The sequence below is a fragment of the Bacillus cereus genome, assembly GCF_007678085.1.
GTDB classification, from domain to species: Bacteria; Bacillota; Bacilli; order Bacillales; family Bacillaceae_G; genus Bacillus_A; species Bacillus_A cereus_BE.
In genome coordinates this window covers 1-115,343 of record NZ_VEDW01000001.1, presented here as the reverse complement: position 1 = coordinate 115,343, position 115,343 = coordinate 1, and the positions used below count along the sequence as shown (strand labels likewise).

The window sequence follows — 115,343 nt, the reverse complement described above, 5'->3', positions numbered from 1 at the left end:
TACATAAATCGCCATTTTCATCATCTTATATCAATTTAACTTGTCGAAATTTTTATATATTTTAAGCTAAGTTTCATATACTTTCACTTACTAACATTCTGTTTTCCAACATAAAAAAGAAGGTGTCACCTAGTCAAAGTTCGACTCATGTAACATCCTTCTTCCAAACTATTTATAGCATATTGATTAATATTTCAGGTCTTCCCCAATTCATTTCTTCACAAACGAATCTAAGTTTTTCTTCATCCATTGTGTGTAATCCTTCTTCTAGTGAACATGAAATTGGAACTTCGCAGTGAATTTGTGCCAATTGTAATGAAATATTTAAGTTATCTAAATCACTTTCAATCTTTGTACGCTGCGCTTTCGTTAATGTAGCTACATTTTCTAGTACAGTTGCTACTGTTCCATGCTCTTGAATAAGCTTATACGCTGTCTTTTCGCCAATACCTTTTACACCTGGATAGTTATCACTCGTATCTCCCATGAACGCTTTCGCATGCACGATTTGCCACGGTTCTACGCCTTTTTCTTCCATGATTTTCTCTGGTGTGTAATATTCGTAATTTCCAATTCCTTTGCGTAAGAGCATAACTGTAACGTTCTTATCAACAAGCTGAAGTAAATCCGTATCACCTGTTAATATATAAACTTCCGCTTCATTACAGTATTGTTTTGCAAGCGTGCCGATACAATCATCTGCTTCATACCCTTTCATACCGATAACTGGAATAGACAATTTTGCAGTCATTTCTTGTACTAAATCAAATTGTGGAATTAATTCTTCAGGCGGCGCTGCACGATTCGCTTTATAATTTGAGAACGATTCTGTTCTAAATGTCGTACTTCCCATATCCCAACATGTTACGATGTGTGTCGGTTCAATTGCTTGCATAGCTGTTAATAAATGTTTCATATAACCATGAATCCCGTTTGTAGGGGTACCATCTTGTCGTTTCATAAATTGTCCGTAGACACTTGTTGCATAAAAAGCACGAAATAATAGTGCCATACCATCAACTAATAATACTTTTTTCATAATTCCTCTCCTACCAAAAAAAATAATAACCCCACGTCATCACGTAAGGTTATATAAATAGATTACCATTCTACGTTTTTTCAACTTTGTCTATTATACATTGTTTTTGTATATTTAGCATCATTTACACATTAAGACGTTCTACTACAACAAGTATGAAGAATTCCTGTATACGTATTTTTCCCAGTTGAAACAACTACAGCCTTTGCATTTCCACCAACAATATACGTACCTTTGAAACATACGTTTTCAAGTTCAAATGGATTATAGTCTTTCATTCGTTTTAAAGGAATAAATCGTTTACGCTCAAGGTGATAGCAACTTTCAAATTTCTCAATACTTGCATCTTTTCCTGTTAACACAGATTCATTTACTAATAAATCATTCGCGTAAATGATACGTACATCTGCTGGTACTGTATCACCTTCTGAAAGAAAAATCATATCACCAGGAACAAGTTCTTGTACTGGCAAATTCATCATTTTCAATTCACCGTTTAATCCTGTTACACTAGAACATTCTACTCGAGACACAGTAATTTTCTCACATTGTAATCCATCACGCACATTTTGTTTTGAAAAACCTGGAATCATTCCACTTAGCTTCATCATTACTTCCGCAATGCGCGCTCTTTTTGAAGTTAATTCATTTCGGCCGTATACTTGAATACGTTTTTGTGCCTCTTTCATAGATAATCCGTCTCTTGTTGTTTTAAAATACGCAAATACAGATTTTACATCTCTCGTTGCGATTTCAATTAATAAATCTTTATTTTTTTGAAGCATTGTTTGTTCTTTCATTGATTTTTTACTTAATTTATATGACGTGTTACCCACAGTTTTGTTTGCATATAACATATTATCGTCTCCTCCTGTACAACATAGGAAGAAACGCTTTGTTTCTCAATTTATCCACTTTATCATAAAAGTGTCTAGCGCTTAAATATGTAAATAAACGCTACATAATGATAAATATAGAGGGAGGAACAAGTCGTTTCCTGCCTACATCATATATTTTTGAATTGAAGTATATGGGTAACGGAACCGAGTCAGAATTTGACATGCTCCTCACCTCCTCATTTAATTTTATAGTTTATACTATGAAATTACTCATAGCTTTGTAACAAAAAGACCCTTACTCCGAAAAGAGTAAAGGCCATGACATACACAAATAAACGATTCCTAATACAATTAGAAATCTACGGACCTCTCCCTCGCCGAGTTTTAGCACTGTATAGCATAGGTACATTACCAGCTACGTTAAGAAAAACCTTAATTCGATCATTCCTGTTGACCCATTGGCGTCTCTCGACATTTTTGGGCAGTAGCATTTCTCTATACAGGAGCCTCACCTAACAGAGACTTATTTTTATTACATAGAAAATGTTACTCTTATTTAAAATAGATGTCAACAGTAGCCTACAATTTTTTCGAAAGGTATAACAAACGAACGTCTATAAAATAAAAAACTTTACGTCTAGACGTAAAGTTTTTAATAAGTTATACAACCAGCAATTACAATCCCAATGGAAAGCGATAAAAACATAAGAAATAGACCAACTGCTTGATTATCTTCCTCGAGACTTTTGTTTATATTAAAGCGTGGTGTAAGCCACTCAGCTAAATAAAAGACGATAATTTGAGCCAAAATTCCAACTGCTCCCCACGAAACCATATCAAGAAGTGAAATGGAATTAGCTGCTGTCGAATATAAAACAATAGCTAACCCAAGCAATCGCCCTCCAAGCACATAGCTTACCGCCTTATTTCCTTGAGCCATTAACTTAAATTCTTTTACTTTCGTTGTCACTTCCATTAGGAAAAGACCAATGCATAAAAGACCCAGTGTTACTGCTAAATATAATAAAAAATTAATCATATACTTTCCTCCTTTTTATCCCTACCGGTAAATAGTACGATTCATTCCCCGTAATTTTTTCCCCGGCGCGAATACCGATACTGCTCGCTTTTCCAGCAATTAAAAACGAACCAAACACATACGACAGTTTTTCCATCCCTTTCTCTGTTTCCAAGGATACGACTGGAAGTTCTGTATACTTTTGAAATATCGGTAGTGACGCTTTATACGTTTGGTGTACATTTTGAATCATAATATTTTCGTCCTTATCGCGAACGGTAATTGTGTCCCCTTCTCTACCAAATGAAGGTTTTTGAACGAAAGAACTTTTTCCTAAAAATAAATCTGGTTCTAAATATGTAGGTAACATATATTCTTTAATCCACTGTTGTTCCTCATTTGTATAAAAAGTATCTTCTTCTGCTAGCCCCCAAATTAGACACTGAATTGATTTTGGCTGAAGTAAAAATGCCGATATAGGATTAACAATAAAAAGCTTCCCTTCTTTTACAAGTTGCAACAGTTCCACACCTACCAAATCTCCTGTTTCAGGATCTTGGTCCTCAATTAAATCTTCTATCGGATATGTTTGACGATATAAAACATCAATCGGTACTCCATCGCTATCCACTAAAGCATCTTTTGTAATTCTAAGTTCTGACATTGGCACTGCTTTATTTTCAACATGGCATAACTGGCTCAAATACATAGTCGTATTCCAATCCTCAATATGTTCATGATGTGCTGTAAAAACAACATTTGGGTTATCTATTCCCTTTATTGCTTCCATAACAGCTTTTGTAACACCAGAAGATAGTAACCGTTCTTGCCCCAAGTTCGGATCATCATAGCCTAGTTTTTCACAAACTTTTCCATTCATTTGAAAGCATTCCATAATAAAAGTTGGTGTATCACTATTAAACTCAAGCATTTTAATTCGGTTATCACCTGATAGAACGAAATCAAAACGCGAAATAACAGATTCAGGATATAATCCTTTCATTCTAATGAACGATAGGCTCCCAGGAGGAAACCCAAGTTCAAGAAGCTGTTCGTCACTTAAATTACGCAAAAGTCTAGCAGTCTTGAAAAATATTTTCCCCATTCGTTCAGTTGCTAATTGCAATTGTTTCATATTTTCATTTGTTATTGAGAAAACATGAAACAAACTATACTCACTTTCATATAAATCCGACCAAAAATTCGGATATTTCGAATAAAACTTTTTTCGATCCCTTATGTATTGCGACATATGTTAGCCCCCAAATCCTCCCTTTGAACCGCTACCAATTCCACCTTTAAATTCCGCAGACGATTGATACGATTTAAACGCCGATGAATTTTTAAAAGCTGATTTATTTTGATAGTATCGCCCACCATAGAAATAATGCCCACGATAACCTGAACTACTATCATCACACTGCCATACCCCAAGTTCATCATCCCAATCCCAATCTGAACAACTATTATCATTCGGTTTTGAGGGAAGATCTTGTGCGCAGCCAAATAACGTGCCAGTCATTAAAGACGTTACGACACCACCTACTAGCCATTTCGTTTTTGTCATCTTCGCACTCCCCTTTTTAAATTCTATTCCTATTATATAGGATTACATGATAAAGTAGAAGAAAAAGGAAGAAGAGGGATAAAATGCGCTTAGAATATCGACTTAATGATGAAACGAAAGGGTATCCTGCTTTATGGAACTACGCAAATATTTCTAATTCTGAAATTATCGCACGCATGACTTGTGAATATTTTATAAAGGATAAAAATACATATGTTGTTACTGCAACTTCAGTAGATCCAGACGGCACAGCAGTTATATATATTCAACAAGAAACTTTTTCTAACGACCCTTCAGATCCTACTTACTTCCACATCGGTTTTGAAATTAGAGAGCTAAAGGATACGAGTTCAAACTTGATTGAAAGTAAAGATGTATGGAACTATGAAGAAATTTTACCGTCTCTTCATTCAGATATTATATATATTCAGCGCGACGGCATGCATATGGAGTTCACTTTAGATTCAAGAGAGATTGATGAAGATAGAAAATGCTATATTTATTATGGAAACTTCACAGGTGAATCGAGATAAAGTGAAACTTTAATCAGTGGGGGTTTTCTTCATCCCCCACTGATTATCAGCCCTCACCAATCGGACTTTTATGGGCAGTTGATCCCCCACCTAACTTCTTTGCTTTCGCTGAATTTTGAGGTGGGGGGTCTTACTGCCCATTAAAGCGGGATAACATGGATATATTTATGCAACAAAAAAACCTTACGTATAAAACGTAAGGTTTTTATTTAGCCCCACATATGCCGTTCTCTCTAGATGTCCATAAACCTGCTCTCACAGGTGGATGCTCTCACAAATGTTTGTAACTTCCTTCTTAAAAAGATGGCATGTTAGCTACATTTAAATATTGAACTTCCATATTAAACTTATTGGTTTAAGACATGCATAAGCTACGTACACCGTAGGAATTTTATATAATGTTAGTTGAAATAAGACCCCCGCACGTGCCGCTCCTCGTAAATGTCCAAAAACCCGCTACTCGCAGGTGGATGCCCTCACAGTTACCGTACATCTTCCTCCACAAGGAAGGCTTGATGATGGTCGCTAAATATTGAGCTTCCGTATAACTAACATCGGTTTTAGACATAAATAAGTTACGTACACCGCAGGATGTATTATTTACTTGTCGTTATATTATCACATTGTTTCCAATGTGTAAAATACAAAGTTTTTCGAGCAATTTCTTGCTTGTGACCTTATTTTAATACAAATTATTTTTGCATGCAAGTGATTAATCTTCTTCTTTTGCAATTTGATTTTCTGGATAAGAAATCCAATCACTCCAGCTACCTGCATACAATTTTACATTTTTGAATCCAGCTAATTTCAATGCAAAAATATTTGGACAGGCTGTAACGCCAGAACCACAATATACAATTATTTCCTTATCTTTCGAAAGATTTTGGAATCGTTCTTGTTGCTGAGCTTCATTCTTAAATTGTCCTGATTGCAGCATTCCATCCTTCCAAAAATAGTTTACTGCTGTTGGAATATGTCCTGCTTTTGGATCAACAAGTTCCTCTACACCAGCATAACGTTTTGGCTCTCTAGAATCAATTAACGTAACATTTGCCCCTGCATGAATATTCTCTTTGACCGTTTCCATCGTTACAAGCATATGATCTTGTACACTTGCTTTGAATGCTTTTCGTTTAGCAACAGGAATTTCCGTTGTTATCGGTAGTCCATTCTCTTTCCAAGCTGGAAATCCGCCATCTAATATATATACTTTCTCATGTCCTACATAGTTTAATAACCACCAGAGACGAGAAGCATTTGCACCCGCTTCACTGTCATATGCAATTACTGTCGTATGTTCATCAATACCAGCTTGCGAAAGCTTGTCTGCAAACTCCTCAATATTTGGCAACGGATGGCGACCACCATGTTCTGTTACAGGACTTGATAAATCTAAATTCAAATCAAAATATAACGCACGAAGAATATGTTCTTCTTCATATTTTTCTCTACCCCAATTAGGATTCGCTAAATCAAAACGACAATCGATTATACGGACGTTCTCATCTTCTATATGCTCACGTAACCATTCGACTGTAACTATCATCTTTAACGACCTTCTTTCTCTTGCAAACGACTTACATACTCCATAACCATTTCTTCTGTAACATATTTACGCTGCAAGGTAACACCATTTTTTGCAAGATCATTAATTTGCTTTGTTACAACATTAATGACATCAACCGAAAATTCTTTCCCATTTGACGCAAGAGATACGGCTGCTTCAATAGCTGCTTCACGCTGCGCATCTAATTGTAAACATGCTTTTACACTTTCATTTTGTTTACGAGAATGTGCTGTAATTGCTTTATGTACTTCCATCTTCTCTTCCCCCTAAATAAGTTATACGTTCTGATTCAATTCCATTGCAAGCCGAATCATATCACGGCATACAATCCCATTTTCAATAATCTCTTCTTCATAATGCTTCGAAAAGTAATCAAAATCAATAGAAAAAATACGAAACCCACATTTTTGATATAAAGCAAGTTGTGAAACACTAGAATTGCCTGTACCAACTTCAAGTTTTGACATACCATATCCTTTAGCAGTTTCTACAGCATGACTTAATAGCTTCTTTCCAATCCCTTTTCCTTGCATATCCTCTACAACCGCAATATTCATAATTTCCATCGTTTTCGGCCTTGTTTCCAAAAGAACATATACACCGATAGCTCTCTCCTCTTGCTTAGCTACATATGTTAACCCTCTTTGTATATATGCATCAATTTGCCTCTCGCTTGGATCAGCAAGCAATAATAAAGGTTTCGGTATAGCTTCTTCTTTCGAAATATACTCTATTACTACACCCATAAAAAATTCCCCTTTCTCTATTGTTCTAAACCCTCCTTGTCTACCATAAGTAATAGAAAGGAGGGATTCACCATGGACAACAATGAGAAAAAATGCAACGTCATCTCTATTGATGGAAAGAAGAAGAAAAGCGACACGTATTCCTATCCAAAATTAGTAGTAGAAAACAAAACATATGAATTTTCTTCATTCGTCTTATGCGGTGAAACACCAGACGGCAGACGCCTTGTTCTTACTCATATGATTTCTACCGATGAATTTGCTGGGTTTGTCAAATCTTTAGATACAGTACTGCAAAAGAAAATTGAGCGGATCTTTTTCTCATAACGACTATATCACATAAATTTCTTTTTCAATCTCTACTAACTGCTTTTGCAATTGTTCTTTACTTTGTTCATATAGTGATACATCAATCGTTTCAGCCAATGCAAATAATATACTTTCATAATAATTCATCACATCTTGCTGCATTACTTTTTGGAATAAGTTCCATTTCAAATCCCACTCTTGCTTATAATGATGAACAAATAAATCTTTTTCATCGGCTACATAGTTTGATACGAAAGGTTCTAATACAACTTTAGCCTCTTCTTGCATGAAAGCTTTATCATTTTTTTCAAAAAAGCTTTTTTCATTTTTAAAATGCGCCAATGCTTTTTTGAAATCTTTTATTTCAACTGAAGGAAACGGTTCTTTATGTGCAATATCTTTATATTCATAATCCACTGTTCCACCCATAGAAATTGATTCATTTTCTACTTTACAGTTCACCACAATTTCATCCTTTGCACGCTTCATCGCTTCATCTATCCATTTTTCAAGTCGTAATGATGTCGCACGCATTTCTTGTAATAAATCATGCTGTATAAATGCTACTAATTCCATAACGCACTGTTGCAACTGCACTTTCACATTTCCATCCGTTCGAAGTGATGCTGGATTAATAAATTCAGTAAACACATCGTTATAGCGTAGGAATAGACGCTGTTGCACGTAATAAAGCAATTCTTTCACTTCATTTTGCATCGCCTGCTCTTCAGCAAGTACACTAAATGATGAAATAATATGAAGTAGTTGATCACGCTCTGCTTCATATTTTTTCGTTTGCTTCTCTTTCTCTTCATTCCCCTGCTTTGCACCATTTATCATATTTACTAAAAGCTGATCTGCTCCTTGCAATGCGCCATATAAAGCATGAACAGATACAAGCATTAAATCTCTCATCATAAAGGATGTAAATGATTCCTCGAACCTAGCAATCCCAGAGTTTTGTAAAATACCGTACTTCTCTTTTTCAACATTCTTTCCTTGCTTCTCTTCAAGCGCACATAAACTTGAAATTGCAAATAAACGCGGATTTCTAATACCATATTGCAGTAGCTGGTCTGCGATATAACCTTTTACCATTTCAAGTTCTTCTTCAGACTCTGCTAAATCGGCCGCATTAATTAGGAAGAACATTTTATCTAGAGCAAAAGTATCCTTTACACGACCAAGCTGGATTAAGAATTCACGGTCAGCACGAGAAAACACATGATTATAATACGTTACAAATAAAATAGCATCTGCGTTTTTAATATACTGGAACGCAACGTCCGTATGGCGGGCGTTAATAGAATCCGCTCCAGGTGTATCTACTAGCGCTACTCCTTGCCTTGTTAATGCACAATCATAATAAAGCTCCATGTACTCAACAAAACATGATTTCTCTTCATTCGCTACATAATCAGAAAACTCTTCTAATGTAACTTGTACTTGCTCCCCTAAATGAGCAGAAACCGTGTCATACCCTTTTTGTACTGCTCGTAAAAAGCTGAATGTTGTTTTTTGCTTCCCGGTTGGTGAAGGATATTTCATAACTTTATCAATTTGTGCTAACGCTTCATCTAACGTAGTAATCTCATAATGAAACAGCTTATAAACAGCTTTCATATCTTCTAATAAAGCTTGCTTTGATTTAAATTGAACCATGACTGTTCCGTGTGGTTTTTCCTCTGTAACCGGCAAAATTTGATTAATCGTTGCTGTCGTCGGATTTGGTGATACCGGAAGTACCTTCTCACCAAGCAATGCATTGGCAAATGATGATTTCCCAGCACTAAACGCTCCGAATAACGCTACTGTAAATTGTTTCGTTTCCACACGACGCCTTTTTTCTATTACCTCTTGCTGTACATGTTTTAGCGCTGGCAATGGCTCTAATATCGTTTCAGCTTTCTTCACTTTCTCTAATATACGCTGAATATTTAAAGCTGCCGTTCCTTTTATCTCTTCCTCACGAGCCATTACGCTACCGTTTACGCTTTCCTGCTCTTGTAGTGTGAATTTCTCACTAACAATTTGTGTTTTACTTTGCAATATCTCCTCTATTTGCAATCCTTCTGGTGTAGCAATACGCTCGTGCCAAACATTTTGCAAATAACTTTCATATGTCTCCAAATTGTTACTATATTGCAATTTCGTTTCTTTTGCCGTTTGCAACATCGTATATTTTTCTATCTCTTCTTCAATACGAGCAATTGCTTCCTTCACCTTTTGCTTTAAAACGACTGCACTTTTATCAAAAATTTGCTGTGCTTTTGTAAAATAACGTTTCTTCAGTTCATTCGCTACATCCGCTGTATAAAGAAGTAAGTAATCACCTGTGAAACCTGCACCTTGTTTAATGACTCCAGCTAACATTTCTGGTCCAAAAGCAATTTCTAAAGCATATATGTCTTTTCCAATTTCCTCTGTGAACAATCCTTCTTCTTTTAAGAAGGCAACAATAAATTCTTTCACATGAAAATCAAGTTGCGTTTCAACAGTCTTTTGCAAAGCAGAATAAAAAGCATCTAAACGTCTCTGTTTTTCTTGCTCCGTCTTTCCTTTCGCAAATAGCAAACCGACCTTAAATTTTGTTAATTTCGTTTCTAAATACGCATTTGCCAATTCTCTCATTTCAAATGGCATTAAATACGCGTTATCTAATATCGCTTGTAAGCCTTTTATAAATTCGTTTCTCACATGAGATTCTTTACTAGCCTCACGACGTTTAGTTTCCGTTAGCTCTTCTTTCTTTTCAACTATTTCTGAAATCGAAAGTGGTGATGCTAACTCTTCCCCATATTTCAAAAGGGCTTTTTCATTTTCAGAAAGAATAAACGAGAAATGTTCCCCCATTAAATATTCTGTTTCGCGCTCCATTCCATCTCTTACATACTGCTCTTTTTCTTTCATAATAGATGTAATTAATGTTTCTAAGCTTCCAATTTCATTATGTGGATGGTTCATCATTCGTAATGAAGTATAATACACTCCGTCTACTTCAATATCCCAGTTAGCGAACGATTGTTTTACACTATCTTTATAATCCTCAAACGATAATTCATTTTCTTTATGTTTATCTATTTGATTTACAACGAGATAAACCGTTTTATTACGTTGTTTCAATTCTTTAACAAATTGCAAATTCACTTCCGATTGGACGTGATTATAATCCATCATATAAAAAATTACGTCTGCTAGATGCAGCGTTGATTCCGTCGCTAGTTGATGGGCATCATCTGTTGAATCAATCCCTGGTGTATCAACTAACATAACACCCTCTGGAATTGGCGCATCATTCCGATAAATATGAACACCAATTACCTCATCACCATCTTTACAAATTTGCTTTAATTCTTCTGCTGAATATGCACCGTCATATTCGTACTGCTCTCCTGATTTAATTGTTACAACAACACGATCAAATCCCTTTTCAATTTTAACGACGTTAGCGCTTGTCGGAATTGGACTTGTTGGTAACAACTGCGCTTTATATAGATGATTCATCATCGTTGATTTCCCTGCTGAGAAGTGACCGCAGAATGCTATCATAAGCTGCTCTCGTTTATATTTTTGAATCACTTCAAACAACTTTAAGCCATTCTCTGCGTCGCCGTGTTTTTGCCACTCTTCATAAAAACAAACAAGTTTTTTCATACCGTTTGTCTGTACTATGTTTGTCATCCCCTTGTTCCCCTTTATCCAAGATGTATATACTTTTTCCCGCCATTTGCGAGCCCATAATCAGTGAGAGATGCACCTACTCATTGATTACAGTTTCACTTTACTATCATACTAAATTTTCAGCATATTCTCATTAAAAATAAAAAATCCCCTTCATTCTTTTTACAAATGAAAGGGATTTTATGTCATATCACTCATTTTGCTGTTCCTACTCCATTTAAAACATACTTTGCAATAACTGCATATACAGCAACTGTACCTGCTACTAATGCATATACCATACTCATGCACCAACCTTTTTTGATAATGATTATCACTTTTGAATACATTTTATCATTAAAGAGAATCATTATCAATACTTTTCATAAAGAAAGCCCCTTATAAGAAGGAGCTTTACTGCCTGTTTTGAAGAAGATTAAAACTTGTTGTGCACTCTTATTATATCTCATCCTACATAACTTAATAGTTAAAAAAAATGGAAATACACCCTATACCCTCCATCTTACATTTTGTATAATAAAAGGGAATTACTTAACAAGGAGGAAAATAATGACACAAAATATTTCACAAGGCGAGAGGATACACTCCATCGATATTATTAGAGGAATAGCTGTACTAGGTATTTTTCTTGTGAACTGGCCTGTTATCGCTGGGATTGACTCACGTGATCTTTCCGGAATTTATGAGGGGCTAGATAGCTATATCCGTCTGTTTTACGATATGTTTATTCAAACAAAATTTTATACTATCTTTTCATTTTTATTTGGCCTAGGCTTTTACATTTTTATGACTCGCGCTGAAGCGAAAACAGATCGACCAAAAACTTTATTTGTTCGTCGCTTACTTATTTTATTATTATTTGGTTTCTTACATTACGTTCTTTTATGGGACGGAGACATTTTACATACGTATGCAATTGCTGGATTTTTCTTATTTTTATTTTATAAGAGAGAACCTCGTACCATTTTAATATGGGCAATCGTTTTATTAAGTATTTTTCAGTTTCTTATGCTAATTGCTAGTATTGGTATTGCCTTCATGCCAAAGGAGGAACTTGGGTTATCCTTACCAATCATGCCACTTGAAGACTGGGTGTCACAAATACAAAATCGTTTCCATTCATTTTATGCTGATGGAATTGAACTAAACGTATTCATGCTCCCAGAAACAGTTGGGCTATTTTTACTTGGTTTATATGCCGGTAAAAAGGATATTTTCCGCCGTACGAAAGAGTTAGATCCAAAGCTTAAAAAATGGCAAATTATTATGTTCATTTTAACATTGCCAATGTGGTTCTTCATGGTCCGTTATTTCTTATCAAAACCATCTTATGAACCAATTTATATGCAGGCCTTTACAATGTTTAGCGGAAAGACATTATTCATCTTCTACATTTTCACGCTCATGCGCTTATTACAAAAAGAAAGATGGCAAACATTATTACGTCCATTCCAATACGTTGGCCGAATGGCGTTAACAAATTACATCTCACATACAATTGTTACGTTACTTGTATTCGGACTATTGTTCAAAAATGATTATCTTGCTCCATTATGGGTAGGACCACTATTCTGCATCGGTTTCTACACGTTACAAATCTTTATTAGCCGCTGGTGGCTGTCACGTTATCAATACGGCCCACTTGAGTACATTTGGCGTCTTGGTACGTACGGGAAAATGATGCCACTTAAAAAGAAAAGCAAGGTCTCATAACGAGACCTTGCTTTTTTACGCTTCTCTTACTGCACTTTGCATCGGAACTGGCTCTTCTTTTACTTTCGCTTTACGCTGCGGCACCATGTTAAATACGATATTTAAAAGTACTGCTGACGCACTCCCAAGTACAATTCCATTATCTGTTAAAATACGAATATTTTCAGGAAGTTGTGAGAATAAAGTAGGAACGACTGTAACTCCAAGTCCGATTCCGACAGAGCATGCAACGATTAATAAGTTTTCTTGTTTCCCAAAATCAACGCTACTTAACATTTTAATACCATATGCCATAACCATACCGAACATCGCTAACATCGCACCGCCAAGTACTGATTTTGGAATGATTGTTGTAATAGCTGCGATTTTAGGAATAAACCCAAGAACGATTAACATACCACCACAAGTATAAATAATAACGCGATTTCTTACTCCAGTTAATTGAACAAGTCCTACGTTTTGAGAATATGTTGTATATGGGAACGCGTTGAAAATACCACCTAACACCATCGCTAATCCTTCTGCACGATAGCCTTTTGTTAATTCTTTTTCACCGATCTTTTTATTGCAAATATCAGATAATGCAAAGTAAACACCTGTTGCTTCCACAATCCCTACGCAAGCAACTAAAATCATCGTAATAATTGGCGTCAATTCAAATGTTGGTGTACCGAAGTAAAATGGCTGAATACCATGGAACCAATCAGCCTCTCCAACTGCTTGCAAGCTTACTTTCCCCATAAATGCTGCAACGATTGTACCAAATAAAAGACCTAGTAAAATAGAGATTGAACGGATAAATCCGTCAAAGAAACGATACATAATGATGATAAATAGTAACACACCAAATGCTAATGCTAAATTTTCAAGACTACCGAAATCCTTGCTTCCTACTCCTCCAGCCATATCATTAATTGCTGCTGGAACAAGTGTAACTCCAATTACGGTAACGACAGATCCTGTTACAACTGGTGGAAACAGTTTTACAAGCTTTCCAAATAATTTCGCAAAAATAACAACGAATAACCCGGCAGCAATAATTGCTCCATAAATAGAAGACACGCCGTATTGTTTTCCGATTGCAATCATCGGCCCAACCGCTGTAAATGTACAACCAAGTACAACTGGGAGTCCAATACCGAAAAAGCGATTTGATAATGCTTGTAAAATTGTCGCAACGCCGCACATTAATAAATCAATTGAGACTAAATATGTTAACTCTTTTTGATTTAAACCAAGTCCACCGCCCACAATAAGCGGAACGATAATTGCGCCAGCATACATAGCAAGCATATGCTGCATACCAAGCGATGCGATTTTAAATGGATGTTGCTTCATCGCTTATTTCACCTCCGCAGTTTCATGCTGTACAAATGTAACTGTGCCGTTATCAAGTGATGCAATTTCTGCTAGTGACTCAACACGAACTCCTTGTTCACGAAGCTTCTTTCCTCCATCTTGAAATGCTTTTTCAATAACAATACCAATACCTGCAATACTTGCTCCTGCTTGCTCTACTAAACTCATTAAACCTAAAGCAGCCTGACCGTTTGCTAAAAAGTCATCGATAATTAAAACGCGATCAGTTTCATCGATATGATTTCGAGATAATGAAATTTCATTCGTTTCTTGTTTCGTAAATGAGTATACGTTTGCAACGTACATATTATCTTGTAACGTTAACGATTTACGTTTTCTTGCAAAGATTACTTTTACACCAAGCTCTAATGCAGCCATAACTGCTGGTGCAATGCCTGAAGATTCAATCGTCACGATTTTTGTAATATTCTCTTCTTTAAAACGTTTAGCAAATTCTTTTCCGATCTCTTGCATAAGTACTGGGTCAATTTGATGATTTAAAAATGCATCTACCTTTAATACGTCACCAGATAAAACCTTTCCTTCGTTCAAAATCTTTTCTTGTAATACTTTCATGTTTGTTCCCCCTCTTATGCAATAAAAAACTCCAAAAGCCGCCACCACTCGTTACAAGTGAGAGACGCGCTTTTGGAGTTTCGCAAAAAAGAATGCTAAACAAGCAATTATATTCGTCCTCACTCATAGTCAAAGTATTTACGGTACTTCGGTAGAAACTTGCAGGCCATATCCCCGCGATTATATGAGTGTAGCTAACTATTTATTTTATAGATGGATTATAACGCACTTTTTACATTTTGGAAAGCATTTATTAAAAAAACACGTACAAATTTTATAAAATCACTATTTTCGTTCGAGTTTTGCAAACTCTTACATTTCATTTTAAAGCGTTGTTAATATGATAGGACCATCTTTTGTAATCGCAATTGTATGCTCATATTGAGCTGATAATTTACCGTCCATCGTTCTTGCAGTCCATCCATTTAAATCTACTTTAGAATAGCGCATACCTACATTTACAATAGGCTCAATTGTAATTACCATTCCTTCTTGTAGCTCAGGCCCTTGTCCTTTCTTCCCAAAATGAAAAATTGCTGGTTCTTCATGAATCTCTTTACCAATCCCATGTCCCGTAAAGTCTCTTGCAACAGAAAAACCCTCATTTGCTACATAACTTTCAATTGCATAACCAACGTCTCCTACATGATTACCGATTATCGCCTGATCAATCCCTTTATACAATGCATTCTCAGCAACTACCATTAACCTTTCTGATTCCTCAGAAACATTTCCAACTCTATACGTCCAAGCAGAATCTGAAAGACCACCATTTAAGTTTACTACCATGTCAATTGTCACTATATCGCCCTCAGTTAAAGGAACATCGGCCGGAAATCCATGACACATTTCATCGTTTACAGATGCACATATCGCATATGGATACCCGTTATAACCTTTCTGCTGAGATATTGCACCATGCTTTTCTAAATACGCTTCAACAAATGTATCAATTTCTTTTGTCGTAATACCTGGTTTCATCATTTTTGCAATTTCCCTATGACATGAAGCAAGTAACTTCCCGGATTCGTGCATCAAATCTATTTCATTTGTCGTTTTAATTGTAACCATGCTTACCTCTACCTTCCTTGCTAAACTTACTATTTGCTACTAATACAAATCCTCTTCCAAAACTTCCAATTATAAAAGCTAACATCATTTCTTTTATTTTCCGAATGTAAATTTTTATTTAATTCGTTTTTACATATTACATCTAGTATTTTTGTTGATGTTTACTTATAAACAAAGTATATTGTAACTATACTATTAAAAGGAGGATTGTTAAAGATGATGCATGCAGGAAGACTACGTCAGCAAACTTTGAACAATAAGTAACTTAATACGTTCAAAGGCTCTGTTTTCATAAAGCAGAGTAAACGGGATTAGTCTGCACATTTTTAATAATCTTCAACGGAAGAGTACACTTTCCACATGAAGAAAGGCAGATATACATCTGTCTTTTTTTCGTATATATTTTCATACAAAGAGAGACGTTTATTCATTATATCCTCGTTTACTCTTAACCACAGACAGAAGCCCGTCTGTGGTTTTTTTATGATTACATTTTCTTATATCTCGTTACTTTAATCATATTGATGTAGTTAGAGACAAAAAGTAACAGAAAACGCATGAAAACATTGAAATCAGAATAAACATTTGGAGGAAATAAAAATGAATACACTTAAAATTAAACAATTAGCAAATAAGGAAGGCCTAAATATCTTAGATGATTCAATAGAAATCAATGAATCTGGCGTTGACTTTCAAGTAGCACACGTTAAGGAACAAAACGAGGATAAATGGATACTAAGAATTCCTCGTAGACCTGAATCTATGAGACATGCTCTACGTGAAAAAGAAGCATTAGAAATCATGAAAAAACATGCAGAATTCCAAATTCCTGATTGGTCTATATTTTCTGAGGAACTAATTGCTTATAAACAACTAAGCGGCTTTCCTGCCGCTACTATTGATATAGAACAACAAGGTTATATATGGACCTTTAACGAAAAGAATGTACCAACTGAATACTATATTTCATTAGGAAAAGTTCTAGCGAATTTACACTCATTACCTCAACAAAAATTTAATAATACAGGTGTTGAAATTCTTACTGCTAATGAATTAAGAACTTCTATGAAACAAAGGATGAATCGAGTGAAGGAACAATACCACATCAATCAAAACTTATGGGATCGTTGGCAAGCATGGCTAGCTGAAGACTCTTTTTGGCCATCTCACGTAGGAGTAAAGCACGGGGATATCCATCCAGGTCATATCCTGATTAATAATAAAAATAAAGTAACTGGCTTAATCGATTGGACAGAAGTAGGGATAGGTGATGTATCTATAGATTTCACATCGCATTATCTACTCTTTGGGAAGGATGGACTAACGAAGTTAATTAACGCTTATGACAACGCTGGCGGTAAAACTTGGTCAAGAATGGATGAACATATTATTGAACTTCTAACAACGAGTAGTATCACTGTTGCTGAATACGCTCAAGTGTCAGGTTTGAAAGACATGCATGAAATAGCTATACACATGCTATCAACTGAAAGTTAATGAAGTTGCAAAAAACAGAAGAGCCCTCTTCTGTTTTTTGTTATTTTCCACATATATAATTCATTTTTAAAAACTCAAAACAACTCCCATTCGTTTTCTGTATAAACGTCCCAACTGCTTCAAATCCTGCTCTTTTATACACTGTAATCGCTCTCTCATTAAATGTCGCTACCGATAACGTTATATAACTGCATCCGTATTTTTCTTTACTAAAAGCTAGTCCAGCGTTTACGAACTGTAAACCAAATCCATTTCCAGTTATATCAGGTCTCATTCCAAGACCTATATCAACCGTTCCATCATTTATTTTACAAACAGTAAAAAAACCAATGAGAGTGCCCTTTTCCTTCACAGAAAATGTATGATTCCCTCTACTCTCATCATGTAAAAACTCAGCTAAATCTTCTTCATCTGCTTCTATATCGTAAAAGGAGTATTCCCCTTCATAATGCCAGTTATATGCAATCTCTTCCGCATCTTCTTGCGTCATTACTGTATATGTATAAAGCATTCTTCTATCCCCCTTTAAAAAAGAGCTGCAATTAAGCAGCTCTTTTTTATAACTCATAAATTTCTTTATACTTCGCTTCTAAATAATCTGCTAAGTAGTTTGCATTTAATCCTTCGCCTGTCACATCTTCTAAAATTTCAAGCGGCTTTTTCGTTTTACCGTATTGGTGAATATTTTCTGTTAACCATTCACGAATTGGCGTTACGTTGCCTTCTTCTAATAATGCATCAAAGTTCGGAATGTCTTTTAACATTCTTTGCTTAAATTGTGCTGCATACATATAACCAAGCGCATAAGATGGGAAGTATCCAAATGAACCGCCAGCCCAGTGAACATCTTGCAATACACCTTGTGCATCACTTTCCGGACGAATTCCTAAATATGCTTCCATCTTATCATTCCAAGCCGCCGGTAAATCCTTCACTTGTAATGTGCCATCAAATAATTCTTTCTCAAGTTCATAACGAACCATGACATGAAGCGGATATGTAAGCTCATCTGCTTCTATACGAATGAATGATGGTTTCGATTCGTTAATCGCATCATAAAACTCATCTACTGATATATCATCGAATTGACCATCGCTATACTCTTTTAATAAATCATAATTTTTCTTCCAAAATGATTTATTACGACCGATAAAGTTCTCAAAGAATAATGATTGTGACTCATGGATACCCATAGATGTTCCACTACATAGTAGTGTACCTTCAAATTTCTCAGCAATATTTTGTTCATATACAGCATGACCACATTCATGAATTGTTCCAAACACAGCCATACGGAAATCTTTTTCGTCATAACGTGTCGTAATACGAACATCCCCTCTATTTAATGTAATCTCGAATGGATGTACCGTTTCATCAAGACGACCTGCTTCAAAGTCATAATTCAATTGCTTTAATAACTCTAATGTAAAGTTCTTTTGTTTTTCTTTTGAAAAATGTTCTGATAAAGCACTTGTCTTTAATCTCTTTTGCGACTCCGATATTTCTTTTACGAGCGGAACGATACGCTCACGAAGTTGACCAAATACGTGATCTAACACTTCTACTGTAATACCAGGCTCATACATGTCTAATAATGTATTATATTTATATGTTTCGTAACCCCAATATGTAATGAATTTCTTTTTGAATTCAACAATTTTTTCTAAATACGGACGAAACATTTCGAAATCAGATTTTTCGCGAGCTTCTTCCCACACACTTTCTGCTTTCGCTTCTAATTTCACATAAGCCTCGTATTCAGCTTGTGGAATCTTCTTATTTCTATCATATTCTTTACGACATTCTTCAACCATTTTCTTCGTCGTTTCAGAAAGTTTATCTTCATGTATTAAAGCTTCAAGTTCTGTTAAATAGTTCCCCATCTCATCTGAAGTCGACATTACAAATACTTCTGATGAAAGCATACCAATTACTTCTGAACGCTGGTCTACACCTTTTTTAGGCGCACCTGTTCTTAAGTCCCAAAACATTAAGCTCAATGCTTCCCCGTAATTCTGTATCTTCTTCACATATGTTAAAAATTGTTTTTCTACTTCATATGTAGCTACTGTCATCGTATAAAAACCTCCCTTTTCTACCTCAAACTTAATTCGACATGGAAATCTAAATTCCTTTTATAATAGAAAAAAAGCTTGGCAAGCGCCAAGCTTTCTCCTTATAATTCTTTACCTTCTACTGGTAGTACGTTTTTCACCGCTTCTATCACTTTCTCATCTTCTGTATCAGATAAGAAGATTGATATAGCACCTTTATCGTCGCTCGTACGAATTAAACGTCCAATCCCTTGACGAAGACGTAAAATCATATACGGTACATCTACATCCCAGAATGGATCATTTACATGTTTACGCTTTGCTTCAAACACAGGATCGTTTGGAGGGAATGGTAATGACCAAATGATAACATGAGATAATGATGAACCAGGAATATCTAAACCTTCCCATAAATGAACGGCACAAAGTACAGTCTCTTCTTCATTTTGGAAACGAGAAACGAGCTGACTAATTTCTTGATCCCCTTCATATAGGAACGGAACTGACATTTGTTCTTTACTTACATATTCTTTAAACGCTGCAAGTTCCTGTGTTGTACGGAATAATACAAGTGTACGTCCATTTGTTTTCTGTATATTTTCAAGTGTATATTGACACTTTCTTTCCCATTCATTTTCTTTCGTATGCGATAGTAAGTTTACTGCCATTTGCTCCTCATAATCAAACGGTGAGGCAACTGAGAATGATAAGTAATCTTTTACCCCTAGGCTATTTGCTGTAAATGCGAATGAATCGTTATTAGATAATGTAGCAGACGAGAAAATATACGGGATTTTCTTCGAGAATACTTTCTCTTGTAATACTTCTTCTACTGCACGTGGCATAATCACTAACGTGAAGGCTCCATCACCTTCTTCACCCCATGTAATTACATTTTTCTCGTGCATGAACAGACGAAGTGAATGTTCTAATACATCTAAATGTTCATCAACGATATTTAAGTCATACGTGTTTACTGTATGCATTTCACTTTCAAATACTAATGCATCACCGACTTCACCAATTTTCGCGTAAAGTCGCTTCGCTTCAGCAGTTACTTTTTCTGTCACAGTAATTTCTAAACGATCAGAACCGGCAATTTCCTTTTTATTTTCTTGTAACACATCAAAGAATCTCTCTGTTTGCCAAATTGTTTCTTCTACTAAATGCGCAAACTCTTCACGAATATCGTTTTGCAACAATCTTGTTAAAAGTTGCTCCATCATCGTTTGCTTTAAACGATACGTTAAAGCTTTTTGAGCTGCATATTCTACAAGATGTCCTTCATCGAATACAACGCAGCTACTTTCTGGTAATAACGGAATTTGCCCTTCACGTTTACGTGCATCGTACGTCCAAATATGATCCATATAGAAATCTTGAGAACAAATAATTAAATCTGCCGCTTTACGATAATGTTCACGAGAAAGGGTTTGACCACAACGATGACGAGAATCACAAGTGAAGCAATCTTGGAAGTAGTCCCAATTTACTTTTGACCATTCCTCATCATTTAAAAGCGGAAATTCTTTTCTGTCACCATAGTGAGTAAAGTTTTGCATCGTACCATGATCAAATACAAACTGAGGTAACTCGTAGTATACATCTTCAATTACTTCTGGAGCTCGTCCACTCATAACATCTTCAAGTTTACGTAAACACAAATAATTATCCATTGATTTCGCAAGTCTTACATCTACTGATAAGCCTAACGCTTCAGATAATTTCGCAATGTCCCCTTCTTCTTTCACAAGCTGCTCAATTAACGTTTCATCAGCACAAGCGATAATAGCTGGTTTTCCAGTATAACGCGCATAACAAATTGCATATAGAAGATATACAATTGTTTTTCCTGTTCCTACACCCGCTTCTGCGAACATTACTTTCTTTTCTTGGAAAGCACGCTCTAATTGAAACGCCATAAAAATTTGTTCATCACGCTCTTCAAAGCCTTTTTCCGGAAGGATATCGTAAAACACATCTCCAATCCATTCATTCAACTTATCATAAAAATTATCTTGTTTTCCTACTTCAAATGGTAATCTCTTCTCAGTAAACATCCTTAGCCTCCAACCAAAAAGTTTTTCTATAAAAAGATATAGCAACTGCTACTCATATGTGTGCAGCCACTTTCCCCTGTTGCCATACATAGAAATACACGAAAAAAAATTTTCCTTTCGAAAAAGGAAAATTTTTTTCTATATTAATGACTTTAAATACCGTTTATCAATCGCTGTTTCGTGTGAAAGAGCTGACAAATATTCTTCTTGTGCTTTTTGTATTTCATCTACAATCGCACCTTGGCTATCCACTGCTTTCCCGATCTCATCATACGTACGATGAATAGCTTTTTGAATCATCGATAATTGGAAACTATCCATATCACGTCCTCCTTTACGCATTACATAATAGCCAGTATATGCGCGCTAGAGGAGTTTTATACTATGAGTTACGCGGTGGACGTTTTCCGAAGTATTGATAGTAATCTGTACGGATAAATCCGTTAAACAGTTTACGTTTCTTTGATGCATCTTTTCCGTAGCACTTCTCAAACGCTTCGTAACTTGTTAATACATACGCTGACCATGTGTCTAATGGACGGAATACTTGTCCCATTTCTTTATACAATTGTTCAACGAGTGCTTTTTCACTTAAACGTTCTCCGTATGGAGGATTCGTTACAACATATCCATAATCCTCTTTTGTCGTGAAATCTTTTACTTGCATTTGTTTAAATGTGATTAAATCACCTAAACCTACTTCTTCAGCGTTATCTTGAGCAACTCGGATCATACGATGATCGATATCTGATCCAATGATTTGTAATCGTTGATCATAATTCGCTAAATCTTCAGCTTCTTGACGAGCTTCACGCCAGTTTTGTTTACCAATCCAGCCCCACTCATCTGATGCGAAGCCACGGTTAAACCCTGGTGCGATATTTTGTCCAATTAATGCTGCTTCAATCGGAATTGTACCTGATCCACAGAAAGGGTCCACGAAAGGACGATCTGGCTTCCAGTTTGTTAACTTAATTAAAGACGCAGCCAATGTTTCTTTTAATGGAGCTTCCCCTTGATCCATACGGTATCCACGTTTATGAAGTCCAACACCACTTGCATCAATCGTTAATGTTGCAATATCCTTGAGCATTGCAATCTCAATACGGAATAACGGACCATCTTCTTCAAACCAAGTTGTACGTTTATATGTTGTTTTTAATTTTTCAACGACAGCTTTTTTAACGATACGTTGGCAATCCGAAACACTGAACAACTCAGATTTTAATGATTTACCGATTACAGGGAACTCTCCGTTCTCTGGGATATAATCTCCCCAGTTTAATGCTTTCGTTTTTTCAAACAGCTCATCAAATGTTGTCGCTTTGAATTCGCCAACTTTAATTTTCACACGGTCCGCAGTACGTAACCATAAGTTCGTGCGACAAATCGCCTTTTCATCTGCTTCAAATGTTACTTTGCTATTTTCCACTTGACATTCATAACCAAGATCACGAACTTCTCGGGCAACTAACGCTTCAATACCCATTGCCGCTGTTGCAATTAAAGTAACTTTTCCCATTTGCATTCACCTCTTATGTATAGTCAAACAATAATTAATAGCAATTTGTCCTATTAATCATTACATTTTACGAAGAATTTTCTCATTAACCATTTTAACTCATAATTTATAACTTCATACAAATAAAAAGCCCTCCTCTAACAAAGGAGAGCTGAGTTATTTCATAGTTGGTTCATAACGTTCTGTAAGCCATGTTCTGTTCCTTTGTACTGCAAACGGCCCACGCCTCGTACTCCGGTGGCAATCATCTATCTACAGGTTATTCAACCTGTCCTTTCCCATCGTTCATTTCCTTGGAAAAGATTCCCCTACCATTATTTGGGTTTCTCGCTCGTGGGGTTTACCTCGTTCCACTCCTATCATTTCTTCAAGGACTTCGTCACTGTGGCACTTTAAAGGTAGTCAAACCATATCCGAAAGGACTTAGGTTTTTTCCCTGCCGTTAAACCAGCCTTACAGCCAGAATACCCTAGCTTATGAATTGGCTAGGCACGAACACTACAGCCATCTCAGGCCGTGCGAGCATGGACTTTCCTCTACAACGTTGGCGTTGCAGCGATTACCCAAACGTTATGACATCCATTATTATAGTGGAAACAAAAAGATTTTGCAATGTTTTTTTCTATGTAAAATGCTTTAACCTTTTTACCACTAGAAATTATTCGTATAACTTACTTCCAAATACAGCTTTTTCTAAATTAGATAGACGTTTTAAAATATCCGTATTCGTGTTGTTATATACAGGTTGTGCAACCGGTGTTTGTACAACTGGTTGTTGTGGCACTTGTGTTGCTGCTAGTTTTTGTTCCTCTAATTCACGCTTTAAACGAGCATTTTGTTGCTTTAATTGCTCAAACTCTTTGTGAAAAGCTTCGTAGTCTTTAATGATCATATCAAGAAACTTGTCTACTTCTTCTTGTTGATAACCTCTCATGCCTGTTTTAAATTCTTTTTCTAAAATATCTTTCGCCGTTAATTTAATTTTATCCGAAATCATTTTCTTCACCTCAAATTTTTGCCAAAACTTTCATTACCTAAATTTTTTCAGAAACAATGCCTTTTGTCAATCATATATACGAGTACTATATTACATATTACTCTGCATTATTCCACTGTTCCTCTTCTATTATATCTTGTAAATCGGAAAAAAGAATGAAATAACTGTGATAATTTTCTATTTCTCCTTTTTTCTTTGCTGCTTCTACAATATATTTAGGACTCCCTGGTTTCTCTTCATCATATACAGCTAAAAGTGCATCACTTTTTTCAATAAAAAATTGATTTTTTAATTTAAATTGCTCTGGGCTTTCGTACTTCCGTTTCGTAATACTATCAATATGGTCTGCTTGAGAGAGAATAAATTCGTAATATTCACGGTTATCTTCCTTCCAGCTTTCTTCTTGTTCTAAAAACGGAGTAAATACTGCTAATTTTAAATCTGGATATTCTACTTGAATTTCAAAAACAACTTCAGCAGCCCATAATTCGACCCCTAACTGCCCACTTATTATCACCCATTCCAAACCTTCTTCTACAAAAGTAGTTAATTTTCGATGCAATGCCTTTTTTATACATTCCACTCCTGGATGATCATTTTTAAATATACCAAGTTCAAATGGCTTATATCCCGTTACAGCAATAACTTTCATATCAACACTCCAATTACAAAAAAAGAACTAGCATTTCGCTAGTTCTAACATATCATTTACTTTTTAAACATTCCACCAACGTTTGGTCCAATATTCGGACCTACTGGTGATACATTGTTCGGTAAAAATGGCGATACATTTGGTCCGAATGGTGATACGTTCGGTCCTGGACCAAATGGAGATACTTGATGTCCATGATGTCCATGATGTCCGTGACCACATGGTCCACATCCGCCGCCAAATCCTGGATCAACCGGGTCTACAACATTTACATTCGAATTTGTTTGCGGGAAGAAGTTTTGGTTTTTAATTTGTTGATGGTGTACATGTGTTGTATGCGTTGGGAAAATGTGTGGCACCACCGTTGTTGAAAAAGAATGTGTTACACACTGTTTCGTCGGATGAATGACAGGAGCAGTTGTACAGATAGGTCCTACAGGCTTATGCCCTCCAAAACAAGGATGACAATGATGCATAGTTTTTTCTCTCCTCTCTCGTTAAAAAAAATCTGATTACACTTTACAGTATGAGAAAAGAGGGAAAGCCGTTTGTTATATATACCCATTTATTCCAAGGAAATTTGTCTAGTCCCTACTTCATATACAATACTTTTTATAGACAGCCATCCAAAATTACTTACCAAAAAAACCTCCAACTTGCTTTACAATACCAGTCACTTGATTCATCGCATTCATCATTTGTCCAGCTGTATTCATCATTTTATTTACATCATAGTTACCATCTGACGTTTTAAATTGGGAAACAAAACTAGAAAACTGACTCGGTTGCTGTTGTTGTTTTTGTTTATTCTGCGTCGGGTACGGTTGTTTTGGTGGATAAAACATCGCTTGTTGATTTCCATAGGGAGATGGTGGTGGCATATAGTATTGTGTATTCGTATAAGGCTGCTGTTGTTGATCCATATAAGGCTGCTGTTGTTGATTCATGTAAGGTTGCTGTTGTTGATTCATGTAAGGTTGCTGCTGTTGATTCATGTAAGGTTGCTGCTGTTGTTGCGGTTGATTCATAAACGACACTTCAAATGGCTGGTAATAATTCTGATTTCCATAATGAGGCTCGAAAGGATACATATTATACCGTAAATATGTATCCGTATTATATTGGTACATATTTTGCTGTGCATATGGATTAGATTGCTGATATACGTTAGATTGTTGAAACATGCATTCTCTCCTCCTTCACATAAGTTTCTACATATATAATATGTACTTGTAAAATAATTTGTGTGACGGAGTATCTGTCTATTTTTGTCGGAAGTTTAAATTTTTAAAAAATTAAAAAAGAAAACCCTTCCATGCTATGATAATAAAGAAGAAGATTCTCATGGGGGAGGAATCAACATGGTATTAGGGGATTTAAAACAAGCGTTTTCTCAAAAAAAGGGGTATTACACAGAGAATGTAAATGAACTGTTAGACTTTGCGAGACATTGGTATCTCGAAGGAAAAATATGTATTTCAGATTACCGAACATTAATAAAAGAATTAGAAATAAACGGTGCAACAAAACCTACAACAATGACTGAAGCATAACAAAAAACAAGAGGGTTTTCCCTCTTGTTACTTACATTGCTCAATTATATTTTGCAAAGTATACGAAATAGCTTGATGTGTTTCAAAGAATCGCTTCCCTTTACCTTTATTTACAAAACATTGCAACACATTTGTCTGTAAATTATCGTACACTTGATCAATTTGCTGTACATGTATATACTTCGGTTTTTCTTCCTTAATCCATTTATAAGCTAATTCTTTCCACACCTTTAATTCCTCATCTACCATATCTACAAATGGTTTCATATCCTTATAAAAATCGTATTCAATCATTTCCCTTTTTTTTACATCCGCTTCATTATTATACTGCATAAGTTTTTCTGAAGACTGTATTAATGCTTCATACTTCATTTCATTCCCACCTTATTATGCACTCACTACGACGTTTTGAAATGCCTTCACCCAATTCCCTTTTTCTTCGTGATGCACTAATTTATTTTCCATATGCTCAATATGCATTTCTGTTATTTCTATCTTATTACATATTTTTTCACTCTTATCCTTCAATGCATGATTCATTCTAATCCCTATATTCATTTCCAGCAAATCGAGAGAACTTAACATTTGATCCATTGTTTTCATTACATCTTCCTTCTGAACCATCGCCATATACAAAACGCCCCCTTCTTTGCTTTTCCTTTGTCATGTAATTTCGCCGAATGATTCCTCACTCCTGCCCACATGACAAAACTAGTTGTTATTCGTCAAAGAAATCATTTTGTATGTCATTCATAGAAATGGTAACAATACAAAAAGGAGGTGTATGAAAATGGCAAAGAACAAAAACGAAAAAAAGAAAAAACAAAACAAACAAAATAAACCCGAGACTGGCAATCCAAAGTTAGATGGTCCAAACTTCCCTGCTACATAAAGTGAAACTTTAATCAGTCGGGGATGTTTATCCTCCATTGATTATTAGTCTTCACCAATCGGGCTTTTACAAAAAGCTAATTTTTGAAGCACCCTTAATCTCTTATGTTCATTACGTTTTGAGATTAAATTTTCCAAACACATGGCAGGATTACTTCACATTAAGAAGTCCCATCTTCATAAAAGACGGGACTTCTTTTTTATTATATCACGAACTCATGCATCCTTTTAACAAAACGATTTACAATAGAAGCAACATAGATTTGCTCCCTCTTTCTTTTATACCATTCTGTAATATCAACTTCCCCCTTATACTCTTCCAGTAAAAACAACTCATGTATTTCCGTATCTCTACAAAACCAATCTCTCATGCTTATTTCCTTATGTGCAACAACAGGATAAACCTCTCTAAGGGCTGGCGTACAAGATTTTCTAGCTTCTCTTACATAACATTCATAGTCTGCTCTTGATCCTGTGTGTATAGTTTGCAATGCAAACCTATGGAATAAACTTTTATAATTCGGATGAAACAGTAAATCCGCTAATTTCTTCCCTAATTCTATACGCTTTTGTAACGTTTCAAATTGATATACTGAAAACCCATACATCCCCCCTTCAACGGTTGGAAAAATAACAGCACTTATATGAAGCATTTCTTGCAATTTAAAAAGTGCAGTATGAAATACATGTTTTTTAAAATATGTATTCTCAATAATTGGTTTTTGAATTTTATTTTGCTCATTTATAATAAGCGCTGTCATGAGCCTATTTCTATCTTTTTTCTCCCAAAAATATATCCATTCTTTTTCCATAAAAATTGATACGTTGAAATATTGTAACAAATGGAATAGCGGTATTTGTCTCTTCTTACTTTCTTCGTATAACAATAGCTGAGGAAATGCATCTAAAAAAATAATCCAATTCGCTTCTTCATAAGTCAGAAACAAATGTTTTTTTACTGTTTGAGGTAAAACAGTAGCATAAAATCTCCCTTTTAGATCAGTCATATTCCATCCCGCATTTCTCGAGACCATACTTGCTAAAAAAGCCCACCTAATTTCACTATTTCTTACATAATATTCTTGATAGGACTGTGTTCGAGAAATGTTGTCCATATTAGCTAGTTCTATTTCCCTCTTAATGTTGTAAACGATTGTTTTTTCTTCTTCTGTGCAGACCATATCTTTACGATATTGTTTAATTTTCTCATAATCTTTCCAAGTAATCATGAATAAGTCATCATACCTTTCTTCAAAAAGGTCACATCTTTTTTCATTTTTTGTTATAATCACCTTTGTAAGTAATTCTTAGCAAGTTGGGAGTGGACACACTATGACCATTCGTTACCCAAATGGAAAACGATACAATCAAGCTTCACAACCTCATAAAACACCAATTAAAAAACATACTTATAGTAATAGAGGTATGTCCCTTGAAGAGGAATTGAATGAAACAAATGAATATTACTTAACCCATGATATTGCATGCGTACATAAAAAACCTACTCCTCTTCAAATTGTAAAAGTAGATTACCCCGCTCGAAGTGCTGCAGTGGTAAAAGAAGCGTATTTTAAACAACCTTCTACAACAGATTACAACGGTGTATATAAAGGGAAATACATCGATTTTGAAGCGAAAGAAACAAAAAATAAAACCAGCTTTCCACTTCAAAACTTCCACCTTCATCAAATTGAACATATGAAGCAAGTAATCGCTCATAATGGCATTGCATTTGTCATTATTAAATTTACACTTTTTGATGAATTTTATTTATTAGATGCAAAACATATTATTGCATTTTGGAATCGTCAAAATACTGGTGGACGGAAATCGATTACGAAAGAAGAAATAGAAGAGCATGGATCTTTATTATCATGCGGTTATCACCCTCGGATTGATTATATCCGTGTACTAGACACGGTTTATTTTTCGTGATAGAGTCATCACTAAGGCTCTTTTTTCGACTTTTGGGGGAGAGAATGAAAGGTAGGAGAAAGTATAATGTCAGATAATTATCGTTCTCGTACAGAACGAAATCATGTAAAAAATCAAAAGCAAGAAACAAATAAAGAGAAAAAACCAAAGAAAAAAGGCTCCTTTTTAAAAAAATTCCTTATAGGTTGTCTACTTCTTGGTATCGTTGGTCTTGTAGCTGGCGTTTCCGCTTTCTTTGTTATGGTGAAGGACGCTCCAAAATTAGACAAATCAAAACTTGTCAATCCTTTATCAACAAAGTTTCTTGATAAGAATGGGAACTTTTTCTATGAATACGGTGCTGAAAAACGAACCCACGTTACGTATGATCAAATTCCAAAGGTAGTTGAAAATGCATTCCTTGCAACTGAGGATTCACGTTTCTATGATCATAATGGAATTGATTTTAAACGAACTACAAAAGCAGTTATGGAAAATGTCACTGGAGGATTCGGATCTCAAGGTGGTAGTACGATTACACAGCAAGTAGTCAAAAACTATTTTCTAACGATGGACAAAACTGCAAAGAGAAAAGTACAAGAATGGTACCTATCTTACAAATTAGAGCAACAATACTCTAAACATGAGATTTTAGAAATGTACTTAAATAAGATTAACTTAGGTAACCGTTCGTACGGTATTGCAACAGCAGCCAAAAAATATTATGACAAAGATTTAAAAGACTTACAGTTACATGAAGCTGCAATGCTCGCTGGTTTACCCCAAGGTCCTAATATTTATGATCCAACAAAAAAAGACAACGTTGAACGAGCTACACAACGTCGTAACGTCGTATTATCATTAATGAATCGACATGGTTATATAACAAAAGATGAAATGAATAACGCGATGAAAATCTCTGTAACTGAGGGTCTTCAACCGTCTTCAGAAGTAACTGAGATGAAGTATCAAGCATTTTTAGATGCTGTTGTAAAAGAAGTTGAAAAAGAATACCCGGATATAAATATCGGTTCAGATGGTTTAACAATCCATACAACACTTGATCAAGATGCTCAAGATTACGCAGAAAAAATTATGGATGGCAATCTTATTAAGTATCCGAACGATCAATTCCAAGGATCATTCGTATTTATGGATACACAGTCTGGAGAAGTTCGCGCAATTGGAGCTGGGCGTAAAGAAAGTAAGTCTACTTTCAAAGGTCATAATATGGCCATTGATTTAAAACGCCAAGTTGGTTCAACAATGAAACCAATTTTCGACTACGGTCCAGCAATTGAGAATTTACAATGGTCTACATACCATCAATTAAATGACTCAGAGTATACGTATTCCAATGGTAAAAAAATACGAAATGCAACAAATAGTTACAAAGGTGACGTTTCACTACGTGAAGCTTTGAAAAAATCATTAAACATCCCGGCTTTAAAGACAGCCCAAGCGGTTGGTCTTCCTAAGTCACAAGCGTTTGCTGAAGGCTTGGGTATGACATTTAAAGACGGCAAAACATATGAATCAACAGCAATTGGTAGTAACGATAGTTCTCCATTAGAACTAGCAGGTGCATATGCCGCATTTGGTAATGACGGTGTATATAATAAGCCTCATTTCGTAAAAGAAGTCATCTTCCCAGATGGGAAAAAGAAAAGCTTTAAGCCGAAAGAACAACGTGCAATGCACGACTATACAGCATATATGGTTACTGACGTACTTCGTGACGTAGTAAAACCTGGGTCTGGTGGTACAGGTCCAACAGCATACGTTTCAGGTATAGACGTAGCAGGTAAAACAGGAACACAAAACTTTGATGAATCAGTTATAAAAAAATATGGCATACCAGCTGATGCAAACAGAGATAGTTGGTTCGCTGGATATTCACCGCAATATACAATGGCGGTGTGGACTGGTTATGAAAAAGATAGCCCAGAAAATTACATTGGTGATCGCTCTACTAGAATTGCACAACAAATGTTCCAAGTAATGATGAGCAAATTCGCTACAGATAAATCTCGTTTCGAACGCCCTTCTTCTGTACAAGAATTAAATGGTGAATTGTACGTAAAAGGTGCTAAGAAAGATGCAGTGAAACAAATTAAAGTAGATGCACCTAGTGGTCTTAATGTCACTTTCGATGGCGCTAGTACAGTTACACTAAACTGGTCTGGACCAGCAGAAGTTGATGCATACGCAGCAAGCTATAAAGCGACTGATGGTTCAAGTGGTAGCCTATCAATTAGTGGTACGACAGCTACTCTTGGGGGGATTAAACCAGGCGTTACTTACAGCTTCTCTGTAGTAGCGAAAAAAGGTACTGGAACAAGCCCTGCAGTTGGTGCATCCTTCACTGCACCTGGCGGAACTCCAGACCCGAAGAAAGCTGAAGAAGAAGCTCAGAAGAAGGCTGAAGAAGAAGCTAAGAAAAAAGCTGATGAGGAAGCTCAGAAAAAAGCGAATGAAGATAAACTAAAACAAGAAGAAGCTCAGAAAAACGCTGCTGAAGAGCAGCGTAAACAACAAGAGCAACAACAGCAACAAGAACAACAACGTAAACAACAAGAAGAAGCTCAGAAAAAGGCTGCTGAAGAAGAAGCCGCTAGAAAGAAAGCCGAAGAAGAAGCTGCTAGAAAGAAAGCTGAAGAAGAGGCTGCTAGAAAAAAAGCTGAAGAAGAACAACAAAAGCAACAAGAGCAACAACAAAATACCGGAGGAGATACACCTCACGCAGACGGAAATGTTGTTATAACAGAGTCTTAATACAAAAAAAGAAGTCCTTTCTCTTAACGAGAAAAGGACTTCTTTTTTGTTATCATTTTCTTTACATATAGCTTTTCTATTTCAATATACAACTGTGCTAACTGAATGTAGGAATGATAATTATTCGGCTTCTTTATAATGAACGAATATCGCTCCATAAAATTAACTGGTTGTACTTCTAAATTACTCGTATAAGTTTCTAGTTCATTCAAATTATGAACAGGTTGCCCATTTAGCCAATATACAATCGATAACAAATGTGCCGCAAAAAGAATCATTGGGCCTTCAGCTTCTTGCTTATTTCTGTTTCGAAATAGTGTAGCAATGTCCTCATGCTTACTTTTCCATACGTTCAACAGTACAGGAACACTATTTTCAATTTCACTCCACGGCTCATCTTTTCTTTCCATATCATATATAAAGTAAGTATTTTGTATGATTTCTTCAAAAGATTGTTCTGTATGATACGCAATCGAATCCATACTTTCTTTAAAAAATGGTAAGCACCGAAATTCTTTCGGTATTTCTATAACTCGCTCCATCCTTTATTTCTCCTTCATTCTCTTCTTTCCTTCACGACATACTTCTAGTAAGCGGCACTCTTCACATTGTGGTCGCTGCGCTTTACAGTGATAACGTCCAAAGAAAATCATACGGTGATGTGTAACACCCCATTCATCCATCGGAATTTTCTTCATTAATGTCTTTTCCACTTCTAACACCGAATCTTTCCATCTACAAATCGCTAACCGTTTACTCACTCTCTCTACATGTGTATCAACAGCGATTGCCGGAATGCCAAACGCTACCGATACAACTACATTTGCTGTTTTTCTCCCTACTCCTGGTAATTTCGTCAGCTCGTCACGATCTTCTGGAACTTTTCCATTATAATCATCCAGCAACATTCTGCACAATTTTTGAATGTTTTTTGCTTTATTTCTATACAATCCAATAGAACGTATATCTTGTTGTAACTCTTCTAAAGAAACACTTAAATAATCTTCTGGTGTTTTATATTTTTGAAATAAATTTTTCGTCACTTTATTTACAAGTACATCTGTACATTGTGCAGATAATGCTACCGCGATTACTAGTTCAAACGGATTATCATGAATTAATTCACAATGTGCTTCTGGATACATATCCGCCATTGTGTCTAAACAATAGCGAATTTGCGTTTTATTTAACATATATTTCCTCCTACATCACTGCTCCAACCAATTATAAAAAGGCACTTTCCCAGTAAATTTCGTCTCTTGTTTTGTCGTTTGCTGCGTTCGTTGTTGATTTGCTCTAAATTTTCGTCCTTGGTTTTGGGCTTGATCTACTGTTTTAATACCATTCTTTTTCCACTCAAATAAAATACGATCAATATATCGGAAATTAAGCTTACCACTCATTACAGCTTCCCTGAGGGCCGCTTGAATTAAATTCGGATGATGTTGATCTTGATCTTCCCACATTCCCAACGTCTCACATTCAAATGGAGAAAGTGGTCTTCCAAATTCTTTTTCAAATACTGTATATAAATTTACTTGCAATTGTTTTATTTCTTTTTGTTCTTCCTCTATCGATTCATTCATTAAGAAATGCAATATTTTTTCCCAAAGCGGCTGTAAAGAATAACTTTCACACATCATCGCTTCTGATTTTTGTCCACCTTCTAATGATAAAAAACCTTTTTGAATCAATGTCTGAATTACTTCCATACATTTCATTTCACTAATCGTCATCCGTTCTGAAATCTCTGACGGAGTCGGAAACGTATTGCCCGATTCTAAAAATGTGTGTACATGAAGTACAACCATAAATTCCGTTTCATTTAACCCTAATTTTTTATAATGCATCATAAGTAATTTTGGAATTGCAATACTTCCCTGCTCAAACCACTGTAACATCATTTTCTTTTTCATCACCAAACACCTCGCTCTCTAGTATAACACACCTTTCGCTATTTCTTTTTGCCACAATTCGTCAAAAAAACCTCCCTATTATGTAGGAAGGTTTTTTGTATTGCGTTAATAAAATATGCAATTAAGCTTGCACTTTACTTTTCATAAACGTATGAATGCGCTCTAACGCTTTCTCTACTTGTTCAAGAGATGTCGCATATGATAAACGAACGTTATTTGGAGCACCAAATCCTGTACCTGGTACAAGAGCCACTTTTTCCTCTTCTAATAGAGCTTTTGCCCAATCATCAACGTTTTCGTATCCTGATAAAGCTACAGCTTCTTTTACATTAGGGAATAAGTAAAATGCACCTTGTGGTTTAATACAAGTAAAGCCAGGGATTTGAATTAACTTATCATAAATAATGTTTAATCTCTCTTCAAATGCTTGACGCATTGTTTCTACAGGTTCTTGTGAGCCTGCATATGCCGCGATTGCGCCGTATTGAGCGATTGAAGTAGGGTTTGACGTACTATGACTCGCTAAGTTCGTCATCGCTTTAATAAGCTGCTTATTTCCTGCTGCATATCCAATACGCCATCCTGTCATAGAATGAGATTTAGATACACCATTAATAATAAGTGTTTGTTCTTTTAATGCATTAGAAAGCTGGGCAACCGAAGTATATTCTGCTCCACCATAAATTAATTTTTCATAAATTTCATCTGAAACGATTAAAATATCATGTTCTAAACATACTTCTCCAAGCTGTTGTAATTCTTCTTTGCTGTAAATCATTCCTGTTGGATTGCTCGGTGAATTAATAATAACTGCTTTCGTTTTCTCTGTAATTGCCTCACGCAGCTGCTTCGCTGTAATCTTGTATTCATTGTCTTCAAGACCTTCTACATAAACTGGCTTACCACCAGCAAGCTTTACTTGTTCCGGATAACTTACCCAGTAAGGCGTAGGGATGATAACTTCATCTCCTTCATCAAGTAATACTTGGAATAATGTATATAATGCATGCTTTGCGCCGTTACATACAATAATTTCAGATGGATCATACGCAATCCCTTGATCACGAGTAAACTTCTTCACAATTTCTTGTTTTAACGCTTGTAATCCACCTGTTGGTGTATACTTCGTATGTCCTTCTAACATCGCTTTATGTGCAGCATCCATAATATGTTCTGGCGTATTAAAGTCAGGTTCTCCTGCCCCTAATCCAATTACATCATGACCTTCTGCTTTTAATGCTTGTGCCTTTGCTGTAATTTCTAAAGTGGCAGATGGTGTTAAAGCAGCTACTCGCTTTGCTAATTTCATTTGTAGTTCCCCCTACATCTATTTTTCAATGCTATATCGTTTTAAAAACTGACCATCTTGAAATGCAAGATTGTAGTAACTATAACGATTGTCATCATCAATATATGTAACTTCCCATAGTGGTATATTGTTTTCAACGCCTAATTTTACTTTTAAAATTTCTTTAGGCTTACTTTTGGGCTCTTTACTGTCATCTCCGACTTGTTCAATCGTTCTTTGTAAAGCATCTTTTTCAGAAATACCTTCGCTCTTTTTCTTTACTATAGTTTCCCCTTTTTTCTCAGGCACCCAAACGATAAGTTGTTCTCCTTTTTCATCTGTACCTTGTACGACTGTATATGAAGATTCTCCGTTATAATAATCAACAGATTTTACCTTTGTAAGCTTTGCCTTTTCTTTCGCAATTTCTACAGATTTTTCCTCTTTAGGGATTTTCTTTTCCATTGCTTTATTATAAACATACGCCCCATATATTCCGCTAGCAACGATTACGATAACGATTGTAAAGATCCACTTTTTCATTGTATCACTACGTTCTGTAAATCGTAAATACAGCTGTTTCTTTATCTTTTTCGTCTAATGCTAATCCGAACATGAGGTCCTGCTCTTTTAACGTACGATTCAAACTATCAACGATTTTATACAAGTCAGACGAATATTTAATACGCGTCGTTGATAGGACTTCGATTTTCTTATCCATGAAAAAACTCCTCCGTTACACAAAAATTTCTAATTATAGAAGAACGCAATGCGGTTACAATAAGAGTACATTCTTTACAACCCCTGCTTCATCACCCATCTATTATAGCAGGACATGTACTGCAAAAAAAGGTTTCAAGTCGAAAACCAATACATTTTGTATACAAGAAGTAAGAAAAATAAAATTCCTCCTACCCACATTTTTTACGCCTGAAGCTTAAATGTACTTCAGGCGTATTTTTCTTCCAATTTTATTTATTTGGCTGTTCTTTTAATTGTTCTAACAATTCTTCTAAAGGGCCTTCATAAAGCGGGACAGTTGGGATTGATTGTAAAAAACGTTTCCCATAAGAAGCGCTTGTCAAACGACGATCTAATACAAATACCGTTCCGGTATCTGTACTTGTTCTAATCAGACGACCAAATCCTTGTTTGAAACGCAGTATTGCTTGCGGAAGTGCTAACTTAGCGAATACGTCTTCTCCTTGATTTTTTAACCACTCTCCTTTTGCTTCCATCATCGGTTGATGAGGAGGCGTAAAGGGAAGCCGAACAATAACAAGGCAACTAAGGGCATCTCCAGGTATATCTATCCCTTCCCAAAAACTACTTGTTCCTAGCAAAATCGATTTGTCGAATTCTTGAAATTTACGGATGAGACGACTTCGGCTCTTATTATTCACACTTTGCGTTAATAATAAATACCCTTCTAATTCCTCATCATTTTTCAAATTCGTATACGCTTCTTTCAACATTTCATACGAAGTGAACAAAACAAGCATTCTACCTTTTGTAGCTTTCGCTATTTTTGCAATATGTGCCGACACAGATTCAATATATTCTTCATTACTTGCTTGCTTAATAAACGGCACATCTGTTGAAACCATTAATTTCATCTGTTCTTCAAAATGAAATGGTGATGGGACCTGTAATGTATTTGGAGCAAAATCATGTAAACCTAGCTCCTCTTTTATATAATCAAATGAATCATTTACTGTTAACGTTGCTGATGTGAAAATAACACTCTTTTTTTGTGTTAAAAACTCATCCGCAAATCTTTCACCAATATGAACAGGCTGTGCATATAAAACCGTTGAATGAATGGTTCCCTTCGTTTCAGTTTCCATCCATGTCACGTATGAATTTTTTTCTAAAATGAGTAATTGTAAAGATTGCTCCATCTTTCTCAACAACTCAATTAAATGCATAAATTCACCTGTAACAACATGCATCTCCCATTCTAATTTACTTTGCAATATATCAACTTGCTTCTCAAGTGTAGTCAACAATTTTCTTACATCGTATACAAAACGATTTGTTAACTCGGTAATGCTATCCCATAACTTACCTTTCTCTACTTCCGTGTTATATCGATAAATGAGTGGCATATTGCTTATCCCTTGTTCCTGCTTTGTTTGCTTAAAGATAAAAGCACGTAGCATTTGGAATAGCTCATCCGCATCAAATTTCAATTCCTTCAAACTATGACTCACCATACGGAAAGTGGAACGAGAGGCTTGCTCTGATTTTTTCATCATTTTATATACTTTAGAAAGTACATCATCTGTTTCTAGCGTACCAAGACGAGATAAAACTAGTTGGAAATACATACAGGAGAACTGTTGACCTAATGTTCTACTCGCCGCTTCCTCGATATGATGAGCTTCATCAAAAATAATATGTTCACATGAAGCAAATAGTGGTTCTTCACTTGAAAAATCTTGAAATAATAAAGCATGATTTGTTATGACGATATCTGCAAATAATGCTTTATTCTTTGCTCGTTGATAAAAACAACGGCTATACCAGTTGCTTTGCATCCCGCCTGGACTATGTACATCGCTACAAATACGGTTCCAAAGTAACTTTCCGCCCTCAGGAATATTTAATTCATCCCGATCGCCAGTTTCCGTTTGCAATAACCACACTAAAATTTTTGCCTTTGTGAGCGCCATATCATAATTTTTCTCTTCCTCTTGCAAAGCATATTCAAATTTATGTAGACAAAGATAATGCTTTCTTCCTTTCAAAAGAGCTACTTCAAATGAAAATGGCATTATTTTCTGTAATAATGGAATTTCTTTTTCTAATATTTGTTGTTGCAGTTGTACTGTTTGGGTACTTATGATGACAGGTTCCTCTTTTTTCGTTGCAAAATAAATACTTGGAAGTAAATATGCAAGAGTCTTTCCTGTTCCTGTTCCTGCTTCAATTAGCGAAAACCTAGAATCTCTTAGTGCTGTATATATTTCCTTCATCATAATTTGTTGGCTTTCTCTTTTTTCAAACTTTGGCATATTCAATTCAAGTTTATCAATTGTCTTATGCAAGAAAGCATCAAATTTAGATGAACATGTTTCACTGAGATTTAAAGAATAATTCCGTTTTCGAAGTGCAATATTTCTATACACTTCATACCCCTCAGCCGCTTTTTTACCATGCATCATTTTCTTTAAAATATTTTCAGAAAGTACATCCGCTATATCACTTTGAAAAACATCACTTAATTCATAGAGCGATTGCAAGGTGACAAGTGGTAACTTTTCAATTTCATTTAAAAATTGTAAAAACAATTCCGCTGTTGCAAGAGCATCACTATCCGCACGATGTGGTTGATCGTGCTCTAGTTCGTGTTGTTTAGCTAAATCACGTAATTTATAACTATCAGCTGTCGGCAAAAGAATTTGTGCCAACTCAACTGTATCAACTTTTGGACAATGTATTTCTGTATATCCAGCCTGCCTTAATTCTTCCGTTAAAAAATTCCAATCAAAGTGAACGTTATGTGCAACAAAAGCTGCACCTTGTAATAGCTCAACAACCATCGGGGCTACATCTTGAAATAACGGGGCTTGCTTAACCATACTCTCATCAATCCCTGTTAACTCTGTAATAAATGGCGGAATCTCTCTCTTCGGATTAATAAAAGATGAAAAAATCTCTAATATCTCTCCATCTTCCACTACAACAGCTGCAATTTGGGTAATTTTATCTTTCCCATCCTTCCAGGAGTTCCCTGTCGTCTCTAAATCCACAACGACATAACGCTTACTCATATATGTAACACCTCAATTTCTTACCTATCAAACACAAAATTATATAATGTTACTATACCACGTTTTATCTCATCTTAATGAAAAGATGCACAAAAAAGCTATCTCCGTAATAGAGATAGCCTGCTTACTTATAATATCGTACCCGCTTTTTCAGCACCTAACATTTCAATAATTTGATTATTATCGTCTAATACTGCAATTTTCGGCTCTTGTTTATGAATATTTTCTTCTGTCACTAGACCGTAGCAAATAATAATAACTTTATCCCCTGGTTGCACAAGCCTTGCAGCTGCACCATTTAAACAAACAACACCGCTACCGCGTTCTCCCTTAATAACATATGTCTCTAAGCGAGCACCATTATTGTTATTTACAATTTGTACTTTTTCATTTTCTACAATATTTACTGCATCCATTAAATCTTCATCAATTGTAATACTACCTACATAATTTAAATTTGCTTCTGTTACTGTTGCGCGGTGTAACTTCGCTCTCATCATTGTGCGAAACATAGATGCTCCCCCTTATTCAACCGTTAATGTTATATTGTCAATTAATCGTACATTCTCAAATTTAACTGCGATTGCTAAAATAATTCTTCCTTCAATTTCATCCATTTCTTGTAGTGAAGGATAAGCATATAAATCAGCATAATCTACAGTGCCTTTCGTATACGTCTCAATATACTCTTTCACAAAAGTTGTAATGATTTCTGCATTACGTTCGCCTGCCTCAATCCTCTCCTTCGCTACACATAAACTGCGGTATAATTGAGGGACCTCTTCACGCTCTTCTTGTGATAAATATACGTTACGAGAACTCTTCGCTAATCCGTCTTCTTCCCGTACAATATCCACTGGTACGATCGTAACCGGAATATTAAAATCAGCGACAAATCCTTCAATAACAGCAACTTGCTGCGCATCTTTCATACCGAAATAAGCACGCGTTGGCAATGTAATATTAAATAGTTTCATTAGTACAGTCGCAACACCAGCGAAATGACCAGGTCTTTGTTTGCCACATAATACATCGGTACGCTTTACAACTTCTACTGTTGTCGTTTGTTCTGCTGGATACATTTCGTCTACGCTTGGATAAAATAAATAATCTACACCGTTTTCTTTTGCTACATTTTCATCTCTATCAATATCACGAGGGTATCGATCTAAATCTTCATTCGGGCCAAATTGTAGCGGATTGACAAACACACTTAAAACTACAATTTCATTTTCTTCTCTTGCCTCACGTAATAAAGTCGCATGACCTTCATGTAAATAACCCATCGTTGGAACAAAACCAATACTTTTTCCACTTGCATGCAGTTCTTTTGTAATTTGCTGCATCTCTTGCACTGTAGTTACGATTTTCATTATTGCTTTCCTCCGTATAACGCTAAGCATTCTTCCTCTTTCATTGTGAATGAATGTTTTTCTTCTGGAAATTGCCCTGTCTTTACTTCAGTAACATATTGTGAAATCCCACGTACAATCTCCTCTTGAACAGACGTATATTGCTTCACAAATTTCGGAACACGATTTACGCCGTATGAGATAAGATCATGATAAACAAGTACTTGCCCATCTACTTTTTTCCCTGCTCCAATTCCAATCGTCGGAATTGTTAGTTGCTTCGAAATTAATTCCGCTAACTGCATTGGCACACATTCTAACACAAGCGCTATCGCACCAGCTTCCTCACACCTCTTCGCATCTTCTATTAATTTTTTTGCACTTTCAGCATCTTTTCCTTGTACTTTATACCCACCTAGTACTCCTACAGATTGAGGAGTTAAGCCCAAGTGTGCCACGACAGGAATCCCCGCATTCGTCAAGTAATGAATAGTTGATACCACTTCCCCTGCACCTTCTACCTTCAGTGCATGAGCACCACTCTCTTGAACAATGCGGCGTGCATTCACCATCGTATCTTGAGGCGACACATGATACGACATAAATGGCATATCAGTTACAATAAACGTCTCTTTCGCTCCTCGGCGTACAGCTTTCGTATGATGAATCATATCCTCTACTGTTACAGGTACTGTTGAATCGTATCCGAGCACAACCATTCCAAGGGAATCTCCAACTAGAATCATATCAACTTTAGCTTCTTCCGCTAACTTAGCAGATGGATAATCATACGCCGTTAGCATTGTAATCGGCTCACCTTGCTCTTTCATCTTCAAAAAATCTGTTTTTGTTTTCAAAAACTACTCCTCCTTTATGCAGGAGAGAGGAGATGGCCGAAATCATATAAAAAACCCCTCTGGCCATAAAAGGGCAGAAGGGTTGTGTGTTCGTCGGCATTATTCATCCCTCTGTCCCAGTCCGTTATTGGATCAAGGCAGAATCCAAGTTATTATTTTTTCGTATTGCTTCGAATCACGGTGCAGTTCGCTCTGATACTGCCCATATTCGAACTAATTATAACAAACTCCAAAAAGGAATTACTACATTTTTTTGAAAAAATAATTTTTATCTCCATTACGGTATGTGAAATTTTTTTCACATCACTCAATTATAGAAAGAAAAATAGCTGAATTTACATGCATAGTATAACCCTTCAAATAATGATGCAGGTTAATGGAGGACACATACTTACAAAAGGAGAATTGCGAATGTCTATGAACAAATGGTTATTTCGATTCACCGGTTTGCTTGTGATGATTGTATGGATGATAACGTTTAGCTCCTTCCATGCATTTGCCTCCGTTAACGTCGTAACACAATCTATCGATTCAACAAAAGTAATTGAGGTCGAACTAAACGATGATTACTTTCAACCAAACGTCATCACGATTCCAATTGAAGAGTCCACAACATTGTTATTAAAAAACAAAGGTAAGCATGAACACACCTTTACAGTAAAAAAACTCGATATTGATGTCGTAGTCAAGTCAGGAAAAGAAAAAAATATTACCGTGAAACCTACAAGTACTGGTACATATGAATTAATATGCCGGTACCATCTTCTGAAAGGAATGGAAGGCAAAGTAATAGTCAAATAAAAAGAAGTTCCAAAAAGGAACTTCTTTTACTTAATTTCGATATCCGCAGAATGAATGTGATGTACTTTCCCTTCATGGTCCTCCAGAAGCAATACACCATCCTCTGTAATTCCTTTTGCTACCCCTGTAATTGTCTCTCTCATCGTTCGAGCATTAATTTCTTTCCCGATGCTCACAGCGTAACTTTCCCAAAGAATTTTAATGACAGAGAAACCATTTTGTAAATACTCTTCATATAATTTTTCTAGTTGTAAAAAGATTTGTTGCATAAGCTCTGCACGAACAATCGGCCTACCAGATTCAATCGCTAAAGAAGTAGCAATATGCTGAATTTCCTCATCAAAATGTTCTTGCTTTTGATTCGCATTAATACCAATACCCATAATGACAGCATTAATTTTATCAGGATCCGCCTGCATTTCTGTTAATATACCTACAGCCTTTTTACCTTGAATCAAAATATCATTTGGCCATTTTATTCCTACGTTTACACCCGTACACTTTTCAATTGCTTGTGCAACGCTAACAGCCGCTAACAAAGTAAGTTGTGGTGCATGATGAACCGGGATGGATGGACGTAAAATAATACTCATCCAAATTCCAGTTCCTTTTGGCGAGTACCATTTCCTGCTTAAACGACCTCTGCCCGATGTTTGTTCTTCTGCCACAACAATTGTTCCTTCTTCTGCACCTTCATAAGCAAGTTTTGCTGCAATATGCTGCGTAGATTCAACAGATTCTTCAAAATATACCGTTCTACCAATATGTTTCGTTTGTAGTCCTAATTGAATTTCATTAGCAGTTACTTTGTCTGGCTTACCCGCAATTCGATAACCTAATCGACGCACAGCTTCAAGTTCATATCCCTCATTCCGAAGGTCCTCCATATGTTTCCACACAGCGGTTCTTGAACAACCAAGTTTATCACTAATCGTTTGGCCAGATACAAACTCACCATCCGCTTCTGAAAAAACTTGTAATAACTGCTTTCTTATAGTAGATTGCATTCTTGCAGCCACTCCCTTATACACTCTTTCTCATTAACTACGTTTCCTTGTACGATTGCTTCCTCAATGTTTTGAATCATTTCAGCAACCCATGGACCTGGCTTTTTATTTGCCCAGTTTAATAAATCATTCCCAGTCACATTCATTTCTTGTCGACTCTTGATTGGCAATGCTTCAAACAACGTTTGCACTCGTTTCACAGATGTATTCTCATAGCTTTCAATCATCGCTTCATATACTCTTTCTGCCATTTCAGCGATATGAATTCCCGTTTTATAAAGAAGGACTGTATCCCAATCCTTCTCCTTTCTCGTACGGATTGTTAATAAAACTGCGACGATATCTTTTATTTTTTTATTCGAAAACTTCCATTGACGTAAAAAGACTGATGGATGTTCTTCCCCGATACAATATAAGAAAAATGCCCATGCCTCAACGTCTGTTTCAAAAGAATCCCATTTATACTGCGTAGCTTTTGCCAATCTCTCTTCTGACATTTGTAAATATGGCAGATGAGAGAACAGCTTCGTTTCTACTAATTCTTGCAAACCCTTCACGCAATATGTGCCAGTTAACAGTTTCTCAAACTCCACTGTAATTCTCTCAATTGCTATATGTTCCAGCAAATGCCCATATGTTTCAATTGCTTGTTTCGTGTTATTTTCTAAAGAAAATCCTAGCGTACTTACGAAACGAATACCACGCATCATTCGCAGGGCATCTTCTTGAAAACGATCCGCAGCATTTCCAACTGTCACAATTTCTCTCTTTTTAATTGCTTCCTGTCCAGCAAATAAATCAACCATTTCGCCTTCTTCTGTCATAGCAATTGCATTCATTGTGAAATCACGACGTTTTAAATCCTCTTCTAACGAACGAACAAATTGAACACTGCTAGGTCTTCGAAAATCTTCATATTCGCTCTCTGTTCGAAAAGTGGTTACCTCATAAGGTTCACCATTTTCTACCACAATTACAGTTCCATGCTCAAGACCAACAGGAACATGTCTTGGAAATATAGCCATCACTTCTTCTGGTAAAGCAGATGTCGCAATATCAATATCTCCAATCGGCCTATCGATAATAAGATCTCGTACGCTTCCACCGACAAAGTAGGCCTCATGTCCTTGTTGCTTTAAAGTCTCAATAATAGAACTAGCTTTTTTAAATCTTTCCATTTTTGTCATCCCTTAATACATCATAGTAAATCGTTTCATATTGTGAAACGATTTTTTCAGAGCGGAACTGCTCGTAAACACTTGCTCTTGCTCGCTCTCCCATATTACGGTGAAGTTCTTCATCCTTTAATAACTGAATGGCTTGATTTGCCACTCCCGTTGGATTTCCAACTTCACATAAATATCCTGTTTCACCATGTTGAATGACTTCTGGAATACCTCCAACCCTTGTGCCAATACAAGGTACACCACACGCCATCGCTTCTAATAAAACAAGACCAAAACTCTCCTTCTCTGATAGAAGCAACATTAAATCACTCATCGCAAGTAGCTCTGCAACATTATCTTGCTTCCCTAAGAATAAGACGCGATCTTCAATATGTAGATTTTTCACCAACTGTAAAATCGTGCAAAATTCTGGTCCATCTCCTACAAGAAGCAACTTCGCATCTACTTCTGTAACAATTTTAGCAAATGCCTGAACAACATCTTGCACGCGTTTCACTTTACGGAAATTTGAAATGTGAATTAGTATCTTTTCACTCTCACTTATACCGTATTCTTTCTTTAATTGAGACATATCACGCTTGAAATATACACGTTCGTCTATAAAGTTATATACCGTTTGAATGTCTTTATTTGGTTTTACTAGCTCATGCGTTTCGTTAATTAATGAATGCGAGACAGCCGTCACAACATCAGATTGCTCAATACCAAAACGAATTAAATTATTTAACGAAGGGTCGGAACCTAACACAGTAATATCTGTTCCATGCAAGGTTGTAACAATTTTAATACGCTCTCCAATCATTTGTTTTGCTAAATAAGCACAAATGGCATGTGGTATTGCGTAATGCACATGTAAAATGTCTAGGTTTTCTCTTTGTGCAACCTCAGCCATTTTACTCGCTAGCGCTAAATCGTATGGTGGATATTGAAATACAGAGTATTGATTTACCGTCACTTCATGAAAATAAATGTTTGGATACACTTTATTTAACCGAAATGGTAAACCCGATGTAATAAAATGAATTTCATGCCCGCGTTCCGCTAATTGCTTTCCTAATTCTGTTCCAACAACTCCAGAACCACCTACAGAAGGATAACATGTAATACCTATTTTTAATTTCATTTACATCCCCCTATTAAATCAGCATGTAATAAAACCGGTTTCTTACTCATAAATCCCTCGGCATATAAAACTCCAACTTCTTTTCCAAACATTTTCTCACGAGCAACCACAGTTTCAACATAACCTTCTGTTAACGGCGTTTTCACACCATCACTCCCTGTTGAAAACTGACTTTCATACGCTTCTAACGCTTCCACTTTTATAGAAAGGCACTCACTTATATCTATACAAAAATTCGGTTTATGAAAACCATTAATCATATAATGATAAAAAGACTCCACACGATGTGGTGGAACCTCTGGCATATATTTACGAATTCCCGCTGAAAAAATAGCTTCTTCCACAAGTTTCGCACAATTTGCATGATCTGGATGACGATCTTCATAATACGGTGCAAAAACTAGTTTTGGTTTATACGTACGAATCACCTTTACAATTTCACGTATATACTCTTCTTTCATATACAAACCACGGTCTGGCATCGCTAAATTCAGTCTCGTTTTTACTCCCATTATACGAGCTGCCGCCTTTGCTTCTTCTTTTCTCAACTCTATCGTTCCATTAGAAGAAAGATCAGCTTCTGTTAAATCACAAATACCTACTTCATACCCTTGCTTCGTATATTTAGCAATGGTACCAGCCATGCCGATTTCAACATCATCGGCATGAGCACCAAACGCTAATATATGTAATCCACTCATAATTGTTCCCCTCATTTTCTAAACTTGCGGTAATCTAAATCTCCTCGCTCTAATGCGTGCATTAACATTTCAGCACTTGCCATATTCGTTGCAAGTGGAATCGCATATACATCACATAAACGAAGTAATGCATTTACATCTGGTTCATGCGGCTGAGCAGTTAGTGGATCTCGGAAAAAAATCACCATATCCATATCGTTTTTTGCAATCATGGCACCAATTTCTTGATCGCCACCAAGAGGACCCGATTGATATCTTGTTACAACTAAACCAGTTGCCTCCATAATACGAAGTCCTGTCGTTCCTGTTGCAAATAATTCATGTTGTTCAAAAATTGGTTTATATGCGTATGCAAACGAAACCATGTCATTTTTCTTTTTGTCATGTGCGATTAAGGCAATTTTCATCCGTTGTCTCCCCTTTAGTCGATAATGTTTTCTAAACCGTACACAAGATGATCTAGATTCATTACTGTCTCAATTGATAGTTTTACACCAGACATAAATGATGCACGATTGAATGAATCATGGCGAACCGTTAACATTTGTCCATCTCCACCAAACATTACTTCTTGATGTGCAATAAGTCCTGGTAAACGTACACTATGAATGTGAATGCCGTCTACATTTGCACCACGAGCACCTTCTAGTTGTTCTACTTCATTCGGATGACCTTGCTGCTTTGATTCACGATTTTGACGAATTAATTCTACTGTTTTTACCGCTGTACCAGATGGTGCATCTAACTTTTGATCATGATGCAATTCAATTACTTCAACATCTTGGAAATACTTCGCTGCCATTTGTGAGAATTTCATCATAAGAACTGCACCAATTGCAAAGTTTGGAGCGATAATTGTTCCTACTGCTTTTTCTTTTGCAGTGTCTGTTAATTGTTTTAGTTCTTCTTCTGTAAATCCAGTTGTACCAATAACAGAACGAAGTCCACGCTCAACTGCTAGTGTAACGTGTTGTTTCCCAACTTCTGGCGTTGTTAAATCTAACAACACATCAGCTTCTACTTCTTCTAAACAAGTATGTAAATCTGCGTAAACAGGTGTATTTAGTGCTGGCATGCCTGGTAAATCAGAAATTTTCTCTCCGCCATGCTTATAATCTACTGCTGCTACTAAATTAAAATGTTCCGTTCTTTCCATAAGAAGGACTGCTTCATGTCCCATACGTCCTCTTGGTCCAGCGATAATTACTTTAATTTCTTTCATTACTCTTTCTCTCCCTCATCAATACGTGTCCAGCGATCTTTATCGCGAGTATTAAATTTATTCATTACAATGTTATGTGCTGTTTCTAAATCAATATTTAAACTATTTGCCATACAAATCATAACAAATAATACATCTCCAAGCTCTTCTTCAATACTACGTTCTGTTTCAGTTGTTTTCTTCGGTTTCTCACCATAATAATGATTAACCTCTCTTGCAAGCTCCCCCATTTCTTCCGTTAAACGAGCCATCATTGCAAGTGGACTGAAATAACCTTCTTTAAACTGACCAATATATGCATCTACTTCTTTCTGCATATCCTTCATCGTTTTTGCTTCCATACAATTCACCTCTAATCCTTCCTCTTTCATGTTAGCCAATTCATCGCGATTTGACAAATATTATTCCCCGCCAAACACCTATTTGCTACCCTTTTTTGGATAGACTATAATGAAGTGAAACTTTCTTTTGCGATTTTTGCAAAAGATCAGCCCGAACCAATCGGGTTCCTACGTCTTGTTTGTCCAGCTTCAGAGCTTTATCCCCCTATCAGTCGTTAGGCAGGGTAAAGGGAAACTTCTTTTGTGATTTTTTATAGCCTGCACTATTTTTACTAACAACTAGAAATTACTTATCATTATGTTTTACCGTATCAGCGGAGCAATGCAATCTACATAATTAGGAGGATTTCTATATGATATCAAATTTGAAGATTCGAAATATCATTTTCATTTTAATCGGTTCCGCTATTTTTTCTTTCGGTATTGTGAATATCAATATTGAAAATCACCTTGCAGAAGGTGGATTTACCGGTATTACACTATTATTGTATTTTCTTTTTAAGTTTGATCCTTCTTATTCAAACTTAATTTTAAATATCCCTATATTTTTTATTGGTTGGAAGTTACTTGGAAGAACGACATTTATCTATACACTAATCGGCACATTCAGCGTATCTTTATTTCTATGGATTTTTCAACGTTACGAAGTTCTCAACTTACATTTAAACTTACAAAATGATATGACACTCGCGGCTCTATTCGCCGGGGCATTTATCGGTATCGGTCTTGGCATAATATTTAAATACGGCGGGACTACTGGCGGTGTAGATATTATCGCGAGACTCGCTCATAAATATGTTGGCTGGAGTATGGGGAAAACGATGTTTATGTTTGATGCTATCGTCATCATCGTCTCGATTCTTACCTATTTATCATACCGCGAGGGCATGTATACGTTAGTTGCTGTTTTTATAGGTGCGAAAGTCATTGATTTTATGCAAGAAGGAGCCTATGCGGCGAAAGGGGCAACAATTATCTCAGATAAAAACGATGAAATTGCTGCCAAAATTTTATCTGAGATGGAACGCGGAGCCACTTTTTTAAAAGCTGTTGGATCGTATACAAAAATAGAACGGAACGTATTATATTGCGTTGTTGCTAAAAATGAAATCGTGAAATTAAAAAATATTATTACTTCTGTAGACCCTCATGCCTTTGTTGCTGTAAGTGACGTACATGATGTAGTTGGTGAAGGTTTTACATTAGATGAAAATAAAAATCCGTTACATACATAAACGCAACTAGAAAAGCTCTCTAGCTTTTCTAGTTTTTTATTACATATTTTTTAAGTTTCTCTAAATCCTCATAAATAAGCTCCAATAAACTCCTATTATAAAAAATGGAAGCAGGATGAAAAGTCGGGAAAATATAATATTCTTTCTCTGACCATGTAAACTCTGCGCTTTGCATATCCTTTAATTTTTGAATGGGCTGTTTTAATAATTGTCCGTGAACATCAGTTATTTTTTTATTTTTTCCTGTTAAACGTTGAAGGCCGATATTTCCAAGTGTGACGATAAGCTTCGGGTTTATTTTCTCCAGTTCATAATCTAACAAAGGGGCATGGGCGAGTATTTCTCCTTGATTTGGTGTTCTATTATACTTTTTCTGTATGATTTCACCATTTCTTTCTTTTTTCTCTCGCCACTTATAAGGTCTACTCCGGACAGCGCTCGTAATATATACTTCTTCCCTAGTAACGTGAATATGTTCTAAAAAAACCATTAATTGTTTTCCTGCTCTCCCGCTAAACGGAATTCCATTATGAATTTCCGTTTCACCAGGTGCTTCTCCTAGCAACATAAATTTTGGATTTTCAGGACCTTGCCCACTTAAAAAGCCTTCTAACTGATAAGGAGCACTACGTTCTTTCACTTGTTTTACTAAATGGCTTGGATATTTCATTTCCCCCACCGCCTTTCCGCATTGCTTCTATTATTTCTATTTGTAATACATTATATAATTCAATTCACAAAACAAAAAAAGACTATCAAAATTGATAGTCTTTAGTCGTCGCTACGCTGCATACCTGTATACATTAATACGAGACGTAATAATTCAAATACCGCTACAGCTGCAGCCGCTACATATGTTAATGCTGCCGCATTTAATACTTTACGAGCTTGGCCATACTCATCTGTTGATACGATACCTAACGCTTCAATTTGTTGCATTGCACGCTTGGATGCATCAAACTCAACTGGTAATGTAACGAGTTGGAACACAACACCTGCTGCCATTAAAATAATTCCTAATAACAATAGTTTTGACATTGTCGCAAATATACCAATCATAATAAATACCCATGATATATTCGATCCAAAATTCGCCACAGGAACTAACGAATGACGAATACGCATAAAGTTATAATCTGTTGCGTCTTGAATTGCGTGTCCTACTTCATGTGCCGCTACTGCTGTACCAGCAACTGAATGACCGTAATAGTTATCGGTTGATAATCGAACTGTTTTCGCAGTTGGATCATAATGATCTGATAAATGACCTGGTGTTTCTTCTACAGCTACGTTGTATAATCCATTCTCATCTAAAATTTTCCGAGCCACTTCCGCTCCTGTCATACCTGATGTTGAATAAACTTGTGAATACTTGCTATAGGCACTACGTACTTTTGACTGTGCATACAACGGTATGATCATTATGATCGCGAAGTAAATTAAATAAAACATCATGAACCTCTGAACCTCCATTGAAGTTTTAATTATAGTACTTCTCATTCTATTTTCTTCTGTCATCATTGTCAATGAATAAACCTTACAATCCGTATCTTTATTTATTACATTATCTATTCTTAGAGTGAACATTACTTTTTCTTTTTTCTCTCTCTCCTTTATACTTTCTCCATCCAACATAAGTTAATGTGAATAAAATAAGACCTCCAGTAATTGTCATAAACCAAATGAGAGAGGGTGCAATTTCATCTTTTTTTACTGTGTGAAATATTTTTTGCAAATCCCCTTTAATGATTCCTAATTGCATTTGCCCACCTTTCGTTTTTAACATAACGTTACGAAATTCATCCAAATAAGATAAATGGGCGTTTACACGTTGCACTTCGTTTTCTGGCAGGGCAATCATTAAGCTTGGATAAATAATGTTAAATTCATGTAAAAATGTGTTTAACGTTTGTTGAAACTGTCCCGTATCTTCTTTTTTCATCGCTTTTTCCATTTGAGAAAAGGCACCCATTACTTTTCTTTCTCTTTCCATCCAAAGTGGTTGATATTTCGACACTTGAGCATCAACAGCGAGCTGCAGGGCTAACACATTATCAATTTTAACTTGTTTACCTAAATCTGTTTCCGAGAGAGATTGCTTCGCCGTGTCGTAAGCTAAAGAAATAACTCTAAATTGATCTGGCGTTACTTCTTGCTTCTTTTCATTCCCCTTTATGACAAACTGCTCCGAGAAATGTTGTAATACTTGTACTGCTTTTTCATCTTCATTACGCTTCACTAATTGTAATGAGTCGTCTAACAAACCCGTTAGTTCACTCCACTCTTCAGCATATATACGTAACGGAAACATTATAATTAGAAATGCTATCAATCCAATTAATGTTCTCTTCATCACGGTCCCCCCTATAACTACTAGTACAAAATATGTGAATTGGGACAAGAATAGAACAGAACTGGACCAAAAAATATATTATCGTTTTACAAACAAAAAAATTCTCTTTAAACAGAGAATTTTTCCTTTGTAATCCTTTTCTTTTTTACGAAATATCTATACAAGCTGTAACAAAGTATGCTGCCGCATAAAATAAATAATAAAATTGCACACGCAGCATGCATAAAGAATTCTTCTGGTAACATTAATATAATTGGATCCGTTTCAATATCAAACATCCAATAATCATTACTGAATAAAAGCTTATGGAATAATACAAAACTCTTTTCAAAATTAATAGCGATTGGTAGCATCAGCGCTATCGGAAAGATAATTGTTAAAATCGATCCGTGCAGTAAAAACTTTTCATTTTTCTTTTTTAATAAATAAATCCCCCCTATTATTGCAATCATAATTGTCGCATACATCACATATTGAATCTTTACTAAAATATTTTTAACATCTACAAAATGAATACTGCCATTTGTAGACATATCTAATGTTGGCAACTGCAATGCTCCATCATAAAACGGCGATAAATATGTGATCAGCACATCGTAATTTCTTTTAATATCAGCCTTCGTCATATCCGCTAAGTCTGGAATGTTTAAAAAATCAATTTCAAAATAATATAGCCATTTTCCGTATACAACCGCCGTTGTTGCGAGTGCAAATATAGAAAATGCTATGCTATATGAAACAACTATCGTAATCAATCGATCCCATATTTTTGTACCACTCTTATTCTTCTTCATTTTCTCCCCCTAAATGTTCATAAAGAAAACTGTTTTCGGTTCTCACGTAAGCAATAATAGTATGTAATACAAAGCACTGCAATACTTAGCCAGAACGTAAAATAACCAATTTCTTCTACAAACAAATGCATAATTCCATATCTCGGCATTTGCCAAAATAAATAATCAATCGCATCATTATGTAATGTCCATATAGCCGCTAGCGCAAAATGCCATTTTTTTATACGGTAAAACGGTGCATATAACAATCCTTGTACTGCCATCGCAAAATGCGAAAGCATTAACATATACCCCATAAGACCAATAGGACCTTTTACATAGATCATAACCCCATTTACAACAACAGCCCATATACCATATTTCATTAAAGTAACAATCGCTAGCGCCTCTATTAATCCCCAATTTCTCTTTATTAAAAAAGCAATTAACACAAAGACAAAAAAGAGACTCGCCATCGGGCTATCGGGTACAAACGGCCAAAATATAGGTGAAGTTTCTTTTAATTGATTGCCATACCATATAAATCCGTATATTGTACCTAATATGTTAACAACTAATAAAAATAATAATACAGAGCGTTGTCTTAACATTGCATACAAGTAAACCAAGTTGTATGTCCAACACCTTTCAAACAAAGTCATTCTTTCCTCAAACTCTACTCTATTATATAGTAAACTTTCTTTCATCAAAATAAAAAGCTGACTACAATTTTTTGTAGTCAGCTTTTTATTATTTTTTATTATACTTGGCAATGAATTCCGAAAGCTTCTTCAATTCCTCATCCGTACCTTTAAATACGCCTTTAGGCATTGAACCTTTTCCATCTTTCGCAATTTTAGCAATTTCTTCTGGTTTTAAAGTTAAATTTTGCAGTGCTGGTGCCGCTGCCCCGCCCTGTAAATTGTCACCGTGACACGTTAAACAAGTATTTTTTTGCATTAATTTATAGCCGTCATCATTTTTATCAACTGGTGCTGTTTTTACAATTGCTCCTTGTTTTTTTGCAGCTTCCCAGTCGTGGTGTGCTACAGATTCCCAAGTTAAAAAGATAATTGATGCAATTGCTAAAAGCATAAACCCAGTTGCTACAGGACGCTTCAATGGGCGTCTTTCTGGTCCTCGATCAAGAAATGGAGCTAACAGTAATGCGCCAAACGCAATCCCTGGCATAATAAACGCCCCAATTACAGTAAATGAGCCAGAAGCATAAGAATACTTTAATAACTGATACAAGAATAAGAAATACCAATCTGGAAGTGGTATATATCCCGCATCAGTTGGATCCGCCATTCTCTCAAGCGGTGACGGATGCGCCACTGTTAAACATAAATAACCGATTAAAAAAACTGCACCAACCATCCATTCTTTTAACAAGAAGTTCGGCCAAAACGCTTCTGTTTTTCCTGGGTATTCAGAATAGTCTTTTGGAATATTTGGTTTCCGAGCTACTGGTACCCGAGAATCTCCTACAAACTTCATCCCTTTGCCGCGATGCATAATCTCCCTCCTTTAGTTCTTTCCCCTTTAATTTAGCAATCTCTTATAGCGGACCGGAAATACCTTGTTTGCGAATCATGATGAAGTGGAAGGCCATTAAACCTAGAAGTGCTGCTGGTAAGAAGAAGACGTGAATAGCAAAGAAGCGAGTTAATGTTTGAGCGCCAACAATTTCGGAATGACCAGCGAGTAATGTTTTAATATAAGGACCAATGAGCGGTGTTTGCTCTGCAATTTGAATCCCTACTTTCGTAGCAAATAATGCTTTCATATCCCACGGTAATAAATATCCGGTAAAACCAAGACCTAACATAACAAAGAAAATAAGAACACCAACAATCCAGTTTAACTCACGAGGCTTTTTATATGCACCCTGGAAGAAAACTCTAAGTGTATGTAAAAACATCATTACAATGACGAGACTAGCACCCCAGTGGTGCATACCACGAACAATTTGTCCGTATGCAACTTCATTTTGTAAATAATAAACCGATTCCCAAGCATTTTTAATATCAGGCACATAATACATCGTCAAAAACATTCCAGACAAAATTTGAATTACAGTAACGAAAAAGGTAAGTCCTCCAAAGCAATAAACGAATGCAGAAAAGTGATGTGCCGGGTTTACATGTTCAGGTACCTCATGATCAGCGATATCACGCCATATTGGTGTAATATCTAACCTTTCATCTACCCAATCATAAATTTTATTTAGCATCTACTTTGCACCCCCTTTTGGCTTCGCTTTGCCTAAATACAGCGTTCCATCTTTTACTTTGGACTCGTATACATCAAGCGGAGCAAGGGGCGGCGTGCCTTTAATGTTCATCCCGTCTTTTGTGTAACGGCCCCCGTGACATGGACAAAAGAATTGATTTGGATGTGCTTTGTCCGAATTCCAGTTAACTGTACATCCTAAATGTTTACATACTGGAGAGAATGCAACAATGTCTCCGCTTTCATCTTTATGAACCCAAGCTGATTTTGGCTCTTCGGACTTGTACCAACCATCAACCTGCTTCACCTTAAAGTCGAAACGTTTCGGCTCTGTTGTAATATCCTTCACTTGTGCAACAGCAACCATATCCGTTCCAGCTTCTTTTCTTAACACCGGATCAAGTGCAAATCGCGTCATCGGCATTAAAATACCCGCTGCCATAAAGCCTCCTACCCCTGTAAGGGTATAATTTAAAAACTGTCTTCTTGACACACGATGTTCTTTCTCGCTCACGAAAATTTCCCCCCTCTATCAGAAATTGTCCCCTCGTGATAAATTATATAAAAAATAAATACTAGGACACTATCATGATATAATACGCTCATGCACAGGTCAATATCATACTACTCATAATAATAAGAACTTTCTGTTTATTATTTCCCCCATTTTTCTTCTAACATCACCATTATATTTTTTATATGTGCATGAATAACTTCTCTTTTCGCTTGATCACTAAATTGGTCTAACGCTAATGAAGGGAACCAAAATAAATCTCCCTGTAATTCTTGCATATCTTCTTTCCATGAAAAATCACTTGTAACATAAGTAATATGCTTAAAACCTTGCTTTTGTAAATGATTTGTCCATTCTTGCAAACGATCTTTTTCATTTTTTTGACTTTCTACTAAATACGTAAATGCAGGTAATAACAGCACTCTTCCTTTATATTCTCTTTCCAACTCCATGCTCAACAATTCGATAAATTCACCTTGTTCTACTACTGTTTTCATTTCTTTTGCTGCCGAAATTGATAAAAGTGGTATTACACCTGTATCTACATACTCTCTTGCTTGCTCAAACTGTTCCACATCTTTTACAATCCATTTCAAATTTCTCCCCTCCCCTCACCTATAAATGACAGAACTTTCACTTTATATATATTAAACCATACTAAAAGAGGTAAAAAAAGAAAAACTACCTATATTAAGGTAGTTTTTCTTAAAAAAGTCTGAAATTTGTAAAATTTTATGAATCCAAATGAATTTTATAACATCTTTAACTCCGCTGTTAACCTATGAAACGCTTCCTTATCTTGCTTATCCAACGCTTCATCAATTTGTTTTAAAATACGTTCTCTTCTAAAAGAAAATACACTTTCTTCTAAAAATCTTTCTGCAAGTAAACGATCTTTTTCATTTACTTCAATATGCTTTGGTAAATACGGGTTTTCTTCTAATACAGCTACATAATTGGCATTTTGAAACGATGATTTAAAATTGAGTTGAATATAAATATCCTCATCTCGATTTAAACGAATATCATGAAACGATTTTTCAGCATCTGTTGTCATAACATTTTGTTTAAAAAAGTGAAATGGTGTGTCTTTCACACAATTCGCGGACATCACTAAACCACGCGGACAATATTTTGCATGCTCTACGAAGTGGACTTTATGCATTAATTGGTCGTGACTCATTAAATAATTCAAAATCCATACACATTCACGCTGTTTCAGTTGGTAATTATTCAAAAACCATTTTACAAAATCCTTCTTCTCGTTTACAGAAACAGGGGTATTCATAGCAATTAAGTCCCTCCTCTGTCTTGCTCTTTTCTTTTTAGATTCAAGAAGCGGCATTCAGTTTCCTTCCAACTTATGAAAAATCCTCTAAATTATATAACAATTCTTCAATATGAATTTGTGTCGGGTCTAGTTGTATTAACTGAGTAAATACTTCTTTCGCCTCTTTTCGCATACCTTCTTCCAATAAGAAATAACCGTACTCTTCCAAGAAGTCTGGATGATTCTTAAAAGAAGTATATGCACTTTCATAGTGTTTTAATGCATCCGAATACATTTCTAATTGTTTTTTTGCAAACGCAAGGTCCCAAAGTAGTTGTGTATCTGGTTCTCCGCTGTCAATCGCACGCTCTACAACAGCAATTAGCTCTTCATATTTTTCTTGTTCCTTTAAAATATACGCATATTTTAATGTTGCACCTAAATGTCCTGGATCTAACTCAAGCGCTTTTTGAAGCACTTCCTCTGCTTCCTCTATTTTTCCTAATTTCGCTGCAATGTTCGCTAGTTCTACATAAAATGGTACAGAAAGCTCATCTACTTTAATTCCTTCATGAAGTGTTTCATAGCTTTCTTGAAGCATTCCCTCTTTTTCATAGCTTTTCGCTAAATACATGTAAAGCGATGCATACTCAGGATCTAATTCTTTTAGTTCTTGCCAAGCACCAATTGCTCTTTGGAATTCTTCACCTTGGTATAATGTGAAGGCATATCCAAATAATGAGTGGATATCTTTTTGTTCCTCAAAACCTGCTTCGTAGTAAGAAATCGCTTCTTCCCAATTTCCAATCGCACTTAACGTTTCTGCAAGGCGAAGTGCAATGACTACACCACCCATTACTTTATGTTCCGCTAATAGCGACTCATAATAAGTGATTGCTTTTTGTTCTTCCCCTTTACTACTATATAACTCTGCTAATCCAAACGTAATAACAGGCTCGTCAGGCATCATTTCTTTCGCCTTTAATAGTTTTTGTTCTGCTACATCATCGAAACCTTGCATTTGGAATAAATCCGCAACAAGTAATAACGATTGAACATATAAATCATCATTTTCCGGAATATCATGAAGCACTTCAATCGCTTCATCTTCTTTATCTAGATCAATATATAATTCTGCTAAAAATACAGTGAATTCACTTTCTTCCGGATACAATAAACGCAAGTCTTCTGTAATAGCTAACGCTTCATCCGTAAATCCAAGTGTATGATAATAGCGAGCGATATCATACTTTTCTTCATCATTCGCAATTTTTAATTGTTCTTTTAATAATTGTAATCCTTTTTCCGCTTCACCATTTTCAATATATGAAACCGCTTGTTCAAACTTTTGCATAAACGTCTCCTTTAATTCTAAAAAATATTCTTTTCTGTTCATTTACCCCGATTGGTTCGAGCTAATAATCAGTGAGGGGATGAGCACCCCCTTACTGATTAAAGTTTCACTTTATCATAAGCAACTAGGTGTAACAACGCAACCTTTAGAAAGGGCATACTTCTTCTTATACTTTCACTAATAACGATTCGAATATGACACCGATACCGCATTACTACTTTCTATTGTACCGTTTTATTTCATTACCGTGCAAATAACTTCCCTTATTAATTATTGGCCCGCACGAACTCTTTACAGTCCTTCTTCTTTATTTAAATAAAAAAGACTCCTATATTAGGAGCCTTCACAAACTCTTAAGAGTATGTTTCTTCTTTCTTTACTTGCTCGTTTACAATCTCTTTCAATAGTTCAATAATCTCATCATTTTCTTCTTTCAAACCGACAGTAATACGAATACCATCATGTATACCAAACGCAGCACCAGAACGAACAATATAGCCTTTCTTCATTAATCGTTCGAAAGCCTCATTACCAGGAATACCGAGCTTTAAGAAAATGAAATTTGTTTGAGATGGATAATAGAATACGTTATATTCCTTACAAAATGCGTAATATTGATTTAATCCTTCTTCATTCTTTTTTACACATTCTTGTAAAAATGCTTGATCTTCTAATGCAGCGAGTGCTACAGATTGCGCTACAGTCGATGTATTAAATGGTAACCTTGCTACTTCTAGCTGCCCAATTAACTTCTCATTACCAACCGCATATCCAATACGGAAAGCAGCTAAACCATATGCTTTTGAAAACGTGCGTAAAACCATAAGATTTTCATACTTTTCAAGAAGTGGTAATGTTTGCGGATAGTCTTCAGCCCCCGCATATTCATAATATGCTTCGTCCATAATAACGAGCGCTGACTTAGGAACTGATTCTAAAAATGAAAGTACATTTTGTTTCTCTACATATGTACCTGTTGGATTATTCGGATTACAAATCCATACAATCTTCGTTTTATCATCTACTTGCTGTAACATCGCATCTAAATCGTGAATGCCATCTTTCAGTAGTACTTCACGAACTTCTGCCCCTTCAATAACAGCATGGTGATGGTATTGCGAGAATGTTGGATTCGCCATTACAACATTTGTTCCTTCGTGTAGTAATGCACGGCTAATCATTTGAATGACTTCATCTAACCCACTACCAAATAACAGTTGTTCTGCTTTAACACCTAAATGTTTTGCTACTTGTGTCCGAAGTTCAAAGGCATATCCATCTGGATAAAGAGCGTATTGACTCGCTAAAGAAGTTAATGCTTCTGTTACGCGTGCTGAGCAACCGAATGGATTTTCGTTCGATGCTAATTTCACAATTTTTGATAATCCATATTCCCTTTGTACTTCTTCAATGTTTTTCCCAGGTACATATGCTCTCAAAGTTAACAATTGCTCTTTCACTCTCATTTTTCTTCCCCCAGTCATTTTATTCAATTCGATTACAATACGGTTGTAATCCGCACTTTAATCGTTTATCTTAACCGCCACTATTACGAGAATACCTCTAAACAAGCACTTCGCACTTCTTAAGCCATATCCTTTTGAAATGCCTCTAACGCAATATGAACAGTCTCATCTGGAATAGATACGACATTCACTACCCCATATTCCTGCATTAGCACCATATGAATTGCTCCAGCATTCGCTTTCTTATCCTGTTTCATCAATTGAACGAGACGCTCTACATTCAAATCACTTGGCATTTTTGGATAGCCGTACTTTAAGAACCACTGCTTCATCTCTTCATAGGAAAGATCAATCTTGTACACTTGCTCACTTAAAAACAAGGCAAATAACATTCCAACCGCTACTCCGTCACCGTGAGTAATATTTCCATATCCTAGCTCTTTTTCAAGAGCATGGCCTAACGTATGTCCAAAGTTCAAATGAGCACGTACACCTTTTTCTGTTTCATCTTGCGCTACAATATTCGCCTTTACCGGAATCGCCTTCGTTAATATATGGATTAACTTTTCATCACGAAGGTCTGCTAATGTTTGCACTTCTTCTTTTAGCCAATGATACAGCTTTACATCACCAATAAGAGCATGCTTTATCACTTCTGCATAACCTGAACGCCATTCTTTTTCAGGAAGAGACTGTAAAAACGGCGTATGATATACAACTGCTTCTGGTTGATGGAATGCCCCTATCATATTTTTACCTAACGGATGATTAATTGCTACTTTCCCACCTACTGCGCTATCGTGAGCTAATAAAGTTGTTGGAACTTGAATGAAGCGGATTCCACGCATAAACGACGCAGCAACAAAGCCAGCTAAATCTCCAATCATCCCGCCTCCAAGTGCAATAATTAAAGAATTTCTATCTAATTTATTTTCAAGAGCTGACGTATGAGCCGCATAGAAATTTTCAAAAGACTTCTCTTTTTCACCACTCGGTACAACGAATGAAAATACTTTTTGCTCTATTTGCAATGCATCTACAACTGTCTGTAAATGGAAAGACGCCACAGCTTCATCTGAAATGATCATAATGTTTGATACAGATGGCTGCATGTTTTGAACGATTGTTGTCAAATGTGACAACGATTCTTTCCCTACATGTACATCATATTCTTTTGATTTCGTTTGAATATGTATGTTTCCCATTAAAATCCCCTCGCATATTCATTATGTTTCTCAATATTTTCACGAATAAGATCCATACGATCTAATCCGAATTGTTCTATTAAAGCTGTCGCTAATTCCCAAGCCACAACCGCTTCTGCAACGACACTAGCTGCTGGAACAGCGCAACTGTCTGAACGTTCAATGCTCGCTGTAAAAGGCTCTTTCGTATCAATATCTACACTTTGAAGAGGTTTATATAGTGTAGGTATCGGTTTCATCACACCGCGCACAACAATTGGCATTCCAGTTGTCATACCGCCTTCTAATCCACCTGCATTATTTGTTCTTCGTGTATATCCATGCTCTTCATTCCACAGAATTTCATCATGAACTTCACTTCCAGGTCTATGCGCTGCTTCAAAACCAATTCCAATCTCGACACCTTTGAAGGCATTAATGCTCATAATTGCGGCTGCTAATTTTGCATCCAGTTTTCTGTCATAATGCACATAGCTACCAACCCCAATTGGCATTCCTTCCACAATTACTTCAACGATACCACCGATTGAATCACCATTTGCTTTCGCATCATCAATTGCTTTTATCATTTGGTTACCAGCTTCTTCATCTAAGCAACGTACAGGTGATGCTTCTGTAATACTTTTTAGTTCTTCAATTGAACTATACGAAATTTCCTTAGCTGCAACACCACCAATTTCAATTACATGGCCTGCCACTGTAATACCAAGTTCCGCTAACACTTTTTTAGCAACCGCACCAGCAGCAACACGTACTGTCGTTTCGCGTGCTGAAGAACGTTCCAGTACATTCCTCATATCTCTATGTCCATATTTAATCGCACCATTTAAATCAGCATGTCCAGGTCTTGGCTTTGTTACTTTCCTTTTCATTTCTTTTTCTTCTTGTTCCGTTAAAGGCTCTGCGCCCATAATTTTTGTCCAATGTGTAAAATCACGATTTTCAACAACAAGTGCAATTGGAGAGCCTAATGTCACTCCATGTCTAACACCACTTACAATTTGCGCTTGATCTGTTTCGATTTGCATGCGTCTACCACGCCCATATCCCTTTTGCCTTCTAGCTAACTCTTCATTTATATCAGCCGCAACTATTGGTAAACCTGCTGGTACACCTTCTATAATCGTCGTAAGTTGTGGACCATGAGATTCACCAGCTGTAATATATCGCATACGTTATTCCTCTTTTCGTATATGTATTTATCTCGCTATATTAAGCAATAATATTATCCTTCCTTACTCTAAAAATATGAAAGAAATTATATAATACATCAGCCATTCGCTTATTCTCCGATAGGCCTTTTACTTTACATATCAATATATCATAACAGCTCTAACTTCGTAACTAATTGAAATAAAAAAAGTGCAAGAAGAATACCCCTATTCTCCTTGCACTTTCTACTATTATCACAGTTATTAAAGCGTTTACAAATTATTTCAAAATAATTAGTAAATCCATTCATTCATTAATTTTGAGTAGTCAACTAATTCTTCTTCTTTAAAGAAAATAGCAATCTCGCGCTCTGCACTTTCTAACGAATCCGAACCATGGATAATGTTTTTCGCAACAGTTACACCGAAATCTCCACGAATTGTTCCAGGAGCTGCTTCATGTGGTCTTGTTTTACCCATCATGTTACGAGCTGTATCTACTACACCTTCACCTTGCCATACCATTGCGAATACAGGGCCAGATGTAATAAAGTCAACTAATTCACCAAAGAAAGGTTTTTCTGTGTGCTCAGCATAGTGTTGTCCAGCAATTTCCGGAGTGACTTGCATTAATTTTGCACCAACTAATTGAAAGCCTTTCTTCTCAAAACGAGCTACGATTTCCCCAATGAAGGCACGTTGTACACCGTCTGGTTTTACCATTAGAAATGTTTTTTCCATAAAAAATCTCTCCACTTCTGAATTATGTATGTAATTGTATATCCCCACACACATATTAACACCCTTATCACAATTGTGCAATAGTTTTGAAATAGAGAGATTATTTTATTTTTTAGAAAAAACACTAAAATTTTCGTTTTCCAATATACTTTGCTACATTTTGTAATGCATACTTTGCTTGTCCACGTGGGAGTGGTTTTATAATTTCTAATGCTTTATGTAAATAACGTTCACTAAATGCAAATGCTTTATCAATAGCGGCACTATTCTTTACAGCCTCAATAATTTCTTTCATTTCATCCGCTGTTGTATTTTCATGTACAGATGTGATTTTTTTGCGAAGCATCGGATCTTCCATAGCGTATAGAGCAGGAAGCGTAATATTTCCTTGTAACAAATCACCACCAGCAGGTTTGCCCAGTTTCTCTTCTGTGGAAACGAAATCTAAAATGTCATCAATAATTTGATACGACATCCCTACGAAATATCCGTACCAAAATAGACGACTTACCGTATCACGATTAGCACCAGCAGCAATCGCTCCTAGTTGGCAACTCGCAGCAATTAATAACGCTGTTTTTCGCTTTATTCTTCTTAAATACGTTCTTAAATTTTGATCATAGTTATATTTATCTTTAATTTGTTCTATTTCACCTTTACACACTTCTAAAATGGTATGCGATAGCGCCTGATGCGCCTCCGGAATTTCGATATTTGTTATACATTCAAGAGACTTAGCAAATAAATAGTCCCCTGTATACATTGCAATACGATCTCCCCATTTCGCATTCACAGTCGCACTACCACGTCGTAAAAAAGCAGCATCAATAACATCATCATGAACAAGAGAAGCCATATGAATAAGTTCTAATGCAACAGCTACATGCTTAATTGCATCTAACTTATAATCTCCAAATTTCCCCGCAAGTAACACAAATACAGGACGAATTCGCTTCCCACCAGCTTCAATAAGTTGCAATGCCGCCTCTTCTACCAATGGCTGTTCAGAAGCAACTGTCTTTTTTAATTCTTTTTCTATCACATTAATATCCGATCGTAAAAAAGAGTACATAAGTTGTAACTTCATATTGTTCACCTTAACCTAAAACTTCTTTTTTCTATTTTGATTCTGGTTTAATACCTAAATGCATCGCTGCTACCCCAAAAGTAAACGGCTTCACTTGTACACGTTCAAGTCCAGCTTTTTCAAACATATTAGCCAATTCTTTCATACCTGGGAATGTACTAGCAGATTCTTGCAGCCATGAATATTCTTTATAACTTTTCGCAAATAACTTTCCAAATAACGGCATGATATATTTAAAGTATAAAGTATACCCTTGTCGAAAACCAATCATTGTTGGTTGAGATGTTTCTAAACAAATTACTTTGCCACCTGGTTTTACTACACGCGTCATTTCTTTTAATACGTGCATATAATCCGGTACGTTACGTAAACCAAATCCAATCGTTACATAATCAAATGTGTTATCTTCAAATGGAAGTTCCATTGCATTCCCATGTAGAAGTTCTACTTGTTTTAATTGTAACGCCTCTACCTTTTGCTTACCGACAGATAACATATTTTCACTGAAGTCTAAACCAACAACCTTGCCTTGTTCACCTACCGCACCAGCTAGTGCAATTGTCCAGTCCGCTGTCCCACAGCATACATCAAGTGCTTTACTACCTGGTTTTACATCCATAATGCGCATCGTCTCTTTACGCCACGCTTTATGTCTTTGAAAACTAATTACAGAATTCATCACATCGTATTTATCAGAGATTTTCTCAAATACATCATGTACTCTTTCTTCTTTTGATTGTTGCATGCTCGTACCTTCTTCCAATGTAAAATTGCTTATGTCTTCGATTTATCTCTTAACACAGAATTTATTTCGCTTATATCTGTGTGATTTTCTAAAAATTGATTTTCTTTCTTTTCGAGTTCCATCATCCATCCATTAATAACAGCTTCTGCATCCGCTTTATCGTTCAAAATCTCTTGAACAGCTTGAAAAACAGGTGAATGTTGTTTATCAGCGTATCGTTCACATTCTTTTTGAAGACGATTTTTCCCTAGTACATACGTTATAAATGGCTTCCAATGCGATAAATGAAAATGATCACATGTTTTTTGTAAGAGTGCAGACTCAATCGTTACTACACTTTCCATTATGTCATCCATCGTTTTATGCGCTTTTTGATATAACATTATTTTGTGTTCATTAATTTCTTTAATTCCTTCAGCAAGCGCACGAATTAAAATAATATCACGATTCATAGACAATAAGTAATAATATAACCCACTATAGTAATCACCAGCAAGTACCGTTAACTGACGACGTTTATGCGATTCAACCGCTTCTTCCCCTGCCTTATTTGATACTCTTTCATGTGTATCAAGCGCAATTTGAACAAGCATAATCGTTACTACATAATGCTCAATTTGTTCTATATGTAATTTTGCACTTTTTAAAGCACCATATAACAATGCTATTTTCTCTTCATCAATATATGGTTCTTCAATATAGTTTATAAAATAAGGATGGCGCAATTTCTCCATCAATTTCTCTCTTATACCCGCATACCCTCCGTAGATGTCACACACAAAAATCACCCTTGTTTTCTAATTCATAAAACTTATTATAACACATACATTCTATTTTCTATAACCAAAACTTGGCTACTCTTTCCAAACTTTCACCAAATGAAATAACATCTTTCATTCTTGTAAGTAGTCTTACTATTCTCACTCTGTCTTGCTAAAACTATATCATTTATTTACATAAAAAAAAAAGAAAAGCAGTTTCCTACTTTTCTTTACTTCGATTTAATAAAAGATAAAATTTCACTACGTGCCGCTGCATCGTTTTCTAACACACCACGCACTGCTGTTGTTACTGTTTTCGCGCCTGGCTTTTTCACACCACGCATCGTCATGCACATATGTTCCGCTTCTACTACTACCATTACACCATGTGGCTCTAGTACTTCCATAATAGAGTTCGCTACTGTTGATGTAATACGTTCTTGCAGTTGTGGACGACGTGCAATTGTATCTACAGTACGAGCTAATTTACTTAACCCTGTCACTTTTCCGCCTTGCGGAATATATGCAACGTGAGCAACTCCATAGAATGGAACTAAATGATGCTCACACATCGAATAAAACGGTATATCTTTTACTAGTACAAGCTCCTCGTGATCTTCTCCGAACACTTTATGCAAATGTTCTTTCGGATCTTCATGCATACCTGAGAACACTTCTGCGTACATTTTTGCAACACGCTTTGGTGTATCAAGTACTCCCTCACGATTTGGGTCATCTCCGATTGCCTCTAAAATAAGGCGTACTGCATGCTCAATTTGTTCTAAATTAACTTTTGCCATCCGCTAGCCCTCCCGAAAACCTAAAAGTGATACGAACACATTCTAGCATATTTATGTTTTTAAAAGCAAAAAGAAGAGTTTCCAAAAAGGAAACTCTTCTTCCCTGTTAATATGTAAGGATTATTTAACCGCATCTTTTAACGCTTTACCAGGTTTGAATGCAGGTACTTTACTTGCAGCGATTTCAATCTCCTCACCTGTTTGTGGGTTACGACCTTTACGAGCCGCACGCTCACGAACTTCGAAGTTACCGAATCCGATCAGTTGTACTTTATCACCTTGTTTTAAAGCTTCTAAGATAGAATCAAAAACAGCGTCTACTGCTTTTGTTGCGTCCTTTTTAGAAAGGGAACTTGCTTCTGCAACAGCATTGATTAAATCTGTCTTGTTCATGCCATTCACCTCCTCCCAAAGATAAGACTGTATAATGATCATAAAATGAGTCTTACTTTCATTTGTAGGCAATTTTTGCAAATTCTATACTACAAAGATGTAGATAAATCATTATCAACGCCTATATTATACGATTCTCCTTTATAATTCAATATTTTTAAGGAAATTGTTACTCTTAAAATGTGAAAATCTGATGAAACTTGACAATTTACAACAATATATTAGATAATGACTGTTTATTTTTATATTTTATATGCAAAAATTAAAAAAATCCCTCTACGATGAGAGGGATTTTTTTCTTATAATATAATCGCAATTAATCCGCCAGATCCTTCATTAATAATTCTTTCTAGCGTTTCTTTTAATTTATATCTCGCATTTTCTGGCATTAAAGATAGTTTCGCTTGAATGCCTTCTCGAACAATAGAACTTAGCGAACGTCCAAATATGTCAGAATTCCAAATCGATAATGGATCATCTTCAAAATCCTGCATTAAATAACGAACTAATTCTTCACTTTGCTTTTCAGTACCAATGATTGGTTCAAACGTAGATTCCACATCTACTTTAATCATATGAATAGATGGAGCTACAGCTTTTAATTTCACACCAAACCTTGAACCGTGTCGGATAATTTCTGGCTCATCTAAGCTCATATCAGCTAACGCAGGCGCCGCTACACCATATCCTGTTTGCTTTACCATACGCAGGGCATCCGCCACTTGATCGTATTCTATCTTCGCATGAGATAAATCGAGCATAAGCTTCAATAAATGATCTTTCCCTCGAATTTCTACCCCTACTACTTCTTTTAAAATTTGATCGTACAATTCATCAGGTGCATATAAATCAATCTCTGCTACACCTTGCCCCATGTCAATGCCAGCTAGGCTCGCTCGATCAATAAATTCATACTGACTAAACTGCCACACGACACGGTCCACATCACGAAGACGTTTTATATCCTTAACAGTCTCTTGAACAGCTTCTTGATAACTTTGGCGTAACCAATGCCCTTCATTTAACACCATTACCCAGCTCGGAAGGTTCACATTCACTTCTAATACCGGGAACTCAAATAACGCCTCTCGAAGCACATTGTACACATCTGTTTCTCTTAAACTTTCAACACTCATCGCAATGACTGGAATATCATATTCTTCAGATAAACTTTGACGCAATTGCTCTGTATCTGGATGATACGGCTGTACAGTGTTGATGATCATAATGAAAGGTTTTCCGACTTCTTTTAACTCATTTACTACCCGTTCTTCTGCCTCTATATAATCTCTTCTTGGAATTTCACCAATCGTTCCATCTGTTGTAATTACAACACCAATTGTTGAATGCTCTTGAATTACTTTACGTGTGCCGATTTCTGCAGCTTCATGGAATGGAATAGGCTCTTCATACCAAGGAGTATTAATCATGCGCGGGCCATTCTCATCTTCATAGCCTTTCGCTCCTGGAACTGTATATCCGACGCAATCTACCAATCGAATATTCACTTCAAGACCTTCATCTACTTCGATAGAAACCGCTTGGTTTGGAACAAACTTCGGTTCCGTCGTCATGATTGTACGACCAGCAGCACTTTGAGGCAGTTCATCCTGCGCCCTTTGACGGTCAGACTCATTCTCAATATTAGGAATAACTACAAGTTCCATAAATTTTTTAATGAATGTTGATTTCCCTGTTCGAACAGCTCCTACAACTCCAAAATAAATATCACCGCCTGTGCGTTCCGCAATATCTTTAAAAATATCTACCTTTTCCAAGTGATTCCCTCCCTCAATATTTTTGGGAATAATTCCACGTTTATAGTCAACTAATACCTTCTCTAACGTTGTCTATAATATCTGATATAATATAATGGTATTCTAGAAGTTCGGACAATATATCATATAATTTTGTCCAATTTCATATGACTATTAAAAAATACCTTTTGTTTGCATCACAAGTTGTGTAACATAAAAAACCTTTCTTCTAGAACTTATTCACTAAAAGAAAGGTTCATGACTTATGATTTTAAAAAAATTGGTTCTCCATTCTTTACCGTGTACGGTAAAGAATAAGCAGGTACAAATGGAGAATCTTTCGAAAGTATATTCCGAATATCTTCCCCCTCCTTAAATTGCCCTTCATTTTTTTTCAACGCTTCATATAAGTCGATTCGATAATCAACATAAACTTCTCCCTTTTCATTGATTACAAAAGGAAGTCCTTTACCAGAATACGGACTTGTCACTTGCGGTACATCTTTATATCCTAGTTTTTTGAAATCTAATTCATACACACCATCTGAAATTACCTTTTTAAAAGGTGGGTATTGATGTTCATCCCGATACATCCTAAGCTTTAATGATAATTCCTGAATTTGTTCAGCCATCCTAACATCAATTAACTTTACTGTCGGATTTGTTTCAACGTCTATTAATACGTATTGATATACCCCTCCACTTTCATACGCATTCCCTGGCGCTTCTTGAATGTAACGCGGAGCAATCTTTTGAAAATCGATTGGATACTTTTGATAAATAGGCGTATTCATATCCCTCGTCTTAATTGGCAATATCCCATCATTTTGCTCCTTAAATGTCACTACAGCTTTTTGAACAACCTGTAGCTGATCTTCATAAGGAACAGCATTTTGTTTCATATTTTCTTTCGGATACAGACATCCTGTTAAAAGGCTCATACAACAAAATATTAAAATAATATGTAATTTTTTCACTAACAATCACCTTTTCATACTAAATATGACTTGCTCCGTATGCTGCATTTTCGAGACTATTCCCTTTACTGCTGTACAGGTCCACTAAATACTACAAGAAAAATAACAATTCCTGACACAATCATAAGGGTGTAGGCTACTAATGCTGTAATCCCTTTCAAAAATTTATTCTTTATTTTATATCTACTTAGTAAAATAAAACTTACTGCAAAAAACATAAATCCAATTGCCCCTAAAGCAAACCACATTTTTATAAGCCCTTCTGACATATACACACCCCTTTTCATTAATCTATTTTTATACTATTTTAACAAATTAAAATCTTTAAACAAATACAAAAAGAACATTTTACTACAAATTACGAATATATAACTTTAATCAACAGGTTTTTTCGCACCTTTCACTACTCTAGACAAAAATAAAACCGAAGCGAGTGTATTTCTCGCTTCGGTTGACCAAATATGCCCAAAACAGCTCTATTCCCATACTTTCATAGCTATCATATGCAATCTACAAACTCTTTGTTTCTCATATTTTATTTTTTAAACATTTTGCTTAACGAACCAAAATCTGCCGGCATATTATTGTTAATAATCGCTTTTACAATTTGATCCTCTTGTTCTTTCGGCACTTCACGTCCTGCCATAAGAGCCACTTGATGAATCAATTGACGAAGCACAGTCTCATCACGTAAATTCGCATTTTGTACAGATGATGCTAATTTAAAAATATCTTCTTTATTCACTTTTGCTTCTTTTTCAATGTTATTAAAAATGTTATTATCCATCCTTTTCACCCTCTCCTCAAGTTACTCTTCATCCTATGCAAAAATAAAAAAATGGTGAAAAGACCCAAAAAATAAAAAGCGACAGAAGTACGAATGTACTTCTGTCGCTTTTCTTTAAAGTAAGTCAGGTATAGCTTCTACTTCGTGTTTTCGAACACGTCCCATTAATGAGCCTACTGCATCTTTTACATCATTCCCATTAAATAGCACGTCATATAAAGCAGCTGTAATCGGCATTTCCACTTCCATTTTCTCTGCCAATTCATGAGCCGCTTTCGTTGTTCTTACACCTTCCACAACCATACCCATGCTTTCTAACACTTCTTCTAAAGAGTGTCCTTTTCCGAGCATATTACCAGCGCGCCAATTTCGGCTATGAACGCTTGTACAAGTTACAATTAAGTCTCCCATACCAGTTAGACCAGCAAACGTCAACGGATTTCCGCCCATTTTTCTTCCTAAACGAGCAATCTCTGTTAAACCACGTGTCATTAGTGCCGCTTTCGCATTATCACCTAATCCAAGACCATCAGTTATCCCAGCAGCTAACGCGATAATATTTTTTAACGCACCACCAAGTTCAACTCCAACGATATCTGGATTTGTGTATACACGGAAGTAACTATTCATAAACAAATCTTGTACTTCCTCAGCCGCCTCCATACGCTTTGCTGCAGACGTCACAGTTGTCTCTTGACGTAAACCAACTTCTTCAGCATGACTCGGTCCAGACAGTACAACAACATCTTTTATTAAATCCTCTGGAATTTCTTCCTCAATCACTTCCGAAATACGTTTTGACGTACCAGGTTCTATCCCTTTACTTGCATGAATCCAAGTAGTCGGACCCGCTACATATTTCTTCATGTCTTGCAGTACTTCTCTATACGCTTTCGTTGGTACTACAAGAAGTACTACATTTACATCTACTAATGCTTCTTCTAAAGAAGAGTAGGCTACGATTGTGCTTGGCAATGTAATTCCCGGAAGGTATCGACTATTCTCATGTTTTGTATTAATCTCATCCATAAGTTCAGAACGATTTCCCCAAATACGTACATCATGCCCATTGTCAGCTAATACCATCGCTAACGCTGTTCCCCAGCTACCTGCTCCAACTACTGTGATTTTTGTCATAAAATCACATCCTCTCCATTAGTCTCTTGCTCTAGCGATAATGTGAATCGGCGTTCCTACAAAGCCAAATGATTCACGTAAACGATTCTTTAAGAAGCGCTCATATGAGAAGTGCAATAATTCTGGATCGTTTACAAACACAACAAATGTCGGTGGTTTTACCGCGACTTGTGTTGCATAGAAAATCTTCAGACGACTACCGTTATGCGTTGGCGTTGGATTCATCGCTACCGCATCCATAATTACATCATTTAATACGTTCGTTTGAATACGGATGCTATGGCTCTCATTTACCTCATCGATAACCGGAATTAACGTTTGTGTACGTTTTCTCGTTTTCGCAGATAAGAACACAATCGGTGCGTACTCTAAAAATTGGAAATGAGCACGGATGTTTTCTTCAAATGCTTTCATTGTTTTCTCGTCTTTTTTCACTGCGTCCCATTTGTTTACAACGATAACGACAGCTCGCCCTGAATCATGAGCATATCCAGCGATTTTTTTATCTTGTTCAATAATTCCTTCTTCACCGTCTAAAACGACTAAAACAACGTCAGAACGTTCAATCGCTCTTAATGCACGAAGTACACTATACTTTTCTGTACTTTCATACACTTTTCCTTTTTTACGCATACCAGCTGTATCGATAATTACATAATCTTTTCCGTCTTTACTATATGGTGTATCGACAGCATCACGAGTTGTTCCTGCTACATTACTAACAATTACACGCTCTTGACCAAGAAGAGCATTTACAAGTGATGATTTCCCTACGTTTGGACGTCCAATTAAAGAGAAACGAATTGTATCTTCATCATATCCGTCTTCTTCAATCTTTGGAAAATGCTGTGCAGCTTCGTCTAATAAATCACCTAATCCTAATCCGTGTGTACCTGAAATTGGGAATGGCTCCCCAAATCCTAATGCATAAAAGTCATATATATCACTGCGCATTTCAGGATTGTCCACTTTATTTACCGCAAGAACAATTGGTTTTTTAGAACGATATAAAATTTTTGCAACTTCTTCATCCGCTGCTGTTACACCGTCACGACCATTTGTCATAAAAATGATAACATCTGCTTCATCAATCGCTACTTCAGCTTGTTGACGAATTTGTGTCAAAAACGGCTCGTCTCCAATATCAATTCCACCTGTATCAATAATGTTAAATTCATGATTTAACCATTCTCCAGCGCTATAAATACGATCGCGCGTTACACCTGGAATATCTTCTACGATTGAAACTCTCTCTCCAACAATTCTATTGAAAATAGTAGATTTCCCTACGTTCGGGCGGCCTACTATTGCTATTACTGGTTTCGGCATATACTTTCATCCTTTCAACTTGCTTCTGTTTATTATGTAAAAAACCCTTCTTTGTGCAAGAAGGGATTTGCATTCCAGAATATTTCTCAACGTATCAAAACACCTCACATTATAACACACGTTGCTAATGTTTCACAATAATATATACATTCTCTTGTAAGCGATGCGCAATACCATCTAAAATTGCCTCTAAATTATTTGCAACAAATTCTAATTCCTCTGTCGATTCACAAGTAAACAAGGGGGCACCACCAGCAAATTTCTCCGGCGCTGTTGTAATAACTGCGAGAATTACACTTTCTAACATCATCCCTTATCTCCCCTTCCTTTCGGGGCTTCCGATGACATATGAACAGCACTTTCTAACGTCGGCACATTCCCTATGACACCTATCGCTTTCTCTGCATCTTGATCTTGTGGCAAGACGAAGATTCCAACCCTACCATCTTCTAAATCACGCTTTGCTAACGGCACAAGCGCCGGCGTACCAGAATCTCTATAAATCCCTAAAGCGACAGAAACATCATGTAAAATAGCCTGTCGTTGTCCTAAGTTTGAGATTGTCACCATCGCATCAATTGTTTTCGGCCTTAAAATAAAGCCCATTCCATATTTCATAATTTCCTCTTGCCTTGCCGGCAATCCAATATTCATAATGTAAATATTATCAATATACAGCCCCGCTCTTTCAAAGCGAAGTGGAACATGCTCGATATCAACAAGGTCATGTAACCTTCTGCCCGACATTAACTTTTTCGCGATAAAAAATGCGATGATAGCCATAATTACTCCAGCAATCCATGAACGGAACCCTATATACGCAAACGTCGTTGCAAACGACGTTAACATCGCCAAATAGTTGCGACTTTCAAAAACTAATGCAATTCCTTCAATGTATGTATTTCCACGCGGTACGAGCTCATATCCATCTAATTGTTGAAGTGTATTTCTTTCCATATTACGCACATCACGAAACTGTGTTGCTGCTAACGTAAGAAACGTAATGGCAGAAAAATCTTTTTTCAAAATTGACGGAATCGCAATCGCTCCTAAAGCCGCTGCAATTAATCCCATCGCAATGTGAATAATTTTCCCGTGGAGCCTCGTCGGATATTGCCGCGTATCTGTCCTAAGCATTAGCACTCTCGTTACTGTCCCCGCTATTACGCCACATAAAATGGCCGGTGTATATTCAGTCATGTATTACCCTCGCCTTTCTTTTACGTGTTTTCCTCTTGAACTGTTCCATATATACTGATGCTTTCGCAATCCAAAACAAAATTGCCATGAAAAATGTAGAAACGGCGACGATGTCAAAAAACGCTAAACTACCGTAATCATAAGGGAAATGTAGTTTCCGAAAAATAAGCGTCACTAACAATTCTCCCTGTAACATCCCTATATAAAGAGAACATAATCGTAATATGCGATCTTCGTGTAATAAAACCGATGCATACACAAGAGCACTACTTAATAAAAACAACCTGTCCACTACAATCCAAATTGGATCATATACTTCTAACAGATGAAAACTTGTATATAACATTGCAATAATAAGTGCCGAAAGTAAGCTATATAATTTTTTCCAAATAGAATAGAGCGTGATTCCTATAAAAGCTACAATACAAAGCAAAAGTGCATTTACTGATACCGTGAATGAAGCAATCGTTACATGTAACGGAGAGCAAATAATAAAAACCAATATACAGGCGCTTATCTTCCACCGAATAGAGTCCTTTTTCATAAGAAAAGTTACGACAATCCACCCTATCCAAGCTACAAAATAAAAAGTACTCCCTTCCATCATTTCACCTCCTATGTTTTCCATTATGGGAACTTTTTATGAAAGTTAATCCACTTTCTTCACGCATAGTTTTTTCATATAACAGCAACACTTTTAATAAGGAGGTGCTATTCATTATGGGTAAAGATCGTCAAGAACGAAAACTAAGAGAATCACGCCGCGTTGAATCTGACCGTGACCAATCACTACAATATCCGGGTGCAACTGGACTGGATACACCAGAGCAAGCTCGCAAACAGAATCAGCACTAATGAATACAAAAAGACGGTTTCGATATTGTACGAAACCGTCTTTTACATTTTTATTTATATCAAAATAATATTTCATGTATAAATCTTTCTAGGATTTATTTTTACCTCCACCTATTTTCTTTGACAAAATTAAACCCTTTCCAATAATTCACCATTACAATATCTATATTTTTCAACCTCTATTTCAGTCGCACTTTTCACAAGCTAATGTTTATATACATAATAATAATTTTATTTTTTACTTTGATAGAATATTAATTTATTCCTCACTTTATATTACTAAAAAAGAACAGAAAACAAAAAATCAACCCAACGGTTGATTTTTTATCTTCTACTATAATGCATCGTATCAATACCACGCTGCGTTAACCAATGATATGTTTCGCCCTTTACAACAAGAGGTACAGCCTGTAATTCTTCTATCGTCTTCGCACCAAGAGCTGTCATAATAAATTTCAAATCTGTATGTAAAAGATCAATTTCATCCACTAACTTCTCAATACCATCTTGCATTAAAATACGTAAAAAGTAACCAGCAAACGCAGTTGTATTCGCCCCTAATGCGATTGCTTTCGCTACGTCAAGCGCTGTTTGTATACCCCCAGATGCAATAAAAGAGAGGTTATTATTTGTAGAGGTTGCTTCAATAATCGAGGTAGCTGTTTGTATGCCCCAGTTATTAAAATAAGAAAGCATTCGCTCTCTTCTTTCATTTTCAACAGCAGCAAAATTCGTACCACCTTGTCCACCAATATCAATTGCCGTTACACCTATATTCGCTAACTGCTTTACAGTTTCCTTGCTCATTCCAAATCCAACTTCTTTTACAATGACAGGAACTTTACTATTTAAAACAATTTTCTCAATGCGCTGAAGTACACCAGTAAAGTCACGGTCTCCTTCTGGCATTGTTAACTCTTGTATGACATTTAAATGAATTTGCAATGCATTCGCTTCAATCATATCAACGGCACGCTCTGCCTGTTCGATAGTTGCCTCACTACCTAAATTAGCAAAGAAAATACCATTTGGATTTACCTTTCTGATAATCTTATAAGAAGCAGCCTCACTTTCATCTTTTAACGCCGCCATTTGCGAACCTACAGCCATAGCAAGACTGTGATGTTTCGCTACATATGCTAATTGTTCATTAACATGTAACGTTTTTTCTCCTCCACCACCAGTCATCGCATTGATAAAAATCGGCGAACTTAGTGAAAGTTCGCCGATTTTTGTTTCACATGTTATTGTGTCATAACTTGAATTTGGCAAACCTTGATGCACAAAATCAATATCATGAAAGCCATGCGTACGAGACTGACCAGTAGAAAGAGCGTATTCAATATGATCTAATTTACGTTTTGCCCTTACCACTTGTACCCCTCTTTATTTCTTTAATTTTTTCAGTTGTTCACCAATAATATCACTTAATTGGAAAGTAGCAGAATCAGCATTTGGTTCATACTGACTATAATCTTCAATTACATTATTTTCCTCAAGCGCTTCTTTTATACTTAAAGAAATACGTTTCTCTGCTACATGGACTTCAAGCACTTTCACTTTTACTTCTTGTCCCATTTCCAATACTTCATTTGGATTTTTCACGTGACGATTTGCAATTTGAGATACATGCACAAGACCTTCAACGCCAGGTAAAATTTCAACGAATGCACCGAATGTAACAAGACGTTTTACTACTCCCTCACGAATATCGCCAGCTTTTATTTCTCCAGCAACATTTTCCCAAGGTCCCGGTTGAGCTGCTTTAATCGATAAAGAAATACGTTGTGTATCAGCATCAACAGATAATACCTTTACCTTTACCTTTTGACCTTGCTCTAATACTTCAGAAGGTTGCTCTACACGTTCGTGCGAAATTTGTGAAATATGAACTAAACCGTCCACACCACCAACGTTAACGAAAGCACCAAAATCCGTTAATCGTTGCACAGTTCCTTCAACAACGTCTCCTTCTTTTAATGAAGAAATTGCTTCTTTTTTCTTAGAATCTAGTTCTAATTCTACTACTGCTTTATGCGAAAGGATTACACGATTTTTTTCGCGGTCTAATTCAACAATTTTCACGGCTAATGTTTTGCCTTTATAGTCAGTAAAATCTTCTACATAATGTACTTCTACAAGTGAAGCTGGGATAAAACCACGAACACCAAGGTCCACAACTAATCCACCATTCACGATATCTTTTACAGTCACATCAAATACATGACCAGTAGCAAATTTCTCTTGTAATTCTACCCATGCTTTTTCTGCATCAACAGCACGCTTAGATAAGACAAGATCATTTTCTTCTAATTTAATAACCTTTAATTCTAGTGTTTGATCTAATTCTACAACATCGCTTGCTTTTTCAATATGAACGTTAGCTAATTCACTAATTGGAATTACGCCATCTGTTTTGTATCCAACATTTACAAGCACTTGTTTCTCTTCAACTTTCGTTACAGAACCTGTAACAACGTCACCAACTTGTAATTCTTTTGAATCCATAACTTCTTCATTCATTTTCTCTACCATGGAAATACCTCCCTACAGAATTGACAAAGCATTTTTTATGTATATACGAAATGAAAACATATGTTTTCATTTGCATGTTTAAGAATTTATCATCACATACTCAGTTTTCATACATTTCACTAGAAAATATATTAAACCTATATAAATAGTATACAGCAAAATCATCTTGAAGAAAGTATGTTTTGAAATATAATAGCGAATATATTCTGAAAGTTTTATCCTTCTTTTACTAACTTCTTACAAATCCGATCATTTGTCAAGGAAAGAGACTCATAATTCACGTATCCTTTACATTTCTATATAAACAAAAAAAGAAAGAGGCTATCCCCTTTCTTTATTTCGCAAACACTCCTGAAACAATACTCATAATTTTTTGGACAACTTCTTCAATTGATAAAGAAGTTGTATCTAATTCCAATGCATCATCAGCTTTCTTTAGAGGAGAAACCTCGCGTTCTGAATCTAATTTATCACGCTGAGCAATTTCTTTTTTTAACTGCTCTAAATTAGAATCGAAACCTTTATTCATATTTTCTAAATGTCTTCTTTCTGCTCTTTCTTCAACAGAAGCAAGCATAAAGATTTTCACTTCAGCATCTGGTAACACATGTGTACCAATATCACGACCATCCATTACAACGCCGCCTTTTTCCGCTAACTCTTGTTGACGACGTACCATTTCTTCACGAACAAGACGATGTTTCGCCACAATAGATACTCGATTCGTCACCTCAGGTGTACGAATTACTTCAGAAACATCTTGTCCATTTAAAAATACAAGTTGTGTATTTTCTCCTTGTTGAAACTCAATATTTACATTCTTTACAACTTCCATTAACTTCTCTTCATTTTCTATGTCCACTTTTTGTTCAAGGGCTGCATATGTAATCGTGCGGTACATTGCGCCTGTATCAATATAAACGTAAGAAAGTTTCTTTGCCACAACTTTTGCAACCGTACTTTTTCCAGCAGCTGCTGGACCATCTATAGCAATTGAAATTCGTTTATCCATTGTAACACCTCATTTTTTCACTTATAAAACAAAACGAAAAGCAGGTATTCTCCTGCTTCTTCTCATTTGCTTCACGTCATTAAATCCTCAATTATTGTAGCATAATCCTTCATAGAAGAAAATGAAAACTACCTATTCACCTGTAAGATTTCTGCTTTGTTTTTTACCATGACACCTTCATAATAAACAATTTTAGATAAATATTTCACTGATGACTTATGTATAAATAACAATTGCACAACAAAAAGACAAATGAATTGTATTACTAATATACGAATAAAAATTTTCTCCATCTTTTTCAACGTAATTGCTCCCTCCTATCTTATATTTACACATTTCGTTTCGTGATTTTACACATCGTACATATATCAGCTAACTTTATTGTCATTTTCGAGGCATACTTTTATACATTTCCATTGTCGAATTTACTTAAAACATGTTATGTTCTAAATGTATTTTTCAACTTGAAAGGGGTATAAGCATTGAAAAGAATCCTAGTTTTACACACAGGTGGAACAATTGCAATGGAGGAAGATAAAGAAACTGGGGTCGTACAACCAGGTGAAAAAAATCCTCTTTTAAAATTTATTCCTGATTTAGAAGGCGATGTTGATTTAATCGTTGAAGATGTGTTCCATCTACCATCTCCTCATATGACACCGAGCGAAATGTTACAATTACAAGTCATCATTGATGAAAGAGTAAAACAAGACAACATTCATGGCGTAGTCATTACGCATGGTACGGATACATTAGAAGAAACAGCCTATTTCTTAGATTTAACAGTGCAAGCAACTATTCCAATCGTTGTGACTGGCGCAATGCGTTCTAGTAATGAATTGGGTGCTGATGGTCTATATAACTTCTTATCGGCTGTAAAAGTCGCTAGCAGTAATGAAGCTGCAGAAAAAGGTGTGCTAGTCGTATTAAATGACGAAATTCATTGCGCTACAAATGTAACGAAAACACATACAAGTAATGTAGCAACATTCCAAAGTCCACAGTATGGACCAATTGGCATGGTAACAAAGCGCGGCGTTGTATTCCACCATGCTTTAGTACATCACGAAACATATTCAGTAAATAAAGTTTCTAAAAACGTAGTCGTTCTAAAAGCATATGCTGGTATGGACGATACATTGTTAGCAGCAATTGAAAATCTTCCAGTAGACGGGATTGTTATTGAGGCACTTGGACAAGGTAATTTACCACCAAGAACACTTCCTAGTTTAGAACGATTAATAAACAAAGGAATTCCTGTCGTATTAGTTTCTCGTTGTTTCAATGGCATCGTTCAAGATGTATATTCATATGAAGGTGGCGGCAAACAATTAAAAGATATGGGCATTGTATTCACATACGGTTTAAATGCTCAAAAAGCACGTATTAAATTATTAGTTGCATTAGAGAATACAACTTCTCATGAAACAATCCAAAATATGTTTATGCACAATTAAAAAAGAAGCTGTCGAAATAAACTTCGACAGCTTCTTTTTACATTTCTCTCGTTGCAATGGTTTGCGCAATCGCATCTCCATGAAATCGACCGTTCTCAATAAATATTTCATTCGCATTATTTCCAGCAGCGATTACACCTGCAATGAAAATATTTTCAGCATTCGTTTCCATTGTATCCTCTGTATAAATCGGACGTCCTGTTTCTTCATCAATCCGAACACCCATCTTCGTTAAGAAACTATGATCAGGATGGTAACCCGTCATCGCAAATACAAAATCATTTTGGATTGTATATGCCTCATCATCAACTGTAAACGTTAATGTATGTTCAGTAATTCCCTTCACGTGAGCCCCGAAATGCATTTGAATTGTGCCACTTCGTACTAATGCCTCAAACTCCGGCAAAATCCATGGCTTAATGCTTGGAGAATACTCACTCCCGCGATATAAAACTGTTACACGTGCACCGGCTTTAACAAGTTCTAACGCGGCATCTACACTAGAGTTTTTCCCACCTATAACTACTACATCTCGATCAAAATAAGGATGTCCCTCTTTAAAATAGTGAGCTACTTTCTTCAATTCCTCACCTGGAACATTCATATAATTTGGATTGTCATAATATCCAGTTGCTACAACAATATATTTCGCTATATATATTTCTTTACTTCCGTCACGCTTTGTCGTCTCAACATTAAAAACTTCTCCATCTTTTTGAACTTTCTCCACTCGTTCAAAAGCATTTACACGTACAGATTTACGCTTTACTACTTCACGATAATACGCAAGCGCTTGATTTCGAACAGGCTTACGATTTTCTGTAATAAAAGCTACATCACCAATTTCTAATTTTTCACTAGAAGAGAAAAATGTTTGATGAGTTGGATAATTATAAATTGCATTTACAATGTTTCCTTTTTCAATTACTAACGGATTTATCCCTGCCTTTTGCAACGAAATTGCTGCTGCTAATCCGCACGGACCGCCTCCAATTATGATAGCTGTTTCTTTCTGCATACTCAGCTCACTCCTAGTCTTCTACCAATACGCTAATTATTAAAACAAGAAAAAACCTACTTACAGCAGTAGGCACCTATCTTTATTGTATTCATTTTTCATATATTTGTCATCTAAACGAAACGTACATCCGATAGACATCTGCTAAAAACTGCTGAAATTTAATACCTTGTTTCCCTAATACATTTTCAGGATCAATCTTTCTAGCTGGGTCAAGTGTTTTATGTGATACGATATCTTTTTTCGGATTCAAGCCGAAGTTTTGGCATAAATACGCATGATACCACGTAAAACGGGTATATGCTTCCCAAAAGTTAACATCACCGCCATAACAAAGTTCCACTCCAATGGCTGCTTTATTGGCATCATAACCATATAAGTCATTATCTGTCGGCACACCATACCGAACATGATAGGCAACTTCATTTATAGGAACAATTTCCAATATTGTTTTATCATCTATAAATGTATGTGCCGAAGCTTTCGGTTGTATTTCATTAAAATAATCCCGATTCCCTATCGCATTGCTACCAGGGTTCCCCGTATCATGACTTACAATAAATCTTACTTTAGAGAGAGGAATTCCCGGTCGTGAACTTCCATACCCAATATAGTTACGCTCTATAGGAAACATCGCCATTACTACCAACTCCCGCTTCAGAAGATTGCCTTACTTCTTTATATATGTATTCGGTAGCAATGTCTTTATCGCATATTTCTTACGCGAAGAGAAAATTGAAAATATTTGATGTGAACACCATAAATAATAAAATACTTACAGCAACTCCATAAAAACCGTAAAACCAAACACAATCTTCTTTCGTATCTAAACCGAAAAATTTATTTACTGATTGTAATAATGTGCCACGCTTACTTTGTTTGTTTCTTAATACTTCCACTCGTTCTACAACATCTGCTGGCATCATAAATCTTTGGTCTACTGTCATTTTCATCATTTATCTCTCCTTAAAATCATTTCCGTTTTGTTTATCTAAGGAAAGTATAGCACGTTTGTTCGTATAGAACAAGCGTTCTTTTTATTTTTATTTTATTTTTCAGCAAACCAAGTAAGAATCGAGATTATAAAGGCAATAATAGGCCCTACTACAACTGCACCAAACATTAAAAACAGTAGTCCTTCCCCGAACATCCGAACGATACTTGTTTTTTTCGGGTTCGTAGTTCTCGCTAGTTCTCCCTCTAACCTCTTAACCTTTTCTTCTAATTGTTCTACTCGTTCCATCATTTCATTTTCCATATACAACACCTCGCTCTAATACTTCAACAAAAAAACGTGATTCCCTCGAAAGGAATCACGTTTTCTCACGTTATAATATTATACCCAACCTCTGAAGCGACTTGCTTCAGCCATTTTACGAACACCGACCATATACGCTGCTAAGCGCATGTTCACTTTACGAACTTGTGCTGTTTCATAAATAGAATCAAATGATCTTACCATTACTTTTTCTAAACGTTGTTCTACTTCTTCTTCAGTCCAGTAGTAACCTTGGTTATTTTGTACCCACTCAAAGTAAGATACTGTTACACCACCAGCACTTGCTAATACGTCTGGAACAAGTAAAATGCCGCGATCTGTTAAAATTTTAGTTGCTTCTAATGTTGTTGGACCATTTGCAGCTTCAACAACGATTTTCGCTTTAATATTATTAGCATTTTCTTCTGTAATTTGGTTCTCAATTGCAGCTGGAACTAAAATGTCGCAATCAAGTTCTAACAACTCTTTGTTTGAAATTGTATTATTAAATAGTTTTGTTACTGTACCGAAGCTATCACGACGGTCTAATAAATAATCAATATCTAATCCGTTTGGATCATGCAATGCACCGTAAGCATCCGAGATTGCAATAACTTTCGCGCCTGCATCATGCATAAATTTAGCTAAGAAGCTTCCAGCATTACCGAATCCTTGAACAACAACGCGTGCACCTTTAATATCAATGTCGCGTTTTTTGGCAGCTTCACGAATACAAATTGTTACACCTTTCGCCGTTGCTGTTTCACGTCCATGTGATCCACCTAATACAAGTGGCTTACCTGTAATAAATCCTGGTGAATTAAATTCATCGATACGGCTATACTCATCCATCATCCATGCCATAATTTGAGAGTTTGTGAATACATCTGGAGCTGGAATATCTTTCGTCGGTCCTACGATTTGACTAATTGCTCGTACATAACCGCGGCTTAATCTTTCTAACTCACGGAATGACATTTCACGTGGGTCACAGATAATTCCACCTTTACCTCCGCCGTATGGTAAATCAACAATACCACATTTTAAACTCATCCAGATTGAAAGTGCTTTCACTTCATTTTCTGTTACATTCGGATGGAAGCGAATTCCACCTTTCGTTGGACCAACAGCATCATTATGTTGTGCACGATATCCTGTAAATATTTTAACAGTCCCGTCATCCATACGAACTGGTATTTTCACTGTCATCATACGAATTGGTTCTTTTAATAATTCATATACTTCGTTTGGATAACCCAATTTTTCTAATGCTTCACTAATAACAATTTGTGTCGAATTCAATAGTTCAAAATGTTGTTCCCTTTGTTGTTGTGTTTTTGTTTGAGTTCCCTTTTCGGCTACCATAGTAAGTAAACCCCCTGTAATTTCACTTGTTTAGTAAACCTTCATTGCCTAGTATACACCGTTAAATTTGGAATGCAATAGAAAACGCTAACAAATATATACAAACTATTTTCTGTTGCAAGCGTTTTCACTATCATTATAGTCCTTTTATTGCTTTTAGAAAAGTAAAATACTTAAATATTTAAATATTTTTTATTTTACTTATATATAACACCTTAAGAAGGTACTTTTAAGTAAAGTAAAGAACGCCCAAGTATTTATGATTCCCGCTATACCATTGATCATTTTGACATTTTCAGACCAGTATTTTAGGTTTTTCCAAATAAAAAAACAAAACCTTAGCTTTGTTATATTAGCTAAGGTTTTGTTTTTTCACAAAGTAATTGTGTATTTGTTCAATTGCTTGAGAAGCCATTAATTCTTTACCATACTCCATTAGACGATAAATAGTTGCTGTAGACGGATTACCATATTCCGCTAAAATAGCTATAAAATCTGCCTTCAGTAATTGAACTTGCTCCTCTTCTTCCATCCAAAGATAGAAACGACCATCCCACGTATATAGTTTTCCGCCAGTTACATCAAGGTTATATAAACGATTCGACAGGTTAATTACGTCGTCTAGTGTAGCAAACTCATAAAGTATATGCTCGCTTTCATCTAGAGTCACTTGCATTTCAATAAACTCGTCACGGAACTCATCATCTGTATCCACATCTTGATGTTCTTTCGTTACAATTACGACCATCCCTTGCGCTTGTAGAGAAAATACTTCAACTGCAATCGGACCATCCGCTTCAAAACCTAATTCCTTATTTGCTTCTTGCATCATATCACGAAACAATTGCTGTACTTTCGGTGCATTTCTCCACAAATCTTCTTTCGTTAATCCTCGTTCAGATAAATCATCAAATGTTAAGAAAATTTTTATCTTATTGTAATTTAATCGTTCCAGCCTCATCCCATACCCTCCCTACGTAACCAATGAATATAATTTTTATTATATGAAATAGAAAATAGATGGTTCTTTTCGAACAACTATTCTAACATTTTTAACCAATCATCCCATTCTTCTTTCGTATCACCAATTAGGTTTGTTTGAATGTTCAACTGATCTCGAGTACCTATTTCTCCTATAAACCCAACTGAAAGGTTCTCACTTTTTTCTTGCAACAAATTCATGTAGTTCATCGCGTTCTTAAGTTCTCGTCCGTCATCAAATGAGACTACTACATATGTAGGTTGTATTTGCTCAACAGCTTGCAAAATGCTATCTTCTGCTAAGCTTGACCTAATATATATCACCTCATATCCTTTTAAGCGTAAATACGTTGAGAAAACAAATCCTTTCAACATATTATTTTCTAACAAAACAACTTTGTGTATAGAAGAAAATGATGATGCATTATGATACACCATTCCCAGACGAGTTTGTAAAAATGATACGCCATATTGGAATTGCACCATTGTAACTTCATTATTATTTTTTAACGTTAACAATTTATTTGACACTTGAAGAACAATACTTGCTATAACTTTTTCTGTTGCATAAATACTAAAAGCCTCGTTTAACAATGCAGAAGTTGTAATTTCATCAAATTTTAACAAAGCTTGTAGTAAATCGTCCACTAAAACAACTTCTCTATCGTAATGTATTTCTTTTTGAACATTACTCTGCAAACGATTCCCTTCTAATAATTGAACCGCTTGTCCAATCATCATGCCGGAAGAAACCTTGTCCATTAACCATTTCAAAATTTGAATTTGCTCTTCTGTATATAATCGATGCCCCGCATGATTCCGCTTCGGGGCAATAATTTGATATCGTCTTTCCCATGCACGAAGCGTACTTGGCTGAATTCCAATTATATTCGAAACAGCTTTTATGTTATATTTCCCGTTTAGAGTTGGCATCATTTCCCTCCGCATAACGTAATAATATGTGTTTGAGCAGGTGCTCGGAAGCGAAGTGGAATCAACGTTGTTCCATACCCATTACTAACAAAAAGAGTCATATTTGAACGCTTATATACGCCACCTTTTAAATATTTTTTAGATGGGAATAATCGAATCTGTCCTCCATGTGTATGTCCACTTAACACAAGTGAAATTTGTTCTTTTCCAGACATTTTATTTATTATATCAGGGTTGTGGCTAATTAATATGCGAAAACCATCTTCTCTGCAATCAGCCAACGCTAAATCTAAACGATCACGTTTCAAACCAACATCATCTACACCGAGTAAACAAATTTTTTCTCCTAATTCAGACTCAAATACAACTCTTGTATTATCTAAAACTTTCACATTATTTTCTAATAACAAAGCATCTAATTCATGATATTCAATCTCATAATCATTATTTCCCCACACAAAATATACAGGAGCTATCGCTCTTAACTTTTGTATATTTGCAGAGATTTTCGATAAAGGGACGCCTCTTTCCGCTAAATCACCGCCAATAATTACAAGGTCTACTTTTCCTTTTACTTGTTCAATTACTGAATTTGAAATGACTCTTCTATGAATATCAGAAATAAAAAACACCTTTACTTTTTGAAAACTTTCTGGAAATTCTTCAAATATTAAAGTATGTTCTAACACAGTATTACGCATCGCTTCTGTATACATTACAAGAAGAAATATAATACCAATACATATGAGAGTACTTAATAAGATAATCCATATCATATATTTTTTACTCCCTTCCTCATAAAGATAATCCTCAGTTTTTATATCAAGTATGTTACTAACTCTCCTGCTTTGCGGACTTATCTTTTATCGGAATTTTTATTTCTTGACCTACATTCACTTCATCTTCTTGTAAATCATTATACTTTTTAATCACTTCAATCCCAGTTTCATCTGAAAAATATTGCTTCGCTATACTTTCTAAAGTTTCTCCCTCTTTTACCGTATGCGTTACTACTTTCTCAGATGGTGCCTCAGACTCAGATTTAGCTGAATCAAAGAAAATAACCTCAAATGCACTCTTCCCAGCGTTATTACCATCACTTTTCACCTGAATATATTTATCTGTATACCATAAGATACTAATTGGTAGTAATATGAATAGAAATGTTAAAACTCGGACGAAAATATGATTCATTTTAAACTTTTGTTTTTTCTCTTTATTTCTATGAATTTCACTACGCGGCGGTAAACTTTCTTTTTCTTCCACTCGCTCAACTTCTAATTCCTCTTCAAAATCAGGAATTCGTTTTCTCATGTTGTTCACCACCACCTTCCATTTATTTTCTTAATTGGAGTCCCATTATAAAATCAACAAGAAAGTGTGCAAAGATTGTTATAAACAAATTTCCTGTCCATTCAAACACATAACCAAAGACAAAACTAATGAAACAGACGAAACAAAACAAAAATGGCTTTTTTATATACCGAATATGTAACACTGCAAATACTAAACTCGCTATTACAATTCCAAAGTGCGTCTGCACTACACCTCTAAATAAAAATTCTTCTGCAAAACCGATAATGAACGTAATAACGAGTAGATGCATAACTGACATTCCTTGAAACATCCTATCGTTAATACCACCATCATCAAACCAAGACTCAGGAAATACTCGCATTGCAACATAATCTAATAACACAATACCAATTGCTAATAAGCCACCTATTATAAGTATAGACACCGGTTCCCATTTCCACAGACTATACACCGATTTTATATCTCGGAATAATATATATGCTAGTAAACAACCGATACCGATAATAATGAACTGTGTGATATACAGATTCAGCCTTATTTCTTTCGGACTCATATCTTCAATATTATGCCTTTGAATATTCATCATTCCCCCATCTTTTCTAGACCGAAAAGCTTTTGTAACTCTGTTTCCCAATTATAGTCGAAATCCGATTGTTGCGCTTGTCTTTTTTTATAATCTGTTTTTGTAATACTACAATAGTCACAGCAATTTTTTAACTCGTTCTCTTTTCTATAACCGAACTGTTGCAGCAAATATTCACGTCTACATCCTTTCACTTGTATCCATGATTTCATGTTTTCTAGCTCACTATATTTATTACGTAGCCTTATTTCTACTTCAGCTATTAATCTGGTCATAATTTCATCTGACAAGCTCTCTAATTTTAATTTCCGCTGTTGTATGATTCCAAGTTGTTCGAGATGATAGCGGATGAACCGCCAATATTGCTCATTAAATCTTGCTGCATTATAACAAATTTCTTCTACCTCTTCTATTGGTAATTCTTTCGTTTGAAACATTCTTTCTTGTAGTAAAGAAAATAAAAATTGTATTTGCGACTGACTTGGCAATTCGTCTTCAATTATTGAAATTGGTAAATCGTGATCTAACGGACTACATAGTAAGATAGCTATACTCGGTTCACCATCTCTTCCAGCTCTTCCGATTTCTTGTAAATAGGAAGCTATATTAGTCGGATAATGGAAATGAATAATATATCTTGTATTCGACTTATTTACTCCCATACCAAAAGCACTGGTACATATTACAAGCTGCAACTGATCATTCATAAACTGCTGTTGAATTAACATACGCTCTTCATGTTCCATACCACCATGATAAAAAGCGACACCAGTCACGCCTTTTCCTCTTAAATATTCCGTTAAACGTTCTGTCCACGCTCTGCTTGAACAATATACAATACCTGGCCCTTGTAAATACATTACCTGGTCCAAAAGCGCTTCTTTCTTCTCTTCTATCGTATCCACAAATTGTACTTCCATTGCAATATTTGGACGATCAATAGAGTATACATGCTGCGTCACATTCTTCAAATCTAAACTCTCTGCTATATCTCGGAGTACATCTTTCGTCGCTGTCGCCGTTAATGCTAGCACCGTAGGAGACCCGATATTCTCAATGACTACATTTAGTTTTTTATAGTCTGGTCTAAAATCATAACCCCATTGTGAAATACAATGGGCCTCATCCACAACAAATAATGAAATATGAACTTTCTTCAATTCTCTTATTAACACTTCCGACTGCAACATCTCTGGTGATACAAAAATAAATTTATATGAAGCTAATTTTTTCATCGCTTCTCTTTTTTCATGTAATGTCCGAAAACTATTAAATGCAATTACTCGGTTTTTCACAACATATTTTAATTGCGTAACCTGATCTTCCATCAAAGATAATAATGGCGATACAACAAGTACTGTTCCTTCTTGCATTAGCCCTGGAAGTTGATAGCACATAGACTTCCCTCTTCCGGTCGGAAGCATCGCTATAACATCTTTTCCTTCCAATAAATCTGTAATTACCCCTTTTTGACCTGGACGAAATTCAGAATATCCAAACCACCTATATAAATATTCCTCAAGTTTCATTTATACCCTCCATCCGTGCCAATACAAGACGAACTTCAAAATAAGAGATATCCTCTCCAACCGCTTGTTTCAACTCACGCAACTTACGTGTTTGTAATGCATCAATTACTTTTGTTACTTTATCTATTTTGTCTTTTTCCATAAACATCTCGATAGAAAAATCTCTTTCTCGCAAAGCAATTTCAACAAAATGATCTTCTATCGTTGCGACCTTTAAATTTCTAATTGTCGCTATTTCATCTAAAGATCGTCCTTGTCTCCAAAAATTATATGTTTTTTTCGTTGATAAACTAAATAATTCAGCTCTCTCATTTGGATAAGAGATAATCTCAGCTAATAGTGGAAATTCATTTTCTTTATCACGAACTTCTTGTATAAGGAAGTGAATTGTACCCCAAAATAAAAAGTACACCCGTAATATATCTTGTTTCGTAATTTCAGCTAATTGCTGCAATGTACAACCGATACGTTCATATCCTGTTAATCGATATGTTACAATCGTCGCTTCTACCACATCACCTTTTCCTAAAAGATGTTGTATTTCTTTCCATAATCTTTTAGCCAATTCACTTCGCCTATATGGTATACCTGTTAAAAAGCGTTTTACCCACATCATTATTTCTGTATCTTGTTGAATGGGAATAAACTTCGTATTATTCTGTTGTAAATTAGATATCGTTTGAATAATTAATGATAATCTTTTCCAAAATGTTTCACCTAATTCACCATAGTGTAAACCATGTAAATGGGCCGGAAAAGCATACACTTTCTCCCATGTATGTAACTGCATTTTACCTTTAGATGTTAACAAATATGTATTTTCATGTATTTCTTGAATCAAATCTGCTCGCAACAACTTTGCAACTTCACGATCATAGTCTGTTCTATTTAACGATTTATATATTCCAAACAAAAAAGAAATTCGGAACATATTTCCATCTTGTAACGTTTGCGAAGATCGTTTTCCTTTTAATAAATAATAAATAGAAGAAACGGTCCTTTCACCATTCAATTGTTTTAAACAATACAATAAAGTATATTGTAGTTGCATTACCGCTTCCACCTTTCAGTCTAATTTAATTGCTTTTAGTATGATTGCACCACCGTTACTCATCAAACTTATCATATCGGCACCATATACTTGTATATAGTCTATTGTACCAAACGAAATAACATTTACGTATTTTGAAAATCTTATGACATAATACAAAAATTAGTTGACACCCTAATTGATAAGCATTATCATTATAATTTTATGTTGAAAAGTTTTAAAAACCGTTTTACAATAAGGTTATAATTTTTATGGCGAGCTTTTCACATACATATTATTAGGAGGGAAAAAAGATGGCAAAATATACAATCGTTGATAAAGATACTTGTATCGCATGTGGTGCTTGTGGCGCTGCTGCACCAGACATTTATGACTATGATGATGAAGGTATTGCATTTGTAACGTTAGACGATAACCAAGGTATCGTTGAAATTCCAGATGTATTACTTGAAGATATGATGGATGCATTCGAAGGTTGTCCAACTGACTCAATTAAAGTTGCTGACGAATCATTCGAAGGCGATGCTTTAAAATTCGAATAGTCTTTTATTAACTTCAAAAAATATCCCTCATTAATATGAGGGATATTTTTTGTTTTCTATTTTCATTCCACTTAATAAAAAACCATTAGTAGCTCCATACTACTAATGGTTTTTTATCCCGCTATTTGCCGGACAATAAGACCCCACCTCAAAATTCAGCGAAAGCCAAGAAGTTAGGTGAGGGACCAACTGCCCGTAAAAGCCCGATTGGTGAAGGCTGATAATCAGTGAGTGGATGAACAAAACCTTTACTGATTAAAGTTTCAATTTATTTTTTTATGCATTTTTCATTTTTGCAAACACCCATACTTTCAGGCGTGAGAATAACGCTACAAAAACAATTGTCACAACAATTCCTTTAATCAAATTAAATGGTAAGATTGCCGTTACAACCGTTGTTCTTATAGCCTCGCTAGACATAGCTGGTGAATTTAAAAACCAAGTGTAAGCCGGGAATATAATGATGTAATTTAATACACTCATAATGAGCGCCATTGTAATTGTCCCTAGCATTAATCCTGTCGTTAAACTCTTAACAGTACGATACTTTCTAAATAAGAAAGCTGCCGGTCCAATAAATAAACATCCTGCAATAAAGTTAGCAATTTCTCCAACTGGTACTCCCGTTAAACTCCCTTGAATCCCGTAATGTAAAATATTCTTTATGGCCTCTACAATTATCCCTGCAACTGGCCCAAAAATAATCGCAGCAATTAAAGCTGGCACATCACTAAAATCAATTTTTAAAAATGGCGGAAGCCCTGGGAACGGGAAATCCAACATCATCAGTAAATATGCAATACTACTTAGCATCGCTACACTCACCATCTGCACTACACTGTTTTTTTGTTTCATCTTTCTCTCTCCTTTTCCATCGATCATCTCATGGAAAGTGGAAAGGTTCTGCTATGCCTACTTTTTCATAGAACGAAAAAACCCTTTGTGTTTTTACACAAAGGGAGAATTTAAGGCACATCAAACAGACGTTCAAATCCATATCTTTTTTGAACGCTTGAACCTCCATCTTCTCCCATCCAGACTATACTGTCGGCTTTGGAATCACACCAAATCCTGCCTTAACGGCTCGCGGGCTTAGAACAAAATCATATATAGTTCATCACCGCCGGTCGGGATTTTCACCCTGCCCCGAAGATAGACCGATATTCTATTTTCCCCTTCATTATACAACAACATGATCGTGTTGTGAACAAAAAAATTGTAACTTATTATAAATAAGTTATTAATTTTATGTAATCGAAACCAATCACTATATTTTACAATACACCCCAGATTTTTTAGTATTAGGCATTTCTCCTATGAATCCACTAGTCATATATAGTTAAAAGTGATAAGATGTTGAATTGTTAAGATAAGAACATTTTCTGGATTATGGAGGAAATGTCATGAAGAAAGAAAAGAGACACTCTATTCGAGAAGCAATGAAAAAAAACTTAAGAAAAGAATACTTTTACTTAAAAAAAGAATTACTTTTCTACTGTCCAATTGATTTAGGCACATTCTCAAGTGAGACATACTATGCTACTTTCGATGAAGATGGCATCAGTATTTATCAGTATGATAAAAAAACAGAGAGTAAATTAAAATTGTGTGAGCGTCATCCGTGGAAGAGTTGGAATAAAGTGAAGGTTGATCATTATTTAACAACTTCTCAATTTATTTTTCAAGGGGAGCGAAACTGGATATTATCCCTTTTCCAAAAAGGAAAAGAAGCTCAAAAAATAATTGAAGAGCATACATCTTTACAAACTGAAGTTGTTTCCCGCTCTTTCTTAAAAAAGCTTCCAGGTTTCCGTTCTAATGCACCATTGAATAAATACATCGGCAGCATTTGCTACACTGCACTTATTGCGTTCTTATTAAAATGGATGATTCCATTTCAAGCACCACAAATCGCCCTGTATTCCATTTCAATCGGTTGTATGCTTCTTGGCTTACTTTGTTTGACAATCGGTTTAATTGAACCGACTATTGTACTGTTTCGAACAAACGAAAAAACAAGAACAAAAGTATTTTACTTATATAGCTACTTAGCTATTTCTGGATTTATATGTGTCTTTATTTTTTGGTAAAAGAAGAGCTAGTTTAACTAGCTCTTCTTTTGCTTTACGTATAATTGTTGATTTGGATAAATCAGCTCTTGCTGCAGCCCATTTTTTTCTTTAATTTCCTTAACTGACATACTAAATTTCCGTGCAATACTAACTAAAGTGTCCCCTTTTTGCACGACATATAACGATGAAGAAACGACTTCATTTCTTTGTTCATGTAAAACAAGCAATGGATTCATCGCATTCTGTTTTGCCATCGTCCATCTTCCTTGATGAACTTCCAAATGTAAATGTGCACCTCGTGATTCTCCTGTATTTCCTACTTCTCCAATTATTTCCCCTTTTGAAATATAATCCCCTTGAACTACATATCTCTTATTTAAATGTGCATACACAGCCTCATATTCTCCATGTTTAATAAATACGACGTTTCCATAACTACTTGAATAATAAGACTTTGTTACCTTACCTTCTTGAATAGCTACCACAGGCGCGCCGATCGGTGCCGCTATATCTATACCGTAGTGTTTTCCGTGCCTTGTCCCAAAATAATCACTTATCTGCCCTTCAACAGGCCATGTCCATCGATTTCCCTCTGCGTACACATGTAATTGAGATAAAAACAATACCGTCAATAACATGACGCCACATTTTAACACTTTCATATACATCCTCCGTTTTCTAATTAACACCATACCTCCTCTATTTTGGTATATTACAGAAAAAAGTATACAAAAAAAAAAAGAAAGTGAATCACTCCACTTACTCCTCTTTTTTGTCACGAAAAACTATTGCACTGCGATTATACTCCACATCTTGTACTTGTAATCGAGCGTTTATTACTCTAGCTACCGCAAACAAATAATCAGATAATCTATTTACATACTTTAGAACAACTTCATTTATTTCCCCTTCTTTTTGCAAGGACACTACACATCGTTCTGCTCGCCTTACAACTGTACGTGCAATATGAATAGCAGCTGCCGACTCGCTACCACCTGGTAAAATAAAACGCTCTAACGGCGGTGCTTCTTCTATATACGAATCAATCCTTATTTCCAAGCTTTCGACCATTTCAATCGTTACTTTATAAGGAATTTTCCCCTCTACTATCGCCAAGTCGCTCCCGCAATCAAATAGTTCATGTTGAATATTTTCAAGTTCATTGTAAATATCTCCAAAAGACCCGCCTTGTAGTTTAGTCATTGCGTATCCAATATGAGAATTCGCCTCATCTATCGTGCCATATGCTTCAACTCGGATATTATCTTTATCCACTCTGCCGCCTATTACACTTGTTGTCCCTTTATCTCCTGTTTTCGTGTATAATTTCATCGTTTCACGACACCCCTCTTATTTTTCTTCATTCGACTAAGATAGAAAAAAAGTTCTACTATTATTTATTTAATTGATTTTACAAAAAAATAAAAAACAGTAGAACTTTATTCATTATCACCTTAAAAAATACATATCTAAATTATACGATTTGGTAAATATACAGAGAATGTAGTTCCCTCTCCAACAACACTTGAAACAGCAATTTTACCATCATGGCCTTGCACAATATTTTTTGCAATCGCCAGCCCGAGCCCTGTTCCACCTTTTTTTCCACGTGTTCTTGCTTTATCAGCTTTGTAGAAACGATCAAATAAAAATGGAATATCTTCTTCGGGAATGCCAGCGCCCGAATCTTGCACTTCAAAAGTAAGACCATTATTTTTCGTATCAATTACAAGTGTTACATGTCCGCCTGCATTCGTATGACGAATTGCGTTATCAATTAAATTCGTCAATACTTGTTCCATACGATCTGCATCAAATGGGTATTGCTCAATTGGATTTTGGAAATCAACCGTTAATGCGACTTCTTTATCCTTTGCAATTCCTTGGAATTTACGACCTATTTTTTCAACGAAAGGATGAATATCTACTTCACCTATATGTAACTCTACATTACCACTTTCCATACGTGCTAAATCTAATAATTCATTTACAAGTTTGCCTAAACGAACGGATTCATCATAAATGATTTGAACAAATTCATTAATTTCTTCTTTCGTTTGCACAATATCATCTAAAATCGCTTCACTATACCCTTGAAGCATTACCATCGGTGTACGCAGTTCATGTGATACGTTCGCAATAAAGTCTTGACGCATCTTCTCGAGACGGCGTTCTTCCGTCATATCACGTAATACAGCTACAGCACCACGAATTTTCGTTTGGTTGTAAAGTGGCGTCATAAGAACTACATAGTTCCCTTTTTGCAAATTAATTTCAACCACTTGTTGTTGTTCGCTTTCTACAACGAGATGGAATAGTTCAACAAGTTCAGAAGGTAGTTTTTTACTGAGCTCTACTTCCTTTTCCTCTTGCCAAACTTGTAAGAAATGCTCAGCCGGCGGATTAATTACAACGACTTCACCTTCTTGATTTAACGTAATAACCCCATCTGCCATACTACTTAAAATACTAGCTAACTGTTCTTTTTCTTGCTGCAGTGCATTCATATTAAACTTCAACTGTTTCCCCATTTGATTTAAGGCCGTTGCAAGCTCACCAATCTCGTCCTGAGACACCATAGGAGCTTTCGCATCAAACTTCCCACGCGCCACCTCAAAAGCAACTTCACGCATTTTACGGAGTGGTGCTGTAATTCGAGTAGACAAGAAGAATGCAAAGAACGTTGTTAATATAATCGCAATCCCTGCTGATAAGAATATAAAATCAGTCGTTCTCTCCATGCCTTGTATCGGTACTTGTAAAGATTCGTATACGAACACTGCACTTTGATTTTTTGACTGCACTGGTTTTCCGACAATCATAATATCATTTTCAGTATTTTTATTCTTTCTACTATTAGAGGCTTTTCTAATGTTATTCTTAATTTCTTTTTTGTCTGTGAAAACAGCCGCTAATTCTTTATCTTCTTTCAAATCATCCATTGTAAGAGTGACTAATCCTTCTTGTTTCGGCGAAGATGATATTTCTTTACCATCTTCTACAATAATGATCCTTGAAAGTGGATCAGAGAATTTGTACGCGATATTCTCAATCGTTTTTACATCGGCACCTTCTTCAATTAACTCTGAAACACTTGTTGCAACTTTTTGCAGCCTAGCTTCACTCATATCAACATAATATGTTCTAAAAAACTGTGAAAGTAAAATCGCAACAAATCCAAGCACAAACGAAACGAGAAGTAATATAGTCATCCATAACTTTCCTACTACACTTCTCCAAAGCATCAGTCGTTCACAACCTCAAATTTGTAACCTACGCCCCAAACGGTAACAATCATCTTCGCCGCATCTGGTGATTTTTTACTTAACTTCTCACGTAAACGCTTTACATGCGTATCAACTGTACGTAAATCTCCGAAGAATTCATATTGCCATACTTCTTTTAACAATTGCTCACGATCAAATACCTTATCAGGCGCTTTCGCTAAGAATAATAGTAATTCGTACTCTTTAGGTGTTAAGTTCACTTCATTCCCATCTGCTGTAACACGGTGTGCATCATTATCAATTGTTAAATGAGGGAACACAGTAACATCTTTTGTCGTTGTATCCTGTGTAAAGAATGTCGTCGGTACAGAACGGCGTAAGACCGCTTTCACACGAAGCACTACTTCACGTGGGCTAAATGGTTTCACAATATAATCATCAGTTCCTACCTCAAACCCTTGTACTCGATTTACCTCTTCACCCTTTGCTGTCAACATAATAATTGGCGTCGCTTTCTTCTCACGAACCCCTTTACACACTTCAATACCATCTTTACCAGGCATCATAAGATCTAATAAGATCAAGTCGTAATCATTTTGCAGTGCCATTTCTAAAGCTGTATCACCATTGTCCGCTTCTTCAATCGTGTATTGTTCTCTTTCTAAATACATTTTCAACAAACGACGAATACGATCCTCATCGTCTACAATTAAAATTCTTGATTCATTTTCCATTTCTACCCGTTGCGTACTTTTACCACAACGGTTTACACCTACCCTTCTACACTAGTATGTTGCGCTATTCTCGTTTATTTAAGCAATCTTCTAAATGTTTCACTTCCCATATTATGCTTCACAAGAATAATAAACTTTGTTCAATTTTTTTCCAAAACTATGTATTTTTTTTGAACAGTATATAATGTCCTCGACATCATTTTACAAAATCAACCGCTACTTTGTCATGTTTTTCTCAAAAAAGAAGAAAAGTTGACAAAAATAAAATAGGAAAGTGACATACACTCTCCTATTTTATTTCTCTATGCATATGAATGTAAACCCGCGATAATTAAGTTTACTACAATAAAGTTAAACATAATGATTGCAAAACCAATTACCGCTAACCATGCCGACTTCTCTCCATGCCACCCTTTCGATAAGCGTAAATGTAATACCGCCGCATAAAAGAGCCAAGTAATAAGCGCCCAAACCTCTTTTGGATCCCAGCCCCAAAAACGTGTCCACGCTATTTGAGCCCAAATCATCGCAAAAATCAATGCACCTAATGTGAAAACAGGGAATCCAATTGCAATAGATCGATATCCGATTTCATCTAGTAAATCACTATTCGTATTCCTTACTAACGGCTGGAGCGCCGCTGATACTCGTTTACGTAAAGTAAGCCTTAATACGATATAAAGCAATGTTCCGACTAACACAGACCAAATTACAGTATTTAATTTCTTTGCATTTACAATCGCTGGAACTTCAACTGTCGGCTCTAATTTATTTTCCGTCAATAACTTCCCTTCGTGCGGTCCCACTAAAGCCGGAAGATTGTACTTCATTTCCACTTGTTGTTCATTTTTATCAATCCATTGAAACTTTGCTTCATATTTCATACTAGAAAATACCGTTGTCACTCCAATAAACCCAACTGTACAAACAAGTGTGAATACGACCGTTTCTAGCCAAAATGTACGTTTGCTTCTCGTTGATTGATCTACATTCTTCAATAGATACATAACGCCCGTAATAAAACTAATTGCTAAAATTGCTTGTCCTGCTGCTGCAGTTGTCACATGAATATGTAACCAATTACTTTTTAAAGATGGAATAAGCGGAGATATTTCCCTCGGAAACATACTTGCATAGGCAATTAATAAAAGCGCAACCGGTAATGCAAAGAGTCCGATTATACTTACGCGATACATAAAATACATGACAATAAATGCTCCGACAAGCATCATGCCGAAAAATGTACCGAATTCAAAAAAGTTACTAACTGGTGCATGTCCTGATGCAATCCATCTTGTAACAAAATATACTGTTTGTGCAATAAACCCTAAAATTGTAATCGTTATTCCTATATTTGCCCATTTATGACCTTTTTCTTTAATTGCTCCCCCGAAAAATAGAGTTGCAATTAAATATAAAATAAATGCGGTAAAGAGAAAGTTACTACTTATTTGCACCATATCGTTTCCCCACCTTAACTGATTTTTTTATCCACTACTTTATCGCTTGGCTGCGGAATTACTGTACCTTCTAGTACTCTTTCAATATCTTTCTTTAAACCGAACCAATTTTTATTCGTATGTCCTGCAATCCACCATTCATCATTAACGCGTTGTATCCAAATACGGCGATGATTCCAATACATCCCTTGAATGACACCAACCATAAATATAAATCCTCCAATACCGAGAATCCAAAGCGTTAAATCTTTCCTTACAGTAAGTGCTGTTGCATTTTGCATTTCCACACCTGCAAACGACATTTTATATTTATTATTTCCATCAGGTTCTATATTTTGCTGAATACCAACAAAACTCACTTCACCATCTGGTATTTCAGGCGTAAACATTTTAAATACAAATGCAGGGTTGTTTGGTAATTTCGTTTTTGTGTTCGGTCTTCCATTCTCGTCAAAATAAAAATCAGGAAAATAGCTTAATAGTTCTAAAGAATAACCATTTCCTAAATCAAATTTTTCTGTAGGATTCGTTAAATCAACTTTGATTGGTCCCCACTTTTGATTATTTTCTTTGTTTTGCAAATGGAATGACATACTTTTAAATTCACTTTCTTTGTAATCCACTTGATATACAGCAAATTGATCAAATTTCAGTGGTTCATTCACTCGAATTTCCGCTTCTTTTACCTTTTCCAATTTAGGTTTTTCTCCTGCTATATTTTCGCCGACCACTTTATACAATACAGCATTCGTTTGGAAATTTTTCGCAATCATTTTATCACCTACACGGTCAATTGCTTCATCAAAAACTTCCTTGTCCTTACTTTTATCATAAACTTCCTTTATAAATTTCTCGTTTTTTAAATAGTATTGACCATCCGTTCCTGGTATTTCTTTCATTTCACCATCACGTAACCAAAGCGCTTCGTCTACATACATACTCGGTAAAAAACGGAGCATTGCACCGAATAAAAAGATAATGAGACCAATATGATTCACATATGGACCCCAACGTGAAAACCGTCCCTTTTCAGCTAAAATGTTCCCATCTTCCAATTTCACATTATAGTTCGTTTTCTTTAAATTCATTTGCACTCTTTCCAAATCACCATCTTGCGGTGTACCAGTGCCGTATAATCTTTGTCTCTTTAAAAAGCTAGGGTGTCTTTTCACCCCTTGCTTCTTTAATGCTTTATAAAGCGGAATGACACGGTCTAAGCTACATATCACAAGTGAAATACCAATTGAAGCAATTAAAATCATATACCACCATGAACCGTATAAATTATTAAACCCTAATTGATAGTATAATTGCCCTAAAAATCCGTATTCTTGCTTATAATATTCAGCTGGTGCAATCCCTGGAGTTATGTACATTTCTTGCGGAAAAATAGTTCCTATCGCTGATGCAGCTAAAGTGATTACAATGAGCCATACACCCACTTTTACAGAAGAGAAAAAGCTCCAAATTTTATCGACTATCGTTTTTGTTTGCGTGAGAGATCTTCGAGCACTCCCCTCATAGCGCATATCCAATAGTTTTATATTTTCATTGCTTTCAAATGGTTTCCCACAAGCTTCACAAAAAACAGTTCCTATTGGATTAACATGTCCACATTCACACTTAATTTCTTTCAACACTCTCACCGCCTCTGTATCTATATGTACTATTGTATATTCTAACCTCAAGTTACCGCAATACTCAGAATCTTTAAACTAGAGGCACTATAAGGATGCACCTCTTATGTAAAGGCTTTCTTTATTACGGAGTAATTTTCTTTAAATATCCCTCTAACTGTTCTTTCGTTTGTTCACCTATAATTTGTTCAACTACTTTTCCATCTTTATCAATGAGAAAGCTTGTCGGTAATGGTCCTACCCCATATGTACCTATAATTTTTTGACCTTTATCAATGGCAACTGGGAATTTCAAATCATATTGTTTCACAAAGTTCTTAACAGCAATATCTGTTTCATCTGCATCTAACGCAATGATTTCTACGCCTTTTTCTTTATACTTTGGATATAATTCATTCATATAAGGCATTTCTTTCTCACAAGGTTTACACCAAGTGCCCCAAAAGTTTAAAAATACACCTTTTCCCTTTAGATCTTTTAGTTCAATTTTCTTTCCTTCTAAATCTGTCACAACAAAGTTAGGCGCTTCTTTTCCAATTTGCATTTTCTCTTTATCAGCAAAGAATCCTTGATAAAGGGTAAACCCTACAGCACCGCTTAAAATGAGCAGAATAATAACGCGAAATAATAAGCGATTTTTTTTCATACTGTCTCCCCTCTCTTCGACGAGTGATGAATATATGTATTTTTTAATAAATCACCAGCGGAGTATTCCACTGGTGAAAGTTTCACAATATTGATTAGCGAGGCTTTGTAGAAGCCAATGCACGTAATTGTTTCACCTCATGTGGTGTCAATTCTCTCGCATCACCAGGTCGCAGACTTCCTACTTCTAAAAAGGCATAGCGTTCACGCTTTAGTTTTACTACTTTACAATCTAAAGCTTCAAACATACGACGTACTTGGCGGTTACGTCCTTCATGAATTGTTAATTGTACAATCGCCATTTCTTTACGCTTGTCCCAAGAAATAATTTTCACACGCGCTGGTGCTGTTTTTCCATCTTCTAGTGCAACACCACGTTCCAACATGCGAATTTTCTCACCTGTTAGTGGACCTTTTATTTTTGCAACATATGTTTTTTCAACTTTATATCTAGGGTGCATTAATACGTTTGCGAAGTCCCCATCATTTGTCATTAATAATACGCCAGACGTATCATAATCTAAGCGTCCGATTGGGAATAAACGTTGTGTAATTTCAGGGAAAAAGTCTGTTACAACATTTCTTCCTTTATCATCTGATACACTTGAAATTACGCCAGTTGGTTTATATAGTAAAAAATAAACAGGTTCTTCTTTTTCAAGAGGGATGTTATTTACTTCTACTTTATCTTGAGGAGTTACTTTCGTTCCTAACTCCTTCACTATTTTTCCGTTAACTTTCACTTTTCCTTGCTGAATTAATTCCTCAGCCTTTCTTCTCGATGCAATACCTGCTTGCGCAATCACTTTTTGTAATCGTTCCATTTCTTTTTTTCACCTCGAATTTATCTTACCTTACATTAGAAAGACTTGGCAACCGCATACACTTGACGGCTTTTCGCTTCATCTCCCTTAAACAACATAGCGATGATAATAAACATATAAAGGTCAAATCATGTTTTTACCTTTTATTATTGTCCATCTTTTTCATATTTCTCACAATAAAAGTTCATCATTTTGTCAAAATTACCGCATAAAAAAACCACTATTAAGCAACAACTTAATAGTGGTCTTATACGTATTATAAGCGAAATAGCATAAAAAATGAATAGTATTACTTAAACATTAAAGAAACAAATACAATCGAACAAATAATTCCGATCAAATCGGCAAAAAGTCCTACTTTTAATGCATCTCCCATTTTTCTAATTCCAACAGCTCCGAAGTATACTGTTAAAATATAAAAAGTCGTATCTGTACTTCCTTGCATCGTAGAAGCTAACCTTCCAATAAACGAGTCTGGTCCATATGTGGCAATTAAATCGGTCGTAATACTTAAACCAGCAGAACCTGAAATAGGGCGTATAAGTGCTAGCGGAACAATTTCTGCTGGGACATGAATTAAATCTAACATCGGCTTCATTACTGATATCATTGCATCTAATGCACCTGAAGCTCGAAATATAGAAATAGATACGAGCATTCCAACCATAAACGGTAAAATAGAAATCGCAATTTGAATTCCTTCTTTTCCTCCCTCAACGAATGATTCATAGGTTGGCACTTTCTTAATCGTGCCATATAAAAGGATAAAACCAATTACACAAGGGATTACCCATAATGAAATTGTATTTACAATGCTCATTTTTTCCGCCCCTTCCTACTCCTTCTTCGGTAAAAATAGCGGTCAATCCAAATCGCTCCGATCATAGAGAGTACTTGTGCAATAAATGTTACCCCAACAATTTCAGTTGGATTCGCTGATTCATACGTCATTCGAATTGAAATTACAGTAGTAGGAATTAAAGTAATTGCTGATGTATTTAACGCGAGAAACGTCACCATAGAGCGGCTCGCCGAATCCTTCCCTCCATTTAACTCTTTCAATTGTTCCATCGCTTTAATACCAAGAGGAGTCGCAGCATTACCTAACCCAAAAAAGTTTGCCATCATATTTGATAAAATAAACCCCATTGACGGATGATCCTTTGGTATTTCTGGAAACAATCTTTTTACTATTGGCATAAAAAGTGACACTAACTTTTTTAACAACCCTGCTTCCTCTGCAATTTTCATTAAACCGAGCCAAAATACTAAAACACTAATGAGTCCTATACAAATTGTTACTGCATCTTTTGCCCCGTCAAATACAGCTTTATTTATTGCTTCCATCGTTCCATTTATCATGGCATATACAATCCCTATGACTGCCATCGCTACCCATACGAGATTAACCATCGCTCCCAACACCTATCATATGAGAAAAGATTTCTTTCACATTATTCCAATACATTCCCGTTGTAGCTACTAACTTTCGTTTACTATAAAACAAATTTCGTTCTCCAACTTTCTCATTGCCAACATAAATTTCTGTCTTCCCAACCTTTACGCCATCCTTAAGTTTTGCACTTTTATCAAGTTCAACTTTTAATACGACATTCTTTCTTTCCTGCTCAGTTAATGGCACCGCAAAACTATTTTTCGTATAAACATGATTGGCATATTTCTTTTCAGTTATTTCAGCAAGAGCGCCTTGTCCTACAACGTTCGTTTGCTTGAAACGTTCAAAACCTTTATCAAATAAATTCATATGATCATCCCAATCGCTAGAAGCACTCAAAGTTACGACAATTAGATCTAGTCCATCTTTTGATGCTGTTGTAACAAGCGTCCGTCCTGCTTTCTTCGTAAAACCTGTTTTTCCCCCTGTTGCAAATTCATAATAAGACGTCACAAGTTTATGTTTGTTTTTCCACGGATAATCCCACGAATCTGATTTATACGTTTTTGTCCCAAAAATCTTCTTAAAGGTTTCGTTTCCCATTGCATACTTCGTTAAAAGTGCCATATCATAAGCCGAAGAATAATGGGATCCGTCTCCATCCAAACCATGTGGGTTTGAAAAATGCGTATCTTTCATTCCAATTTGTTTCGCCTTTTCATTCATTAAATATACGAACCCTTCTATACTCCCTCCTACATTTTCAGCAATCACTTGTGCTGCATCATTACCAGATCTAAGCATGAGTCCGTATACTAAATCCTCTAACTTCACTTTCTGTCCAGGCTTTAAATAAATTGCTGAACCTTCTACTCTCACTGCTTCATTACTAACCGATACCATTTCTTTCATTTTGCCTGATTCAGCAGCTAACAAGGCCGTCATAATTTTTGTTATACTAGCAATCTTTTGTGGCTCATGTTCTGCTTTTCCGTATAATACACGACCTGACTCTTGCTCCATTAATACAGCATTTCGAGCACTAACATTACTGTTCATCTTTGCATATGTAGGAATTGGCATAACGCTTGCGTACATAATAAGAAGCGTGATTATTACACAAATTCGTCTCATATTTCCCCCCACGTCCTTTTGGCACTTTTTGTACAAGTGTATGCTTGGCCTTTTAAAATATGAACGAAATATCCCTCCCCTTCCAATAAAAAAGACGCAGAGAGCCTGCGTCTAATACGGTGTCCATTCAATTTGTTTTGCACTTTCAAATCTTTTTTCCACATCAGGCCAATTTACAACATTCCACCAGTTTTTAATATATTCATCTTTTCGATTTTGGTATTGTAAATAATACGCATGTTCCCACACGTCTAGTACAAGGAGCGGTATCGTATCCCATTGTGTAAATAATTGATGAAGTGTACTCTGCAAAATTTCTAATCTTCCAGATCGTGGCACCCAAACGAGAATCGCCCATCCTGATCCTTCCACTTTAGAAGCTGCTTCTGTGAAATGTTTTTGAAAACGTAAAAAACTCCCAAAATCTTGTTCAATCTGTTGTGAAAGAGCTCCTCTTGGACTTCCGCCACCATCTTTTTTCATGTTATTCCAAAATATCGTGTGTAAGTAATGACCTGATCCATGAAAAGCAGCTTCTCTTTCCCAATGTTTAATTAAATCAAATTGATTTGTTTTTCTCGCTTCTTCCATCATCTTCTCTGCCTTATTTAATCCTTCCACGTAACTGCGATGATGTTTATCATGGTGTAACATCATAATTTCTCTAGAAATATAAGGCTCTAACGCATTATATGGATAAGGTAATGGCGGAAGTGTGTGCCCTCCAATTGGAACAGCTCGTTCACTATCCCCTCTTTCATATAATTCATATTCCTCTTCTCCCTGCACGAATACTTCCTGCAAATGATGCTGAATATGTTCTACATCATCACTTATTTCATACATAAACTCTGCATCTGTATCATACTCATGCTCTTTCATACGGTCTAATAACGTTTGAATTTTATAAGCAAGCATATGGACATCATACACTTCCATTGCACGGCTATCTAATACGTGAAGAACACTTTCACACCAGCTTTCTACTTCATGAAAGTAATCTGTAAATACACCTTGCTGACTCATGTTACACCTCCTTAATGCTATCCCCTTAAATATATTCAAAGGAAATCCCTTATATAACTTTACAAAAGGAAAAGAAGCTAAGTTCCCTTAGCTTCTTTTCCAATTAATATTTGTGTAACATCTTTGTTTGGTAATCCGTTTCATAATATTCTAGTTCTTCACGCATCAATTGAAATTTACCTTCTAAACTCTTCATCACTTGCTCTACAGACGCTGGTGGCGTTTGTTGAAAAACGATGGAGTTTTTCCCTGTATAGGCAGACCGACTATTTTCATACCAATGATCACTCTTTGGTGAGAAAAATTCTGCAATTACTTGGTGATAAATTTTATATAAAATTTTTTCAGCTGCTGTTTTTCGAAATGGCTGGCTATTTAACAAAACAAAACATGCATCATGTCCTTCTTCACAAAAAACGAGAAGGCGTCTCATTGATGCTAATAACCCTTTATAATATTGCTCGTTCCCTGCTGGTGTCTCTTCTAATAAAGAAGGCAACGTATGATAATTTACATAATTGGTTATCAGTGTAATAACATCATCTAAAAACATAGAAACCTGTTCTGTTTGATTTTCAACCATCAGATTAGACATTTTTTCTCTCTCCTTTGCCATTTCACGCTATTTCTACTCTTTTATTTTTATGTAATTCAGCCAATATTTCTTGTACTTTCACCACTGTTCCCTCATCAAAATATTGTTGGAATTCTTCTATAGTATTTAAATATAAACGTTTTCGCATGCGATGCTCATTCTCTTTCACTAAACAACATATGGCTACAATATCCCGTAAATATATGTCTTGTTCTTCTACTTTACATACTGGATTTCCTTCAAAAGGAGTTATTTCTTGTAAAACTTCTTCAAAATATCGAACGTATAAAACGGAAAAAGTTCTCTCTTTATTATTTAATATATATGTCACTTCAGATCTATTAAAGAAATCTTCTGATGTATTAGGTTTTGCTTTCTCTAACTCATATCCCGCATAACCTATTATAATCATCTACTTCCCCTCACTTCCTTCTTTCAATTTATTTTAACTTAATTTTCTGACAAACGAAATACTCTTTTAAATATAAACCTTATAAAAAATAGCTTCCCTATACAGGAATTTACCTTTTTATTTTTCTTGAAGTTTGTCATAATAATATTATTGTCTCAGTTTTCTTATACAAGGAGAGTTGTATTTATGTCGTTTTCATGGAAACGTTTCTTACAAATCGGGAAAATTATCTTCCCATTTGTTGTATTAACAATTGTATTCTTTCAAGCAAAAAAAGAATTAGCAGGCATTTCTTTTTTAGAAGCAATCGATACAATTAAAAACATTCCAACCGGAGGAGTCTTTTTAGCAATTACACTTGGCGCATTTGCCGTATCAACCATGTTCTTTTATGACTATGTTATGCTTCGTTATTTAAAAGCTGATATACCCGTCCAAAAGATTTTCCGCATCTCATGGATTGCTAATACTTTAAATGGATTTATTGGATTTGGTGGTCTCGTTGGAGCTGGTGTACGTACAATGCTTTATCGTCCATACATAAAAGAAAATGGCAAACTTATTAAAAGTATCGCTTGGATGACAACTGCTTTTATTAACGGATTAGCCATCCTTTCATTCCTCGGCCTTATCGGAATATTAGACACAAGTTTTATTTTGCATGAAAAACCGTGGCTATGGCCTGTTCTTATCTTTTTCGCTCTTTTCGTCCCTATATATATCGGCTTTTCTAAACTAAAAAATAGAAAAACAAAGCAAACCGAAGGACAAGAAGAAGGAGAAGAAGGGAAAAAACCAACTGTATTATACTCATTAGTTTCATTAGTCGAGTGGATATCTGCTGGTATTGTTATGTACGTCATATTAATATTATTTGGCATCGATATCGAATTTCAAAAGTTTTTAGGTGTATATGTAATTGCTGCTTTAGCTGGCGTTGTTAGCCTTGTACCTGGTGGACTTGGGTCATTTGACCTTGTCTTTTTAACTGGACTCGGACAATACGGCATTGATACAGGCGTATTACTACCTGCTATGTTATTATATCGCCTCGTCTATTACATTTTACCTTTCTGCCTTGGCCTTATTTTTGCAGCTTTTGAAATGACAGGCGTGGCCATTAAAAAGTTTGAAGATAAACCTTTTATTGCGCCTGCATTAGAAACAACTGGTGTTATATGGACTTTGCAGCGTGACTTTTTAGGAAAGCTTGGTTCATGGGCATCTGCTGCTTTAACAGTATTTGCTGGCTTAATGGTTATTTTATCGACCATTCTACCTACAAGTGTAAACCGAGCACACGCCTTACATATTCTAGCTCCAAAACATCTTATTCAATTTTCTTTTAGCTTATCACTAACATTTGGTATTCTCCTGTTAATCCTTTCGCGAGGGATATATTATGGAACAAAACGTTCTTATTATATGACGATTATTTCTTTAATCGGAGCAGCCATCTTTAATACGCTAAAAGGAATTGATATTGAAGAGACGTTTATTTTATTAATCGTACTCGCTGTATTATATATGCTTCGTAAAAGATTTGTACGCGAGAAAATGGAAGTCTCACTTTCTGATATGGTAAAAGTTTTTATATTCCTACTTATAACTTTATATTTATATAAAAACTTAGGTATTTTATTTGCAGGTGCAAAAGAAGCTTTTAAACCTGATTTTGTCGTTCGTAATATTACACAAGTGAAACGAAGTGCATTAGCAGCTGCCTTTTTCGTTCCTACTTTTTTACTAATTGGCTCACTCATTGCCAATCGTTATCGAAATGAATTTCCCGGGCAACCAGCTAATGATAAAAGATTACAAAATTTTTTAGATGAACATGATGGAAATGTACTTAGTCATTTAGGATTTTTAGGAGATAAACAATTCTTCTTCAGTAGTGATGGAAAAGCGCTCCTTCTCTTCTCTATAACCGGAAAACGTCTTGTTGTGCTAGGTGATCCAATTGGTGACCCTTCCTCCTACCGTACTGTGTTACAAGAGTTTTTAGCTGAAGCTGATCGATTTGGATACATTTGTGTATTCTACCAAATAGAAAGTAAATGGATGAGTTTATATCATGATTTTGGTTACAACTTCTTTAAGCTTGGTGAAGAAGCTGTCGTTGATTTAAATACATTTACAATAACAGGAAAAAAACGCGCCGGCATGCGAGCGACTTTCAACCGTTTTGAAAGAGAAGGCTATACATTCTCTATTCACCAGCCACCATTCTCAGACGAACTATATGAAGAGTTAAAAAAAGTTTCAGATGCATGGCTTGGCGGTAAAAAAGAGAAAGGTTTTTCACTCGGATACTTTGATCGTGAATACATTAGCCGAGCACCTATCGCTACATTATCTGATGTGGATGGAAAAATCATCGCATTTACAACCTTTATGCCCGTATATCAAGACGGATCATTGTCTGTTGATTTAATGCGATATTATCCAGATGCACCTAGCGGCATTATGGATGCAATTTTTATTCACCTATTCCAGTGGGCAAAAGAAAATGAATACCATTCCTTTAATATTGGTATGGCACCACTTTCAAATGTAGGTTTATCGACACAGTCTTTCTGGTCTGAACGGGTTGCTGCTGCCATCTTTAATAATGTTCGTTATACGTATAGTTTCAGCGGGTTACGACATTTTAAAGAAAAATATAAACCAGCATGGAGTGGTAAATATTTAGCATTTAGAAAGAATCATTCTTTACCCATTACCATGCTCTCTGTAACAAAATTAATAGGAAAAAGAAAAAACAGCTAAACATTTAGCTGTTTTTTCTTTTTTGAACTTGTACAATAAATTCTTTTTCATATTTCTTACCATTTATATAGAAATCTCCCCATATTTTATACGTTCCTTCAGCAGGAAATGTAATGCGATATTGTAATTGCTCATCTGTATCAACAGGTATTGCATATAAAAAGTTTTCTCTCGTTTCGTCCACAATATAGAGCGCCTCCACTTCTCCTCTCTCTGAATGTAATTTCAATTTCTCACCTTTTTTTGCTTGGAATTGAAATGTCAACTTCGCTGGTTCATTCGGATGCAATGCACCAAATAATAAAGAAACTTCATACTCCCCTATTTTTTTTGTAAGCACACTATCGATTGAAAATTTTACTTTTTTCTTATTTTTCTCCTCTATTTCTCTTCCAAAATCTTTCTTTGCAAATGATTTCACAGACTTGTTTTTGTCTTCATATAAAAATATTGTATATCTTTCATCTTTCGCTATTTTGGAAGATACTTTATATGATCCATTCCCTGCAAATGTGGGTTTCATTTGTTGTACATGTTTTAATTGTCTGTCTACAATAACCGCCCGAATTTGATCATTCACACCACGAACTTCGTTATTTTTATTATTTAGCAATTGAAACGAAATATCTACTTTCTCATTTCCTTTTCCATTTGACACATCCCATTTTACTTCCTGAATATCACCTATAGTCTCTGTAGTTTCTTGATACTTTTTTATGTGAAATCCGCCTACTACAATAAATAACAAAGCAACAAGTCCAATGACAAGATTTTTCAAAACATCACCTACCATTTTTATTGTCTCTGTTCATACAAAACTTCTTACTTATATATTCTAGATTGTGATTTATGAAATCCTCCTGTTTTGCACATATTACAAATAATAAAAAGATTTTAATTGAAAGGATTCGTAGTGTATAATGCAAATGATATTGATTTCTATCAATACATTATAAGGAGGACTTTTCATGAGTGTACATATTGAAGCAAAACAAGGCGAAATTGCTGAATCTATTCTATTACCTGGTGATCCATTACGTGCAAAATATATCGCTGAAACATTTCTAGAGGACGTTACATGCTATAATAACGTACGTGGTATGTTAGGTTTCACTGGAACTTATAAAGGAAAGCGTGTATCTGTTCAAGGTACAGGTATGGGTGTTCCTTCTATTTCTATTTATGTAAACGAATTAATCCAAAGCTACGGAGTTAAAAATTTAATTCGCGTTGGAACTTGCGGTGCGATTCAAAAAGACGTAAAAGTACGTGACGTTATTATTGCAATGACAGCTTGTACAGATTCTAATATGAATCGTTTAACATTCCCAGGTTTTGATTTTGCACCAGCTGCAAACTTTGACCTTTTAAAGAAAGCTTACGATGCAGGAACTGAAAAAGGCTTACATGTTCGTGTTGGTAATGTTTTAACAGCAGATGTATTTTACCGTGAAAGCATGGACATGGTTAAAAAACTTGGAGAGTACGGTGTACTAGCAGTAGAAATGGAAACAACTGCTCTTTACACATTAGCAGCGAAATATGGTGTAAATGCGTTATCTGTATTAACAGTAAGCGATCACATCTTCACTGGTGAAGAAACAACATCTGAAGAGCGTCAAACTACATTTAACGAAATGATTGAAATCGCTTTAGATGCAGCAATTCAACAATAATACATTAAAGAACTCGTCATACGTCTGTCGAGTTCTTTTTATGTGACTTTTTATTAAAAACTACTTTCGGAAGAGACAGATTTTCTCCTCTACTTTTTTGTACCGTTTGTTATAATAAAGAAATCATTTACAGTATTTCTCACAAGAGGTGACGCAGTGAAAAACAGAAGTATCGTCTTTAAACTATTTTTATTAACATCGACATTATTTACAATCATATTCCTCCTATTTTTCCTAGGACAATCTCTATTTTTAGAAAAATTTTATATTAATAAAAAAGTAAAAACTGTTCAAACTGCTTTTGAAAAGTTCGTAGATACTTACGAAAAAAGTGGTAAAACTTATGAGGAAATTCGAAAACTAAAACAAGAATTTCATGATAAAACAAATGCTGAAATGCAGTTTTTAAATACGAACGGCATTATTAAAAGCGACAATAATTTCTACATTGATGTAATTAACCCTAAAAATAATAAACCATATTCCATTCCACTCAATAATGTTTTAACGCCCGAGGAATATAATAAATTTGAAAACTTAGGATTGAAAAAAGATGGGATGATAAACGTCGTCGGTTTTTTACAAGATTCCACCATAACACCAATAGAATTGACAACAAACTATAATCGATGGCAAAACGAAAATATCAACTCAGATTTTCAATCCATTAATGGAAACCCTGCTAAAAATAGACTTACAAGCCGTTCCAAAACTGTGACTCAAATTGAGTTTACTGGTATCGTATCTAAGTTACAGCTTCCATCCAAAGCGGATGTTCGTCTTGCAAATGATTTTGAAACATTACAAGCCGTTCAATATTTTGCAGAGATTATTAGAAATGGCACTGCTAACTCACACCAATTAGACACTTATATAATAGATGGTGGAGAGAATATAAAAAATAGTATCTTTGTAAAGCCTATTGTGGAAAATGGAAAAATTACAGAATACGCTTTTGCGATAGCATCTTTACAACCTGTTAATGAAGCGATGCTCGTTTTAAAAGATTATTATGTCTATGCCTTAATCATCGTATTTCTCGTAATTATTTTATTATCCTTCTATTACTCAAAAATCATTGTGAAACCATTAATTAAAATTAATCGTGTTACAAAGAAAATGGCTAATTTTGATTTTAGCGAGAAATTACCTGTAACAGCAGACGATGAAATTGGCGGGCTTTCCGGCAGTATTAATACGTTATCTGTAAACTTAAAAGACCGAATCGATCGATTAAATGTTGCCAATACAAAATTACAACAAGATATTGAACGTGAACGTCAATTGGAAAAAACGCGAAAAGAATTCATTTCTGGTGTATCACATGAATTAAAAACACCACTTAGTGTAATTAGAAGTTTCGCAGAAGGAATTAAAGATGGCGTTAGTAAAGATACGACGTATTATACAGATGTTATTTTAGAAGAAACAGAAAACATGAATAGACTTATTATTGAAATGTTAGAATTAGCAAAACTAGAATCTGGTACGTACAAACTAGATATGACGACATTCTCAATCGGTGAATTAATTCAACAAGTCTATACAAAGTTATTATTTAGCATGGAGGAAAAGCATTTACAAGTGAACATAGATGTAGACTCTTCTATATTCGTTAAAGCGAATCGTAGTCGTATTGAACAAGTCGTTGTGAACTTACTTAGCAATGCAATTCGCTATACGCCAGATGGAGAAAAAATACAAGTCTCCGTTATAGCACTGGAAGATACAGTAAAGGTCGAAATCGAAAACACAGGAAACCCTATCCCAGAAGAAAGTCTTGAAAAAATTTGGGATCGTTTCTACCGTTTAGATGCATCTCGTAGCCGCCATACTGGAGGTACCGGTCTCGGGTTATCTATTGTAAAAAACATTTTAGACCTCCACCATGCCGAGTACGGTGTATATAACACGACTAATAGTGTTGTATTCTACTTTAATTTACAAAAAGTAAAAGAAGTCAAATAATTTGTCTTAATTTCACTAGGAGTTCACATGAAATTCACACTCTCCCTTTATAGTAAGAAACAAGTTAATCCTTTCCTTTACACACATAAAAGAGGAGAGTGCGTGAAATGAAACAAGCAGGACAACCTATTCAAAATGAAAAACAATTAGAAACTATCAAAAATATACTTTTACAATCTTCGAAACGTGATGGCTTATTATTCGTATTAGCTGTAAATTCTGGCTTAAAAGTAAGTGAAATCTTACAATTAAAAGTTAGTGATGTAATCGATGAAAATGAAAATGTTCGCCATTCCATTTTATTTTACAATGAAAAAGTAAAGAAACATAAATGGTTTGCTGTAAATGAAGACTTACAGCACGCGATCGAAGACTACATGAAAGAACGTAAAACTTGGAAACGTAATGAACCATTATTAAAGTCTCAAAAAGGAACAAAATCTATTACGAGACAACATGCATGGTACATTTTAAACAAAGCTGCAAAAGAAGTTGGATTAGAAGGGATTAGCTCACATACACTTCGAAAAACTTGGGGATATTGTGCATACAAATCAGGTGTTGATATCGCATTTTTACAACACTTCTTTGATCATAGTACCCCATCAAAAACTTTAAAGTATATCGGTATTGCTTAATAACTCTTATACATAAAAAAGGTTACCATTAATAAATGGTAACCTTTTTTATGTTTCACATTCTCTTTTCTTGTCTCTCCTATATTGTAGTGGTACTCTAATAGTAAGGGGGAGAAATTATGAACACATTAACAATTGAATTACCGAAAGAAACGGCTGAAAAACTTGATTTATTAAAACAAGCTTATGAAAAGAAAACCGGTGCTTCCATTTCTGAGAGTACTCTTGTTCAAACACTTATCTCAAAAGAGTTTATCCAAGCGATAACTCCTTTTGATTTACAACAATTCGTTACTGGAAAAGAACAGCATTAATAGCTGTTCTTTTTTTATACTTTATCAGGAGTTCACTAGAATTCTCCCCCGAAAAACTTCTTTGCTTCAGCCGAACTTTTTTATCAGGAACCTTCCTACCTGTTACTGTCGCATAAAAAGTTTTTTATTTATTTTTCGGAAAACCATTGACAATGATAATGATAACCATTATCATTTATTACGAAGCCAACAATTGATGAATCAACCAAACGCTCAGTAACATTGTTACCCCTCTTTTTCATATAGAAAGGCACTGTACATTCCCCCTGTTTGTACAGTGCCTTTCTTGTTTATTATCATTCAAACAAATTTAATTGCTCAGGCTTCGGCTCGCCATATGTAATGTTCATCATTTTCATAAGCTGTTTCGCATTATCCGCTGCATCTCCGCCCGAATTATTGTTAAATAGTACATATATGTCCTTTGTCTTCTGTTTCAATTGCTCTAGTCTTTCTACCCATTCTTCTAATTCTTTATTGTTGTAGCGATATAAACAACGAACCGCTCTCCAATTTTCCCCTTTATCAAGCCAGCCATGAACATTTCGACCATGAAAACGTATTAACACCATCTCTGCATTCGTTACTTCTAATACGAGCGGTACCGAACCTATCCCGGCCTGTGGCTCATCACAAATGGTATGAATCCATTTCTCTTGTTCCAAAAACTGTAGCGTCTTATCTCTCATTTCCGGATAAAACCATGTTTGATTCCGAAATTCTATAGCACATGGCAGACCTTCCATTTTTTCTTTCGTATATCGAAGAAAATCTACATTTTTCTTTTTACAATCAAACCAAGGTGGATATTGAAATAAAATCGTTTTTAATTTACCAGCTTCTATTAAAGGAAGAATGGATTGTTTATATACATCAAACATTTCGTCAAACGTAGAAAAAGGAATTTCACCTTTCATATGTCCCGTCATCCCTTGATATGCTTTTACGACAAAAGAAAAATCTTGCGGTGTCTCCATTGCCCATTTTGTATAGTTTCGTGCAGGTTGCATCGCATAAAATGAGCTATCCACTTCTACAATAGGAAAATGCTCACTATATGTTCGTAATTTATTTCTATTTTCATAGGGGTCTATATATAAAGAATCATGATCTCCCCATCCTGTTACTCCAATGAAAAGCAAATATATCCCTCCCTTTTTCACTTCATCTTCTATTCATTCTACTCACTTCCTGAACACTTCGACTAATCAATTTCATTAAGTAGTCCCTTCTTTCAGAGTATCCGTATAAAAATATGATATACTAGATGGAAGAATTTTTAAATTGAGGGGTTATTTATTTATGCTTCCAAACGACGATATTGTATCTCATGAAAAACGAATAGAAGAACTAGAAAATAAAGTACGTTTTTATGAAGAACTTGTGAATCAATTACCACATCATTTCACATACAAAAATCCACATATGGGTTTACAAATAAAGAAAACGAGAACAACTCATTCCATTCAAAACATACGAAAAGAAAATATAGCGGCTGAATTTCAACTTACTTGCGATTCATTATTTTTATTTAAACAACTTGAAAAACACTTTGTTCATATTTTTGATGCTTTTTCACATCATGTAACCTTTGTTGATAGTAAAGGCAATATAACTTTATGTAATCAAGCTGCAGCAGATGATTTTGGTGTAGTACGAAATGATATAATCGGAAAGCCAATTCAACAATTGCTACAATTACCAGAAGAAAAAATTAAAGCTCTTGAAACATTAAGAACGGGAACAGAAATATATAATGAAGAGGTTTTAGACAAAAACTATGGCATTTTAAATAACCGAATTATTCGTGATTATAACGGAGAGATTTTTAGAGTTATTAGTGTCTTTCATTATTTAAACACAGAACGTGATGCAGAGAAATTTTCGTTAGCAGGGCGAATTGCAGCTGGGATTGCACATGAAGTACGTAATCCTCTTACAACCGTACGGGGGTATTTACAATTTTTACAAGACAGTGTTTCTCCATCTAATAAAGAATTATTTAAAAATTTACTTATTCCTGAATTAGACCGCGCAAATAGTATTATTACAAAATTTTTATCTATTTCAAAAACACGCGAATTTACAAGAGAACCGTTTCCTATTAATACATTTTTACGTGAGTATATTCAACAGTTACTAGCTAGTGAAGTCTTTTTACATAACATTTCAATTGATTATAATTTTTCTACCGAATTAGATGATATATTAGTCCATATTGATCGTCATGAACTTGTGCAAGTTTTTTTAAACCTATTTCAGAACGCTGTCGATGCTCAAGACGAAAAAAAACTTTCTATTCAAATTACTAGTTATCGCCTAGATAATTTTGTTCGTATTACTTTCACTGATAATGGAATTGGTATTCCACCAGCCATTCAAGAATATATCTTTGATCCATTCTTCTCAACAAAAGATTCAGGCACAGGACTGGGCTTGTCAGTAACAAAGAAAATTATTCAAAATCATAACGGTACATTAAAAATGACCAGTAATCAAGATGGTACAACTTTCACTATTTCAATTCCAATTTTACCTAAAACGACCCTTGAAAGATTAAATGAATACAAATGAGGTACTCCTCCACAAAAAGCATACCAATTGTTATATACTCTCAACAATTGGCATGCTTTTTTATGTTGAAATAATCTTCTTTAAGTTCTATAAATCTTTCTCCATAACTAATTGTTTTTGCTTGGTAGGCAAACTTCTTATTTTTTAGAAATGGTAGTTTGTCCATCACGAATTTAGTATGAATTTCATTTTATTATATAGTAATGACTATTGATTCTATGAAAGAAAGGAATGAAAAGATGAACAATAAAAATAAAGGAAAAGTATTTTATGGTAATGATTGTTGCGAAGTCAGAGCTTGTAGTTATATTAACATCTCTAAGTCCGAACTTACAGAATTCGTTAAACTTCTTCAAGCTCTTGGCCAAGCTATTCAAGCTGTCTTTCAAAACCCTTCTCAAAATAATCTCGATAACTTGATCGCTGTTCTAAATAACCTACAAAAATTCCTCAATTGCTTAGATTTGTCTCCAGCACAAAAACAAATTGGAAATTCTATTATTGCTAATCTATTAACTATTTTAACGACAAAGCCATTCTCATGCGGAGCATTGTACGTTGAGCTACAAAGCCTGCTTAATTATTTATTGTATATTGCTAAGTTATTCAAAGTAGATTGTTGTACGGTCGACAAACTAGTTAAACTCATAACAGAAATCCAAGCTATACTAGTTCAATATGGATCAGGTTGCCTTGGAGGAGGAGCAACAGGTGCTACTGGCGCTACTGGACCTCAAGGTGCTACCGGGCCTCAAGGACCGGCGGGTGCTCAAGGTGCTACTGGACCTCAAGGACCGGCGGGCGCTCAAGGTGCTACTGGTGCTCAAGGACCAGCGGGCGCAACAGGTGCTACTGGTGCTCAAGGGCCAGCAGGCGCTCAAGGTGCTACTGGTGCTCAAGGACCAGCGGGTGCAACAGGTGCTACTGGTGCTCAAGGACCGGCAGGCGCTCAAGGTGCTACTGGTGCTCAAGGACCAGCGGGCGCAACAGGTGCTACTGGTGCTCAAGGGCCAGCAGGCGCTCAAGGTG

124 protein-coding genes, 3 other RNA genes and 3 riboswitches are annotated in these 115,343 nt (G+C 35.7%); of the genes, 21 read left to right on the top strand and 106 right to left on the bottom strand.

The window, feature by feature from the left end:
• Positions 1–172: 172 nt before the first annotated feature.
• The 5 genes from FS742_RS00625 to FS742_RS00605 form a co-directional block, all read right to left on the bottom strand.
• Positions 173–1,039 carry a 5'-3' exonuclease gene (locus tag FS742_RS00625; RefSeq protein ID WP_144610662.1) on the bottom strand — a complete coding sequence of 289 codons (867 nt, stop codon included), beginning with the start codon at positions 1,037–1,039 and terminating at the stop codon, positions 173–175.
• A gap of 131 nt (positions 1,040–1,170) precedes the next feature.
• Positions 1,171–1,896 (bottom strand): P-type ATPase actuator domain-containing protein, encoded by a 726-nt coding sequence (locus FS742_RS00620; protein WP_144610660.1) that lies wholly within the window; start codon positions 1,894–1,896, stop codon positions 1,171–1,173.
• 343 nt (positions 1,897–2,239) lie between these two features.
• A riboswitch (M-box (ykoK) riboswitch) is annotated at positions 2,240–2,405 on the bottom strand.
• 125 nt (positions 2,406–2,530) lie between these two features.
• On the bottom strand, positions 2,531–2,917 hold the full coding sequence (locus FS742_RS00615) for a DUF350 domain-containing protein (RefSeq protein ID WP_000606860.1): 387 nt from the start codon (positions 2,915–2,917) through the stop codon (positions 2,531–2,533).
• Positions 2,910–4,148: a glutathionylspermidine synthase family protein gene (locus FS742_RS00610; RefSeq protein ID WP_144610658.1), complete on the bottom strand. Its 1,239-nt coding sequence runs from the start codon at positions 4,146–4,148 to the stop codon at positions 2,910–2,912. Before FS742_RS00610 ends, FS742_RS00615 begins: the two co-directional genes overlap by 8 nt.
• A gap of 3 nt (positions 4,149–4,151) precedes the next feature.
• The gene (locus FS742_RS00605; protein WP_073517808.1) at positions 4,152–4,463 is read right to left on the bottom strand and encodes a hypothetical protein; all 312 of its coding nucleotides are present in this window, start codon (positions 4,461–4,463) and stop codon (positions 4,152–4,154) included.
• 83 nt (positions 4,464–4,546) lie between these two features.
• Between FS742_RS00605 and FS742_RS00600 the strand changes: the two genes are divergently transcribed.
• Positions 4,547–4,996 (top strand): hypothetical protein, encoded by a 450-nt coding sequence (locus tag FS742_RS00600; protein ID WP_001235514.1) that lies wholly within the window; start codon positions 4,547–4,549, stop codon positions 4,994–4,996.
• Positions 4,997–5,204: 208 nt separating this feature from the next.
• On the opposite strand, the gene ssrS (FS742_RS00595) is transcribed toward FS742_RS00600, so the two are convergent.
• The 5 genes from ssrS (FS742_RS00595) to FS742_RS00575 form a co-directional block, all read right to left on the bottom strand.
• A non-coding RNA gene (ssrS, locus tag FS742_RS00595) (6S RNA) lies at positions 5,205–5,388 on the bottom strand.
• A gap of 21 nt (positions 5,389–5,409) precedes the next feature.
• Positions 5,410–5,592: non-coding RNA, 6S RNA (ssrS, locus tag FS742_RS00590), on the bottom strand.
• Between the two features lie 116 nt (positions 5,593–5,708).
• Positions 5,709–6,542 carry a sulfurtransferase gene (locus tag FS742_RS00585; protein WP_144610656.1) on the bottom strand — a complete coding sequence of 278 codons (834 nt, stop codon included), beginning with the start codon at positions 6,540–6,542 and terminating at the stop codon, positions 5,709–5,711.
• A gap of 2 nt (positions 6,543–6,544) precedes the next feature.
• Positions 6,545–6,817: a YpbS family protein gene (locus FS742_RS00580; RefSeq protein WP_000451820.1), complete on the bottom strand. Its 273-nt coding sequence runs from the start codon at positions 6,815–6,817 to the stop codon at positions 6,545–6,547.
• 21 nt (positions 6,818–6,838) lie between these two features.
• The gene (locus FS742_RS00575) at positions 6,839–7,309 is read right to left on the bottom strand and encodes a GNAT family N-acetyltransferase (RefSeq protein WP_144610654.1); all 471 of its coding nucleotides are present in this window, start codon (positions 7,307–7,309) and stop codon (positions 6,839–6,841) included.
• Between the two features lie 72 nt (positions 7,310–7,381).
• Between FS742_RS00575 and FS742_RS00570 the strand changes: the two genes are divergently transcribed.
• The gene (locus FS742_RS00570) at positions 7,382–7,636 is read left to right on the top strand and encodes a DUF3931 domain-containing protein (RefSeq protein WP_000369740.1); all 255 of its coding nucleotides are present in this window, start codon (positions 7,382–7,384) and stop codon (positions 7,634–7,636) included.
• 3 nt (positions 7,637–7,639) lie between these two features.
• Here the strand turns inward: FS742_RS00570 and FS742_RS00565 are convergent, their stop codons facing one another.
• Positions 7,640–11,299 (bottom strand): dynamin family protein, encoded by a 3,660-nt coding sequence (locus FS742_RS00565; RefSeq protein WP_144610652.1) that lies wholly within the window; start codon positions 11,297–11,299, stop codon positions 7,640–7,642.
• Positions 11,300–11,848: 549 nt separating this feature from the next.
• Here FS742_RS00565 and FS742_RS00560 point away from each other — a divergent pair.
• Complete coding sequence (locus tag FS742_RS00560; RefSeq protein ID WP_144610650.1) at positions 11,849–13,012, top strand: DUF418 domain-containing protein; 1,164 nt, start codon at positions 11,849–11,851, stop codon at positions 13,010–13,012.
• A gap of 15 nt (positions 13,013–13,027) precedes the next feature.
• Here FS742_RS00560 and pbuX read toward each other — a convergent pair whose 3' ends face one another.
• The 3 genes from pbuX to FS742_RS00545 form a co-directional block, all read right to left on the bottom strand.
• Entirely contained in the window at positions 13,028–14,350 is a 1,323-nt protein-coding gene (gene pbuX / locus FS742_RS00555; protein ID WP_144610648.1) for a xanthine permease PbuX, read from the bottom strand.
• Between the two features lie 3 nt (positions 14,351–14,353).
• Positions 14,354–14,947 (bottom strand): xanthine phosphoribosyltransferase, encoded by a 594-nt coding sequence (locus FS742_RS00550; protein ID WP_000866491.1) that lies wholly within the window; start codon positions 14,945–14,947, stop codon positions 14,354–14,356.
• 106 nt (positions 14,948–15,053) lie between these two features.
• Positions 15,054–15,155, bottom strand: a riboswitch (purine riboswitch).
• 116 nt (positions 15,156–15,271) lie between these two features.
• Entirely contained in the window at positions 15,272–16,018 is a 747-nt protein-coding gene (locus FS742_RS00545; protein WP_144610646.1) for a type I methionyl aminopeptidase, read from the bottom strand.
• Between the two features lie 600 nt (positions 16,019–16,618).
• Here FS742_RS00545 and mphL point away from each other — a divergent pair.
• Positions 16,619–17,515, top strand: coding sequence for a macrolide 2'-phosphotransferase MphL (mphL, locus tag FS742_RS00540; protein ID WP_144610644.1), 897 nt, complete (start codon positions 16,619–16,621; stop codon positions 17,513–17,515).
• Positions 17,516–17,555: 40 nt separating this feature from the next.
• On the opposite strand, the gene FS742_RS00535 is transcribed toward mphL, so the two are convergent.
• The 10 genes from FS742_RS00535 to FS742_RS00490 all read right to left on the bottom strand — a co-directional run bounded on the left by FS742_RS00535 (position 17,556) and on the right by FS742_RS00490 (position 25,984).
• A complete protein-coding gene (locus tag FS742_RS00535; RefSeq protein ID WP_144610642.1) occupies positions 17,556–18,026 on the bottom strand; it encodes a GNAT family N-acetyltransferase in 471 nt (156 codons plus the stop codon).
• Positions 18,027–18,072: 46 nt separating this feature from the next.
• A complete protein-coding gene (ypwA, locus tag FS742_RS00530; protein ID WP_144610640.1) occupies positions 18,073–19,590 on the bottom strand; it encodes a carboxypeptidase in 1,518 nt (505 codons plus the stop codon).
• A gap of 101 nt (positions 19,591–19,691) precedes the next feature.
• Positions 19,692–21,629, bottom strand: coding sequence for an ATP-dependent DNA helicase (locus FS742_RS00525; RefSeq protein WP_000493698.1), 1,938 nt, complete (start codon positions 21,627–21,629; stop codon positions 19,692–19,694).
• 138 nt (positions 21,630–21,767) lie between these two features.
• Positions 21,768–21,950, bottom strand: a complete 183-nt coding sequence (locus FS742_RS00520; protein ID WP_144610638.1) for a DUF3921 family protein — start codon at positions 21,948–21,950, stop codon at positions 21,768–21,770.
• Positions 21,951–22,011: 61 nt separating this feature from the next.
• Positions 22,012–23,151 carry a THUMP domain-containing class I SAM-dependent RNA methyltransferase gene (locus tag FS742_RS00515; protein ID WP_088315200.1) on the bottom strand — a complete coding sequence of 380 codons (1,140 nt, stop codon included), beginning with the start codon at positions 23,149–23,151 and terminating at the stop codon, positions 22,012–22,014.
• Positions 23,152–23,331: 180 nt separating this feature from the next.
• An RNA gene (gene rnpB / locus FS742_RS00510) (RNase P RNA component class B) lies at positions 23,332–23,722 on the bottom strand.
• A gap of 87 nt (positions 23,723–23,809) precedes the next feature.
• Positions 23,810–24,148 (bottom strand): cell division regulator GpsB, encoded by a 339-nt coding sequence (gene gpsB / locus FS742_RS00505; protein WP_000622430.1) that lies wholly within the window; start codon positions 24,146–24,148, stop codon positions 23,810–23,812.
• 97 nt (positions 24,149–24,245) lie between these two features.
• A complete protein-coding gene (locus FS742_RS00500; RefSeq protein WP_048527093.1) occupies positions 24,246–24,800 on the bottom strand; it encodes an SLOG family protein in 555 nt (184 codons plus the stop codon).
• 56 nt (positions 24,801–24,856) lie between these two features.
• Positions 24,857–25,276, bottom strand: a complete 420-nt coding sequence (locus tag FS742_RS00495; protein ID WP_144610636.1) for a CotD family spore coat protein — start codon at positions 25,274–25,276, stop codon at positions 24,857–24,859.
• 156 nt (positions 25,277–25,432) lie between these two features.
• On the bottom strand, positions 25,433–25,984 hold the full coding sequence (locus tag FS742_RS00490; RefSeq protein WP_144610634.1) for a YppG family protein: 552 nt from the start codon (positions 25,982–25,984) through the stop codon (positions 25,433–25,435).
• A gap of 177 nt (positions 25,985–26,161) precedes the next feature.
• On the opposite strand from FS742_RS00490, the gene FS742_RS00485 reads away from it, so the two are divergent.
• Positions 26,162–26,353, top strand: coding sequence for a YppF family protein (locus FS742_RS00485; protein ID WP_000242661.1), 192 nt, complete (start codon positions 26,162–26,164; stop codon positions 26,351–26,353).
• A gap of 27 nt (positions 26,354–26,380) precedes the next feature.
• On the opposite strand, the gene FS742_RS00480 is transcribed toward FS742_RS00485, so the two are convergent.
• Both FS742_RS00480 and FS742_RS00475 read right to left on the bottom strand, forming a co-directional pair.
• The gene (locus FS742_RS00480; RefSeq protein WP_144610632.1) at positions 26,381–26,725 is read right to left on the bottom strand and encodes a YppE family protein; all 345 of its coding nucleotides are present in this window, start codon (positions 26,723–26,725) and stop codon (positions 26,381–26,383) included.
• A gap of 15 nt (positions 26,726–26,740) precedes the next feature.
• Positions 26,741–26,983: a hypothetical protein gene (locus FS742_RS00475; protein WP_001252039.1), complete on the bottom strand. Its 243-nt coding sequence runs from the start codon at positions 26,981–26,983 to the stop codon at positions 26,741–26,743.
• 85 nt (positions 26,984–27,068) lie between these two features.
• Between FS742_RS00475 and FS742_RS27840 the strand changes: the two genes are divergently transcribed.
• The gene (locus FS742_RS27840) at positions 27,069–27,245 is read left to right on the top strand and encodes a phage portal protein (RefSeq protein WP_260869602.1); all 177 of its coding nucleotides are present in this window, start codon (positions 27,069–27,071) and stop codon (positions 27,243–27,245) included.
• Positions 27,246–27,447: 202 nt separating this feature from the next.
• Here the strand turns inward: FS742_RS27840 and FS742_RS00470 are convergent, their stop codons facing one another.
• Positions 27,448–28,473, bottom strand: coding sequence for a DUF2515 domain-containing protein (locus FS742_RS00470; protein WP_144610630.1), 1,026 nt, complete (start codon positions 28,471–28,473; stop codon positions 27,448–27,450).
• 103 nt (positions 28,474–28,576) lie between these two features.
• On the opposite strand from FS742_RS00470, the gene recU reads away from it, so the two are divergent.
• Complete coding sequence (recU, locus tag FS742_RS00465; protein ID WP_144610628.1) at positions 28,577–29,179, top strand: Holliday junction resolvase RecU; 603 nt, start codon at positions 28,577–28,579, stop codon at positions 29,177–29,179.
• A gap of 66 nt (positions 29,180–29,245) precedes the next feature.
• Positions 29,246–31,933 carry a PBP1A family penicillin-binding protein gene (locus tag FS742_RS00460; RefSeq protein WP_144610626.1) on the top strand — a complete coding sequence of 896 codons (2,688 nt, stop codon included), beginning with the start codon at positions 29,246–29,248 and terminating at the stop codon, positions 31,931–31,933.
• 23 nt (positions 31,934–31,956) lie between these two features.
• On the opposite strand, the gene FS742_RS00455 is transcribed toward FS742_RS00460, so the two are convergent.
• The 10 genes from FS742_RS00455 to panB form a co-directional block, all read right to left on the bottom strand.
• On the bottom strand, positions 31,957–32,475 hold the full coding sequence (locus tag FS742_RS00455; RefSeq protein ID WP_144610624.1) for a YpoC family protein: 519 nt from the start codon (positions 32,473–32,475) through the stop codon (positions 31,957–31,959).
• Between the two features lie 3 nt (positions 32,476–32,478).
• The gene (gene nth / locus FS742_RS00450) at positions 32,479–33,126 is read right to left on the bottom strand and encodes an endonuclease III (protein ID WP_144610622.1); all 648 of its coding nucleotides are present in this window, start codon (positions 33,124–33,126) and stop codon (positions 32,479–32,481) included.
• A gap of 15 nt (positions 33,127–33,141) precedes the next feature.
• Complete coding sequence (dnaD, locus tag FS742_RS00445; protein ID WP_144610620.1) at positions 33,142–33,849, bottom strand: DNA replication protein DnaD; 708 nt, start codon at positions 33,847–33,849, stop codon at positions 33,142–33,144.
• A 121-nt stretch (positions 33,850–33,970) separates the two neighbouring features.
• Positions 33,971–35,158 (bottom strand): aspartate transaminase AspB, encoded by a 1,188-nt coding sequence (gene aspB, locus FS742_RS00440; RefSeq protein WP_097817822.1) that lies wholly within the window; start codon positions 35,156–35,158, stop codon positions 33,971–33,973.
• 18 nt (positions 35,159–35,176) lie between these two features.
• Positions 35,177–35,680: a cell wall elongation regulator TseB-like domain-containing protein gene (locus tag FS742_RS00435; RefSeq protein ID WP_144610618.1), complete on the bottom strand. Its 504-nt coding sequence runs from the start codon at positions 35,678–35,680 to the stop codon at positions 35,177–35,179.
• Between the two features lie 7 nt (positions 35,681–35,687).
• Positions 35,688–35,858, bottom strand: coding sequence for a YpmA family protein (locus tag FS742_RS00430; RefSeq protein WP_000358352.1), 171 nt, complete (start codon positions 35,856–35,858; stop codon positions 35,688–35,690).
• Positions 35,859–36,108: 250 nt separating this feature from the next.
• Entirely contained in the window at positions 36,109–38,913 is a 2,805-nt protein-coding gene (dinG, locus tag FS742_RS00425) for an ATP-dependent DNA helicase DinG (protein ID WP_144610616.1), read from the bottom strand.
• A 128-nt stretch (positions 38,914–39,041) separates the two neighbouring features.
• Positions 39,042–39,425 (bottom strand): aspartate 1-decarboxylase, encoded by a 384-nt coding sequence (gene panD / locus FS742_RS00420; RefSeq protein WP_144610614.1) that lies wholly within the window; start codon positions 39,423–39,425, stop codon positions 39,042–39,044.
• Positions 39,426–39,437: 12 nt separating this feature from the next.
• Entirely contained in the window at positions 39,438–40,286 is an 849-nt protein-coding gene (gene panC, locus FS742_RS00415; protein ID WP_144610612.1) for a pantoate--beta-alanine ligase, read from the bottom strand.
• Positions 40,286–41,122 (bottom strand): 3-methyl-2-oxobutanoate hydroxymethyltransferase, encoded by an 837-nt coding sequence (gene panB / locus FS742_RS00410; protein ID WP_000853125.1) that lies wholly within the window; start codon positions 41,120–41,122, stop codon positions 40,286–40,288. The genes panC and panB overlap by 1 nt, the downstream gene beginning before the upstream one ends.
• A 411-nt stretch (positions 41,123–41,533) precedes the next feature.
• Here panB and FS742_RS00405 point away from each other — a divergent pair, with 411 nt between their 5' ends.
• Entirely contained in the window at positions 41,534–41,923 is a 390-nt protein-coding gene (locus FS742_RS00405) for a cupredoxin domain-containing protein (RefSeq protein WP_144610610.1), read from the top strand.
• 26 nt (positions 41,924–41,949) lie between these two features.
• Here FS742_RS00405 and FS742_RS00400 read toward each other — a convergent pair whose 3' ends face one another.
• The 7 genes from FS742_RS00400 to FS742_RS00370 are packed head-to-tail and all read right to left on the bottom strand — an operon-like array spanning position 41,950 to position 47,504.
• Positions 41,950–42,930, bottom strand: a complete 981-nt coding sequence (locus FS742_RS00400) for a biotin--[acetyl-CoA-carboxylase] ligase (RefSeq protein WP_144610608.1) — start codon at positions 42,928–42,930, stop codon at positions 41,950–41,952.
• Positions 42,915–44,108, bottom strand: a complete 1,194-nt coding sequence (locus tag FS742_RS00395) for a CCA tRNA nucleotidyltransferase (RefSeq protein ID WP_144610606.1) — start codon at positions 44,106–44,108, stop codon at positions 42,915–42,917. The genes FS742_RS00400 and FS742_RS00395 overlap by 16 nt, the downstream gene beginning before the upstream one ends.
• A complete protein-coding gene (bshA, locus tag FS742_RS00390) occupies positions 44,095–45,240 on the bottom strand; it encodes an N-acetyl-alpha-D-glucosaminyl L-malate synthase BshA (protein WP_098092956.1) in 1,146 nt (381 codons plus the stop codon). Before bshA ends, FS742_RS00395 begins: the two co-directional genes overlap by 14 nt.
• Complete coding sequence (bshB1, locus tag FS742_RS00385; protein WP_144610605.1) at positions 45,237–45,941, bottom strand: bacillithiol biosynthesis deacetylase BshB1; 705 nt, start codon at positions 45,939–45,941, stop codon at positions 45,237–45,239. The genes bshA and bshB1 overlap by 4 nt, the downstream gene beginning before the upstream one ends.
• A gap of 11 nt (positions 45,942–45,952) precedes the next feature.
• A complete protein-coding gene (mgsA, locus tag FS742_RS00380; protein ID WP_000684766.1) occupies positions 45,953–46,348 on the bottom strand; it encodes a methylglyoxal synthase in 396 nt (131 codons plus the stop codon).
• A 14-nt stretch (positions 46,349–46,362) separates the two neighbouring features.
• On the bottom strand, positions 46,363–47,163 hold the full coding sequence (gene dapB, locus FS742_RS00375; RefSeq protein WP_144610603.1) for a dihydrodipicolinate reductase: 801 nt from the start codon (positions 47,161–47,163) through the stop codon (positions 46,363–46,365).
• Positions 47,163–47,504 (bottom strand): nucleotide pyrophosphohydrolase, encoded by a 342-nt coding sequence (locus FS742_RS00370; protein WP_001992677.1) that lies wholly within the window; start codon positions 47,502–47,504, stop codon positions 47,163–47,165. Before FS742_RS00370 ends, dapB begins: the two co-directional genes overlap by 1 nt.
• Before the next feature lie 353 nt (positions 47,505–47,857).
• Between FS742_RS00370 and FS742_RS00365 the strand changes: the two genes are divergently transcribed.
• Positions 47,858–48,739: a YitT family protein gene (locus FS742_RS00365; RefSeq protein WP_144610601.1), complete on the top strand. Its 882-nt coding sequence runs from the start codon at positions 47,858–47,860 to the stop codon at positions 48,737–48,739.
• Positions 48,740–48,767: 28 nt separating this feature from the next.
• Here the strand turns inward: FS742_RS00365 and FS742_RS00360 are convergent, their stop codons facing one another.
• The 29 genes from FS742_RS00360 to FS742_RS00220 form a co-directional block, all read right to left on the bottom strand.
• Positions 48,768–49,409 carry a uracil-DNA glycosylase gene (locus tag FS742_RS00360; RefSeq protein ID WP_144610599.1) on the bottom strand — a complete coding sequence of 214 codons (642 nt, stop codon included), beginning with the start codon at positions 49,407–49,409 and terminating at the stop codon, positions 48,768–48,770.
• 101 nt (positions 49,410–49,510) lie between these two features.
• Positions 49,511–50,194: a zinc metallopeptidase gene (locus FS742_RS00355; RefSeq protein ID WP_144610597.1), complete on the bottom strand. Its 684-nt coding sequence runs from the start codon at positions 50,192–50,194 to the stop codon at positions 49,511–49,513.
• Positions 50,195–50,303: 109 nt separating this feature from the next.
• A complete protein-coding gene (gene ypjB / locus FS742_RS00350) occupies positions 50,304–51,092 on the bottom strand; it encodes a sporulation protein YpjB (protein WP_144610595.1) in 789 nt (262 codons plus the stop codon).
• A gap of 107 nt (positions 51,093–51,199) precedes the next feature.
• Positions 51,200–51,886, bottom strand: coding sequence for a lipoprotein intramolecular transacylase Lit (gene lit / locus FS742_RS00345; RefSeq protein ID WP_144610592.1), 687 nt, complete (start codon positions 51,884–51,886; stop codon positions 51,200–51,202).
• A gap of 17 nt (positions 51,887–51,903) precedes the next feature.
• On the bottom strand, positions 51,904–52,494 hold the full coding sequence (lhaT, locus tag FS742_RS00340) for a lipoprotein heptaprenylglyceryl N-acetyltransferase LhaT (protein ID WP_144610590.1): 591 nt from the start codon (positions 52,492–52,494) through the stop codon (positions 51,904–51,906).
• A 121-nt stretch (positions 52,495–52,615) separates the two neighbouring features.
• Positions 52,616–53,383 carry a menaquinol-cytochrome c reductase cytochrome b/c subunit gene (gene qcrC / locus FS742_RS00335; RefSeq protein WP_000554600.1) on the bottom strand — a complete coding sequence of 256 codons (768 nt, stop codon included), beginning with the start codon at positions 53,381–53,383 and terminating at the stop codon, positions 52,616–52,618.
• Between the two features lie 43 nt (positions 53,384–53,426).
• Entirely contained in the window at positions 53,427–54,101 is a 675-nt protein-coding gene (qcrB, locus tag FS742_RS00330) for a menaquinol-cytochrome c reductase cytochrome b subunit (protein WP_000932700.1), read from the bottom strand.
• Positions 54,102–54,614 carry a menaquinol-cytochrome c reductase iron-sulfur subunit gene (qcrA, locus tag FS742_RS00325; protein WP_001290419.1) on the bottom strand — a complete coding sequence of 171 codons (513 nt, stop codon included), beginning with the start codon at positions 54,612–54,614 and terminating at the stop codon, positions 54,102–54,104.
• Positions 54,615–54,754: 140 nt separating this feature from the next.
• Positions 54,755–55,210 (bottom strand): YpiF family protein, encoded by a 456-nt coding sequence (locus tag FS742_RS00320; protein WP_144610588.1) that lies wholly within the window; start codon positions 55,208–55,210, stop codon positions 54,755–54,757.
• A gap of 155 nt (positions 55,211–55,365) precedes the next feature.
• Positions 55,366–55,902 (bottom strand): ReoY family proteolytic degradation factor, encoded by a 537-nt coding sequence (locus tag FS742_RS00315; RefSeq protein ID WP_144612040.1) that lies wholly within the window; start codon positions 55,900–55,902, stop codon positions 55,366–55,368.
• A 73-nt stretch (positions 55,903–55,975) separates the two neighbouring features.
• Positions 55,976–57,238, bottom strand: a complete 1,263-nt coding sequence (locus tag FS742_RS00310) for a tetratricopeptide repeat protein (RefSeq protein WP_144610586.1) — start codon at positions 57,236–57,238, stop codon at positions 55,976–55,978.
• Positions 57,239–57,591: 353 nt separating this feature from the next.
• Complete coding sequence (gene hisC / locus FS742_RS00305) at positions 57,592–58,704, bottom strand: histidinol-phosphate transaminase (protein ID WP_144610584.1); 1,113 nt, start codon at positions 58,702–58,704, stop codon at positions 57,592–57,594.
• 119 nt (positions 58,705–58,823) lie between these two features.
• A complete protein-coding gene (gene aroB / locus FS742_RS00300) occupies positions 58,824–59,909 on the bottom strand; it encodes a 3-dehydroquinate synthase (protein ID WP_144610582.1) in 1,086 nt (361 codons plus the stop codon).
• Complete coding sequence (aroC, locus tag FS742_RS00295) at positions 59,909–61,081, bottom strand: chorismate synthase (RefSeq protein WP_144610580.1); 1,173 nt, start codon at positions 61,079–61,081, stop codon at positions 59,909–59,911. Before aroC ends, aroB begins: the two co-directional genes overlap by 1 nt.
• A 273-nt stretch (positions 61,082–61,354) precedes the next feature.
• Entirely contained in the window at positions 61,355–61,801 is a 447-nt protein-coding gene (ndk, locus tag FS742_RS00290; RefSeq protein ID WP_000415885.1) for a nucleoside-diphosphate kinase, read from the bottom strand.
• Positions 61,802–61,925: 124 nt separating this feature from the next.
• Positions 61,926–62,888 (bottom strand): heptaprenyl diphosphate synthase component II, encoded by a 963-nt coding sequence (hepT, locus tag FS742_RS00285; RefSeq protein ID WP_144610578.1) that lies wholly within the window; start codon positions 62,886–62,888, stop codon positions 61,926–61,928.
• Between the two features lie 31 nt (positions 62,889–62,919).
• A complete protein-coding gene (gene menG, locus FS742_RS00280; RefSeq protein ID WP_144610576.1) occupies positions 62,920–63,633 on the bottom strand; it encodes a 2-heptaprenyl-1,4-naphthoquinone methyltransferase in 714 nt (237 codons plus the stop codon).
• Between the two features lie 29 nt (positions 63,634–63,662).
• The gene (locus tag FS742_RS00275) at positions 63,663–64,412 is read right to left on the bottom strand and encodes a heptaprenyl diphosphate synthase component 1 (protein WP_144610574.1); all 750 of its coding nucleotides are present in this window, start codon (positions 64,410–64,412) and stop codon (positions 63,663–63,665) included.
• Positions 64,413–64,624: 212 nt separating this feature from the next.
• Positions 64,625–65,194, bottom strand: a complete 570-nt coding sequence (gene folE, locus FS742_RS00270) for a GTP cyclohydrolase I FolE (protein WP_088095776.1) — start codon at positions 65,192–65,194, stop codon at positions 64,625–64,627.
• Positions 65,195–65,314: 120 nt separating this feature from the next.
• A complete protein-coding gene (locus FS742_RS00265; protein ID WP_001043860.1) occupies positions 65,315–65,587 on the bottom strand; it encodes an HU family DNA-binding protein in 273 nt (90 codons plus the stop codon).
• Between the two features lie 299 nt (positions 65,588–65,886).
• Entirely contained in the window at positions 65,887–67,365 is a 1,479-nt protein-coding gene (gene spoIVA / locus FS742_RS00260; protein ID WP_000416519.1) for a stage IV sporulation protein A, read from the bottom strand.
• A gap of 242 nt (positions 67,366–67,607) precedes the next feature.
• On the bottom strand, positions 67,608–68,321 hold the full coding sequence (locus FS742_RS00255; protein WP_144610572.1) for a hypothetical protein: 714 nt from the start codon (positions 68,319–68,321) through the stop codon (positions 67,608–67,610).
• A 65-nt stretch (positions 68,322–68,386) separates the two neighbouring features.
• Positions 68,387–68,590, bottom strand: a complete 204-nt coding sequence (locus FS742_RS00250; RefSeq protein ID WP_001288995.1) for a DUF2768 domain-containing protein — start codon at positions 68,588–68,590, stop codon at positions 68,387–68,389.
• Positions 68,591–68,856: 266 nt separating this feature from the next.
• On the bottom strand, positions 68,857–69,108 hold the full coding sequence (locus FS742_RS00245; protein WP_000369753.1) for a stage VI sporulation protein F: 252 nt from the start codon (positions 69,106–69,108) through the stop codon (positions 68,857–68,859).
• A gap of 114 nt (positions 69,109–69,222) precedes the next feature.
• The gene (locus FS742_RS00240) at positions 69,223–70,245 is read right to left on the bottom strand and encodes an NAD(P)H-dependent glycerol-3-phosphate dehydrogenase (protein WP_144610570.1); all 1,023 of its coding nucleotides are present in this window, start codon (positions 70,243–70,245) and stop codon (positions 69,223–69,225) included.
• 18 nt (positions 70,246–70,263) lie between these two features.
• A complete protein-coding gene (gene der / locus FS742_RS00235; RefSeq protein WP_048527026.1) occupies positions 70,264–71,574 on the bottom strand; it encodes a ribosome biogenesis GTPase Der in 1,311 nt (436 codons plus the stop codon).
• A gap of 124 nt (positions 71,575–71,698) precedes the next feature.
• Positions 71,699–71,884: a capping complex subunit for YIEGIA gene (locus FS742_RS00230; protein ID WP_061677809.1), complete on the bottom strand. Its 186-nt coding sequence runs from the start codon at positions 71,882–71,884 to the stop codon at positions 71,699–71,701.
• Positions 71,881–72,774, bottom strand: a complete 894-nt coding sequence (locus FS742_RS00225) for a YIEGIA family protein (RefSeq protein ID WP_144610568.1) — start codon at positions 72,772–72,774, stop codon at positions 71,881–71,883. Before FS742_RS00225 ends, FS742_RS00230 begins: the two co-directional genes overlap by 4 nt.
• Positions 72,767–73,378 (bottom strand): YphA family membrane protein, encoded by a 612-nt coding sequence (locus tag FS742_RS00220; RefSeq protein ID WP_144610566.1) that lies wholly within the window; start codon positions 73,376–73,378, stop codon positions 72,767–72,769. The genes FS742_RS00225 and FS742_RS00220 overlap by 8 nt, the downstream gene beginning before the upstream one ends.
• Before the next feature lie 116 nt (positions 73,379–73,494).
• Here FS742_RS00220 and FS742_RS00215 point away from each other — a divergent pair, with 116 nt between their 5' ends.
• Positions 73,495–73,629 (top strand): YpzI family protein, encoded by a 135-nt coding sequence (locus FS742_RS00215; protein ID WP_000513900.1) that lies wholly within the window; start codon positions 73,495–73,497, stop codon positions 73,627–73,629.
• Between the two features lie 324 nt (positions 73,630–73,953).
• On the opposite strand, the gene FS742_RS00210 is transcribed toward FS742_RS00215, so the two are convergent.
• From FS742_RS00210 to FS742_RS27400, 4 genes are all read right to left on the bottom strand, one after another.
• Complete coding sequence (locus FS742_RS00210) at positions 73,954–75,003, bottom strand: type 2 isopentenyl-diphosphate Delta-isomerase (RefSeq protein ID WP_144610564.1); 1,050 nt, start codon at positions 75,001–75,003, stop codon at positions 73,954–73,956.
• Positions 75,004–75,015: 12 nt separating this feature from the next.
• Entirely contained in the window at positions 75,016–76,164 is a 1,149-nt protein-coding gene (gene rpsA / locus FS742_RS00205) for a 30S ribosomal protein S1 (protein WP_144610562.1), read from the bottom strand.
• A gap of 334 nt (positions 76,165–76,498) precedes the next feature.
• Entirely contained in the window at positions 76,499–77,176 is a 678-nt protein-coding gene (gene cmk / locus FS742_RS00200) for a (d)CMP kinase (RefSeq protein WP_144610560.1), read from the bottom strand.
• A 128-nt stretch (positions 77,177–77,304) separates the two neighbouring features.
• On the bottom strand, positions 77,305–77,478 hold the full coding sequence (locus FS742_RS27400) for a YpfB family protein (protein ID WP_186327128.1): 174 nt from the start codon (positions 77,476–77,478) through the stop codon (positions 77,305–77,307).
• Between the two features lie 180 nt (positions 77,479–77,658).
• Between FS742_RS27400 and ansA the strand changes: the two genes are divergently transcribed.
• Positions 77,659–78,633: an asparaginase gene (ansA, locus tag FS742_RS00195; protein ID WP_144610558.1), complete on the top strand. Its 975-nt coding sequence runs from the start codon at positions 77,659–77,661 to the stop codon at positions 78,631–78,633.
• A gap of 37 nt (positions 78,634–78,670) precedes the next feature.
• On the opposite strand, the gene FS742_RS00190 is transcribed toward ansA, so the two are convergent.
• The 12 genes from FS742_RS00190 to FS742_RS00135 all read right to left on the bottom strand — a co-directional run bounded on the left by FS742_RS00190 (position 78,671) and on the right by FS742_RS00135 (position 88,668).
• Positions 78,671–79,651: a YpdA family putative bacillithiol disulfide reductase gene (locus tag FS742_RS00190; RefSeq protein WP_144610556.1), complete on the bottom strand. Its 981-nt coding sequence runs from the start codon at positions 79,649–79,651 to the stop codon at positions 78,671–78,673.
• Positions 79,652–79,760: 109 nt separating this feature from the next.
• Positions 79,761–80,291, bottom strand: a complete 531-nt coding sequence (locus tag FS742_RS00185) for a peptidoglycan recognition protein family protein (protein ID WP_001240648.1) — start codon at positions 80,289–80,291, stop codon at positions 79,761–79,763.
• A 79-nt stretch (positions 80,292–80,370) separates the two neighbouring features.
• The gene (locus FS742_RS00180) at positions 80,371–80,607 is read right to left on the bottom strand and encodes a DUF3961 domain-containing protein (RefSeq protein WP_144610554.1); all 237 of its coding nucleotides are present in this window, start codon (positions 80,605–80,607) and stop codon (positions 80,371–80,373) included.
• A 92-nt stretch (positions 80,608–80,699) separates the two neighbouring features.
• Complete coding sequence (locus FS742_RS00175) at positions 80,700–80,909, bottom strand: hypothetical protein (protein ID WP_144610552.1); 210 nt, start codon at positions 80,907–80,909, stop codon at positions 80,700–80,702.
• 78 nt (positions 80,910–80,987) lie between these two features.
• The gene (gene gudB / locus FS742_RS00170) at positions 80,988–82,274 is read right to left on the bottom strand and encodes an NAD-specific glutamate dehydrogenase (RefSeq protein WP_000225171.1); all 1,287 of its coding nucleotides are present in this window, start codon (positions 82,272–82,274) and stop codon (positions 80,988–80,990) included.
• Positions 82,275–82,626: 352 nt separating this feature from the next.
• On the bottom strand, positions 82,627–83,235 hold the full coding sequence (locus FS742_RS00165; protein WP_001235391.1) for a genetic competence negative regulator: 609 nt from the start codon (positions 83,233–83,235) through the stop codon (positions 82,627–82,629).
• Positions 83,236–83,312: 77 nt separating this feature from the next.
• On the bottom strand, positions 83,313–84,188 hold the full coding sequence (locus tag FS742_RS00160) for a MerR family transcriptional regulator (RefSeq protein ID WP_144610550.1): 876 nt from the start codon (positions 84,186–84,188) through the stop codon (positions 83,313–83,315).
• Entirely contained in the window at positions 84,188–84,964 is a 777-nt protein-coding gene (locus tag FS742_RS00155) for a metallophosphoesterase (RefSeq protein WP_144610548.1), read from the bottom strand. The genes FS742_RS00160 and FS742_RS00155 overlap by 1 nt, the downstream gene beginning before the upstream one ends.
• A 58-nt stretch (positions 84,965–85,022) precedes the next feature.
• Positions 85,023–85,502, bottom strand: coding sequence for a LysM peptidoglycan-binding domain-containing protein (locus FS742_RS00150; RefSeq protein WP_144610546.1), 480 nt, complete (start codon positions 85,500–85,502; stop codon positions 85,023–85,025).
• A 22-nt stretch (positions 85,503–85,524) separates the two neighbouring features.
• Positions 85,525–86,088: a CPBP family intramembrane glutamic endopeptidase gene (locus FS742_RS00145; RefSeq protein WP_061677819.1), complete on the bottom strand. Its 564-nt coding sequence runs from the start codon at positions 86,086–86,088 to the stop codon at positions 85,525–85,527.
• Positions 86,088–87,617 carry a RecQ family ATP-dependent DNA helicase gene (locus FS742_RS00140; protein ID WP_144610544.1) on the bottom strand — a complete coding sequence of 510 codons (1,530 nt, stop codon included), beginning with the start codon at positions 87,615–87,617 and terminating at the stop codon, positions 86,088–86,090. The genes FS742_RS00145 and FS742_RS00140 overlap by 1 nt, the downstream gene beginning before the upstream one ends.
• Positions 87,607–88,668 carry a YpbB family protein gene (locus tag FS742_RS00135; RefSeq protein ID WP_144610542.1) on the bottom strand — a complete coding sequence of 354 codons (1,062 nt, stop codon included), beginning with the start codon at positions 88,666–88,668 and terminating at the stop codon, positions 87,607–87,609. Before FS742_RS00135 ends, FS742_RS00140 begins: the two co-directional genes overlap by 11 nt.
• A 293-nt stretch (positions 88,669–88,961) precedes the next feature.
• Between FS742_RS00135 and FS742_RS00130 the strand changes: the two genes are divergently transcribed.
• Positions 88,962–89,210: a ferredoxin gene (locus FS742_RS00130; protein WP_088231604.1), complete on the top strand. Its 249-nt coding sequence runs from the start codon at positions 88,962–88,964 to the stop codon at positions 89,208–89,210.
• A 276-nt stretch (positions 89,211–89,486) separates the two neighbouring features.
• Here FS742_RS00130 and FS742_RS00125 read toward each other — a convergent pair whose 3' ends face one another.
• Positions 89,487–90,065 (bottom strand): ECF transporter S component, encoded by a 579-nt coding sequence (locus FS742_RS00125; protein WP_000810851.1) that lies wholly within the window; start codon positions 90,063–90,065, stop codon positions 89,487–89,489.
• A gap of 163 nt (positions 90,066–90,228) precedes the next feature.
• A riboswitch (FMN riboswitch) is annotated at positions 90,229–90,368 on the bottom strand.
• Between the two features lie 245 nt (positions 90,369–90,613).
• Here FS742_RS00125 and FS742_RS00120 point away from each other — a divergent pair.
• Complete coding sequence (locus FS742_RS00120; protein WP_144610541.1) at positions 90,614–91,300, top strand: hypothetical protein; 687 nt, start codon at positions 90,614–90,616, stop codon at positions 91,298–91,300.
• 17 nt (positions 91,301–91,317) lie between these two features.
• Here FS742_RS00120 and FS742_RS00115 read toward each other — a convergent pair whose 3' ends face one another.
• From FS742_RS00115 to FS742_RS00050, 14 genes are all read right to left on the bottom strand, one after another.
• Entirely contained in the window at positions 91,318–91,944 is a 627-nt protein-coding gene (locus tag FS742_RS00115; protein ID WP_144610539.1) for a peptidoglycan DD-metalloendopeptidase family protein, read from the bottom strand.
• Positions 91,945–92,041: 97 nt separating this feature from the next.
• Positions 92,042–92,614 carry a cob(I)yrinic acid a,c-diamide adenosyltransferase gene (locus tag FS742_RS00110; RefSeq protein ID WP_144610538.1) on the bottom strand — a complete coding sequence of 191 codons (573 nt, stop codon included), beginning with the start codon at positions 92,612–92,614 and terminating at the stop codon, positions 92,042–92,044.
• Between the two features lie 137 nt (positions 92,615–92,751).
• Positions 92,752–94,527 carry a sensor histidine kinase ResE gene (gene resE, locus FS742_RS00105; RefSeq protein WP_144610536.1) on the bottom strand — a complete coding sequence of 592 codons (1,776 nt, stop codon included), beginning with the start codon at positions 94,525–94,527 and terminating at the stop codon, positions 92,752–92,754.
• On the bottom strand, positions 94,527–95,243 hold the full coding sequence (gene resD, locus FS742_RS00100) for a DNA-binding response regulator ResD (protein ID WP_000426862.1): 717 nt from the start codon (positions 95,241–95,243) through the stop codon (positions 94,527–94,529). The genes resE and resD overlap by 1 nt, the downstream gene beginning before the upstream one ends.
• Positions 95,244–95,545: 302 nt before the next feature.
• Positions 95,546–96,703, bottom strand: a complete 1,158-nt coding sequence (gene resC / locus FS742_RS00095; RefSeq protein WP_144610534.1) for a cytochrome c biogenesis protein ResC — start codon at positions 96,701–96,703, stop codon at positions 95,546–95,548.
• Between the two features lie 14 nt (positions 96,704–96,717).
• Positions 96,718–98,343 carry a cytochrome c biogenesis protein ResB gene (gene resB / locus FS742_RS00090; RefSeq protein WP_144610532.1) on the bottom strand — a complete coding sequence of 542 codons (1,626 nt, stop codon included), beginning with the start codon at positions 98,341–98,343 and terminating at the stop codon, positions 96,718–96,720.
• Positions 98,344–98,464: 121 nt separating this feature from the next.
• A complete protein-coding gene (gene resA / locus FS742_RS00085; RefSeq protein WP_144610530.1) occupies positions 98,465–98,986 on the bottom strand; it encodes a thiol-disulfide oxidoreductase ResA in 522 nt (173 codons plus the stop codon).
• Positions 98,987–99,080: 94 nt separating this feature from the next.
• On the bottom strand, positions 99,081–99,809 hold the full coding sequence (rluB, locus tag FS742_RS00080) for a 23S rRNA pseudouridine(2605) synthase RluB (protein ID WP_063224409.1): 729 nt from the start codon (positions 99,807–99,809) through the stop codon (positions 99,081–99,083).
• A gap of 289 nt (positions 99,810–100,098) precedes the next feature.
• Positions 100,099–100,629 (bottom strand): spore maturation protein SpmB, encoded by a 531-nt coding sequence (gene spmB, locus FS742_RS00075; protein ID WP_000029511.1) that lies wholly within the window; start codon positions 100,627–100,629, stop codon positions 100,099–100,101.
• Entirely contained in the window at positions 100,626–101,222 is a 597-nt protein-coding gene (gene spmA, locus FS742_RS00070; protein WP_000247806.1) for a spore maturation protein SpmA, read from the bottom strand. Before spmA ends, spmB begins: the two co-directional genes overlap by 4 nt.
• Positions 101,215–102,339 (bottom strand): D-alanyl-D-alanine carboxypeptidase DacB, encoded by a 1,125-nt coding sequence (dacB, locus tag FS742_RS00065; RefSeq protein WP_144610528.1) that lies wholly within the window; start codon positions 102,337–102,339, stop codon positions 101,215–101,217. The genes spmA and dacB overlap by 8 nt, the downstream gene beginning before the upstream one ends.
• 111 nt (positions 102,340–102,450) lie before the next feature.
• Positions 102,451–103,365: a superoxide dismutase gene (locus tag FS742_RS00060; protein WP_000082672.1), complete on the bottom strand. Its 915-nt coding sequence runs from the start codon at positions 103,363–103,365 to the stop codon at positions 102,451–102,453.
• Positions 103,366–103,468: 103 nt separating this feature from the next.
• The gene (locus tag FS742_RS00055; RefSeq protein WP_144610526.1) at positions 103,469–103,960 is read right to left on the bottom strand and encodes a YpuI family protein; all 492 of its coding nucleotides are present in this window, start codon (positions 103,958–103,960) and stop codon (positions 103,469–103,471) included.
• Between the two features lie 22 nt (positions 103,961–103,982).
• On the bottom strand, positions 103,983–104,372 hold the full coding sequence (locus FS742_RS00050) for a hypothetical protein (protein ID WP_144610524.1): 390 nt from the start codon (positions 104,370–104,372) through the stop codon (positions 103,983–103,985).
• Positions 104,373–104,558: 186 nt separating this feature from the next.
• Here FS742_RS00050 and mprF point away from each other — a divergent pair, with 186 nt between their 5' ends.
• Positions 104,559–107,144 carry a bifunctional lysylphosphatidylglycerol flippase/synthetase MprF gene (gene mprF / locus FS742_RS00045; protein WP_144610522.1) on the top strand — a complete coding sequence of 862 codons (2,586 nt, stop codon included), beginning with the start codon at positions 104,559–104,561 and terminating at the stop codon, positions 107,142–107,144.
• Between the two features lie 4 nt (positions 107,145–107,148).
• Here the strand turns inward: mprF and FS742_RS00040 are convergent, their stop codons facing one another.
• A complete protein-coding gene (locus FS742_RS00040) occupies positions 107,149–107,937 on the bottom strand; it encodes a hypothetical protein (RefSeq protein WP_144610520.1) in 789 nt (262 codons plus the stop codon).
• Between the two features lie 175 nt (positions 107,938–108,112).
• On the opposite strand from FS742_RS00040, the gene deoD reads away from it, so the two are divergent.
• From deoD to FS742_RS00020, 4 genes are all read left to right on the top strand, one after another.
• Positions 108,113–108,820: a purine-nucleoside phosphorylase gene (gene deoD / locus FS742_RS00035; RefSeq protein WP_000110708.1), complete on the top strand. Its 708-nt coding sequence runs from the start codon at positions 108,113–108,115 to the stop codon at positions 108,818–108,820.
• Between the two features lie 156 nt (positions 108,821–108,976).
• Complete coding sequence (locus tag FS742_RS00030) at positions 108,977–110,788, top strand: sensor histidine kinase (protein WP_144610518.1); 1,812 nt, start codon at positions 108,977–108,979, stop codon at positions 110,786–110,788.
• A gap of 107 nt (positions 110,789–110,895) precedes the next feature.
• On the top strand, positions 110,896–111,426 hold the full coding sequence (locus tag FS742_RS00025; RefSeq protein WP_000806236.1) for a tyrosine-type recombinase/integrase: 531 nt from the start codon (positions 110,896–110,898) through the stop codon (positions 111,424–111,426).
• 119 nt (positions 111,427–111,545) lie between these two features.
• Positions 111,546–111,740 carry a DUF3924 domain-containing protein gene (locus FS742_RS00020; protein ID WP_001094861.1) on the top strand — a complete coding sequence of 65 codons (195 nt, stop codon included), beginning with the start codon at positions 111,546–111,548 and terminating at the stop codon, positions 111,738–111,740.
• A gap of 296 nt (positions 111,741–112,036) precedes the next feature.
• On the opposite strand, the gene FS742_RS00015 is transcribed toward FS742_RS00020, so the two are convergent.
• Positions 112,037–112,882, bottom strand: coding sequence for a DUF72 domain-containing protein (locus tag FS742_RS00015; RefSeq protein WP_144610517.1), 846 nt, complete (start codon positions 112,880–112,882; stop codon positions 112,037–112,039).
• 160 nt (positions 112,883–113,042) lie between these two features.
• On the opposite strand from FS742_RS00015, the gene FS742_RS00010 reads away from it, so the two are divergent.
• Together FS742_RS00010 and FS742_RS00005 are read left to right on the top strand one after the other, a co-directional pair.
• A complete protein-coding gene (locus FS742_RS00010; protein ID WP_144610516.1) occupies positions 113,043–114,314 on the top strand; it encodes an ATP-binding protein in 1,272 nt (423 codons plus the stop codon).
• A gap of 203 nt (positions 114,315–114,517) precedes the next feature.
• Positions 114,518–115,343 (top strand): collagen-like repeat preface domain-containing protein (locus FS742_RS00005; RefSeq protein WP_144610515.1); only part of this gene is annotated, 826 nt, incomplete at its 3' end.

Bases quoted from the DNA above. Each gene is read 5' to 3' on its own strand.
- FS742_RS00625 (WP_144610662.1), bottom strand. From the start codon at position 1,039: ATGAAAAAAGTATTATTAGTTGATGGTATGGCACTATTATTTCGTGCT.
- FS742_RS00620 (WP_144610660.1), bottom strand. From the start codon at position 1,896: ATGTTATATGCAAACAAAACTGTGGGTAACACGTCATATAAATTAAGT.
- FS742_RS00615 (WP_000606860.1), bottom strand. From the start codon at position 2,917: ATGATTAATTTTTTATTATATTTAGCAGTAACACTGGGTCTTTTATGC.
- FS742_RS00610 (WP_144610658.1), bottom strand. From the start codon at position 4,148: ATGTCGCAATACATAAGGGATCGAAAAAAGTTTTATTCGAAATATCCG.
- FS742_RS00605 (WP_073517808.1), bottom strand. From the start codon at position 4,463: ATGACAAAAACGAAATGGCTAGTAGGTGGTGTCGTAACGTCTTTAATG.
- FS742_RS00600 (WP_001235514.1), top strand. From the start codon at position 4,547: ATGCGCTTAGAATATCGACTTAATGATGAAACGAAAGGGTATCCTGCT.
- FS742_RS00585 (WP_144610656.1), bottom strand. From the start codon at position 6,542: ATGATAGTTACAGTCGAATGGTTACGTGAGCATATAGAAGATGAGAAC.
- FS742_RS00580 (WP_000451820.1), bottom strand. From the start codon at position 6,817: ATGGAAGTACATAAAGCAATTACAGCACATTCTCGTAAACAAAATGAA.
- FS742_RS00575 (WP_144610654.1), bottom strand. From the start codon at position 7,309: ATGGGTGTAGTAATAGAGTATATTTCGAAAGAAGAAGCTATACCGAAA.
- FS742_RS00570 (WP_000369740.1), top strand. From the start codon at position 7,382: ATGGACAACAATGAGAAAAAATGCAACGTCATCTCTATTGATGGAAAG.
- FS742_RS00565 (WP_144610652.1), bottom strand. From the start codon at position 11,299: ATGACAAACATAGTACAGACAAACGGTATGAAAAAACTTGTTTGTTTT.
- FS742_RS00560 (WP_144610650.1), top strand. From the start codon at position 11,849: ATGACACAAAATATTTCACAAGGCGAGAGGATACACTCCATCGATATT.
- pbuX (WP_144610648.1), bottom strand. From the start codon at position 14,350: ATGAAGCAACATCCATTTAAAATCGCATCGCTTGGTATGCAGCATATG.
- FS742_RS00550 (WP_000866491.1), bottom strand. From the start codon at position 14,947: ATGAAAGTATTACAAGAAAAGATTTTGAACGAAGGAAAGGTTTTATCT.
- FS742_RS00545 (WP_144610646.1), bottom strand. From the start codon at position 16,018: ATGGTTACAATTAAAACGACAAATGAAATAGATTTGATGCACGAATCC.
- mphL (WP_144610644.1), top strand. From the start codon at position 16,619: ATGAATACACTTAAAATTAAACAATTAGCAAATAAGGAAGGCCTAAAT.
- FS742_RS00535 (WP_144610642.1), bottom strand. From the start codon at position 18,026: ATGCTTTATACATATACAGTAATGACGCAAGAAGATGCGGAAGAGATT.
- ypwA (WP_144610640.1), bottom strand. From the start codon at position 19,590: ATGACAGTAGCTACATATGAAGTAGAAAAACAATTTTTAACATATGTG.
- FS742_RS00525 (WP_000493698.1), bottom strand. From the start codon at position 21,629: ATGTTTACTGAGAAGAGATTACCATTTGAAGTAGGAAAACAAGATAAT.
- FS742_RS00520 (WP_144610638.1), bottom strand. From the start codon at position 21,950: ATGGATAGTTTCCAATTATCGATGATTCAAAAAGCTATTCATCGTACG.
- FS742_RS00515 (WP_088315200.1), bottom strand. From the start codon at position 23,151: ATGGGAAAAGTTACTTTAATTGCAACAGCGGCAATGGGTATTGAAGCG.
- gpsB (WP_000622430.1), bottom strand. From the start codon at position 24,148: ATGATTTCGGATAAAATTAAATTAACGGCGAAAGATATTTTAGAAAAA.
- FS742_RS00500 (WP_048527093.1), bottom strand. From the start codon at position 24,800: ATGAAAGTTATTGCTGTAACGGGATATAAGCCATTTGAACTTGGTATA.
- FS742_RS00495 (WP_144610636.1), bottom strand. From the start codon at position 25,276: ATGCATCATTGTCATCCTTGTTTTGGAGGGCATAAGCCTGTAGGACCT.
- FS742_RS00490 (WP_144610634.1), bottom strand. From the start codon at position 25,984: ATGTTTCAACAATCTAACGTATATCAGCAATCTAATCCATATGCACAG.
- FS742_RS00485 (WP_000242661.1), top strand. From the start codon at position 26,162: ATGGTATTAGGGGATTTAAAACAAGCGTTTTCTCAAAAAAAGGGGTAT.
- FS742_RS00480 (WP_144610632.1), bottom strand. From the start codon at position 26,725: ATGAAGTATGAAGCATTAATACAGTCTTCAGAAAAACTTATGCAGTAT.
- FS742_RS00475 (WP_001252039.1), bottom strand. From the start codon at position 26,983: ATGGCGATGGTTCAGAAGGAAGATGTAATGAAAACAATGGATCAAATG.
- FS742_RS00470 (WP_144610630.1), bottom strand. From the start codon at position 28,473: ATGATTACTTGGAAAGATTATGAGAAAATTAAACAATATCGTAAAGAT.
- recU (WP_144610628.1), top strand. From the start codon at position 28,577: ATGACCATTCGTTACCCAAATGGAAAACGATACAATCAAGCTTCACAA.
- FS742_RS00460 (WP_144610626.1), top strand. From the start codon at position 29,246: ATGTCAGATAATTATCGTTCTCGTACAGAACGAAATCATGTAAAAAAT.
- FS742_RS00455 (WP_144610624.1), bottom strand. From the start codon at position 32,475: ATGGAGCGAGTTATAGAAATACCGAAAGAATTTCGGTGCTTACCATTT.
- nth (WP_144610622.1), bottom strand. From the start codon at position 33,126: ATGTTAAATAAAACGCAAATTCGCTATTGTTTAGACACAATGGCGGAT.
- dnaD (WP_144610620.1), bottom strand. From the start codon at position 33,849: ATGAAAAAGAAAATGATGTTACAGTGGTTTGAGCAGGGAAGTATTGCA.
- aspB (WP_097817822.1), bottom strand. From the start codon at position 35,158: ATGAAATTAGCAAAGCGAGTAGCTGCTTTAACACCATCTGCCACTTTA.
- FS742_RS00435 (WP_144610618.1), bottom strand. From the start codon at position 35,680: ATGAAAAAGTGGATCTTTACAATCGTTATCGTAATCGTTGCTAGCGGA.
- FS742_RS00430 (WP_000358352.1), bottom strand. From the start codon at position 35,858: ATGGATAAGAAAATCGAAGTCCTATCAACGACGCGTATTAAATATTCG.
- dinG (WP_144610616.1), bottom strand. From the start codon at position 38,913: ATGAGTAAGCGTTATGTCGTTGTGGATTTAGAGACGACAGGGAACTCC.
- panD (WP_144610614.1), bottom strand. From the start codon at position 39,425: ATGTTTCGCACAATGATGAGAGCGAAGTTACACCGCGCAACAGTAACA.
- panC (WP_144610612.1), bottom strand. From the start codon at position 40,286: ATGAAAATCGTAACTACAGTGCAAGAGATGCAGCAAATTACAAAAGAA.
- FS742_RS00405 (WP_144610610.1), top strand. From the start codon at position 41,534: ATGTCTATGAACAAATGGTTATTTCGATTCACCGGTTTGCTTGTGATG.
- FS742_RS00400 (WP_144610608.1), bottom strand. From the start codon at position 42,930: ATGCAATCTACTATAAGAAAGCAGTTATTACAAGTTTTTTCAGAAGCG.
- FS742_RS00395 (WP_144610606.1), bottom strand. From the start codon at position 44,108: ATGGAAAGATTTAAAAAAGCTAGTTCTATTATTGAGACTTTAAAGCAA.
- bshA (WP_098092956.1), bottom strand. From the start codon at position 45,240: ATGAAATTAAAAATAGGTATTACATGTTATCCTTCTGTAGGTGGTTCT.
- bshB1 (WP_144610605.1), bottom strand. From the start codon at position 45,941: ATGAGTGGATTACATATATTAGCGTTTGGTGCTCATGCCGATGATGTT.
- mgsA (WP_000684766.1), bottom strand. From the start codon at position 46,348: ATGAAAATTGCCTTAATCGCACATGACAAAAAGAAAAATGACATGGTT.
- dapB (WP_144610603.1), bottom strand. From the start codon at position 47,163: ATGAAAGAAATTAAAGTAATTATCGCTGGACCAAGAGGACGTATGGGA.
- FS742_RS00370 (WP_001992677.1), bottom strand. From the start codon at position 47,504: ATGGAAGCAAAAACGATGAAGGATATGCAGAAAGAAGTAGATGCATAT.
- FS742_RS00365 (WP_144610601.1), top strand. From the start codon at position 47,858: ATGATATCAAATTTGAAGATTCGAAATATCATTTTCATTTTAATCGGT.
- FS742_RS00360 (WP_144610599.1), bottom strand. From the start codon at position 49,409: ATGAAATATCCAAGCCATTTAGTAAAACAAGTGAAAGAACGTAGTGCT.
- FS742_RS00355 (WP_144610597.1), bottom strand. From the start codon at position 50,194: ATGATGTTTTATTTAATTTACTTCGCGATCATAATGATCATACCGTTG.
- ypjB (WP_144610595.1), bottom strand. From the start codon at position 51,092: ATGAAGAGAACATTAATTGGATTGATAGCATTTCTAATTATAATGTTT.
- lit (WP_144610592.1), bottom strand. From the start codon at position 51,886: ATGAAGAAGAATAAGAGTGGTACAAAAATATGGGATCGATTGATTACG.
- qcrC (WP_000554600.1), bottom strand. From the start codon at position 53,383: ATGCATCGCGGCAAAGGGATGAAGTTTGTAGGAGATTCTCGGGTACCA.
- qcrB (WP_000932700.1), bottom strand. From the start codon at position 54,101: ATGCTAAATAAAATTTATGATTGGGTAGATGAAAGGTTAGATATTACA.
- FS742_RS00315 (WP_144612040.1), bottom strand. From the start codon at position 55,902: ATGAATACCCCTGTTTCTGTAAACGAGAAGAAGGATTTTGTAAAATGG.
- FS742_RS00310 (WP_144610586.1), bottom strand. From the start codon at position 57,238: ATGCAAAAGTTTGAACAAGCGGTTTCATATATTGAAAATGGTGAAGCG.
- hisC (WP_144610584.1), bottom strand. From the start codon at position 58,704: ATGAGAGTGAAAGAGCAATTGTTAACTTTGAGAGCATATGTACCTGGG.
- aroB (WP_144610582.1), bottom strand. From the start codon at position 59,909: ATGGGAAACATACATATTCAAACGAAATCAAAAGAATATGATGTACAT.
- aroC (WP_144610580.1), bottom strand. From the start codon at position 61,081: ATGCGATATATTACAGCTGGTGAATCTCATGGTCCACAACTTACGACG.
- ndk (WP_000415885.1), bottom strand. From the start codon at position 61,801: ATGGAAAAAACATTTCTAATGGTAAAACCAGACGGTGTACAACGTGCC.
- hepT (WP_144610578.1), bottom strand. From the start codon at position 62,888: ATGAAGTTACAACTTATGTACTCTTTTTTACGATCGGATATTAATGTG.
- menG (WP_144610576.1), bottom strand. From the start codon at position 63,633: ATGCAACAATCAAAAGAAGAAAGAGTACATGATGTATTTGAGAAAATC.
- folE (WP_088095776.1), bottom strand. From the start codon at position 65,194: ATGGCAAAAGTTAATTTAGAACAAATTGAGCATGCAGTACGCCTTATT.
- FS742_RS00265 (WP_001043860.1), bottom strand. From the start codon at position 65,587: ATGAACAAGACAGATTTAATCAATGCTGTTGCAGAAGCAAGTTCCCTT.
- FS742_RS00250 (WP_001288995.1), bottom strand. From the start codon at position 68,590: ATGTCAGAAGGGCTTATAAAAATGTGGTTTGCTTTAGGGGCAATTGGA.
- FS742_RS00245 (WP_000369753.1), bottom strand. From the start codon at position 69,108: ATGGATAATAACATTTTTAATAACATTGAAAAAGAAGCAAAAGTGAAT.
- FS742_RS00240 (WP_144610570.1), bottom strand. From the start codon at position 70,245: ATGACAAAAATCACAGTAGTTGGAGCAGGTAGCTGGGGAACAGCGTTA.
- der (WP_048527026.1), bottom strand. From the start codon at position 71,574: ATGCCGAAACCAGTAATAGCAATAGTAGGCCGCCCGAACGTAGGGAAA.
- FS742_RS00230 (WP_061677809.1), bottom strand. From the start codon at position 71,884: ATGATGTTAGAAAGTGTAATTCTCGCAGTTATTACAACAGCGCCGGAG.
- FS742_RS00225 (WP_144610568.1), bottom strand. From the start codon at position 72,774: ATGACTGAATATACACCGGCCATTTTATGTGGCGTAATAGCGGGGACA.
- FS742_RS00220 (WP_144610566.1), bottom strand. From the start codon at position 73,378: ATGGAAGGGAGTACTTTTTATTTTGTAGCTTGGATAGGGTGGATTGTC.
- FS742_RS00215 (WP_000513900.1), top strand. From the start codon at position 73,495: ATGGGTAAAGATCGTCAAGAACGAAAACTAAGAGAATCACGCCGCGTT.
- rpsA (WP_144610562.1), bottom strand. From the start codon at position 76,164: ATGGTAGAGAAAATGAATGAAGAAGTTATGGATTCAAAAGAATTACAA.
- cmk (WP_144610560.1), bottom strand. From the start codon at position 77,176: ATGGATAAACGAATTTCAATTGCTATAGATGGTCCAGCAGCTGCTGGA.
- FS742_RS00190 (WP_144610556.1), bottom strand. From the start codon at position 79,651: ATGCAGAAAGAAACAGCTATCATAATTGGAGGCGGTCCGTGCGGATTA.
- FS742_RS00185 (WP_001240648.1), bottom strand. From the start codon at position 80,291: ATGGCGATGTTTCCTATAGAGCGTAACTATATTGGGTATGGAAGTTCA.
- FS742_RS00180 (WP_144610554.1), bottom strand. From the start codon at position 80,607: ATGATGAAAATGACAGTAGACCAAAGATTTATGATGCCAGCAGATGTT.
- FS742_RS00175 (WP_144610552.1), bottom strand. From the start codon at position 80,909: ATGGAAAATGAAATGATGGAACGAGTAGAACAATTAGAAGAAAAGGTT.
- gudB (WP_000225171.1), bottom strand. From the start codon at position 82,274: ATGGTAGCCGAAAAGGGAACTCAAACAAAAACACAACAACAAAGGGAA.
- FS742_RS00165 (WP_001235391.1), bottom strand. From the start codon at position 83,235: ATGAGGCTGGAACGATTAAATTACAATAAGATAAAAATTTTCTTAACA.
- FS742_RS00160 (WP_144610550.1), bottom strand. From the start codon at position 84,188: ATGCCAACTCTAAACGGGAAATATAACATAAAAGCTGTTTCGAATATA.
- FS742_RS00155 (WP_144610548.1), bottom strand. From the start codon at position 84,964: ATGATATGGATTATCTTATTAAGTACTCTCATATGTATTGGTATTATA.
- FS742_RS00150 (WP_144610546.1), bottom strand. From the start codon at position 85,502: ATGAGAAAACGAATTCCTGATTTTGAAGAGGAATTAGAAGTTGAGCGA.
- FS742_RS00145 (WP_061677819.1), bottom strand. From the start codon at position 86,088: ATGAATATTCAAAGGCATAATATTGAAGATATGAGTCCGAAAGAAATA.
- FS742_RS00140 (WP_144610544.1), bottom strand. From the start codon at position 87,617: ATGAAACTTGAGGAATATTTATATAGGTGGTTTGGATATTCTGAATTT.
- FS742_RS00135 (WP_144610542.1), bottom strand. From the start codon at position 88,668: ATGCAACTACAATATACTTTATTGTATTGTTTAAAACAATTGAATGGT.
- FS742_RS00130 (WP_088231604.1), top strand. From the start codon at position 88,962: ATGGCAAAATATACAATCGTTGATAAAGATACTTGTATCGCATGTGGT.
- FS742_RS00125 (WP_000810851.1), bottom strand. From the start codon at position 90,065: ATGAAACAAAAAAACAGTGTAGTGCAGATGGTGAGTGTAGCGATGCTA.
- FS742_RS00120 (WP_144610541.1), top strand. From the start codon at position 90,614: ATGAAGAAAGAAAAGAGACACTCTATTCGAGAAGCAATGAAAAAAAAC.
- FS742_RS00115 (WP_144610539.1), bottom strand. From the start codon at position 91,944: ATGAAAGTGTTAAAATGTGGCGTCATGTTATTGACGGTATTGTTTTTA.
- FS742_RS00110 (WP_144610538.1), bottom strand. From the start codon at position 92,614: ATGAAATTATACACGAAAACAGGAGATAAAGGGACAACAAGTGTAATA.
- resE (WP_144610536.1), bottom strand. From the start codon at position 94,527: ATGCTTTGGAGAAGTGTAGTAGGAAAGTTATGGATGACTATATTACTT.
- resD (WP_000426862.1), bottom strand. From the start codon at position 95,243: ATGGAAAATGAATCAAGAATTTTAATTGTAGACGATGAGGATCGTATT.
- resC (WP_144610534.1), bottom strand. From the start codon at position 96,703: ATGGTGCAAATAAGTAGTAACTTTCTCTTTACCGCATTTATTTTATAT.
- resA (WP_144610530.1), bottom strand. From the start codon at position 98,986: ATGAAAAAAAATCGCTTATTATTTCGCGTTATTATTCTGCTCATTTTA.
- rluB (WP_063224409.1), bottom strand. From the start codon at position 99,809: ATGGAACGATTACAAAAAGTGATTGCGCAAGCAGGTATTGCATCGAGA.
- spmB (WP_000029511.1), bottom strand. From the start codon at position 100,629: ATGAGCATTGTAAATACAATTTCATTATGGGTAATCCCTTGTGTAATT.
- spmA (WP_000247806.1), bottom strand. From the start codon at position 101,222: ATGGTTAATCTCGTATGGGTAGCGATGGCAGTCATAGGGATTGTATAT.
- dacB (WP_144610528.1), bottom strand. From the start codon at position 102,339: ATGAGACGAATTTGTGTAATAATCACGCTTCTTATTATGTACGCAAGC.
- FS742_RS00060 (WP_000082672.1), bottom strand. From the start codon at position 103,365: ATGAGTCAGCAAGGTGTATTTACAGATTACTTTCATGAAGTAGAAAGC.
- FS742_RS00055 (WP_144610526.1), bottom strand. From the start codon at position 103,960: ATGTCTAATCTGATGGTTGAAAATCAAACAGAACAGGTTTCTATGTTT.
- FS742_RS00050 (WP_144610524.1), bottom strand. From the start codon at position 104,372: ATGATTATAATAGGTTATGCGGGATATGAGTTAGAGAAAGCAAAACCT.
- mprF (WP_144610522.1), top strand. From the start codon at position 104,559: ATGTCGTTTTCATGGAAACGTTTCTTACAAATCGGGAAAATTATCTTC.
- FS742_RS00040 (WP_144610520.1), bottom strand. From the start codon at position 107,937: ATGGTAGGTGATGTTTTGAAAAATCTTGTCATTGGACTTGTTGCTTTG.
- deoD (WP_000110708.1), top strand. From the start codon at position 108,113: ATGAGTGTACATATTGAAGCAAAACAAGGCGAAATTGCTGAATCTATT.
- FS742_RS00025 (WP_000806236.1), top strand. From the start codon at position 110,896: ATGAAACAAGCAGGACAACCTATTCAAAATGAAAAACAATTAGAAACT.
- FS742_RS00020 (WP_001094861.1), top strand. From the start codon at position 111,546: ATGAACACATTAACAATTGAATTACCGAAAGAAACGGCTGAAAAACTT.
- FS742_RS00010 (WP_144610516.1), top strand. From the start codon at position 113,043: ATGCTTCCAAACGACGATATTGTATCTCATGAAAAACGAATAGAAGAA.